The sequence below is a fragment of the Acidovorax sp. IB03 genome, from assembly GCF_016406015.1.
Lineage (GTDB): Bacteria > Pseudomonadota > Gammaproteobacteria > Burkholderiales > Burkholderiaceae_C > Acidovorax > Acidovorax temperans.
The window spans coordinates 115344-226781 of record NZ_JAEFCH010000001.1 but is presented as its reverse complement, the minus strand read 5'-3'; the positions used below and the strand labels follow the sequence as shown (position 1 = coordinate 226781).

Annotated in this window: 105 protein-coding genes, 2 tRNA genes and 3 pseudogenes (2 of these 110 running past the window's edge); 59 read left to right on the top strand and 51 right to left on the bottom strand. The window is 63.3% G+C overall.

From position 1 onward, the window contains the following. The 8 genes from IHV84_RS01030 to IHV84_RS00995 all read right to left on the bottom strand — a co-directional run. Positions 1-1078, bottom strand: the 5' portion of a protein-coding gene (locus IHV84_RS01030) for an AAA family ATPase (RefSeq protein ID WP_233099625.1). 914 nt of this gene lie to the left of the window's left edge; 1078 of the gene's 1992 nt are visible here — the first part of the coding sequence; its start codon is at positions 1076-1078; its stop codon lies beyond the left edge, outside the window. Beyond that, complete coding sequence (locus IHV84_RS01025) at positions 1078-1440, bottom strand: hypothetical protein (RefSeq protein ID WP_198845455.1); 363 nt, start codon at positions 1438-1440, stop codon at positions 1078-1080. The genes IHV84_RS01030 and IHV84_RS01025 overlap by 1 nt, the downstream gene beginning before the upstream one ends. A gap of 76 nt (positions 1441-1516) precedes the next feature. Beyond that, on the bottom strand, positions 1517-1705 hold the full coding sequence (locus IHV84_RS01020) for a hypothetical protein (protein ID WP_198845454.1): 189 nt from the start codon (positions 1703-1705) through the stop codon (positions 1517-1519). Positions 1706-1708: 3 nt separating this feature from the next. Next, positions 1709-1948, bottom strand: coding sequence for a DNA-binding protein (locus IHV84_RS01015; protein WP_198845453.1), 240 nt, complete (start codon positions 1946-1948; stop codon positions 1709-1711). Positions 1949-2112: 164 nt separating this feature from the next. Then, a complete protein-coding gene (locus IHV84_RS01010; protein ID WP_198845452.1) occupies positions 2113-2832 on the bottom strand; it encodes a hypothetical protein in 720 nt (239 codons plus the stop codon). A 280-nt stretch (positions 2833-3112) separates the two neighbouring features. Then, entirely contained in the window at positions 3113-3394 is a 282-nt protein-coding gene (locus IHV84_RS01005) for a BrnA antitoxin family protein (RefSeq protein ID WP_198845451.1), read from the bottom strand. Further along, entirely contained in the window at positions 3381-3659 is a 279-nt protein-coding gene (locus IHV84_RS01000) for a BrnT family toxin (RefSeq protein WP_198845450.1), read from the bottom strand. The genes IHV84_RS01005 and IHV84_RS01000 overlap by 14 nt, the downstream gene beginning before the upstream one ends. Before the next feature lie 56 nt (positions 3660-3715). Continuing rightward, complete coding sequence (locus IHV84_RS00995; RefSeq protein ID WP_198845449.1) at positions 3716-5047, bottom strand: integrase family protein; 1332 nt, start codon at positions 5045-5047, stop codon at positions 3716-3718. Between the two features lie 409 nt (positions 5048-5456). Here IHV84_RS00995 and IHV84_RS00990 point away from each other — a divergent pair. Continuing rightward, positions 5457-5533 (top strand) — tRNA-Arg (locus tag IHV84_RS00990). 80 nt (positions 5534-5613) lie between these two features. Continuing rightward, positions 5614-6174: a transcription elongation factor GreB gene (gene greB, locus IHV84_RS00985; protein ID WP_044401871.1), complete on the top strand. Its 561-nt coding sequence runs from the start codon at positions 5614-5616 to the stop codon at positions 6172-6174. A gap of 44 nt (positions 6175-6218) precedes the next feature. On the opposite strand, the gene IHV84_RS00980 is transcribed toward greB, so the two are convergent. From IHV84_RS00980 to IHV84_RS00965, 4 genes are all read right to left on the bottom strand, one after another. After that, positions 6219-8495 carry a bifunctional (p)ppGpp synthetase/guanosine-3',5'-bis(diphosphate) 3'-pyrophosphohydrolase gene (locus IHV84_RS00980; RefSeq protein WP_198845448.1) on the bottom strand — a complete coding sequence of 759 codons (2277 nt, stop codon included), beginning with the start codon at positions 8493-8495 and terminating at the stop codon, positions 6219-6221. Positions 8496-8589: 94 nt separating this feature from the next. Next, positions 8590-8793: a DNA-directed RNA polymerase subunit omega gene (rpoZ, locus tag IHV84_RS00975; RefSeq protein ID WP_005794722.1), complete on the bottom strand. Its 204-nt coding sequence runs from the start codon at positions 8791-8793 to the stop codon at positions 8590-8592. Between the two features lie 16 nt (positions 8794-8809). After that, the gene (gene gmk / locus IHV84_RS00970) at positions 8810-9430 is read right to left on the bottom strand and encodes a guanylate kinase (protein ID WP_044401880.1); all 621 of its coding nucleotides are present in this window, start codon (positions 9428-9430) and stop codon (positions 8810-8812) included. Positions 9431-9466: 36 nt separating this feature from the next. Next, the gene (locus tag IHV84_RS00965) at positions 9467-10384 is read right to left on the bottom strand and encodes a YicC/YloC family endoribonuclease (protein WP_198845447.1); all 918 of its coding nucleotides are present in this window, start codon (positions 10382-10384) and stop codon (positions 9467-9469) included. Positions 10385-10459: 75 nt separating this feature from the next. On the opposite strand from IHV84_RS00965, the gene IHV84_RS00960 reads away from it, so the two are divergent. The 5 genes from IHV84_RS00960 (at position 10460) to hemW (ending at position 15364) form a co-directional block, all read left to right on the top strand. Then, positions 10460-11476: a serine/threonine-protein kinase gene (locus IHV84_RS00960; protein WP_066698848.1), complete on the top strand. Its 1017-nt coding sequence runs from the start codon at positions 10460-10462 to the stop codon at positions 11474-11476. Positions 11477-11561: 85 nt separating this feature from the next. After that, entirely contained in the window at positions 11562-12464 is a 903-nt protein-coding gene (locus tag IHV84_RS00955) for a PP2C family serine/threonine-protein phosphatase (protein ID WP_044401885.1), read from the top strand. Positions 12465-12549: 85 nt separating this feature from the next. Further along, positions 12550-13278 carry a ribonuclease PH gene (rph, locus tag IHV84_RS00950; protein WP_198845446.1) on the top strand — a complete coding sequence of 243 codons (729 nt, stop codon included), beginning with the start codon at positions 12550-12552 and terminating at the stop codon, positions 13276-13278. Positions 13279-13341: 63 nt separating this feature from the next. Continuing rightward, complete coding sequence (gene rdgB / locus IHV84_RS00945) at positions 13342-13944, top strand: RdgB/HAM1 family non-canonical purine NTP pyrophosphatase (RefSeq protein ID WP_198845445.1); 603 nt, start codon at positions 13342-13344, stop codon at positions 13942-13944. A 172-nt stretch (positions 13945-14116) separates the two neighbouring features. Continuing rightward, positions 14117-15364, top strand: a complete 1248-nt coding sequence (gene hemW / locus IHV84_RS00940) for a radical SAM family heme chaperone HemW (RefSeq protein WP_198845444.1) — start codon at positions 14117-14119, stop codon at positions 15362-15364. Between the two features lie 24 nt (positions 15365-15388). Here the strand turns inward: hemW and IHV84_RS00935 are convergent, their stop codons facing one another. Continuing rightward, a complete protein-coding gene (locus IHV84_RS00935) occupies positions 15389-15715 on the bottom strand; it encodes an I78 family peptidase inhibitor (protein ID WP_044401890.1) in 327 nt (108 codons plus the stop codon). Between the two features lie 290 nt (positions 15716-16005). Between IHV84_RS00935 and IHV84_RS00930 the strand changes: the two genes are divergently transcribed. Both IHV84_RS00930 and IHV84_RS00925 read left to right on the top strand, forming a co-directional pair. Continuing rightward, positions 16006-18042 carry a bifunctional 2',3'-cyclic-nucleotide 2'-phosphodiesterase/3'-nucleotidase gene (locus IHV84_RS00930; RefSeq protein WP_198845471.1) on the top strand — a complete coding sequence of 679 codons (2037 nt, stop codon included), beginning with the start codon at positions 16006-16008 and terminating at the stop codon, positions 18040-18042. Positions 18043-18249: 207 nt separating this feature from the next. Then, entirely contained in the window at positions 18250-19311 is a 1062-nt protein-coding gene (locus IHV84_RS00925; RefSeq protein WP_370541153.1) for a sensor histidine kinase, read from the top strand. 33 nt (positions 19312-19344) lie between these two features. Here the strand turns inward: IHV84_RS00925 and IHV84_RS00920 are convergent, their stop codons facing one another. From IHV84_RS00920 to radC, 3 genes are all read right to left on the bottom strand, one after another. Further along, positions 19345-19989 carry a Smr/MutS family protein gene (locus IHV84_RS00920; protein ID WP_198845469.1) on the bottom strand — a complete coding sequence of 215 codons (645 nt, stop codon included), beginning with the start codon at positions 19987-19989 and terminating at the stop codon, positions 19345-19347. A gap of 293 nt (positions 19990-20282) precedes the next feature. Continuing rightward, on the bottom strand, positions 20283-21497 hold the full coding sequence (locus IHV84_RS00915; RefSeq protein WP_198845443.1) for an esterase-like activity of phytase family protein: 1215 nt from the start codon (positions 21495-21497) through the stop codon (positions 20283-20285). Further along, complete coding sequence (radC, locus tag IHV84_RS00910) at positions 21497-22210, bottom strand: DNA repair protein RadC (protein WP_198845442.1); 714 nt, start codon at positions 22208-22210, stop codon at positions 21497-21499. Before radC ends, IHV84_RS00915 begins: the two co-directional genes overlap by 1 nt. Positions 22211-22337: 127 nt before the next feature. Between radC and IHV84_RS00905 the strand changes: the two genes are divergently transcribed. Together IHV84_RS00905 and ispH are read left to right on the top strand one after the other, a co-directional pair. Continuing rightward, positions 22338-22802 carry a peptidylprolyl isomerase gene (locus tag IHV84_RS00905; protein WP_198845441.1) on the top strand — a complete coding sequence of 155 codons (465 nt, stop codon included), beginning with the start codon at positions 22338-22340 and terminating at the stop codon, positions 22800-22802. Next, positions 22802-23797: a 4-hydroxy-3-methylbut-2-enyl diphosphate reductase gene (gene ispH, locus IHV84_RS00900; protein ID WP_198845440.1), complete on the top strand. Its 996-nt coding sequence runs from the start codon at positions 22802-22804 to the stop codon at positions 23795-23797. The genes IHV84_RS00905 and ispH overlap by 1 nt, the downstream gene beginning before the upstream one ends. A 92-nt stretch (positions 23798-23889) precedes the next feature. On the opposite strand, the gene IHV84_RS00895 is transcribed toward ispH, so the two are convergent. Further along, a complete protein-coding gene (locus tag IHV84_RS00895) occupies positions 23890-24585 on the bottom strand; it encodes an HPP family protein (RefSeq protein WP_066698360.1) in 696 nt (231 codons plus the stop codon). A 152-nt stretch (positions 24586-24737) separates the two neighbouring features. Here IHV84_RS00895 and IHV84_RS00890 point away from each other — a divergent pair, with 152 nt between their 5' ends. From IHV84_RS00890 to IHV84_RS00865, 6 genes are all read left to right on the top strand, one after another. Further along, entirely contained in the window at positions 24738-25679 is a 942-nt protein-coding gene (locus IHV84_RS00890; RefSeq protein ID WP_198845439.1) for a threonine/serine dehydratase, read from the top strand. A gap of 32 nt (positions 25680-25711) precedes the next feature. After that, positions 25712-27034 carry a serine--tRNA ligase gene (gene serS, locus IHV84_RS00885; protein WP_198845438.1) on the top strand — a complete coding sequence of 441 codons (1323 nt, stop codon included), beginning with the start codon at positions 25712-25714 and terminating at the stop codon, positions 27032-27034. Positions 27035-27515: 481 nt separating this feature from the next. After that, a tRNA-Ser gene (locus IHV84_RS00880) sits at positions 27516-27605 on the top strand. 113 nt (positions 27606-27718) lie between these two features. Continuing rightward, the gene (locus IHV84_RS20700) at positions 27719-29356 is read left to right on the top strand and encodes a site-specific integrase (RefSeq protein ID WP_198845437.1); all 1638 of its coding nucleotides are present in this window, start codon (positions 27719-27721) and stop codon (positions 29354-29356) included. A gap of 405 nt (positions 29357-29761) precedes the next feature. Further along, entirely contained in the window at positions 29762-30343 is a 582-nt protein-coding gene (locus IHV84_RS00870) for a recombinase family protein (protein ID WP_198845436.1), read from the top strand. 470 nt (positions 30344-30813) lie between these two features. Beyond that, complete coding sequence (locus tag IHV84_RS00865) at positions 30814-31563, top strand: hypothetical protein (protein WP_198845435.1); 750 nt, start codon at positions 30814-30816, stop codon at positions 31561-31563. Between the two features lie 56 nt (positions 31564-31619). Here the strand turns inward: IHV84_RS00865 and IHV84_RS00860 are convergent, their stop codons facing one another. Beyond that, positions 31620-32312 carry a hypothetical protein gene (locus IHV84_RS00860; protein ID WP_198845434.1) on the bottom strand — a complete coding sequence of 231 codons (693 nt, stop codon included), beginning with the start codon at positions 32310-32312 and terminating at the stop codon, positions 31620-31622. Positions 32313-32462: 150 nt separating this feature from the next. On the opposite strand from IHV84_RS00860, the gene IHV84_RS00855 reads away from it, so the two are divergent. Continuing rightward, positions 32463-32723, top strand: a complete 261-nt coding sequence (locus IHV84_RS00855) for a helix-turn-helix domain-containing protein (protein ID WP_198845433.1) — start codon at positions 32463-32465, stop codon at positions 32721-32723. Here the strand turns inward: IHV84_RS00855 and IHV84_RS00850 are convergent. After that, a complete protein-coding gene (locus IHV84_RS00850) occupies positions 32711-33310 on the bottom strand; it encodes a hypothetical protein (RefSeq protein WP_198845432.1) in 600 nt (199 codons plus the stop codon). The genes IHV84_RS00855 and IHV84_RS00850 overlap by 13 nt on opposite strands. A 581-nt stretch (positions 33311-33891) precedes the next feature. On the opposite strand from IHV84_RS00850, the gene IHV84_RS00845 reads away from it, so the two are divergent. Further along, entirely contained in the window at positions 33892-34956 is a 1065-nt protein-coding gene (locus IHV84_RS00845) for a metallophosphoesterase (RefSeq protein WP_198845431.1), read from the top strand. 13 nt (positions 34957-34969) lie between these two features. On the opposite strand, the gene IHV84_RS00840 is transcribed toward IHV84_RS00845, so the two are convergent. From IHV84_RS00840 to abc-f, 11 genes and pseudogenes are all read right to left on the bottom strand, one after another. Continuing rightward, entirely contained in the window at positions 34970-37300 is a 2331-nt protein-coding gene (locus IHV84_RS00840; protein WP_198845430.1) for a CHASE2 domain-containing protein, read from the bottom strand. 27 nt (positions 37301-37327) lie between these two features. Then, positions 37328-39043 carry a FecR domain-containing protein gene (locus IHV84_RS00835; RefSeq protein ID WP_198845429.1) on the bottom strand — a complete coding sequence of 572 codons (1716 nt, stop codon included), beginning with the start codon at positions 39041-39043 and terminating at the stop codon, positions 37328-37330. A gap of 176 nt (positions 39044-39219) precedes the next feature. Further along, positions 39220-39919, bottom strand: a pseudogene (locus IHV84_RS00830) (response regulator transcription factor). A gap of 159 nt (positions 39920-40078) precedes the next feature. Beyond that, entirely contained in the window at positions 40079-41131 is a 1053-nt protein-coding gene (locus tag IHV84_RS00825; protein ID WP_198845428.1) for a formylglycine-generating enzyme family protein, read from the bottom strand. Between the two features lie 177 nt (positions 41132-41308). After that, positions 41309-42607 carry a tryptophan--tRNA ligase gene (locus tag IHV84_RS00820; RefSeq protein ID WP_066694240.1) on the bottom strand — a complete coding sequence of 433 codons (1299 nt, stop codon included), beginning with the start codon at positions 42605-42607 and terminating at the stop codon, positions 41309-41311. Between the two features lie 39 nt (positions 42608-42646). Then, the gene (locus IHV84_RS00815) at positions 42647-43315 is read right to left on the bottom strand and encodes a site-2 protease family protein (protein ID WP_198845427.1); all 669 of its coding nucleotides are present in this window, start codon (positions 43313-43315) and stop codon (positions 42647-42649) included. 109 nt (positions 43316-43424) lie between these two features. After that, on the bottom strand, positions 43425-44060 hold the full coding sequence (locus IHV84_RS00810; RefSeq protein ID WP_044401933.1) for an L-threonylcarbamoyladenylate synthase: 636 nt from the start codon (positions 44058-44060) through the stop codon (positions 43425-43427). A 25-nt stretch (positions 44061-44085) separates the two neighbouring features. Further along, positions 44086-44949 (bottom strand): 3',5'-nucleoside bisphosphate phosphatase, encoded by an 864-nt coding sequence (locus IHV84_RS00805; protein WP_198845426.1) that lies wholly within the window; start codon positions 44947-44949, stop codon positions 44086-44088. An 87-nt stretch (positions 44950-45036) separates the two neighbouring features. Beyond that, positions 45037-46752 carry a single-stranded-DNA-specific exonuclease RecJ gene (gene recJ / locus IHV84_RS00800; RefSeq protein WP_198845425.1) on the bottom strand — a complete coding sequence of 572 codons (1716 nt, stop codon included), beginning with the start codon at positions 46750-46752 and terminating at the stop codon, positions 45037-45039. Next, entirely contained in the window at positions 46749-47711 is a 963-nt protein-coding gene (locus IHV84_RS00795) for a phosphoglycerate mutase (protein WP_198845424.1), read from the bottom strand. Before IHV84_RS00795 ends, recJ begins: the two co-directional genes overlap by 4 nt. A gap of 103 nt (positions 47712-47814) precedes the next feature. After that, positions 47815-49719, bottom strand: a complete 1905-nt coding sequence (gene abc-f, locus IHV84_RS00790) for a ribosomal protection-like ABC-F family protein (RefSeq protein WP_198845423.1) — start codon at positions 49717-49719, stop codon at positions 47815-47817. Between the two features lie 73 nt (positions 49720-49792). Between abc-f and IHV84_RS00785 the strand changes: the two genes are divergently transcribed. From IHV84_RS00785 to IHV84_RS00740, 10 genes are all read left to right on the top strand, one after another. Then, positions 49793-51046 (top strand): lipoprotein-releasing ABC transporter permease subunit, encoded by a 1254-nt coding sequence (locus tag IHV84_RS00785; RefSeq protein WP_198845422.1) that lies wholly within the window; start codon positions 49793-49795, stop codon positions 51044-51046. Continuing rightward, positions 51039-51779 carry a lipoprotein-releasing ABC transporter ATP-binding protein LolD gene (lolD, locus tag IHV84_RS00780; protein ID WP_067513526.1) on the top strand — a complete coding sequence of 247 codons (741 nt, stop codon included), beginning with the start codon at positions 51039-51041 and terminating at the stop codon, positions 51777-51779. Before IHV84_RS00785 ends, lolD begins: the two co-directional genes overlap by 8 nt. An 18-nt stretch (positions 51780-51797) precedes the next feature. Next, a complete protein-coding gene (locus tag IHV84_RS00775) occupies positions 51798-52631 on the top strand; it encodes a TatD family hydrolase (protein WP_198845421.1) in 834 nt (277 codons plus the stop codon). Between the two features lie 102 nt (positions 52632-52733). Continuing rightward, a complete protein-coding gene (locus IHV84_RS00770) occupies positions 52734-53327 on the top strand; it encodes a DNA-deoxyinosine glycosylase (protein WP_198845420.1) in 594 nt (197 codons plus the stop codon). Positions 53328-53330: 3 nt separating this feature from the next. Next, positions 53331-54095 (top strand): spermidine synthase, encoded by a 765-nt coding sequence (locus IHV84_RS00765; protein WP_198845419.1) that lies wholly within the window; start codon positions 53331-53333, stop codon positions 54093-54095. 68 nt (positions 54096-54163) lie between these two features. After that, positions 54164-55963, top strand: coding sequence for a GspE/PulE family protein (locus IHV84_RS00760; RefSeq protein WP_198845418.1), 1800 nt, complete (start codon positions 54164-54166; stop codon positions 55961-55963). Positions 55964-56105: 142 nt separating this feature from the next. Then, entirely contained in the window at positions 56106-56594 is a 489-nt protein-coding gene (locus IHV84_RS00755; RefSeq protein ID WP_198845417.1) for a tripartite tricarboxylate transporter TctB family protein, read from the top strand. 15 nt (positions 56595-56609) lie between these two features. Continuing rightward, on the top strand, positions 56610-58121 hold the full coding sequence (locus IHV84_RS00750; protein WP_198845416.1) for a tripartite tricarboxylate transporter permease: 1512 nt from the start codon (positions 56610-56612) through the stop codon (positions 58119-58121). A gap of 145 nt (positions 58122-58266) precedes the next feature. Then, entirely contained in the window at positions 58267-59562 is a 1296-nt protein-coding gene (locus IHV84_RS00745; protein WP_142083829.1) for a DUF3422 family protein, read from the top strand. A gap of 182 nt (positions 59563-59744) precedes the next feature. Then, positions 59745-60617 carry a DMT family transporter gene (locus IHV84_RS00740; protein ID WP_044396096.1) on the top strand — a complete coding sequence of 291 codons (873 nt, stop codon included), beginning with the start codon at positions 59745-59747 and terminating at the stop codon, positions 60615-60617. A gap of 26 nt (positions 60618-60643) precedes the next feature. Here IHV84_RS00740 and IHV84_RS00735 read toward each other — a convergent pair whose 3' ends face one another. Continuing rightward, positions 60644-61321 carry an SH3 domain-containing protein gene (locus tag IHV84_RS00735; RefSeq protein WP_198845415.1) on the bottom strand — a complete coding sequence of 226 codons (678 nt, stop codon included), beginning with the start codon at positions 61319-61321 and terminating at the stop codon, positions 60644-60646. A gap of 60 nt (positions 61322-61381) precedes the next feature. Here IHV84_RS00735 and IHV84_RS00730 point away from each other — a divergent pair, with 60 nt between their 5' ends. The 3 genes from IHV84_RS00730 to IHV84_RS00720 all read left to right on the top strand — a co-directional run bounded on the left by IHV84_RS00730 (position 61382) and on the right by IHV84_RS00720 (position 66227). Continuing rightward, positions 61382-62209: an SDR family oxidoreductase gene (locus IHV84_RS00730; protein ID WP_142083833.1), complete on the top strand. Its 828-nt coding sequence runs from the start codon at positions 61382-61384 to the stop codon at positions 62207-62209. Positions 62210-62466: 257 nt separating this feature from the next. Then, positions 62467-63570: a TRAP transporter substrate-binding protein gene (locus IHV84_RS00725; protein ID WP_198845414.1), complete on the top strand. Its 1104-nt coding sequence runs from the start codon at positions 62467-62469 to the stop codon at positions 63568-63570. After that, the gene (locus tag IHV84_RS00720) at positions 63567-66227 is read left to right on the top strand and encodes an EAL domain-containing protein (protein WP_198845413.1); all 2661 of its coding nucleotides are present in this window, start codon (positions 63567-63569) and stop codon (positions 66225-66227) included. The genes IHV84_RS00725 and IHV84_RS00720 overlap by 4 nt, the downstream gene beginning before the upstream one ends. 84 nt (positions 66228-66311) lie before the next feature. Here the strand turns inward: IHV84_RS00720 and IHV84_RS00715 are convergent, their stop codons facing one another. After that, positions 66312-67211: a DMT family transporter gene (locus IHV84_RS00715; protein WP_044395913.1), complete on the bottom strand. Its 900-nt coding sequence runs from the start codon at positions 67209-67211 to the stop codon at positions 66312-66314. A gap of 94 nt (positions 67212-67305) precedes the next feature. Here IHV84_RS00715 and IHV84_RS00710 point away from each other — a divergent pair, with 94 nt between their 5' ends. Both IHV84_RS00710 and IHV84_RS00705 read left to right on the top strand, forming a co-directional pair. Continuing rightward, positions 67306-68289, top strand: coding sequence for a quinone oxidoreductase (locus tag IHV84_RS00710; protein WP_198845412.1), 984 nt, complete (start codon positions 67306-67308; stop codon positions 68287-68289). Next, on the top strand, positions 68286-69119 hold the full coding sequence (locus tag IHV84_RS00705; RefSeq protein ID WP_198845411.1) for an NUDIX domain-containing protein: 834 nt from the start codon (positions 68286-68288) through the stop codon (positions 69117-69119). The genes IHV84_RS00710 and IHV84_RS00705 overlap by 4 nt, the downstream gene beginning before the upstream one ends. A 42-nt stretch (positions 69120-69161) precedes the next feature. Here IHV84_RS00705 and IHV84_RS00700 read toward each other — a convergent pair whose 3' ends face one another. The 4 genes from IHV84_RS00700 to IHV84_RS00685 form a co-directional block, all read right to left on the bottom strand. Continuing rightward, positions 69162-70817 carry a Na/Pi cotransporter family protein gene (locus IHV84_RS00700; RefSeq protein WP_198845410.1) on the bottom strand — a complete coding sequence of 552 codons (1656 nt, stop codon included), beginning with the start codon at positions 70815-70817 and terminating at the stop codon, positions 69162-69164. 408 nt (positions 70818-71225) lie between these two features. Beyond that, complete coding sequence (lspA, locus tag IHV84_RS00695) at positions 71226-71738, bottom strand: signal peptidase II (protein WP_066785316.1); 513 nt, start codon at positions 71736-71738, stop codon at positions 71226-71228. Next, positions 71739-74615, bottom strand: coding sequence for an isoleucine--tRNA ligase (gene ileS / locus IHV84_RS00690; RefSeq protein WP_198845409.1), 2877 nt, complete (start codon positions 74613-74615; stop codon positions 71739-71741). Positions 74616-74725: 110 nt separating this feature from the next. Beyond that, complete coding sequence (locus IHV84_RS00685) at positions 74726-75775, bottom strand: bifunctional riboflavin kinase/FAD synthetase (protein ID WP_044395925.1); 1050 nt, start codon at positions 75773-75775, stop codon at positions 74726-74728. 223 nt (positions 75776-75998) lie between these two features. Here IHV84_RS00685 and IHV84_RS00680 point away from each other — a divergent pair, with 223 nt between their 5' ends. Both IHV84_RS00680 and IHV84_RS00675 read left to right on the top strand, forming a co-directional pair. Further along, positions 75999-76556: an HNH endonuclease gene (locus IHV84_RS00680; RefSeq protein ID WP_066690941.1), complete on the top strand. Its 558-nt coding sequence runs from the start codon at positions 75999-76001 to the stop codon at positions 76554-76556. 72 nt (positions 76557-76628) lie between these two features. Continuing rightward, entirely contained in the window at positions 76629-77570 is a 942-nt protein-coding gene (locus IHV84_RS00675; protein ID WP_198845408.1) for a bestrophin family protein, read from the top strand. 108 nt (positions 77571-77678) lie between these two features. Here IHV84_RS00675 and IHV84_RS00670 read toward each other — a convergent pair whose 3' ends face one another. From IHV84_RS00670 to IHV84_RS00660, 3 genes and pseudogenes are all read right to left on the bottom strand, one after another. Beyond that, the gene (locus IHV84_RS00670; RefSeq protein ID WP_198845407.1) at positions 77679-78794 is read right to left on the bottom strand and encodes an acyl-CoA dehydrogenase family protein; all 1116 of its coding nucleotides are present in this window, start codon (positions 78792-78794) and stop codon (positions 77679-77681) included. Between the two features lie 24 nt (positions 78795-78818). After that, a complete protein-coding gene (locus tag IHV84_RS00665; RefSeq protein ID WP_198845406.1) occupies positions 78819-80021 on the bottom strand; it encodes an acyl-CoA dehydrogenase family protein in 1203 nt (400 codons plus the stop codon). Positions 80022-80068: 47 nt separating this feature from the next. Beyond that, positions 80069-80581: pseudogene (locus tag IHV84_RS00660) on the bottom strand (DUF480 domain-containing protein); the annotation flags it as partial. A gap of 84 nt (positions 80582-80665) precedes the next feature. On the opposite strand from IHV84_RS00660, the gene IHV84_RS00655 reads away from it, so the two are divergent. Then, entirely contained in the window at positions 80666-81997 is a 1332-nt protein-coding gene (locus IHV84_RS00655; protein WP_103737289.1) for an IS1380 family transposase, read from the top strand. Between the two features lie 197 nt (positions 81998-82194). Here the strand turns inward: IHV84_RS00655 and IHV84_RS00650 are convergent. Then, positions 82195-82413 (bottom strand): annotated as a pseudogene (locus IHV84_RS00650) (DUF480 domain-containing protein); the annotation flags it as partial. 21 nt (positions 82414-82434) lie between these two features. Between IHV84_RS00650 and purN the strand changes: the two are divergent. Then, complete coding sequence (purN, locus tag IHV84_RS00645) at positions 82435-83016, top strand: phosphoribosylglycinamide formyltransferase (RefSeq protein ID WP_198845405.1); 582 nt, start codon at positions 82435-82437, stop codon at positions 83014-83016. A 39-nt stretch (positions 83017-83055) separates the two neighbouring features. Here purN and IHV84_RS00640 read toward each other — a convergent pair whose 3' ends face one another. Both IHV84_RS00640 and IHV84_RS00635 read right to left on the bottom strand, forming a co-directional pair. Next, the gene (locus IHV84_RS00640) at positions 83056-83418 is read right to left on the bottom strand and encodes a hypothetical protein (RefSeq protein ID WP_233099623.1); all 363 of its coding nucleotides are present in this window, start codon (positions 83416-83418) and stop codon (positions 83056-83058) included. A gap of 441 nt (positions 83419-83859) precedes the next feature. After that, positions 83860-84123, bottom strand: coding sequence for a DUF1653 domain-containing protein (locus IHV84_RS00635; RefSeq protein WP_198845403.1), 264 nt, complete (start codon positions 84121-84123; stop codon positions 83860-83862). 79 nt (positions 84124-84202) lie between these two features. Here IHV84_RS00635 and IHV84_RS00630 point away from each other — a divergent pair, with 79 nt between their 5' ends. The 3 genes from IHV84_RS00630 to IHV84_RS00620 all read left to right on the top strand — a co-directional run bounded on the left by IHV84_RS00630 (position 84203) and on the right by IHV84_RS00620 (position 88772). Continuing rightward, positions 84203-86056 (top strand): M48 family metallopeptidase, encoded by a 1854-nt coding sequence (locus IHV84_RS00630; protein WP_198845402.1) that lies wholly within the window; start codon positions 84203-84205, stop codon positions 86054-86056. A gap of 92 nt (positions 86057-86148) precedes the next feature. After that, positions 86149-87423, top strand: coding sequence for an RsmB/NOP family class I SAM-dependent RNA methyltransferase (locus IHV84_RS00625; RefSeq protein WP_198845401.1), 1275 nt, complete (start codon positions 86149-86151; stop codon positions 87421-87423). Between the two features lie 134 nt (positions 87424-87557). Then, a complete protein-coding gene (locus IHV84_RS00620) occupies positions 87558-88772 on the top strand; it encodes a fatty acid desaturase (protein WP_066690910.1) in 1215 nt (404 codons plus the stop codon). A 243-nt stretch (positions 88773-89015) separates the two neighbouring features. Here IHV84_RS00620 and rpmG read toward each other — a convergent pair whose 3' ends face one another. The 3 genes from rpmG to trxB form a co-directional block, all read right to left on the bottom strand. Next, the gene (gene rpmG / locus IHV84_RS00615) at positions 89016-89186 is read right to left on the bottom strand and encodes a 50S ribosomal protein L33 (protein WP_008904999.1); all 171 of its coding nucleotides are present in this window, start codon (positions 89184-89186) and stop codon (positions 89016-89018) included. An 11-nt stretch (positions 89187-89197) separates the two neighbouring features. After that, positions 89198-89431 (bottom strand): 50S ribosomal protein L28, encoded by a 234-nt coding sequence (gene rpmB, locus IHV84_RS00610; RefSeq protein ID WP_015013086.1) that lies wholly within the window; start codon positions 89429-89431, stop codon positions 89198-89200. 185 nt (positions 89432-89616) lie between these two features. Then, positions 89617-90570 carry a thioredoxin-disulfide reductase gene (gene trxB / locus IHV84_RS00605; protein ID WP_044395953.1) on the bottom strand — a complete coding sequence of 318 codons (954 nt, stop codon included), beginning with the start codon at positions 90568-90570 and terminating at the stop codon, positions 89617-89619. 193 nt (positions 90571-90763) lie between these two features. Between trxB and IHV84_RS00600 the strand changes: the two genes are divergently transcribed. The 8 genes from IHV84_RS00600 to IHV84_RS00565 all read left to right on the top strand — a co-directional run bounded on the left by IHV84_RS00600 (position 90764) and on the right by IHV84_RS00565 (position 99935). Continuing rightward, entirely contained in the window at positions 90764-91441 is a 678-nt protein-coding gene (locus tag IHV84_RS00600; RefSeq protein ID WP_198845400.1) for a Crp/Fnr family transcriptional regulator, read from the top strand. A gap of 67 nt (positions 91442-91508) precedes the next feature. Further along, positions 91509-93842, top strand: a complete 2334-nt coding sequence (locus IHV84_RS00595; RefSeq protein ID WP_198845399.1) for a DNA translocase FtsK — start codon at positions 91509-91511, stop codon at positions 93840-93842. 82 nt (positions 93843-93924) lie between these two features. Then, the gene (lolA, locus tag IHV84_RS00590) at positions 93925-94557 is read left to right on the top strand and encodes an outer membrane lipoprotein chaperone LolA (protein WP_198845398.1); all 633 of its coding nucleotides are present in this window, start codon (positions 93925-93927) and stop codon (positions 94555-94557) included. A gap of 167 nt (positions 94558-94724) precedes the next feature. Next, positions 94725-96068 (top strand): replication-associated recombination protein A, encoded by a 1344-nt coding sequence (locus IHV84_RS00585; protein ID WP_198845397.1) that lies wholly within the window; start codon positions 94725-94727, stop codon positions 96066-96068. Positions 96069-96379: 311 nt separating this feature from the next. Then, complete coding sequence (locus IHV84_RS00580) at positions 96380-97309, top strand: branched-chain amino acid ABC transporter permease (protein ID WP_044395959.1); 930 nt, start codon at positions 96380-96382, stop codon at positions 97307-97309. Between the two features lie 13 nt (positions 97310-97322). Beyond that, complete coding sequence (locus IHV84_RS00575) at positions 97323-98399, top strand: ABC transporter ATP-binding protein (RefSeq protein ID WP_044396106.1); 1077 nt, start codon at positions 97323-97325, stop codon at positions 98397-98399. Between the two features lie 22 nt (positions 98400-98421). Continuing rightward, positions 98422-99204 (top strand): ABC transporter ATP-binding protein, encoded by a 783-nt coding sequence (locus tag IHV84_RS00570; RefSeq protein ID WP_066690896.1) that lies wholly within the window; start codon positions 98422-98424, stop codon positions 99202-99204. Positions 99205-99206: 2 nt separating this feature from the next. Further along, positions 99207-99935: an ABC transporter ATP-binding protein gene (locus tag IHV84_RS00565; RefSeq protein WP_142083869.1), complete on the top strand. Its 729-nt coding sequence runs from the start codon at positions 99207-99209 to the stop codon at positions 99933-99935. Positions 99936-100031: 96 nt separating this feature from the next. Here the strand turns inward: IHV84_RS00565 and IHV84_RS00560 are convergent, their stop codons facing one another. After that, complete coding sequence (locus IHV84_RS00560) at positions 100032-100643, bottom strand: outer membrane beta-barrel protein (protein WP_066690890.1); 612 nt, start codon at positions 100641-100643, stop codon at positions 100032-100034. 295 nt (positions 100644-100938) lie between these two features. On the opposite strand from IHV84_RS00560, the gene IHV84_RS00555 reads away from it, so the two are divergent. The 3 genes from IHV84_RS00555 to IHV84_RS00545 all read left to right on the top strand — a co-directional run bounded on the left by IHV84_RS00555 (position 100939) and on the right by IHV84_RS00545 (position 103236). Beyond that, positions 100939-101301 (top strand): DMT family protein, encoded by a 363-nt coding sequence (locus IHV84_RS00555; protein ID WP_198845396.1) that lies wholly within the window; start codon positions 100939-100941, stop codon positions 101299-101301. Between the two features lie 258 nt (positions 101302-101559). Beyond that, positions 101560-102207: a DUF47 domain-containing protein gene (locus IHV84_RS00550; protein WP_044395966.1), complete on the top strand. Its 648-nt coding sequence runs from the start codon at positions 101560-101562 to the stop codon at positions 102205-102207. 18 nt (positions 102208-102225) lie between these two features. Beyond that, positions 102226-103236 carry an inorganic phosphate transporter gene (locus tag IHV84_RS00545; protein ID WP_198845395.1) on the top strand — a complete coding sequence of 337 codons (1011 nt, stop codon included), beginning with the start codon at positions 102226-102228 and terminating at the stop codon, positions 103234-103236. Between the two features lie 87 nt (positions 103237-103323). On the opposite strand, the gene IHV84_RS00540 is transcribed toward IHV84_RS00545, so the two are convergent. Continuing rightward, entirely contained in the window at positions 103324-103770 is a 447-nt protein-coding gene (locus tag IHV84_RS00540) for a hypothetical protein (RefSeq protein WP_198845394.1), read from the bottom strand. A gap of 9 nt (positions 103771-103779) precedes the next feature. Further along, complete coding sequence (locus tag IHV84_RS00535) at positions 103780-104301, bottom strand: GNAT family N-acetyltransferase (protein ID WP_142083875.1); 522 nt, start codon at positions 104299-104301, stop codon at positions 103780-103782. A gap of 135 nt (positions 104302-104436) precedes the next feature. On the opposite strand from IHV84_RS00535, the gene rpsP reads away from it, so the two are divergent. From rpsP to IHV84_RS00505, 6 genes are all read left to right on the top strand, one after another. Beyond that, on the top strand, positions 104437-104688 hold the full coding sequence (gene rpsP / locus IHV84_RS00530; protein ID WP_010463504.1) for a 30S ribosomal protein S16: 252 nt from the start codon (positions 104437-104439) through the stop codon (positions 104686-104688). A gap of 73 nt (positions 104689-104761) precedes the next feature. After that, on the top strand, positions 104762-105331 hold the full coding sequence (gene rimM, locus IHV84_RS00525; RefSeq protein WP_198845393.1) for a ribosome maturation factor RimM: 570 nt from the start codon (positions 104762-104764) through the stop codon (positions 105329-105331). A gap of 23 nt (positions 105332-105354) precedes the next feature. After that, the gene (gene trmD / locus IHV84_RS00520) at positions 105355-106113 is read left to right on the top strand and encodes a tRNA (guanosine(37)-N1)-methyltransferase TrmD (protein ID WP_066783505.1); all 759 of its coding nucleotides are present in this window, start codon (positions 105355-105357) and stop codon (positions 106111-106113) included. A 127-nt stretch (positions 106114-106240) separates the two neighbouring features. After that, positions 106241-106624, top strand: coding sequence for a 50S ribosomal protein L19 (gene rplS, locus IHV84_RS00515; protein WP_044395977.1), 384 nt, complete (start codon positions 106241-106243; stop codon positions 106622-106624). Between the two features lie 195 nt (positions 106625-106819). Next, the gene (locus IHV84_RS00510; protein WP_082758982.1) at positions 106820-107506 is read left to right on the top strand and encodes a CoA pyrophosphatase; all 687 of its coding nucleotides are present in this window, start codon (positions 106820-106822) and stop codon (positions 107504-107506) included. 70 nt (positions 107507-107576) lie between these two features. Beyond that, positions 107577-108566, top strand: coding sequence for a CobD/CbiB family protein (locus IHV84_RS00505; protein WP_198845392.1), 990 nt, complete (start codon positions 107577-107579; stop codon positions 108564-108566). 62 nt (positions 108567-108628) lie between these two features. Here the strand turns inward: IHV84_RS00505 and rsgA are convergent, their stop codons facing one another. From rsgA to IHV84_RS00490, 3 genes are read right to left on the bottom strand one after another with little or no spacing between them, the layout of a single operon-like run. After that, entirely contained in the window at positions 108629-109576 is a 948-nt protein-coding gene (gene rsgA, locus IHV84_RS00500) for a ribosome small subunit-dependent GTPase A (RefSeq protein WP_044395983.1), read from the bottom strand. 18 nt (positions 109577-109594) lie between these two features. Beyond that, positions 109595-109936 carry a 4a-hydroxytetrahydrobiopterin dehydratase gene (locus tag IHV84_RS00495; protein ID WP_066694718.1) on the bottom strand — a complete coding sequence of 114 codons (342 nt, stop codon included), beginning with the start codon at positions 109934-109936 and terminating at the stop codon, positions 109595-109597. Positions 109937-109939: 3 nt separating this feature from the next. Further along, entirely contained in the window at positions 109940-111241 is a 1302-nt protein-coding gene (locus IHV84_RS00490) for a M48 family metallopeptidase (protein WP_198845391.1), read from the bottom strand. A 37-nt stretch (positions 111242-111278) separates the two neighbouring features. Here IHV84_RS00490 and orn point away from each other — a divergent pair, with 37 nt between their 5' ends. After that, on the top strand, positions 111279-111438 hold the 5' end (the start) of the coding sequence (orn, locus tag IHV84_RS00485; protein ID WP_044395985.1) for an oligoribonuclease. It continues 419 nt past the right edge of the window; 160 of the gene's 579 nt are visible here — the first part of the coding sequence; its start codon is at positions 111279-111281; its stop codon lies beyond the right edge, outside the window.

The following is a 111438-nucleotide window of genomic DNA, read 5'->3' as shown; positions in this document are numbered from 1 at the left end:
CAGCAAGCCCCACGGCAGGCAGCACACCACGCACACGCCACGCCAGCGGCGGTAGTTCGCGCAGTTCATCGGCTCCCAGCAGCTTGTAACGGGGTGCAGGCTTTGGGGGCTCGCTCGCAGCCTCCAGCAGTTCGGCCAGCACATCGGCCCCGTCACGCTGGGCCAGGTCGTTTGCGTCGAAGTTCTGCACCTCGCCCTGGGGCATGTAGGCCACGGCGCATTGCAGCGCCTGGGCAATTTCTGCTGCGCTTTCTTCCTTGCCCACATCAGGCACCAGCACCAGCCGGGCGGCGGCGTCACGCTTGCGCAGGGCTTCGGCCACCTTGCCCACGTTGCCCCAGCCAAAGCACGACACGGCAGGATGCCCGGTAGCCTGCCAGCAGGCCCACGCCTGCCCGATACCCTCGCACAAAGCCACGGGCGCACCGGGCACCACCTCGCCCACGGTGAAGGATGCCCCGGCCATCGCTGCGCCGGGCAAGTTCAGCTTAGGCTTTTTCCCCTTCGCTTTCAGACGGGCAGCAGTCTCGCCAGTAGTTACACATTGCAGGCTCTGCAAACTGCCATCAGGCGCAAAGGCGGGCACCACCAGCGCCCCGGCCATGCTCTCGCCTTGAATGCGCAGCGGGTCACCAGCAGGCACCACGCGCAGGGCATCCAATGGCACCCCGGCGGCAGCTTTTGCCATGATGTAGGGATGCGCAGCGGTTGCGGGTTCGCAGCGTTTCCACACCTCGGCAGGGCTCATGCCTGGGGCGGGCTTGCGCGCGGGCTCTGTGGCCTTTCTGGGGGTTTGCTGCTGGCGTTGCTGGGGCTTGCCTTCACCCATGCGCCAGCCATGCTCTGCGCCCACGCGGTACAGCGTTCCAGGGCCAATACCCTTGCCCGGCTTGATAGATTTCCACACATCGCGGGATGCGGCGGCGTCGTAATTTCCAGCCCCGGCGCTCCAGGCGTCGAAGGTGTCGAAGTCAAGGCCAGCGGCGTGTGCAGCCATGCCCACCCGCACCCATTCATCGCGGGGCAGGTCGGGCGGGATGCTGTGCAATGCGTCGATTGCTTTTGCGGTGTCTGCCATCACGCGGCACCCCCATTCATCGCCAGGGCTTGCGCGGTGTATTTCCCGTCAAGGCGGTACAAGGCAATCACGCGGTCGGGGCTGTGTTCCGTGGGGCTTGGAACCTCGATGGTTTCCACCGGCCAGCCCAAAGCGCGCAGCGTGAAAATCACGGCTCCCAGTCGCCAGGATTGCGTGCTGTCCTGAAACTCGGGATGGTCAATCAGGCGGCCATCCATCAGCATTCCAAGCGCACGGTCTGCCAGGGTTCCACGCTTGGGCCATGTCGGGCAGAATGGCGGGGGCGGCAGAAACGAAAGTTGTTCACCGTGAGCCCCTTGCGTCTTGGTCGGTGCGGGGGCTTTTCCTTTTGGTGTCGTCATGGGCGGCCCCCCTTGCGAAACCAGCGGGACGGCGCGGCGCACCACAGCGCCAGCATCAGGCGATTGATAGCGGCGCTCATTGCTTCGCCTCCACTTCATCGGCCAGCGCCAGCAGCTTTGCAGCCACATCGCGCAGGCCCCACGGGCCAATCAACGCATAGGCGCTCAGCCCTTCGGCGGCGTTGAACAAAAACAGGCGGGAAGTGGCAGCGTCAAATTGAAGGCTGCCTTCGCCGTCCGGATGACGGTAAATCGGGGCGGCCATCATTTAAGCCACCCCCAGCACGCGGCGAAGCTCTGCCACGTTCCAAGCCAAACGGCCATTGATGCGGATGGGGCGCAGTGGCCCGTTTTCCATGCAGGCCCAGCCGCGCAATGTTTGCGGCTTGCGGTTCAAGTAGTGGGCAGCGGCGGCGGTGTCCACTGCGGGGCGGGTTTCATGCGCCAGCGGGGGGAATTTCGGGGCGGTCGCTTGTTCGCGGGCCTCGATACTGTGAAGGGCTTGCATCGCAGTTTGCTTTCAACCCAGCAGCACGGGCTAGGTATGGGCGAACTTTGAAAACCCCGTATCTATGCGAATTGCCCCGGGGTTCTGGAATCAAGCATCCATGCGGGTTAGCGGCGCATTGCCACATTAAATCCGGGGTTCACCCCCGGGGTTCTGACAGTGTTTTAAGGCGTATCGAAGTTGTCAGCTTCGTAGGTTTTCCACGCTTCCAGCCAGTCTTGTAGCTGCGGCTTTGTCTGGAACCTTGCGCGGATGCTGTTCGCCTTCGCGTGACCGTTATGCACCAGCGCAGCACCGATAAGAACAGGGTTCCAGCGGGTCTCCCTTTTACCTCGCTCTCCACGCAACGCAATACAAGCCTCAAGCCACTTTGGCGGGCTTCCTAGCGTGTCTTTCCATGCCTTCTCATTCCACCTTCGCAGCCCATCAAACGCGTGTGCAACATCGCCCGTTGTCACCGGCTGCGGTGCATCCAATGGCGCATTGCTGGCGCTCTCGGCCACCACGGGCGCAGGCGCTGCGGCCTGGGGCTGGGCTGGCGCAGCCCCTACTACGGCAGGCTCGGGCTCGACCTTAGGCGTCAGCAATTCCCGCACCATCGCATCGCGCCATGTATCCCCGTTGTCAGGTTCTCCAACGCTCTTGACTGCCTGACGGTAAGCGTCGAATGCTTCGCGTACGGCGCGGCGTGCGTAGTTGTTGCTTGGGTCAATGTCATTCAGGGATTCAGTCTCCGGGCCATCCTCCCAGTCTCCGTAGTAGTCCGCCACAAAAGCCCCGACTCCATCCAGCATGAATGCCGCCAGGTCTCTCGCGTCAAACGGGAACGGCAGCGCAGGCGTGTCTTTGCAGTCTGGCGCATTCTGGTCGTCTTGGAACACCATCACCGGCTTCCACGACAGTAACTTTTGCTCAGATTCAAGGCCCAGCCTTTTCGCCTCCTCGTAGTCGCTATAGGCAGGCCACACACCCCTATCGTCGATTCTCCAAGGGCTTACCTCGCCGCACGGCGCTAGCAGCGCATCTGCATGGCCTCTGTTGTATGGTTTGCTCGTCTGCACAGTTGCATCCCCCAGATGCACCCCATGTCAGGAGCCCCAGCAGGCCAGCGGGGGGACTGGCTTTTCAGCAGGATTGCGGCCCTGCCTAGCTGGGGCAAAACGGTCAGGCGTGCGTCCGCACCCAGCTTTTCAGGGCCTCATTGATGCGCGTTTGCCAGCCATCGCCCGATGCTTTGAACTTCTCCAGCACCTCCACGTCCAGCCGCAACGTGACCTGGGCTTTGCTGCCACTGCCCAGCGGGCGGCCACGGCGCACCTGCGGCTTGACCTTCTCCCATTCGGCATCAGTGAACGGCGCGGCGTCCTGGTCTGCCAGCGCAGCGGCGGCAATGGCTGCATCCTCGGCAGGGGTAGGCAGGATGGTTCCGGATTTAAGTTTCGGCATAGCGTTTCACCTCTCGGCTGTTGGCCTTTCTCAAACTGATGATGCGGCGCTCGGTCGGCTGCTCTGGGGGCCGGTCAACAAACACCAGCGCCATGATGCGCAGGCCGATGTACCCCAGCGCCACCATGCGGGCCTCGCCATAGTCCCGGCGCGTGTCCGGCCACACTACGGCGGTTCCCCATTCAAAGCCTGCTGCCTCGGTCAGTGAGACGCCATGCTTTGCCAAATTGGCGGCATCTTTGGCCTGGTCGAACGTCACATTCATGGTTTAGTGTAGCTACGTTTATTTGAAGTTCAAGGTTTATTTGTAGTTGCGTTATTTCAGGCTGCCACCACTCGCAGCGTACCGGGTGCGGCCTTGGCATCAAACACAATCCCGGCCTGTTCCAGAATCCACGCCTCGATGCGCTCATGGTGTACGCGCAGCAGGTCAAGCGGCCTCACGCGGTAATGCTTTTCAGCGGTTGCGCTTGGCTTGTGGCCTTGAATCTGCGCCACCACACCGGCGGGCACCTCCAGCCACTCCGACAAGGTGCCAAAGCTGCGGCGCAGGCCATGCAGGGTTAGGCCATCAATGGCAGCCACCTTGCACGCCTTGTCATGTGCATGGTTGGGCTCGGTCAGCGGCGTGTTTTCGTTGCGGCTACTGGCAAACACAAATTCATTGCGGCGGGGCAGGGCGGCCAGCAGGTTGTGAACGTATGGCGTCAAAGGGATAACGCGCTCTCCCTCTACCTTGTCCCGGATGGTCAGGCCCCGCCATTGCATATTCAAGTCGTCCCAGCGCATCGCCAGCACTTCACCAGGGCGGGCACCAGTCATTAGCAGCGTTTGCAGGTAGGCGGCCACGGTCTGATTACCGATGCTGCGCACGGCTGCAAACCACGCGGGCAGTTGTTCTTTCAGTAATGAATCATCCTTGGCCTTCGGCTTGCCCAGTGCCTCGCGTGCTTTCTTTGTCTTGGCAGGGTTCACGCTGGGCAGCACTGGCGCATATTCCGGCTGTTCTGCGCACCAGCCTAAAAACGCTTTCAGCAGTCGCCACGCCAGCCGGGCGGCAGTGGGGCGGGTCTGCGCTTCGCGTGCGGCCCATGCCTCGATAACGGGTGCTGTCAGGTCACGCAGCGCCAGCCCCAGCAGCGGATGCAATGGCCCGGCAATGGTCACGCCACGCCCACGGGTGCCACGCTTGGAAGTCTCGCCACCGGCTCGGGTCAGGCGCTCATGGTCTTTGCGGTGAAGGTCGCCCCAGTGCGGGGTGCGTTCGGCAACGTAGGCGGCCCATGCCTCGCCCACGGTCACAGCGGCCACTTTGTCGGCTTGCTCCCGCTCCTGTTCTTGCTGGCGCTTGGCTTCCACTGCGGCGATGGCTTCGCGCTTCAAGTCGCGGGGGTCTTTGCCTTCATCAATCAGGCGTTGCAGTTCGCGTGCCTTGGCTTGCGCGTCTGGAATGCTCCAAGCGGCAGGGCTCCCGATGGTGATACGCAGGTCTTTACCTTGATACACGCTCTGGAATACATAGGCGGGTTTCCCGGCTGGCGTTGCCCTCAGTCCCAGCCCCGGCGCGGTCACATCCCACATGAAAGCCTGTTTCTTGTCGGGCGGGCATTTGAACCCCGATACCCGGCCAGCAGTGAATGCAATCTTTGCCATGTGGTGCCCCTTTTGGTCTTACATCGGCCAGGATGTAAGGGCGGATGTAAGACTATTTGCCGAAAAATGCCGAATTTCAATCAACGCCTTGGCTGGGTGTTTGTCCAGTGCTGTGCGCGTAAGTTGTTGATTTGTATTGATTCTATCAGCATAAATCAACGCTGTGAAATATGGTCTTGGTGGGACTCATAATCCTTTGGTCGCGGGTTCAAGTCCCTCACGCCCTACCAAAAGGCCTGCTGCGAATGCAGCCCACTTTTTCATAAAAAGTGGCATTTTTCAAAAAATGCAGTCTGGCGTGTATTACAATCTCAGTCATGCGATGAAGCTGATGTCTTCGCTAAGAAGACAAAAGCAAGTTGCATAAATTTTTAAAGTTCTAAAAATTTATGCTATAATTCAAAGCTTAGCGGCTGTAGCTCAGCTGGATAGAGTACTTGGCTACGAACCAAGGGGTCGTGGGTTCGATTCCTGCCAGCCGCACCAATGTTTAAAGCCTGCAACTGAAAAGTTGCAGGCTTTTTCATTTGTCCAATCGCTTTATTCTTTTCGGAGATGAATGCGCCATGAGCAAAGCCTTCACCAAAGAGACGGATGGTGATGAAGATGACGAGGTGTCGTTGCCTCCCTTGGCCAAAGGTGCCAAGAACTACATCACTCCTGCAGGATACGCACGCCTTCGTGCGGAGTTGCTGGACCTGATTGACAACGAGCGTCCTAAAGTCGTCGAGGCAGTGCACTGGGCTGCCAGCAACGGAGATCGTTCCGAGAATGGCGATTACCTTTACGGCAAAAAGCGGCTGCGGGAGATTGATCGTCGCATCCGCTTTTTGACAAAGCGTCTAGAGATCGCTGAGGTGGTTGACCCTAGCCTTCACGCGGGTAGCGATCAGGTGTTTTTTGGCGCCACCGTGACCTATTGTGATGATGAGGGAGTGGATCGAACCATCACCATCATGGGCATTGATGAGGCGGACAGTCACGCGGGGCAGGTGAGTTGGATTGCGCCCGTAGCCCGGGCATTGCTCAAAGCCAGGGTGGGGGATGAGGTGGCGCTTCCGACTCCAGCAGGCACCCGCATGCTGGAGGTGAGATCCGTCTGCTATCCCGACCCTGTAAAGTCTTGAGTTGTGGCTCTCCTGCCATCGCTGCTCTGGATGGCAGGGCAGAGTCACGTCGCTTGCGGCGTGATTCTGTTGGCGCGAATCACCGCCTGGGTGCGGCGCAAATTCCGCAGAGCCGCCTCCAGATGTGCCTGGTCACGTACCGCAACAACGAACCTAAGGTCCGTGGTGTCCAGGGCGGCCTCGTCATCCATGTCCACATGGGTGATGTCCGCTTCGGAGTTGGCCAACTCCTGGGCGATCCGTGCGAGTACGCCCTTGCCGTTGATGACGGTCACAACCACCCCGGTTTCGAACAGGCGTGTCGGTTCGTCTGCCCAGTCCACGGCAATGAAGCGTTCGCTGTCTTTGTGCTGCAAGCGCTTGGCCACACTGCAATCAGCGTTGTGTACGACCAGCCCCTCGCCGCGGCCCAGGTAGCCGACGATGCGATCACCCGGCACCGGGCGGCAGCAAGGTGCATATTGCACGGAAGCGTTTTCACTACCATCCAGCGTGACTGCGCCCTGGGAGAGGGTCTCGTGTGAGGTGTACCGCTCGCGCGTGAGCAACAGTGCATCGGGACGATGGCCGTGCTCGCCCAGCAGTACCACCAGCCGCTTGGCCACGATGCTGGCAATGCGTTTGCCCAGTCCCAAGTCCGTCAGCAATTCGCTGCGGTTGCGGTTGCCAGTGAAGCGCAACAGCTTTTCCCAAAGAGCATGCGTTTCGCCTTCGTCGGGCGGGAGCTGTTCCAGGCCTTCTGCGCGAATTGCCTGGATGAGCAGTTTTTCGCCCAGGCTTTCGGACTCGGTGTGGGCCAGTGTTTTGAGGTAGTGGCGTATCTTGGAGCGTGCGCGCCCAGTGCGTACGAACCCCAGCCAGGCGGGGTTCGGTGTGGAAACAGGCGTGGTGATGATCTCGACCACATCCCCATTTTTCAGCTCAGTGCGCAAGGGCACTTGCTCGTTGTTGATTTTGGCGGCAGTGGTTCGATCGCCCACATTGCTGTGGATGGCGTACGCGAAATCCACCACTGTGGCTCCGCGCGGCAATGCCATGATCTGGCTCTTGGGTGTGAAAACATAGACCGCGTCCGGGAAGAGATCCACCTTGACATGGTCCCAGAACTCCGCGGCATCCCGGGTTTCGTTCTGGATGTCCAAAAGCGACTGCAGCCATTTGGTACCCAGTCGCTCTGCTGATGAGCCGTCAGAGTCTTGCGCCTTGTAGAGCCAGTGCGCTGCTACGCCGGCTTCCGCAATCACATGCATCTCGTCCGTGCGTATCTGGAATTCGATGTTGATTCCAGATGGCCCCACCAGCGTGGTGTGCAGAGACTGGTAGCCATTGAGTTTGGCAATGGCGATGTGATCCTTGAACTTGCCTGGGACAGGCTTGTACATCTGGTGCAAAACACCGAGTGCGGTATAACAGTCCGTGATGGTGGGTACGATGACGCGAAAGCCGTAGATGTCCGTCACCTGGGCAAAGCTCAGGTGCTTGAGGTGCATTTTTTGATAAATCGCGTACAGCGTTTTCTCGCGCCCCGCCAGGCGGACTTTCATGCCTATGCGATTGAAGGCTGCGTCTACCTCGGCTTGTACCTTTTGCACCAGATCCCGCCGCCGGTTGCGCGACTTGTTGACCGCCTTTGAGAGGGTGGCGTAGCGCCAGGGGTGCAGATGCCGAAACGCAAGGTCTTGCAATTCGCGGTAGGCCTGGTTCAGCCCAAGGCGGTGAGCAATAGGGGCGTAAATCTCAAGCGTTTCGGAGGAAATGCGCCCCCACTTGCTGCGGGGCATGTCCGACAGTGTGCGCATGTTGTGCGTACGGTCGGCCAGCTTGATGAGGATGACCCGCACATCCCGCGCCATCGCCAGCAGCATCTTGCGAAAAGACTCTGCCTGGTTTTCTTCGCGGGTGTTGAACTGGAGCTTGTCCAGCTTTGTCAGTCCGTCCACCAGCTCTGCCACCGGGGCGCCGAACCGGTCAATCAGATCGGCCTTGGTCACGCCGCAGTCTTCCATGGCGTCGTGGAGCAGTGCGGCCATCAGGGCCTGTGCATCTAGCTTCCAGGCGGCGCATTGCGCCGCCACGGCAATGGGGTGGGTGATGTAAGGCTCACCGCTGTTGCGCAGTTGCCCCAGGTGCGCTTCGTCAGCGAAGCGATAGGCCTGCCTTACCTGTTCAATGCTGGCGGCGTCCAGGTAGCTGAGGTTTTCCGTCAGCGCAGCAAAGCTGGCCGCTGCGGCGTTGGCTGCGGCGGCGGTCGGGCTGGCTGTAGGCTGGGCATCGCCAGGTCGGGTCTGCGTTGCAGAAGGTAAGTTGAGCACCGCGGTCATGCCTTAAATGTAGCGCGGGAGTGGGAGGGGTGGCGGAGAAGCAAAAAAAAGCACCGCATAGCGGTGCTTATTTGGGGGCATTGCCCGACAAAAATCAACCTGGAACTTTTTTCAGCATTTCCAGGCCAACCTTACCTTCAGCGATTTCGCGCAAGGCAGTCACGGCGGGCTTGTTGCGGCTTTCGATGCGCGGGGCGTGGCCCTGGCTCAGCATGCGAGCGCGGTACGTGGCGGCCAACACGAGCTGGAAGCGGTTGGGGATCTTTTCCAGACAGTCTTCTACGGTGATGCGTGCCATCGTTTTACTCCGGGATTCAGGTGATATTGAGCGACTTGAAGGTGTCTGCACGGGCGCGGCGTTGCGCGGCGTACTTGAGTCGCTGGGCGTGAACGACCGCTTTCAGATCAAAAAGGGCGCTCTCGAACAACTCGTTGATTATAACGAAGTCGAATTTATCGACCTGCGCCATCTCGATCGCGGCGTTCTTGAGGCGCAGCTCGATGGTTTCGGCCGAATCCTCGCCCCGGCGTTCCAGGCGCGAGCGGAGTTCCTCCCAGCTGGGGGGGAGGATAAAAACCAGCACTGCGTTGCTGAACGCCTGCTTGACCTGCAATGCGCCCTGGAAGTCGATCTCCAGAATCACATCGGCGCCTTGGGCAATGCGTTCTTCAATCGCCTTCTTGGAAGTGCCGTAACGGTTGCCATGCACATGCGCCCATTCCACGAAGGCGTTGGCCTGCACCATGGCATCGAATTCTGACTGCGACGCAAAAAAGTACTCGCGGCCATGCTTCTCCTGCCCGCGCGGGGCGCGCGTGGTGTGAGAGATGGAGGGGCTGACGCGAGAGTCCAGCTCCAGCAGTGCTTTGACGAGGCTGGATTTGCCAGCACCGCTGGGGGCCGCAACTACAAAGAGATTTCCGGGGTAGTCCATAGCAGATAAGCGCAAGGCGCTATCAAAAGATGAGTGTTATTCGATATTTTGCACTTGCTCGCGCATTTGCTCGATCAGGACCTTCATGTCCACGCTGATGCGGGTGAGGTCCAGGGCGGCAGATTTGGAGCCCAGGGTGTTGGCCTCACGGTGCAACTCCTGGATGAGGAAGTCCAGGCGTTTGCCGACTTCGCCACCCTTTTTCAGCAGGCGTTCTATTTCATCCAGATGCGACTCCAGCCGCGTGATTTCCTCTGCCACGTCGATGCGAATGGCAAAAGCGGTGGCTTCAGTCAGTGCGCGGTCGCGGGCGGCCTCGGGCAGGACGGCGCCATCGGTGAGGGCCATGGCTTCCTTCCAGCGCTCCATGAAGCGCTGGCGTTGCTGCTCGACCAGTAGCGGCACCAGCGGCACCGCTTGCTGGGCCAGCGCGCGCAGTTGCTTGGCGCGGTCCAGCACCATGGCGGCCAGGCGCTTGCCTTCGCGTTCGCGGGCGGACAGCAGCGCTGTGAGGGCTTCTTCGGCCAGCGCAGGCACGGCTTCACTCCAGTCGTGCGAGCTGGTGTTGGCGTTGGCGCACAGGCGCAGCGCATCGGCCACGCTCAGCGGTGCAGCGCCGGGCAGCCAAGCCTTGACGGAGTCTTGCAAGGTGTTGAGGCGTTGCAGCAAGCGCGCTGGTGGGTCTTGCAGGGTGTTGCTGTCTTCGTTTTCGATAGCGGCACGCACCTCCACCTTGCCGCGCTTGAGGCGGGCTGTGAGCAGGGTACGCAGCGTGGGCTCCAGCGCCCGCAGGTCGTCAGGAAGACGGAAGGACAGGTCCAGAAAGCGGCTATTGACCGAACGGATTTCCAGGCCCAGCCTGCGATTTTGGGGCGTGCGGCCCTCGGCTTCAGCGCCAGTGGCAGACGCGCCTTGCTGCGCGCTGGCGTATCCGGTCATGCTGTAAACTGGCATTGGACTTTTTGATGGTTGCTTGCGATCCGGCGATTATCCGGGTTCCGCCTAACCCCCGAGTCATCTTCGCAAAATATGTCAAAAATCAAGCCCGCACCATTGCCACCAGATACGTTGCTCGGTGGCTATCGCGTGGTGCGCAGGGTTTCTTCCGGCGGCTTCGGCGTGGTGTACCTCGCTGTGGATTCCGAAGGCCAGCAGGTCGCCATCAAGGAATACCTCCCTTCGTCATTGGCCACGCGCGCGCCTGGCGAGTTGCTGCCCAAGGTGCCGCCTGAAAAGCTGTCGCTGTACCGCCTGGGGCTCAAGAGTTTTTTTGAAGAAGGGCGTTCGCTCGCGCAGATTTCGCACGCCTCTGTGGTCAGCGTGCTCAACTTTTTCCGCGAGAACGAAACCGTCTACATGGTGATGAACTACCTGGAGGGCGCGACCCTGCAGGATTTCATCATCACCGCGCGCGACCTGAAGACGCAGAAGGTCTTCCGCGAATCCACCATCCGCTCGTTGTTTGATGAAGTGCTGCGCGGCCTGCGCATCGTGCACCAGCACAAGATGCTGCACCTGGACATCAAGCCTGCCAACATCTTCATCACCGATGACAACAAGGCTGTGCTGATTGACTTTGGCGCGGCGCGCGAGGTGCTGAGCAAGGAAGGCAATTTCATCCGCCCCATGTACACCCCCGGTTTTGCAGCGCCCGAGATGTACCGGCGTGATTCACAGATGGGGCCGTGGACCGACATCTACGCCATTGGCGCCTGCATCTATGCCTGCATGCAGGGCTTCCCGCCCAACGAAGCACCTCAGCGCATCGAAAAAGACCGCCTTTCGCTGGCATTGACCAAGCTGCGCGGTGTGTACTCGGACAACCTGATCGAAGTGGTGGAATGGTGCATGGCGCTGGACCCGCTCTCGCGCCCGCAGTCGGTGTTTGCCTTGCAAAAGGAACTGAGCCGGGAGGGGGAGCGCCGCTACACCAAGCTCTCGGTGGCTGAAAAAATGCGGCTGCAGCTGGACACCCTGGTGTCTGACACCAAGAAAAACGTGCAGAAGGTGGGTGAAGCCACCGGCATCGGAGCCAAGCCCAAATGAACACGATCCACGCCAAGCGGGTCTTTGGGGCAAACGGCCTATTCATTGACGATGCCTGCGCGCATCCCTGTTTGCGTGAACCACTATGAAATTCTCGGTTTTCCAGATCAGCCGCCGGGGCGGCCGCGAAAAGAACGAAGACCGCATGGGGTACTGCTACACCCGCGAGTCGGGGCTCTTTGTGCTGGCCGACGGCATGGGCGGGCACCCTGAGGGCGAGGTGGCGGCGCAAATCGCGCTGCAAACCGTCTCGGCACTGTTCCAGCGCCAGGCCAAGCCCCAGATCCAGGACGTGCAGGAATTCCTTTCGGGCGCACTGCTCGCCGCCCACCACCAGATTCTGCGATACGCGTCTGAGAAGGGCATGATCGACACACCGCGCACCACGCTGGTGGCGGCAGTGTTGCAGGGCGGAGCCGCCTCGTGGGTGCACTGCGGTGATTCGCGGCTGTACATGGTGCGCGACGGAGATTTGCTGACCCGCACGCGCGACCACTCGTACCTGGAACTGCGCAACGCGCCCCCACCGGGCATGGACCGGGTGAACCGCAACGTGTTGTTTACCTGCCTGGGTTCGCCCACCAAGCCCATCTACGACATCACCGGGCCTGTGTACCTGGAGCAGGGAGACCGCCTGCTGCTGTGCTCAGACGGCCTGTGGGGCACCTTGAGTGATGAAGAAATCACCAAGCAGCTGGCCCGCCAGCCCGTTTCTCATGCGGTGCCTGAACTGGTGGAAGAAGCCTTGCGCAAGGCGGGCGACAGCAGCGACAACGTGACCGTGGTGGCCCTGGAGTGGGAGACGCCCGATGCATTCGAGTCCACCCAGGGCGTGTCCACCGACAGCATCAGCGACGATGTGTTTGCCTCCACCATCCAGGCCGGCCCGCTCGATGGCCTGGCCGACGATCTGGACGATGCGGCCATTGAGCGCTCGATTGCCGAAATCAACGAAGCCATTCGCAGGTCGGCCGCCCGCCGCGGATGAGGCACTGGCTCTGAACCCTGTGGACACGGGCCCTTCACGGGCCCGTCTGTTTTGAAACTCTTTTTGCGATGTGATCGCCCCTGAAATGACCACCTTCCAACGCTCTGGCCCACGCGCCGCCGATCAGTTGCGCCCCGTGCGCATCACCCGCCACTACACCATGCACGCCGAAGGCTCGGTGCTCATCGAGTTTGGCAACACCAAGGTGCTGTGCACCGCGTCGGTAGAAGAGCGCGTGCCGCCCCACAAGCGCGGCAGTGGTGAAGGCTGGGTGACGGCGGAATACGGCATGCTGCCCCGCGCCACCCACACCCGCAGCGACCGCGAGGCTGCACGCGGCAAGCAAAACGGCCGCACGCAAGAGATCCAGCGCCTCATCGGCCGCTCGCTGCGTGCGGTGTTCGATTTGAAGCTGCTGGGCGAGCGCACCATCCAGCTTGACTGCGACGTGATCCAGGCCGATGGCGGCACCCGCACTGCCGCCATCACCGGCGCGTGGGTGGCCGCGCAAGACGCGGTGAACACACTCATCGCCGCAGGCAAGATCACCCAGTCGCCCCTGCGCGAGCCCGTGGCCGCCATCTCGGTGGGCATCGTGCAAGGCACGCCGCTGCTCGACCTGGAATACGTGGAAGACGTGGACTGCGACACCGACATGAACGTGGTAATGACCGGTGCGGGCCACTACGTGGAAGTGCAGGGCACGGCCGAAGGCGTGGCCTTTACCCGCAAGGAAATGGACCAATTGCTGGCGCTGGCCGAAAAGGGCATTGCCGAGCTGATCCTGTTGCAGCAGCAGGCCCTGACAGCCTGATTTTTACTATTGATTTGATAGCTGCTAGCGCTTGATGAATAAGCGCTAGAGCCTGATTTGACTATGAAACTCGTATTGGCATCCAACAACCAGGGCAAGCTCGCCGAGCTGCAGGCCATGTTTGCCCCGCTGGGCGTGGAACTGGTGCGCCAGGGCGACCTGGGCGTGGGCGAGGCCGAAGAACCCTTCCGCACCTTTGTCGAAAACGCGCTGACCAAAGCCCGCTTTGCGTCGCAACACACCGGCCTGCCCGCGCTGGCCGATGATGCGGGCATGTGCGTGGAAGCGTTTGGCGGTCTGCCGGGCGTGGACACGGCCTACTACTGCACCCAGTTTGGCTACGAAAAAAGCGACGCCAACAACGTGCGTGCCTTGCTGGAGCAACTGCAGGGCGTCACCAACCGCCGCGCCGCCATGGTCAGCACCCTGGTGGCCGTGCGCAGCCCGCAGGACCCCGAGCCGCTGATTGCCGTAGGCCGCGTGGTGGGCGAGATCACCACCGAGCCGCGCGGCAGCAACGGCTTTGGGTTCGACCCCGTCATGTTCATCCCCGAATTTGGCAAGACCTTTGCCGAGCTGCCCGTGGAGGTGAAGAACGCGCACAGCCACCGGGGCCGCTCCGCCGCGCAAATGCTGGCCCTGATGCGTGAGCGCTGGTTTGGATGAAGTCCCCCCTGAGTCGCTTCGCGCCTTCCCCCCAAGGGGGGACACCGCCAGCGCACGCAAGTGAAACGCAGCTGCGCTGCCGCGGCGGCCCTTGCGCGGCGGTCGCTCGCATGGCAGTGCCTCTTGCTAGCCACCGCTGCGATGGAAGCGCTCCTATTTTTTTGAGCTTTGAATGGCTATTCCCATAATTCCTGCTAGTGCCGATGACGCGCCCGCCGTGGTGCGCGACATCCAGCACTACATGCGCCCCGGTCTGCTGCAGCTGGCCAGCCTGCCGCCTCTGTCGCTGTACGTGCATCTGCCCTGGTGCCTGAAGAAGTGCCCCTACTGCGACTTCAACTCGCACGAAGCGCGCGGCGGCAGCGCGGCGGGTGAGGTGCCCGAGCAGCGCTACATAGACGCGCTCATGGCCGACCTCGAAGCCGCGCTGCCGCTGATCTGGGGCCGTTCGGTGCACAGCATCTTCATCGGTGGCGGCACGCCCAGCCTGTTCGCACCGCAGGCCATAGACCGCCTGCTCAGCGACATCCGCGCCCGCTTGCGGCTGGAGGCTGACTGCGAAATCACCATGGAGGCCAACCCCGGCACCTTTGAGAAGGACCGGTTCCGTGCCTATCGCAGCGCGGGCGTCACGCGCCTGTCCATCGGGGTGCAGAGCTTCAACGACGCGCACCTCAAGGCCCTGGGCCGGGTGCACGACCGGGCTCAGGCCCTGGCGGCGGTGGAGGAGGCCGCCAGCGCATTCGACACCTTCAACCTCGACATCATGTACGCGCTGCCAGGCCAGACCCTGGCGCAGATGGAGCAGGACATGCAGCAGGCGCTGCAACTGGCGCCGCCGCACATCTCCATCTACCACCTCACCATCGAGCCCAACACCTACTTCGCCAAGTTTCCGCCCGCCATTCCTGAGGACGACCTGGCCTATGCCATGCTTGACCGCATCACCGAGATGACGGGCGCGGCCGGGTTGGCGCGGTACGAGATTTCCGCCTACGCCCGCGCGGGCCACCAGTGCTTTCACAACACCAACTACTGGCAGTTTGGCGATTACCTGGGCATTGGTGCGGGCGCGCACAGCAAGCTGAGCTTTGCGCACCGCGTGGTGCGGCAGGTACGCTTTCGCGACCCGGCCCGCTACATGGACAACGCCCTGGCAGGCCACGCCGTGGCGCAGGACGACGATGTGCGCCGGGCTGATTTGCCGTTTGAATACATGCTCAACGCACTGCGCCTGCGCGGCGGCTTTGCGCTGACCGACTTCACCGAACGCACAGGCTTGCCGATCAGCGCCATTGCCAAAGCGCTGGATGCCGCGCAAAGCAAAGGCCTGATCGTGCGCGAGGGCGGGCAGGTGCGCCCCACCGAGCGGGGCTTTGACTTCTTGAGCGATCTGCAAGAGCTGTTTCTGGCCGACTAAGCGCGGCCCCTGCGGGGCCGCGCGTCAGCCGCAGCGCACGGCCGTGATGCGGCCGTTGTCGTCCACCACCAGGTTCAGGCGCTGGGTGTTGTATTCCTTTGTGATCATCTGGCCGGGGCGCAACACCCGCGCCATGTGGGCACCCGACTGCACCCGCGCCGCCTCGATCACGCTGGCGGTGCTGTCTTTGCCCACAAACGACTGCGCTGGCGCAGCATTGCATTGGCCACCCACGGGGGGCTGGCCTGCTGGGGTGTTTGACGCGCCAGCACCTGGGTTGGGCGCAGCGCAGCCCGCCAGGATTCCTGCAGCTACGGAAGTGCCTGCCAGGGTCCAGAGAGAGTTTTTCATGCAAAGGCTCCTTGAGTGATTCAGTGGATGGAAAGGCTGCGTACAGAGCCCATGCCTGCACGATAACCCAGCCCGTGGCGGCTGACCGTGTCCGTGCGTAACGCGCGGGCGGTGGCCCCGCAAAGATCTTGAAAAGGCTCTCAAGCCTCTGTCGCATGCACGACGCCGGGCAGCGTGTGCCACACACCCGTCACACCGCTGTCAAACGCGGTTCCCACACTCGCGGTTTTGTTTTTCTTGGGTTGCCCATGTTGATCAAGACCTCTGTTTTCCGCTCCGCAGGCTCCGGCATGCTGGGGCATGTGTCGCGCCGCACTGCCACGCTGGGCGTGGTGGCCCTGGCTGCATCCCTGGCCGCTTGCGGCGGCAGCGATGGCGACAGCAATGCCAACGCCGGTGCCACAGCCACCCTGGCCGTGCTGGAGACGACAGACCTGCACTTCAACGTGCGCAGCTACGACTACTTCAAGCTGGCCGAGGACAAGACCTACGGCTTCGAACGCACCGCCACGCTGGTGCGCGCAGCCCGAAAGGAATTTGCCAACACCTTGTTGGTAGACAACGGCGACACCATCCAGGGCACCGCGCTGGCTGACTACGAAGCCACCATCAGCCCCATCCCCTGCACGCAGCAGTTGTCCATGTACAAGGCCATGGGCGCTCTGGGTTTTGACGCGGGCACGCTGGGCAACCACGAGTTCAACTACGGCCTGCCCTTCCTGAACCAGGTGCTGGGCGGCGGGCTGGACGTGGACGGTGTGGACCCCACCAAGAAATGCGCGGGCGCAGGTTACCCCGCTGTGCCGGCCAACGTGTACAGCAGCAAGACCAAGAAGCCGCTGGTGCAGCCCTACACGCTGCTGGAGCGCACGGTGGTGGCCAAGGGCACCGATGGCAAGGAAGTGAAGCTGTCCATCAAGATCGGCGTGATCGGCTTCACCACCCCCGGCATCATGAACTGGGACAAGCGCTACCTGGAAGGCAAGGTCTACACCGAAGGCGCGGTGGAGTCGGCCACCAAGTACGTGCCCGAGCTGCGCGCCAAGGGCGCCGACATTGTGGTGGCGCTGCTGCACGGCGGGCTCGATAGCGCGGCGTACTCGCCCACCATGGAAAACCCCGGCCTGCACCTGTCGAAGGTGGCGGGCATCGACGCGATGGTGATGGGCCACCAGCACGGCGTGTTCCCTGACACCGCAGCCACCCCCAGCTTCAACCTGCCCGGCGTGGACCACAAGGCGGGCACCGTCAACGGTGTGCCCGCCGTGATGGCCAGCTCCTGGGGCAAGGCCCTGGGCGTGGTGCAGCTGGCGCTGCAGTGGGACGGCAGCAAGTGGGTGGTCAACAAGACTGCCAGCAAGAGCGAGCTGCGCAACATCCAGAGCAAGAATGCAGCGGGCGCGAACGTGTACGTAGAACCCGACGCCACCATCGCTGCGCTGATCGAGACGCAGCACCAGGCCGCGATCAAGTACGTGAAGACGCCCATCGGCCAGACAGACTTCCGCATGAGCACGCTGTTTGCCGATGTGGGCGACCCCGGCGCGATCCAGATCGTGAACCAGGCCCAGCAAGCCTATGTGGCCGCCTACATCAAGGCCAACCTGCCGCAATACGCAGCGCTGCCGGTGCTGTCGGTGAGCGCGCCGCTCAAGAGCGGCTTCCAGGGCGGGGCGGACTACACCGACGTGGCGGTGGGCCCGCTGGCCATCAACAACGCGGCCGACCTCTACCTGTACCCCAACACCGTGTATGCGGTGAAGGTGAACGGTGCGGACATCAAGAACTGGCTCGAGGCCGCTGCCAAGCGTTTCAACCAGATCGACCCCGCCAAGACCACGGAGCAGCAGCTCATCAGCACCTTCCCTGGGTACAACTTCGACATGTTCACCACGGCAGACGTGCAGTACGAAATTGACGTGACCCAGCCCGTGGGCAGCCGCATCAAGAACCTGACGTACCTGGGCAAGCCCATCGATGTGGCGCAGGAGTTCGTGATCGCCACCAACAACTACCGCGCCACCAGTGGCAAGAGCTTCATCGACAAGCTCGACGGCTCGGGCACCATCTGGGCCTCGCCCGATGCCAACCGCGATGTGGTGATCGACTACATCCGCAAGAACCCCGCCGTGAGCCGCACCGCCAACGGCGCTGCCAAGAGCTGGCGCTTTGCCAAGGCCACCGTGGCCGGGCCTGTGGTGTTCACCTCGGGTGCCAACGCGCTCAGCGTGGCGCAGGCTGCGGGCCTGGCCAATGTGAGCCTGGTAGCTGCTGACGACGGCTCGGGCAAGGGCACGTCGAAGTACAGCGTCGATTTGTCGAAGTAATTTCGCCACGCGCACCGGCAGCCCACGGCAGGTGGGCGTGGCCGGAGACATGAAAAAAGCCCGCCTGGGGTGAAGCAGGCGGGCTTTGCTATTTAAAAGATAGCTGGTGGCGCTTATTGGATAAGCGCTAGAGGCACTTTTTGCTTAAAAGGTGCAGTGCCGGGTTGAAACGCTCAACGCTCCAGCTTCTCGCGCACCACCTTGCCGGTGGTACCGTTGCTGGCGCTGGGCATGGCGGGCGAGCCGCCCCAGCCTGTTCGCCTGACGGTGTACGGCCCCGCCACGGCCACCTGGGCCAGCCTGCAACGTATCGACCAAACCCTGGCCCTTGCCGGTGCCGCGCTGGTATTGCTGGCGGTGGCGCTGTGCTGGCTGCAGGTGCGGGTAGGCCTGGCCCCGCTGCGCCGGCTGGAGGCCTTGCTGGCCACCATCCGCAACCCCAGCAGCGCCGCGCAGGAAGGCGCACTGGTGGACGTGCAGGCCATGCTGGCAGCGCCCACCGGCCGCGACTTGCAGCCCCTGCAGGCCGAGCTGGCCAGCCTGTGGGAGCACAACGCCCGCGTGGTGGCGCGCGCCCGCGCGCATGCGTCGGACCTGAACCATGCCCTTAAAAAGCCACTGGCCTTGCTCAGTGCCCAGGCCAGCAGTGATGCCGCCGTGCCTGCGGCCGATGTGCAGCGGCAGGTGCAGGCCATGGCGCAGGTGATTGACCGCTACCAGGCGCGCACCTTCAGCGACGCTTTGCACATGCAGGCGGCCATCCACCCCGCAACGGCTGCCCAGCCCGTGGACGTTGCGCAGTGCGTGGCCGAGGTGGTGCGCATGATGGAGCGGCTGCACGCTGATCAGGCGCTGGAGTGGACGCTGCAGGTGCAGGATGGCACCACCCCGCTGTGGCGCGGAGAACGCACGGATCTGGAAGAAGTGCTGGGCAACCTGCTGGACAACGCAGGCAAGTGGGCCGCCTCGGCCGTGCACATTGGTCTGGCGATGGAAGAGGGCGATGCAGCCCAGCCGCCGCAAGTGGTGCTGCAGATTGAAGATGATGGGCCGGGCATGGCGCGCCACCAGTTGCGGGCCGCCGGCCAGCGTGGCTTGCGCTTTGATGATTCAGTTCAGGGCTCGGGGCTGGGGCTGCACATTGCCACGCAGATGGTGCAGGCCTACGGCGGTGAGTTGTCGCTGGGCAAGAGCGCCTTGCTCAAAGGGCTTTCGGTGCGCGTGGTGCTGCCCGGGGTGCAGGCCGCGCAGCGCCCGCGCAAAGCCTGAAAGGCCGCGCTCAGCGCCTTGCGTGGGGTCGTATCAGGCGGTACGCGCGGGCTGCAGCAGCACCAGCAAGGCCCCCGCTCCACCATCGATGGGGCGCGCCTGCACAAAGGCCAGAACCTCTCTCTTTTGCACCAGCCAGCTCTGCACACGGCCTTTGAGCACCGGGCTTTTGCCGGGCGAACCCATGCCCTTGCCGTGCACCACGCGCACGCAGCGCACGCCCAGCTTGTGCGCGTGGCGGATGAATTCGCCCAGCGCCTCGCGCGCCTCATCCACGCGCAGGCCGTGCAGGTCCAGCTGGCGCTGAATGCTCCAGTGGCCAGATCGCAGGCGGCGCGTGATCTCCACCCCGATGCCGGGGCGGCGAAAGCTGAGTTGGTCGTCGGTGTCGAGCAGGCTGCTCACGTCAAAGTCGTCGCTGATGGATTCCATCAACACCCGTTCTTCGTCTAGCCAGTGCTGAAGCGGCAGGGGCTCGGGCGGGGTGGTGGGCAGTTCTGCCAAATTGCGGTCGGTCAGCGGATGCACCTGCCCCACGGCGCGGCTGAACAGCTGGCGCTCTGCCTCCAGCCGCGCAGCGGCTTCGCGCCGGGCTTTTTCTTCGGCTTCGGCGCGCTCGCGCTGCTCACGCAACTGGCGGGTGATGGTGGCCAGGTCTTGCAGGCCGTCCACACGCACGCCGGGGCGGCGCGGTTTGGGCGCTTTGCGTGGTCTGGGGACTGGTGCGGGCGTGCCTTCTGCCCGGGGCGTGGGTGCAGTGCGGGGTTTGGGGGCTTGCCACGCAATGGTGGGCACCCGGCGCGCGGCACGGGGCTGCGGTGGCGCGGTGGGCGCCGGGGGCTGGGTGGGCCGCAAGGTGCGAGCCAAGGCCGCTGCCAGCGCGCCGGTCAGCTCTTGCCTCGCTTTGTCTGATGGCTGGCCGCTTGGTGTGTCGCCGGGCAGCGGCGCCCCTGCGGATGGATGGCGGCGATTCATGCGGGGGCTCCAGGAGATGGCGGAGTACAGGCGGTGCTGTGCTGTGGTGGAGCGCTCTCAGCGGGCGGATAGGCCAGGGCCAGCCACTGCGTGCTTTGCGCGGCATTGAAGTTGTCGTCAGACACCAGCACCAGCACCCGTTCGCCGCTGGGCAGCGGCGCGGCCCACGTCATGCCTTCGAGGTTGTCCACGGTGGCGAGGCCCAGCGTTGCAAAGTCGAGCAGCAAGGTCTTTTGCAGCGGGGTGTGGTTGCCTGGTTGCAGTGCCTGTACGCCCAGTGTGTCGCTGCCGCTGCGCAGGTCGGCGCGGTACAGGCGGGCGCCAAAGCCTGCGCCCGCGCTGTAGTCGCGTTCCAGCACCAGCAGGTGGTGCGGGCCATCGGCCAGAATTTCGCTCACGCCGTTGACCTCAGGACCCCACGGCAGTCGGCGGGCGCGGGGAACGGCGTCCGGGGTGTAGGCCCGCTGCTGCTGTGCCTGGCCCGTGGCCACGTCCAGTGCGGTGATGCGCACGGGCCCGCCAGCGGTCTGCACGGTGGGGCGGGCGCCATCCTGCACCCAGGCCATTTCCATCGCCAACCAGGCGGTGCAGCCGTCGTCAGAAAAGGCCAGCCCTTCCAGGCTGGCGTTGAGGCGCGGGCCGGTGCGCTGGGGCTGCAACGTGGGGGCGAAGGCCGGTGGCAGGGGAATATCGCGCGCCGATTGCCCGGTGGGCAGTGCTTCGCGCAAACGGGGGATGCCGCCGCGTGCCCAGTCGCCCTCGCTCGCCCACCACAGGCGCTGGCGGCCCGCGTGCCAGCGAATGGCTTCTGCGTCGGGCACCTCGGCGTTTGAGTCAGCGCGTTGACGGGGCGATGGAAATGGCTGGCCTTGCTCGGTGAGCAGCGTGAAGACGCCCGTGATGTGGGGCGGCTGTGTGGGCTGCTGCGCGGGCGACCAGCGCGCGGTGTAGATGCGCGCAGGTGCATGGGCAGAGCGGTCGTCGCTGATGAGCCAGAACTGGCCGGATTGCGGGTCGTAGTCAATGCCCGAGATGCCGCCCCACGGGGTGCCCAGCACCTCGGTGCCGGCGGCGATGTGGGCCTGCGCCAGCAGTCGGATACGCGCATCCGTATTCCCTGCAGAGGGTTGCCTGGGCGCTGCGCAGCCCCCCAGCACCAGGGCGGCTGCCAGTGTGGCAACCAGCGCCCGTGAATGGCGCAGCAGGCGCATCACAGCAACCCCTCTTCTGCCATTGACAGCGCCTGGCCGGGCGCGACGATGACGTGGTCGAGCACGCGCACATCGACCAGCGCCAGGGTGGTTTTCAGGGTCTGCGTGAGGGCTTCATCTGCCCGGCTGGGTTGCACGCTGCCGCTGGGGTGGTTGTGCGCCAGCACCACACCGGCGGCCTGGTGGTGCAGGGCGCGCAGCACCACCTCGCGCGGGTACACGCTGGTCTGCGTGAGCGTGCCGCGAAACAGCTCTTCCATGCCCAGCAGGCGGTTTTGCGCATCGAGGAACAGCACGGCAAACACCTCGTGCCTCTTGGCGGCCAGGTGCAGCTGCAGGTAGTGCTTGACGGCATTGGGCGAGTCAAACACCTCGCGTTCACGCAGCTGCTGGGCCAAGGCGCGGCGCGCCAGCTCCAGCACCGCCACCAGTTCGGCACGCTTGGCGGGGCCCAGGCCTTTGATGCGTTCCAGGTCGCTGGTGCTGGCATGCAGCAGCCCGGCGATGCCGCCAAATCCGCCGCTGACCTTGCCGCTGGCAGGGTCCAGCACGGGCGGGTCCAGCAGCTCTTGCGCCATCTGCAGTACACCTTTGCCCACGATGCCGGTGCGCAGCAGGATGGCCAGCAGCTCTGCATCGGCCAGGGTTGCGGGGCCACGGGCCAGCAGTTTTTCGCGGGGCTGGGCTTCGGTGGGCAGGTTCTTGATGGCCATGGGGCAGGGGGGCTTTGGAATCAAGGTGGGCTGCCGGGTCGGCACTGGGCAGCCAGGGTGGCGGGGCGTACACCCCAGTAGGGGTTTGCCCGGTTTTCTACAATCGCGGCAGTTTATCGGGACTTACATGACCACTACCGCTGCCCCACTTCCCACCGTTCAGCCCGGCTCTTTCCTCACTTTGCACTACCGCCTGGCCGGGCCTGCAGGTGACGTGATCAACACCTTCAATGACAAGCCGGCCACGCTGTCGCTGGGCACGGGCGAGTTGTCGCCCGCCATGGAGCAGCGCCTGCTGGGCCTGGCCGAAGGCACGCGCACCAGCTTCGAGCTGGCAGCGGGCGAGGCTTTTGGTGAGCGCAATGCCGACATGCAGCAATGGGTGGCCCGCAAGCTGCTCAACGAACTGGGCGACCCTGACGAAAAGTACAACGTGGGCGATGTGGTGCAGTTCCCTACGCCTGACGGCCTGGGCAGTTACGCTGGCGCCGTGCAGCAGGTGCGTGACGATGGAGCCGTGCTGTTCGACTTCAACCACCCGCTGGCGGGCCAGCCGGTCACGTTTGAAGTGCACGTCATCGGTATCCTGTGATGAGCGCACCCCAAGAGATCCTATTGGCCGAGCCCCGGGGCTTTTGCGCCGGGGTGGACCGCGCGATCGAGATCGTCGAGCGCGCCATTCAGAAGTTTGGCGCGCCCATCTACGTGCGCCATGAAATCGTGCACAACACCTATGTGGTCAACGACCTCAAGGCCAAGGGCGCGATCTTCATCGAAGAACTGTCGGACGTGCCGCCCGGTTCCACGCTGGTCTTCAGCGCCCACGGCGTGAGCCGCGCCGTGCAGCAAGAGGCCGAGCAGCGTGGCTTCAGCATTTTTGACGCCACCTGCCCCCTGGTCACCAAGGTGCATGTGGAAGTGGCCAAGCTCGCCAAAGAAGGCTACGAGTTCATCATGATTGGCCACAAGGGCCACCCCGAGGTGGAAGGCACCATGGGGCAGCTGGACCACGGCATTCACCTGGTGGAAGACGTTGCCGATGTGGCCCGCGTGCAGCCCAGCCAGACCGACAAGCTGGCCGTGGTAACCCAGACCACGCTGAGCGTGGACGACGCAGCCGAGATCACCGCCGCCGTGCGGGCGCGATTCCCCAAGGTGCGCGAGCCCAAGCAGCAAGACATCTGCTACGCCACGCAGAACCGCCAGGACGCCGTGAAGGTGCTCAGCCCGCAGGTGGATGTGCTGGTGGTGGTGGGCAGCCCCACCAGCTCCAACAGCAACCGCCTGCGCGAACTGGCAGCGCGCCTGGGCACCGCCGCCTACATGGTGGACAGTGCCGACGAACTGCGCACCGAATGGTTTGACGGTGCCGTGCGGGTGGGGCTGACGGCGGGAGCCTCTGCGCCAGAAATTCTGGTGCAACAGGTCATTGATCGCATCAAGGCGCTGGGCGCTGTGTCGGTGCGCACCATGTCGGGCATTGAGGAGACCATCAAGTTCCCGCTGCCCAAGGGCCTCAAGATCGACGCGGCCACGGGGCTGGAGATCACCCAGCGCACCCCGGAAACGGGCCCTGGCGCCCACTGATTCGGTATCTGCTATCGAATGGATAGCTGCTTGCGCTTATGTGTAGGGCGCTGGAGCCCTATTTGGTGTTAAATTTTGCAGTGACGCGATGTTCATGCCTGCGGTGCAGGCCCGCTCCACAAGTCCAGCGGCGGGTCGGCCGCCACGGCGCGCAGGATGTCGGTGCGGGAGATGAACCCGATCAGCACCCCCGCCTCATCCGTCACCGGCAGGCCCGGCAGGCCCGTGTCCAGCAGCACCCCGGCCACGCGGCGCAGGGCCGTGTCGGGGGCCACGGCAGCGACGGGGCTGTACATCACTTCTGACACCGGCCTGCGGGCCAGCTCAATCGCTTCCTTCACGGCTCCCGGCTCGGGCAGCAAATCCAGCGGTGCCATGTCGGCACGCAGCAGCAACCCGATGACCCGGCCCCGCTCATCCACCACAGGGGCCTGGGCCACCCGGCTCTCGGCCAGGGTTTGCCACGCATCGTTGACCCGCATGTCGGGGGGCACGCTCAGCGCGTCGTTGCTCATCACATCCCGCACCAGGGTCAGGGGTTCGCGCCGCTTCTGGGGGCCTTGGCCGGTCTGGAGGTAGGCGGCCACGGCATCCTGCAGCCGCAGGTTGACCACTGGCGCACGTTCGCGCGAGAGAGGCGCTGGGGTGGTGGCAGTGTCCTGGTCCAGATCAAGTGTGCGCGTGCGCAGCGCCTGTGGGCGGTCCACGCGCCGCACGGCAGCGATCTGGCTCAGGTTCTCCGGCCCGCCTCGGTACATCTGGCCTGAAGGGCCGAACACAAAAAACATCACCACCTCCTGTGGGCTGCGCACAGGCGCCACCCCTGTTTCCATGGTATCGGCATGCGGGCGTGGGGCTGAAGCCTGCGGTGCCAGCACAAGCCCTTTGCAGAGGGCGAACGCTCTACACTGCAAGGCCATTTTGCAACGGAGCCTTTTGCATGATCGACCGCGCCGCCATCTCTGCTGCCCGCCAGCGCCTGGCCTCTCAGCCCCATTTTTTGCGCAGCACGCCGCTGCTGCATTTGCCCGGCGCCGCCCTGGGGGTGGACTGTGCAGAGGTCTGGCTGAAGCTGGAGCATTTGCAGGTGGGCGGCAGTTTCAAGGCGCGCGGCATGCTGTACCGCTTGCTGGCCAATCCGGTGCCCGACAGCGGCGTGATCATCGCCTCGGGCGGCAACGCCGGTATTGCCGTGGCGGCTGCGGCCCAGGCTCTGGGCGTGCGCTGCGAGGTATTTGTGCCCGAGGTGTCGCCCGAAGCCAAGCGCGCCCGCCTGCGTGCATTGGGGGCTGAGGTGGTCGTGACCGGCGCGGCCTACGCCCAGGCTTATGAGGCGTGCGTGGCCCGCCAGCAAGCCACTGGCGCCTTGCAGGCCCACGCCTATGACCAGCCCGAGGTGTTGGCAGGGGCGGGCACCCTGGCATTGGAGCTGGAAGAGCAAGCGGGCCGCTTGCCCGACACCTTGCTGGTCAGCGTGGGCGGCGGTGGCCTGATCGGCGGCGTGGCGGCCTGGGTGGAAAGCCGCGCCCATGTGGTGTCGCTGGAGCCGGAGCGTGCGCCCACGTTGCACGCTGCGCGTGTGGCGGGCCAGCCGGTGGATGTGGATGTCAGCGGCATCGCAGCCGATTCCCTGGGGGCCAAGCGCATCGGCGCCATCGCCTGGGAAGTGAGCCAGCGCCACGTGCATGATGCCCTGCTGCTGCCGGACGACGCCATCCGTGCAGCCCAGCTATGGCTGTGGCGCGAGCTGAAACTGGCCGTGGAACCGGCCGCAGCGCTGGGCTTGGCGGCCCTGCAAACGGGGGTGTACCGCCCCCAGCCGCAGGAAACCGTGGGCCTGGTGCTGTGCGGCGCCAACTTCGACCCGGCCAGCCTGGCCTGAGCAGGCGGTGGTCGTCCCTCTAAAATCACGCCATGCTTGACATTCTTCTTCTCCGCAAAGACCTCGACACCGCGATCGCGCGTCTGGAAACCCGCAAAAAGCCCCAGGCCTTCCTGAACGTGGAAGCGTTCCAGGCCCTGGAATCCGAGCGCAAGACGCTGCAAACCCGCACGGAGGAGTTGCAAGCGCAGCGCAACCAGCTGTCCAAGCAGGTCGGCATGCTGATGAGCCGGGGTGACAAGGGCGGCGCCGAAGCCGTCAAGGCCCAGGTGGCCGCATCCAAGGTAGAGCTGGAGCAATCCGCCGCCCGCCTGGAGCAGATTCAGGCCGAACTGCAGGCCATGCTGGTCGCCGTTCCCAACCTGCCGCATGAATCGGTGCCAGTGGGCAGCGACGAATCGGGCAACGTGGAAGTGCGCCGCTGGGGCACCCCCGCCACTTTCTCCTTTGAGGTGAAAGACCATGTGGATGTGGGCACGCCGCTGGGGCTGGACTTCGACATGGGTGTGAAGCTCTCGGGCTCACGCTTCACGGTGATGAAGGGCCAGATCGCCCGCCTGCACCGTGCGCTCAGCCAGTTCATGCTGGATGTGCAGACGCAGGAACACGGCTACACCGAGTGCTATGTGCCCTACGCCGTGAACGCCGATTCGCTCAAGGGCACCGGCCAGCTCCCCAAGTTTGAAGGCGACCTGTTTGCCGCGAAAAAGGGCGGCCAGGACGGTGAGCCCGTGCCAGACAACGCGGCGCTGTACCTCATCCCCACCAGCGAGGTACCGCTGACCAACTTTGTGCGCGATGTGGTGGTGGCCGAGGCGGATCTGCCCATCAAGCTGACCGCCCACACCCCCTGCTTCCGTTCCGAAGCCGGCAGCTACGGCCGCGACACGCGCGGCATGATCCGCCAGCACCAGTTCGACAAGGTTGAAATGGTGCAGATCGTGCACCCCGACAAGAGCTACGAGGCGCTGGAAGAAATGACGCGCCACGCCGAAGCCGTGCTGCAAAAGCTGGGCTTGCCTTACCGCGTGATGAGCCTGTGCACCGGCGACATGGGCTTTGGCGCCGCCAAAACGTATGACCTGGAAGTGTGGCTGCCCGCGCAAAACACCTATCGCGAGATCAGTTCAGTGAGCAACTGCGAAGCCTTCCAGGCCCGCCGTCTGCAAGCCCGTTTCAAGAATGCCCAGGGCAAGAACGAGCTGCTGCACACCCTGAATGGTTCCGGCCTGGCCGTGGGCCGCACGCTGGTGGCGGTGCTGGAGAACTACCAGCAGGCCGACGGCAGCGTGGTGGTGCCCGAAGTGCTGCGCCCCTACTTGGGCGGTGTGCCCGTACTGGCACCTGCGGCCTGATCGTCACCGCTGCACCCAGCGCTCCACCCAGGGGCGCTCCGCCAGGGCCTGCACATGATCGCAAGAATCGTGTGCAGGCCCTGGTGTTTTGTGCATTTGCTATGGCAGCAACCTGCCAAATCGGGACAATGCAGCCATGAATGCTCCCAACTCCACCCTTGAATCCTCCGCAGGCGTGCCTATTCGCCTCACCCAGTACAGCCATGGCGCAGGCTGCCGCTGCAAGATCAGCCCCAAGGTGCTGGATGTGATCCTGGCGGGCAGTGGGGCACAGCACCTGGATCCACGCCTGTGGGTCAGCACTACTACGACCCCATGTACGCCTACCAGCGGCAAAGCCGTGCCCCGCGCATTGTCTTTGAAGGCGCGCGCAGCGAAGTCATGGCCTATTGGCGCGAGTGTGGTTCCTGCACTGCCGCGAAGTAAGTCAAGTGCGAATGCGCTGTTGAAATCTGGTTATAATCTCAGGCTTCGACACACAGGAGAGGTGGCAGAGTGGTCGAATGTACCTGACTCGAAATCAGGCGTAGTGGCAACACTACCGTGGGTTCGAATCCCACCCTCTCCGCCAATCAAAAGAAGGGTTAGCAGGCACTCGCTTGCTAGCCCTTTTTCTTTGCGGCGCCTCTAAAAAGTAGGCCCGCAGCAGAGGTAGCACCCCGGCAAACCGTGTAAGGTTCATGTGTGAACCAAGCTACCGTGACCCGATTCCCCGGCGTGCATCGCCGCCGCGATTCCATCGTCTACCAATTCGGCCTTCGCGCCCCCAAAGACCTCCTCGCCCAATTCCCCGGCGGGTGGGCCATCCGTGCCTCGCTCAACACCTCTGACCTCAGGGAGGCCAACGCCAAAGCAAAAGCGCTGCATGCCGAATGGGGTGCCCGTTTTGAGGCCCTGCGCACAGGCAAGCCGCGCCCGATAGACATGCCTGATTTACGGCGCCGTCTATTCACGCAATGGGAGCGCGCAATCGCCCGCCTTGATGACACGTACAGCCGCGTCCCCGGCAAAGACCGCGAAACACGGGCGTATGGCTTGCAGTGCCAAATCGAGGAACTGCGGCAATGCCTGACCGAGGGCGTTTTGCCTGAGTGGCTGGAAGACGGCGCAAAGAAGTACGGGGACGCCACTGCACCGGAAATCGTGACCGAGTACGGAGGCCATCAACTCATGCTCTTCGAAGTCATGCACGAGGCGCTGACCAACGAGCGCCGCACCTTCCCGCTGCGCGTGCAATACACACAGCAGCGCCGCGATTTGATGGGCCTGAGCGCAGCACCTGCACCGCACGTGCTCCCCCATCCGCAGGCACCACAGCAGCCTGCCACGCCCACCAACGGCAAGAAGATTGGCGATGCCTACGATGCCTGGGTTTCCATCCGGCAGAAGCCGGAACGGACGCAGCAGGCCTACAAACGCCATGCCGATCAGTTCGTTGCCCTGATGGGTGACCTACCCCTGAATGCTGTCAGCCGCACCATGGGCATTGAATTCCGCGACAAATTGCAGGCCTGGGCTATCGAGAACAACAAGACAGCCACCACAGCGGACAACATCCTCGTGAGCCTTCGTGCTTTGTTCAATGTGGCACGGGATAAAGGCTGGTTGACCGGCAATCCCTTGGAGCGCCTGAGCATCAAGAAAGGCGGCAAGGACTCGGAAGGGCGGGAGCCTTGGACACGGGAAGAACTGGGCCTGATCTTCAGCGACCCACTATGGACGAAGCATGCAATCCCCACCGACAAGAAAGCGGGCAAAGAGGCGGCCTACTGGATACCTCTGATCGCCTGCTACACCGGCGCACGCCTGACCGAAATCGCACAGCTATGGACGGATGATGTAGCCACCGAGCCGGGAAAGGAAACCATTGAGTTCAGGGCCAATGCGCAACGCGGCCAGCAGCTTAAAAACACGGGGTCTTGGCGGGCAGTCCCTATGCACTCGGAGTTAATCCGGCTGGGCTTCTGCGACTATGTGAACTCCCTCCCGAAAGGCGAGCTTTTCCCGCATCTGCCCAAAGAGGGCAAGAACGGTGCAGGCGGCCAATTCGGCAAGTGGTTCGGAACCTTCAAGAGTGCCAAGGGCTTCACATCCCCGGCCAAATCGTTCCACTCCTTCCGGCACCTCGTTGCCTCAGAACTACGGCTGGCAAACGCCTCCGATGCACTGGCAGATGCCATCACGGGGCATGCAGGGAACGGCGTGGGTAGGCAAGTCTATGCAGCAACTATCAGGCGTGAGGCGGAGCGGCTTCGGGCTGTCATTGAACTGCTGGAATTTCCGACGAAGCAGATTCCTCCCACCAATCATCGTAAGCAGTAAGCGCAGGCCCTCACGCCCGACACGCAAATGCAAAATTGAATTGCATATCCAAGGGGGCCAGTTCCAACACGATACGTAGCAAGTCCCCCGTAGGGGGGGGGCTGCCGCCAACGGTGGTGCTGTCGGGCCGCGCCCTGTCTTTTGCCTCTGCCACCGGGCTTGCCCCTTGCCTTGTTCGCGGCATCGTCTGCGCTGCGGCTTATGCGCAATTGCTTGGTTACTCAGCATCGTTGTCCCAATCCACGGGCTGGGCTTGTGTTGCGGGTTTGACGTGCGCTCGCAGGCCCTCAGAGTGTCCAAAACCGACCGTTTACGGACACCCTCCTGCACCATGTCCAAAAACTAGCTTGACAGATTTTCGGACACCAGGCATGATTTGTACATCCATTTCGTACAGGGCGCCCTATGACTCGAGTCTTTGCTTACTGCCGCGTTAGCACCACAGATCAATCTACAGAGAACCAAGTTCTTGAGATCGCCAATGCTGGCTTTGCACTCAACGAGCGGAGGACTGTCAAGGAGACTATCTCCGGCTCGGTACCGGCAGAGCAACGTCCCGGTTTTCAGCGGCTTATGGACAAGCTGGAGTCCGAAGATGTATTGGTTGTGACCAAGCTTGATCGCCTGGGGCGCAATGCCATGGACGTTCGCTCAACAGTTGAAAAGCTTGCACACGTCGGCGTGAGGGTTCACTGCCTTGCGCTGGGCGGGGTTGATCTGACGAGCCCGGCAGGAAAAATGACCATGGGCGTCATCGCCGCAGTGGCCGAATTTGAGCGGGATTTGTTGATCGAACGAACTCAAGCCGGATTGGCACTCGCCAAGGCATCAGGAAAGACCATAGGACGGCCTCAAAGCCTTGACAAGGGGAAGGTGGCCATGGTGCGCCAAAAACTCTCTGAGGGCCATTCCGTGGCCGCCCTGGCTCGGGAGTTAGGCACCAGCCGTCAGACCGTGATGCGAGTACGGGACAGCGCTGCAACCTAGGCACGGTGCCCGAGTCGTGCGGATTGCAATCCTGTCAATATATAGAACAAACCAGCTTGTTCCGCTGTGCCGCAGCGATGCCCCGCATGGGGTCGGCCTAAACCGTGAACCCGTGACAGATGCCAAGCCCATAGCAGTAATGCCAAGGGAAGGATGCAGGCGATAGCCTACTGTCAATTCTGCTCCCGACAACCTCAGATGAAACCAGCCCGCAAGGGCTTCATCTAGGAAGGCGGGGGAGCGGGGAGAACCGGGTAGCCCTGCCTGTACCCAGTCTAAGCCTAAGCTCAAGCCCCCGCCTTATGCAGCCGCGCAGCGCATAAAGAAGCGATATTTGGTAGTTTTTGGTTATGAAGCTGAAATTTGCTTCATGCCGTCGTCCGCCTGCCCCGGCATCCACAAGGCTGCAGAGGGCAATATTTGACAAATTCCCTATACATACTGTGTATGTAAGGTGCAGGAGTACATACATGCAAAGCATCCAAGACGATGACTTCGACCCCGAAGAGTGCATCGCGAAGTTCGACCTTGAGGACTGCGATCCTTCCCTGTCGTCAGGGTCATCAATCCAAGAAATGGCCCAGAGTGTGGCAGCCTCCCTCACGCCGATCACTGCCGCAGCCCCGTCCAATGCTGCGCTCTGGGCAGAAATGAACGCTGCAAACACTAGCGTTCAGAACCGCATCAAAGACCTGATGCAGAGTGACCCAATACTCTCCACCTTCAAAGGGAAACCCTACGGGATTCAAGTCAATACGACCACATTTAGAAAGGCCAACGAGGGCACGAGCAAGGTGTTCGCAGCCATCATCGACCACATACTGACACAGTCTGGAGCTGTACAGACGCAAACGGAAATTCGGAGCTATGTAGCAGAAAGATACCCGTCTCACTCTGTGCCGAAGGACTGGACTAAGCCCCTACGCCCGTGGGCGATAAAGAAGGTTAAGGACCGCATTCAGAACTCCGCAGCACCTATCTCCAATATCCAATTACCCAAGGCTGCCACACTAAGCCAGCTTCACAACGCAGCAGCAGCGACCATGGAGCGATACAAGAATGGGGTACTGACGTTCAGGCCTGTTGTAGAGGTTAGCGACTCTAGCATCGTCATCAACGGCATTGCGTTCTCCATAGGGGAGAACAAAGTAAAGGGCAGAACATACAAGCAAGTGCGTGTATCTATGCCCGAGCTTCTTCAAGCGTTGATTGATAAATAGAATTGTCTAAACGTAACAAACAATTAATAATCTTTGTCCAAAGAAGGAGTAGAAAGCTATCGGCACTTCTGAGGGTCATAAGATGGGCTGTACTTATCCGCGCAAATACCCCTGTCTTTGCGTTCTTTTTCCTTTGGTGCAGGAGTGGGGGTAGAAGACAAAACTGCCTCATTATCCTCCTGCATCTTTGATAATATCGTTGCCTCAAGAAGGAGTCGAGTCGATGGCATCGCGTCAGGATGCTCTTTGGAAATAAGTTTGCGAACGGATTGCTTTATATCTGCAGGAATGTTTGCTGGGATATTTAATTTATCTCCAGTTTCTACATCTGCTTGATATGAAAAAGACATAAGAACTTTCATGCAGGGCAGTGACTCCTGCTTGATGCCGCAAATCTTATCTTTTCCGATATTGAGCACTCTATACATTCGACTTGCCTGCATTTTCCCACCCAACTCCATTGAACTTATCACAGATTGCTTTTCTTGGCTTTTATAAAGCAAATATTCCAGCATCCTGGGTGGGGCTTTTGGATCTATCCCCAAAAAATCCCCTTGAGATGCTGCCGGAGCATTTTTAACCATAAGAAATTGCATCATCTCGCACTGACGAGAATCGGGATCTATTTCGCAAACATCACTTGCGACCTTTGAAACCTCAAAATGCTGCAACATAGATGGGGGAACCGAAGGTTGTGCAATCGTTGGGATGCTATGGATTAGAAAGATAGCAAGCAGAATGTGTTTCATGGCCAGGGTATTAATAAGCATTTTCATATGCAATCGTTGTCGAATACGGGGCTACCACAGGTTGCATCGCCGATCTTTGCAACCCAATTTTGCCATCGATCAAACTCATAGTGTGTGTACTCATAGTGTGAGAGCCGGAAGACTCCCGGCATGCTCCGCAGACTCCCCAAGGCCCCTACCAAGGAAAAAGCGCAGGTGGTCTTCGGGGCCACACTGCGCGGCTTTCGTGAGGCGCAGGCATTGACGCAGGAGGCATTGGCCGAAAGGGCCGACCTGCATACGAACTACGTCAGTTCCGTAGAGCGTGGAGAGCGCAACCTTTCACTGCACAACATCGTGCGGCTGGCATATGCGCTGGACATGGAGGTGTCCGTTTTACTTCGCCCACTCGATAAGCATCAGCAACCATAGACGGCTGCCTTCACGCCGATCCCCGATGGCGGCTGAGTGGCAAGCCACGTTTGGGCGGCTTCCAGCGTGGGCAGCAGCGGTGCAGATAGGCCGGTTTCCGGGTTCTTGCGTACGCCCCCAGCGATATAGCGCCCGGCCTCGAACAAGTCCCAGCCTGTCTTTTGCATGGGGATCACTGCATGGACGGAATGCGGGCACTGCGTCAGACACTGGAACGATGCCGGGCGGGCTTGGCAGCTACGTCCATTGGCCCTAATTTCCACCTCCTCAAAGAGCGGGCGGGCCACAGGCTGAAAGCGCGGCGGCGGCGCTGTAGGAATGACGATGGCTTGATGCTGCTTCCACTTCGCCAGCGATGCCACCCGGCAGGGGCAAGATTGCTCAGGGCAAACCAGTGTGAGCAGGGTCTTACGCTCCATCCTCACACCGCAGTAGCTGTAGCCTAGCCGAATGCCCCCGCTTGGGCCAATGCGCCCCAGCACTTCTATGCGGTCACCGTTGACGTGCATGACGGCAACGGCCCGCTTTTGCCCCTGCCTACTGGCCTCCAGCTCGTCGCGTACCTCGTTTTCCAGATGCTCAATCATCTTGCGCTGCCTTTCGATTCGCCAAAAAAAAGACGCACCGCGTACCCAGCTAAAGCCGGGACGGAGGGTGCGATCAACGAGCCTCTAGGTTCGCAAGTTCGCTTTGGCCGGTCAATGGCAAACGTGGATTCAAAACGACAAGGGGATTGCATAGGAAGTCAGAGCCTGCTACCTGTGCGGCGTGCGGTACATAGTGCCGATCAGGCCATCCCCTGCTAACATCCAGCCATCTCAACTCTGTGAACTTCACCGTGTAACACAGCACTGTAAGTTCGGGGTTTCTCCTCTGGAGATTGGTGGATTCGGGGCTGTCCCACCCTCTCCGCCATGTATCAAGGCCCGGTAGCTATTCAAACCATAGCACCGGGCCTTTTTCTTTGTGCGCGGGTGGGTAAATTTTCGGCTGCAACCCAGTTGGCTCAGCGCGTAGGCCAAGGGGACGATTGCAGACCTCGCAAGGGGCGCTGAAAAAAGTGGTCTTCGCGTGCCAGAGTGCGCCACCTGATATGACCTCAAAATAGATGGAAGGGCTGGCCTGCTGCGCGGCGCGTTCCATCGGCCCTAAAACCACCTGCCATCCCATGAGCCTCATTCAATCGCTTCCCGAAGGACCGCTGGATATCGTGGGTGATATCCATGGCGAGTTCGATGCGCTGCTCGCGCTGTTGAGCCATTTGGGCTACGACCTGCAAGGACACCATCCACAGGGCCGTACGCTGGTGTTTGTGGGTGATTTTTGCGATCGTGGGCCCGACAGCCCGGCGGTCTTGGCGTTGGTGCAAAAGCTGGTGCAGTCGGGCCGCGCAGCTGCGGTGCTGGGCAACCACGAAATCAATCTTTTGCGTGAGGATGCCAAGGACGGCTCTGGTTGGTTTTTTGATGCGCGTGTCACGCGTGACCATGACAAATATGCGCCGTTTCGGCGGCCCACCCCGCAAGAACGCCAAGACATCGTCCAGTTTTTATCGACGCTGCCCATCGGTCTGGAACGTGCCGACTTGCGCGTGATCCACGCGGCGTGGCAGGACGAGCAGATCGAAGCGGCCAGGCGCCTGCCACTGGGCTCGGTGCGAACAGAGTACGACCAGTGGGAGCACATTGCCCAGCAGCAGGCGCGTGAGACTGCACTGGCCGAGCGCATGGCCCGCGAATTGGAGCAGTGGGAGCACGGGCTGGAAAACAGCCAGCGCCAGCCGCCGTTTTTGCACGCCCATGCCGAGTACGAATCCAGCAAGCAGATGCTGAACCCGCTGAAGGTGCTGACCTCTGGCGTAGAACAAAAGGGCGCGGTGCCGTTTTTCTCGGGCGGCAAGTGGCGCTTTGCACAGCGCATGCCGTGGTGGGATGCCTACACAGAAGCAACGCCGGTGGTCGTTGGCCACTACTGGCGGCGGGTCCACCAGATCGACCCGGGGGCGGTGGGTAAGGGCGATGCGGACCTGTTTGCCAGCACCCACCCGTTCGCTTGGCACGGCCAGCGGGGCAATGTGTTCTGCGTGGATTTTTCAGCAGGCGGGCGCTGGCTGGAGCGCAAGTCAGGAGCCGTGGTGGGCCACGATTTCAAGCTGGCTGCACTGCGCTGGCCCGAGCGCGTGTTGCAGTTCGATGATGGGCACGTTCAGGCCACCACGGGCTTTGGCGCATAGCTGCGCCTTGTGCTCAATCGCTGGCAGAGGCTGGAAGCACCAGCCTGAATTCGACGCCCTGGCCCACTGCACTTTCCACTTCCAGTGAGCCGCCGTGGCGTTTGACCACGGTGTGCACCAACGCAAGGCCCAGGCCCACTCCAGAAATGTTGGGGTGGGTCAGGTCATGAAGGCGAGAGAAGGGTTTGAACAGTCGGTCTTGCTGGGCTGGGTCGATGCCCGGGCCTTCGTCGCGAATGCTGATGACCCAGTTGGGGCCTCTCGCGTACAGGCTGCACCGCACCGTACCTCGGGCAGGGCTGTATTTGATGGCGTTGTTGAGCACGTTGGCCATGGCCCGTGCCAGCAAGGGGCGGTCGCCCACACAGGGTGCTGAATGTGGAATCTGGAGGATAGTGACACTCACCTCCTGGTTGCTGGCCTGGGTCCAGGCGTCGTCCACGGCGTCCTGCAGCACGGATGCCAGGTCCAGCGGCGCTACGCGGTATTCGTTGTTTTGGGCGCTGGCCAGTCTCACAAAGCTTTCGGCCATACTGAGCGATGCTTGGGCGTATTTTTCGATGCGCTTGAGAAGCTCGTCGGCCTGCAGGGGCTCCATGCTGTTGCGTTGCATCTCCAGCAGCGTAAGGATGGACGCATTGGGCGCGCGGATGTCGTGCGAGATGAAGTGCAGAGCCTGGTCGCGTTGTTGCAGCGCCCGGCGTATCTCCGTCATGTCTACCAAGGTGATGAGCCAGCCCACGTTGGCAAACTCGGTGAAGGGCTTGCACAGCATGAGCAGGCTGCGCCCTTTCGCATCGTGCCCTTCGCTTTGGGCGGGAATCTGCCCGGCCAAGAGCTTATCGGGGCTCAACAGCGGTTGCAGGGTGTGGGCATCTTGCAAGTCGTGCAGCACCTGGAAGATGGATTTGCCTTGCAGCGCAGATTGCGGCTCAAAAGGGCCCAACCCCACATGGCGCTGGGCAGCAACATTGGCCAGGAGGATGCGGCCCTGTGCATCACAGACAAAGTTGGGTGCTGGCAGTTGCTGCAGGCTGTTGCTCACAAACTGGTGCAGATCCCGCAGCTGGCGCGAGGCGGCTTCCACCGCGTTGATGCGCCTTTCCAGGAAGTCGCCGCGCCGTGCCCATGGGCTATTGCGCACGGGCAGGCCTTCGCTGCGCAGATGTTCCATTTCCGTGCGCAAAAAATGGGCGGCAGCGTTGAGCCTGCGCCAGCTCCACAGGGGGTAGGCCAGCACCAGACCCAGCAATGCTGCGGCAGGGGCAAAGTGCCACCCCGTCCAGCGCATGAGCGCCATCGACATCAGCAAAGTGCCAAGGCCCAACCCAAAGCTGGCGAGCAAGGCCGTCAGCGGCCCGGCAAACAGCAGAGTGAGCAAGGCGACTGCCACGGGCAGCAGGTTGAATGCAATGTTGGCCGCTGCAGGCGCGGCTTTGAGGTGGATGCCGGACAAATGGCTGTCAAGGATATGAGCCACGACTTCCACCCCTGGCATCAGGCGCGCACCACTGCTGACGGGGGTGGCAAAGGTATCCCCCAAGCCGGATGCCACAGCCCCGACCAGCACATATTTGCCCTGGAATGCGTTGGGAGGTACCTGCCCCCGCAATACATCGATGTAGGAGTAGGTGGGGTAGTGGCCCGGCCCTCCTGCGTAGGCGATCAGCTCGGGCTGCCGCTCAGTCCAATGTGGAGGAGTGACTGGCGTGCTATTGGTTGGGGGTGATTTTTTGCACCGGGCCGCCGCGTTCTGCGCCACACATTGCAGCGCCAGACTGAAGTGGTTCCAGGGTGCGCTTGCCGGGCCCTCCTGCAGGTACAAACCGCGCACCACCCCATCGCCATCGGGCGCGACATGCACATGGCCCATCGCGGCAGCTGCGTCAGCCAAGACGTCCAGCGGCAGTTCAGAAGTGGCTTCCGTCAACCCCGCCTGATTGCGTTGCAGCACCGGCAGCACCACCCGTTGGCTGCGGGCCAGGGCCTGGGCCAGCAGGGCATCGTCCAGCGGGTAGTCCAGGTCGGGCTCGCTGAAGAGGATGTCGAGCCCAATCGCTTTGGGATTCTGGGCGGTCACCACGTCTACCAACTGCGCATGCAGCGCACGTCGCCAGGGCCAGCGACCAATCGAGGTGATGCTGCGGTCATCCACCGCGATGACCACGATGTCTGGATGGGGCGGACGGGCCAGTGAGCTCAGCTCCAGGTTTTGGACCAGATGATTCGGACCCGCCATCTGTTGCGGTGGGCTGAGCCAGGCAACCAGGCAGAGCAATGCCAGCGCCAGCAGTGCCCATTCAAGGCGCCGTTGTTGCGCGCGGGTGCGTGCGGCTTTGGGCATGCAAGCGTCCTGGGCGGGGTGGTGGTATCAGGGGCGCCGCACGGGCTCGCCGCTGGAGTCAGATACGGGCAGCCCCCAGCCGATGCTGAAGCCCGTGCCCACCCGGATGGAGCGCGGTGGCGAAAAATCACCCTGCAGGCCCGAGGGATCCAGCACCTGCACCCTCAAGAAATACGTGCCCGCCGCCAGGTCAGAAGCCGCCCATCGGGGCTCGTCCAGAAGGGTGTCCAGCACGGGCTTTTCAAAGCGCATCTCCCTGGCCAGTTGCAGGCGGTAGCGCTGGCCTGCTTGCCCTGGCCAGCGCAGGCTCACCGTGGTGCCCCCATCGTCGGCTTGCAGGGCTTGTGCCGACAGGGCCGGTGGTTGTTGCACCAGCTTGAAGGGCTGCGGTGCTGCAAACGGGCCTTGGTCTACCCCGCCCCCAGGCAGTTCGCGCACACTGGCTGCGCGCCAGAAGTAACTGCCCACGGGCAGTTGGGCGACGGACAGCGTGCAGCTGTCCAGTCGGCTTTCATCGAGCACCGGGGCGTTGAAATCCGCTTGGGGCGCCACCTGAATGCGGTACCACCGCACACCAGCCACCTGGGTGCACAGCAACTGCCCGCCTGCGTTGGAAACCACCGCGTCGGGCGCAGGTTTTTGGTACCGGGGCGGTACTGGCTGGGTCTTGACGGTGAGTGGCTGGGTGGGCAACCCGGCAATCCCCGCCGCGTCGATAGCGCGCACCGAGATGAAATATTGCCCATCGTCCAGCCCCTTCCAGCGCAACTGCCCATTGGCAAACGTGCCTGAACGAAGCACCTGCGTCAATTCGGCATCACGCGCCACGATGGCCTGGTACACACTGGCGCCTGCCTGGGCTGTCACGTTCAGCGCCAGCAGCCCAAGGTCATGCACCGCAGCCGGCAGCGAGGTCAGGTCGGGCGCGGGCAGCAGGCTTCGCGGGCTGCCCACGGTGCCATCGGCTTGCACGGCCAGCCCTTGGCCGGGTTGCAGGACTGTTGCCGCAGCGGTGTGCTGGGCAGGGTTGTCCGCTGCACGTGATTGCACCGCCACAGCCCCTTGCAGTACGGCGGCCGTGGTGTCACCAGACTCGCTCAAGGTCACGCCAAACCGGGTGCCGCGCACACTGGTCACGGCGCGAGGGGTGCGCACCTCAAAGCGGCGTGAGGCATCGGTGCTGGGCGCAACGCTGGACTCGACACTGCCGCGTTGAATCTCCACCACCGACTGCACAGACCCCGCCCTGCCGCGCCTGCGCAGCTGGCGCAGTTGGACATCTGACTGGGCGCTGACCTTGACGATGGAGCCGTCTGCCAGCCGCACGGTCACAAATCCGTTGGGGCCTACTTGCAGCCTGGTGCCTTCGGCCAGCATCGTGCCGGCAGCAACTGGTGGGTTCGCCGCTGCTGCGGGGTTTGTGGAGGCTCCCGGTTCTGCGGTATGCACCTTGACATCACCGTGAACGAATTCCACCTGGGCGGACTCAGCGGGCAGCAAGCCCAAGGGAATCCACACCACCGAGCCCGGCTGCAACTGGCGCGGGTCTTTGACTTTGTTGCGCGCTTGCAGCTGGTGCCACAGGCGGGGCGTGCCAAAGTAGCTTTGGGACAGGCCTTCCAGCGTATCGCCCGCTTGCACAACGTGAGGCGTTTCGTCCTTTTGGTCTGCGGCCCAGGCGTCCGGGGCGAGGGATGTCATCAAGACTGCGCCAGCAGCCAGCAGTGCTGCGGACAAGGGCATTCGGAGAGTAGGCGGTGTGATCGACACAAGAACTCCTGGGGCGCAGGGCGAGCAGTTGCCCATGCGGTGGTTGGTGAGTGCGCGACCCTGAGGCCGGCACTGAAAAACTGTGGTTGGCGGCCATTGCGCCGCGCCCATATTTGGGTGCAAAGCGACGACCCGTGCGGCGCCAGGGGTCAGGCGGGCTGTACCTGTTCCGTGGTTTCAAACCGGTAGCCCACGCCGTACACCGAGGTCACGATGAAACCATTGGCGGGGCGCAGGTCCAGCAGAATACGCAGGCGGGAGATGTGGGTGTCCAGTGAGCGGGACATCACATCCGGCACCTGGCCCCAGATCACTTCCTTCAAATGATCCCGCGTGAGCAACTGCCCCCATGTTCTGGAACAGGAACAGGGCCAGCTCGTATTCGCGGTTTTTCAGCTCCACCGGCGCGCCATCAATTTCGAGAGAGCGTGACTCTGGCAGAAACCGATATCTCCCAAACTCCAGCACCTCTTCGGGCTTGTCTGTGTAAGAGCGCCGCAGCACGGCGGCCACCCGTGCCCGCAACTCGCCTATGCGCACGGGTTTGGTCATGAAGTCATCGGCCCCGCAACACAGGCCCTCCACGATGTCGCGCTCTTCCTGCCGGTGGGGCACGAACAGAATGGGCATTTCCAGCCCCACATGCTGGCGCACCCAGCACACCACCTCCGGCCCTGTGGTGTCCGGCAAATGCCAGTCCACGATGAGCAGGTCGAAGCACTCGCTCTGCAAGCTGTGCAGCAACTGCGCTCCGGTCAGGTAGGTGTGGCAGGTGTGGCCCATGGCGTGCAGGGCCTGTTTGAAAAGATCGAGCTGAAGCGCATCGTCGTCTAACGCGGCTATGCGCATGTTTCTCCCTACGGCTTTGTCCGTGGACCATCATTTCCGAGGGGTGCCCGGTTTGGGCGCGAGCCTGAGCCCGTTGGCAGGTCTAGTTGACGTTTGTTGATGTTTTGATACTGGGGTTGGCTTGGTGAAGCGCGAGCCCAACCGGGCGCAATCCAGGGCTCAGTCCGGCTTGGTTGCCGCTGGGCCCCACTCGCGCAGCAGGCGCATGCCCACCAGCGTGTAGCGGGTTTGGGGGCTGTTCCAGTTGCGGTAGCTGCAGCGTGCATAAAAAGCCCAGGTGTGCCACGAGCCGCCACGGCGCACGCGCACGGAGCCTGTTTCGGGTCCTTGCGGATCGGTAGTGGGGGATTGGGCGTAATAGCCCTCGTCGTGCCAGTCGGACACCCATTCCCACACATTGCCCTGCATGTCGTGCAGGCCCCAGGCGTTGGGTGGGTAGCTGCCCACGGGCGCCGTGAAAACGTAGCCGTCGTTGCCAGGCAGGGCATGTTGCTTCCACTTGGGCCACAGCGGCGCTGTGGATTGGTCGAACACATTGGCGTACTGCGTGAGTGCGGCGGGGTCGTCCCCGTGGGGGTAGCGTGTTCGCGTCTGGGCCCGGCAGGCGTATTCCCATTCGGCCTCGGTGGGCAGGCGGTAGCGCACGCCTTCGCGCTGGCTCAGCGACTGCACCAGGGCCTGGGCGTCGTTCCAGGTGACGTTGACCACGGGGTGGTCGTCATCTTGCTTGAAACCTGGGTTGCGCCAGGAATAGCGGGTGTCGCGCCCTTCAAAGGCATCGCCTCGCTGGGTGGTGGCTGGGTCGTATTGCGGGTTGTAGCCGTAGCCGCCGGTGCCGTCAGACACCGATTCCGGCTGGTAGCCCGACTCGGCCAGAAACCGCCGGAACTGCCCCACGGTGACCTCGTGCTGGCCCAGGTAAAACGGGCGGCTGATATGCACCTCATGCACGGGGGCTTCATCGCTGAGGGCGGCAAAGCGTTCCGCTTCCAGCAGGGGGTAGGCTTTGGCCAGTTCTCGCGCCGGTTCAGCGCTGCCCATCCAGAAACGGCCAGCGGGGATAGCCACAAGCCGCATGCCCAGTGAATTGACCACAACCTGCGGGTGGTCGTTGGGAGTGGCAGGAGGAGACGTGGGTGAGGGGAGGGTGCTGCAACCGGCCACCAGGGTGGTTGCAGCCAACAGAACAGCAGCGGAGCGGAGTGCTTGCATGGGCGCCTCAAAGCAGTGGGCCCAGTGTACGGCAAGGTTACGGAGGCTTGCCTTGGCGCAGAGACATGCTCAGCAAGCCTGCATGTCTGTGATAAGTGATTTCTAATGAAAATAGCCGCTAGCGCTTGATAAATAAGCGCCAGCAGCTATGTTTTTGATAGTGAAATAGGGCGGGCTTCAACCGTTATTGGCAGCGGCCAGTGCTTGCAGGGCCGCTTGCACATCGGCAGTGTCCACGCCTTCCACGGGTGCCAGATGCTGCGCCAGTTGGGCGAGGGCGTCTGCCTGGGTTTGCAGTTGGGCAATCGCCTGGCCAGCCTCTTTGGGCGCCGCGAAGCCCGTGCTTTGCAGCAGCAGGCGGCCATCGGCAGCCAGCAGCTTGAAGTAGAACTTGCCATCGGCCTCGCGGTATTGCTTGAACGAGGGCAGGGCCACCTTGGCTGCCTTGGTGCTTTGGGCCGCGCTGGTTTGCGCCAGGCTGCGCAGGCCCACGGCCGAGCGCAGCTCTTTGATGAACGGCGTGGCCAGGGCGCGTGCCCGCTCAGCGCCCTGTAGCAGGATCTGCTCAATGCGCTCAGGGTGGTTGATCAGCGATTCATACTGCTCGCGCATCGGTGCGATCACCTGGTCCACCCGCTCCAGCAGCACTTGCTTGGCATCGCCCCAGGCAATGCCCTCGGCATAGGCGCGGCGCAGGGCTTCGGTTTCTTCGGGGGTGGCAAAGGCCTGGTAGATCTGGAACAGCGCAGAGCCTTCGGTGTCCTTGGGCTCGCCAGGGGCGCGCGAATCGGTGAGCAGGCTGCCGATGAGCTTCTTGAGCTGGTCGCGCGAAGAGAACAGCGGGATGGTGTTGTTGTAGCTCTTGCTCATCTTGCGGCCGTCCAGCCCCGGCAGGGTGGCCACGTTGTCGTCAATCACCGCTTCTGGCAGCACAAAGTGCTCGCCATACAGGTGGTTGAAGCTGCTGGCCATGTCGCGCGCCATTTCAATGTGCTGCACCTGGTCGCGCCCCACGGGCACCTTGTGGGCCTTGAACATCAAAATGTCGGCGCCCATGAGCACGGGGTACATGAACAGGCCCGCGGTCACGCCGTCATCGGCATCGCGCCCGGCTTCCAGGTTCTTGTCCTGGGATGCTTTGTAGGCATGGGCACGGTTGAGCAGCCCCTTGCCGGTCACGCAGCTCAGCATCCAGTTCAGCTCGGGAATCTCGGGGATGTCGGACTGGCGGTAAAAGGTCACCTTCTCCGGGTCGAGCCCGGAGGCCAGCCAGCTGGCGGCAATCTCCAGCGTGGAGCGCTGGATGCGCACCGGGTCTTCGCACTTGATGAGTGCGTGGTAGTCGGCCAGGAAATAAAAGCTTTGCACGCCAGGGCGCAGGCTGGCGGCCACCGAAGGCCGGATGGAGCCCACAAAGTTGCCCAGGTGCGGGGTTCCGGTGGTGGTGATGCCGGTGAGAAAGCGCGTGGTGCTCATGGAAACAAGGTCTGCAGGAGGAAGAGAAAAAGGCGGAATTCAGCGCAGCAAGGCGGTGAGCGGCGTGAGCAGCAGGTTGATGGTGCTGTAGCCCAGGCTCATCAGCGGACGCAGCCACAAACTGCCGACCACACCCGCGATGACCAATGCCATCACGATGAAAAAGCCCCAGGGCTCGATGCGCGACACCATGTGCGCCTGCTTCCAGGGCAACAGGCCCACCAGAATGCGCCCGCCGTCCAGCGGCGGCAGCGGGAACAGGTTGAACGCCCACATGACCAGATTGACCTGCACACCGGCACGCGCCATTTCGATGAAGAAGCGCTCATCCATACCCATGCCCACCATGGTGATCAGCACTACGCCCCAGGCCACCGCCTGCACAAAGTTGGACGCAGGCCCGGCCAGCGCCACCCACACCATCTGCTGTTTGGGTTTGCGCAAATTGCCAAAGTTGACCGGCACAGGCTTGGCATAGCCGAACAGGAAGGCGCCCGACGTGGCGAAGTACAGCAACAACGGCATCAGGATGGTGCCGACGGGGTCGATGTGCTTGGCGGGATTGAGCGTGATGCGCCCCATCATGTACGCCGTGTTGTCACCGAAGTGGCGGGCTGCATAGCCGTGGGCCGCCTCGTGCACGGTGATGGCGAACAGCACGGGCAGTGCGTAGATGAGGATGGTCTGGATGAGATTGGAGGTGTCCACCTGCGTATTGTCTCAGACAGCGGTGGGCTCCCTGGGGCCATGGCGCAGATGGCCGGACAGCGAGCGGGGTGGGGTGGAGCGATTCAGACCTGTGCTGGTCAGGGCTGGCTCAAAGCCCCAGGGCCTGCAGGCTACCGCGCCCCTCGCGCACAACCTCTGGGTCGCCGCCAGTGCCCATGGGGGTGAGGTCCACCACCGTGGTGGGTTCTTGCGGGCAGCCGCCTGCGTCCACGATGGCGTCCAGCACTTTTTCATAGCGTTCGCGGATCTCTTCGGGGTCGTTCAGGGGTTCGCTTTCGCCTGCGGGGATGAACGTGGTGGCCAGCAGCGGCGCACCGTGCAGTTCCAGCAGCAGTTGCAGGCCCTTGCGGTCGGGCACCCGCAGGCCGATGGTCTTGCGAGACGGGTGGCTCACCCGGCGCGGCACTTCCTTGGTGGCTTCCAGGATGAAGGTGTAGGGGCCGGGCGTGCCCAGCTTCAGCAGCCGGTACTGGCGGTTGTCCACGCGGGCGTAGTTGGCCAGTTCCGACAGGTCGCGGCACAGCAGCGTGAGGTGGTGCTTTTCGTCCACCTGGCGAATGCGGCGCAGGCGGTCTGCCGCGTCCTTGTCGTCCAGGTGGCAGACCAGGGCATAGCTCGAATCGGTGGGCACGGCCACGATGCCGCCCTTTTGCAGCAGCGCAGCGGCCTGCTTGAGCAGCCGGGGCTGCGGGTTGTCGGGGTGGACTTCGAAATACTGTGCCATGGCAAGGCCTGCTGCGTTGAAGGGGTCAGGTGGCGGGCCGCACGCGGTCGGCCAGCGTTTCCCAGATGGGGGTGAGGTGGCCCGGCAGGTAGGGCAGGGTGCCCAGGTCGGTGTGGGACTCGTCCGGACTGTGGAAGTCACTGCCGCGCGACGCTGCCAGCCCAAACTCTTCGGCCATGGCGGCGTAGGTCACGTACTCTGCGGCAGTGTGGCTGCCCGTCACCACCTCAACGCCCGCCCCGCCGTGGGCCTTGAATTCGGAGAACAGGGCGTATTCCTCGTTGGCAGTGAACTTGTACCGCGCCGGGTGGGCAATCACGGCCAGGCCACCGGCCTCGGTGATCCAGCGCACCGCATCGCCCAGCGTGGCCCAGCGGTGGGGCACGTAGCCGGGTTTGCCTTCGGTGAGGTATTTGCGAAAGACCTCGTTCGTGTCGCGGCACACCTGGGTCTCTACCAAAAATCGCGCAAAGTGCGTGCGTGAGATCAGCTCGGGGTTGCCCACAAACTTGAGCGCACCTTCGTAGGCGCCGTGGATGCCCACTTGCGCAAGCTGCGCCGCCATCTCCTGCGCCCGTTCGCCCCGCCCGGCGCGCGTGGCGGCCAGCCCCTGGGCCAAAGCCGTGTTGTCGGGGTTGAAACCCAGGCCCACGATGTGCACCGTGTTGCCTGCAAACGTGACGGAAATTTCGGTGCCCGTGAGGTAGGCCATGCCCTGGCTGCGTGCCGCAGCGGCGGCGCGGTGCTGGCCGCCAATTTCGTCATGGTCGGTCAAGGACCAGAGCTCCACGCCATTGGCCTTGGCGCGGGCGGCAAGTTCTTCGGGCGTGAGGGTTCCGTCCGAGACGACAGAGTGGCAGTGCAGGTCAGCGTTGAGGTAGGAGGTCACGAATTCATTCTACGGGTTCGACCCGGCTGCGCTGGCGCCAGGGCTTTTGCCGGGCGCGCAACGCTTCCATGCCCCCGCGGCAGCGGCTTAAAGCTGCGCGCCTTCCACCAGAAACTGCACCTTGCGCTCGCCCTTCCATTCGTTCACATCGAGGCGGAAGGCCAGCAGCACGCGTGCGGGCAGGGGCTCGGTGCGGCCGAACCAGATGGCGTCCACCGGGTTGCCCTGGTGGATGAGCTTGATGGAGAGGTGATTTTTGGCCTCGCCCACCAGGCGCTGGCTCAGCACTTCTACCTCTTCGCTGAAGGTGGGGGGCAAAAAGCCCTGGCCCCACACTTCGCGGTGCAGGGTGTCCACAATGTCGGCGCGGCAGTATTCAGGGGCCAGCGGCCCGTCGGTTTCGATCTTGCGGGTGAGGGTGGCGGCGTCCAGCCATTCCTGGGCGACCTGGGCAAAGGCCTGCTCAAACACGTCGAACGATTCCTCTGCCACCGTGCAGCCCGCCGCCATGGCGTGGCCGCCGAATTTGAGGATGACACCGGGGTGGCGCTTGGCCACCAGGTCCAGCGCATCGCGCAGGTGAAAACCGGGGATGGAGCGGCCTGAGCCTTTGAGCTCGTGCTCTTTGCCTGGCGCACTGCTGGCCGCAAACACAAAGGTGGGGCGGTGCAGCTTGTCCTTGATGCGGCTGGCCACGATGCCGACCACGCCTTCGTGAAAGTCGGGGTCGAACACGCTGATGGCGGGCGGGGGCTCTTCGCTCTCGTCAAACAGGCTCTCGGCCATCAGCATGGCCTGCTCGCGCATGCCGCCCTCGATCTCGCGGCGCTCGCGGTTGATGCCGTCCAGCGTGGCGGCCAACTCGGCAGCGCGGCCTGCATCGTCTGTCAGCAGGCATTCGATGCCCAGCGTCATGTCGGCGAGACGCCCTGCGGCGTTGATGCGCGGGCCTAGGGCAAAGCCAAAGTCGAACGTGGTGGCGGCAGCCGCCTTGCGGCCTGCCACGGTGAAGAGGGCGGCCACACCCGCAGGCATTTGGCCTGCGCGGATGCGCCTCAAGCCCTGGGCCACGAGGCGGCGGTTGTTGGCGTCGAGCTTGACCACATCGGCCACGGTGCCCAGGGCGACCAGGGTGAGCAGCGGGTCGAGCTTGGGCTGTGTCGCGGCGTCAAACACACCGCGTGCGCGCAGCTCGGCGCGCAGGGCCAGCAGCACGTAGAACATCACGCCCACCCCGGCCATGGACTTGCTCTCAAACGTGCAGCCCGGCTGGTTGGGGTTGACGATGGCGTCGGCCGCAGGCAGCGCGGGGCCGGGCAGGTGGTGGTCGGTGACGAGCACTTGCAGGCCCAGGGCCTTGGCCTCGGCCACGCCCTCCACGCTGGCAATGCCGTTGTCCACGGTGATGAGCACATCGGCCCCGCGTTCCTTCACGCGGCGGGCGATGGATGGGCTGAGGCCGTAGCCGTCGGCCACGCGGTCGGGCACCAGGTAGTCCACGTTCTGCGCACCCAGCAGGCGCAGGCCGCGCACGCCCACGGCGCAGGCGGTGGCACCGTCGCAGTCGTAGTCGGCCACGATGACGAGACGCAGGTTCTGCGCCATGGCATCGGCCAGCAGACGCGCGGCGGCGTCAATGCCCTTCATGCTCGCTGGGGGCAGCAGGCGGGCCAGGCCGTCGTCCAGCTCTTCTTTGCTTTGCACGCCGCGTGCGGCGTACAGGCGGGCCAGCAGGGGGTGCACGCCTGCTTGCTCCAGCGCCCAGGCGGTGCGGGGGGGAATGTTTCTTGCTACGATTTTCATAGCTGTTCGCGCACGTCCATAAAGCGCTGGGGCCTGAAAAGGCGTTGAAAGCGCTGCACCAGCCCCAGGGGTGCGGTGTGGAAGGTTTGCGCGCTGTGCTCGCCGCTCAGCGTCAGCCGCACGGGCTGGCCCTGTTCGGCTTGCCGCAGCAGCTCGGCCACGGGGCCTGCGTCCAGCGCGGTCCAGGCACTGGCCCAGGCGCGCCAGTCTTCGCGCAGGGCGGGGGCGCGCAGGGCGTCTGCCACCTGCGGGGTGTGTGCGGGCCCTGCCAGACCCGCGGGTAATGCCCCGGTGCCGTGGACCCAGAACGAGTTGACCGCTGGCAGGCCCTGGGCCGTGCGGGCGTCGTTGAAGGGGTGGGTGTAGAGCAGCATCTGCATCTCGCTTTGCAGGCGGTGCAGGGTGCGGGCCTCGCGTGCGTCGGGCATCCAGGCGCGCACGTCGCGGCCCTGCACGCGTTCAAGCGAGGCAGTGGCCAGCGTGGCAAACAACGGGCTGCTGGCCAGCCAGCGGGTGGGCTGGTCGTAGTGCAGGGTGATGCCATCCTCTGCAAACCACGGGGCCACGATGGCCAGCAGCTCACACGAGGCAGCTTCGTCCAGGCCCAGGCGGGCCGGGTCGTGCAGGGTGATGTGGTCGGTGGTGACTTGCCACTGGCAGGGCGTGATGAAGGCCCAGGCCGCATTGCTGGGTGCTTCGCCCGTTGGTTGCCCTTGCTGCATGTGGTGCCAAGCAGCCCAAGGGATGAGCCCGTCTTGGGTGCCCAGACCCAGCGCCTGGGCCAGCGCGCGTTCGTGCGGGGGGGTGAGGCTGGTTTCCTCGCCAGGGCTGGCGTCTGCAGCGCTCAGGCGGGCCAGCAGGCGGTCCAGATGGGGCAGGGCCAGGCTTTTCAGGGCCTCTTGGGCGCCGGGGGCGCGGCTGGCGGCGTACGGGATCAGCAAATGGTGCGGTGCGGGCATGGGCCGTATTTTCGTGGGTGCGGCAGCGGGCGGGCGGCATGGCCGCCGCAGGGGCGGTGGTTCGGCAGTGGCTGGGGCGGCGGGGGCTGAGCCCCGCCATCGGTCAGGGGGCCAGATCCGTCCACCGCTCCAGCGCGGCCAGCAGTTCTTCTTCGATCACGCCTTCGCGGGCGTGCAGGGCCGTGGCGCGCTGCGGGTCGCGGGTGTAGAGCGTGCCATCGGCCAGCTCTTGCTGGATGGACTGCTGCTCGGCCTCCAGCGCGGCGATGCGGTCGGGCAGTTGCTCCAGCTCGCGCTGCTCCTTGTAGCTCAGCTTCTTCTTGAGGGTGGCGGCTTGCTCGTCTTTGGCCGCCGCGTTGCCGCCCTTGCCCTCTGCGGCAGGCGCTGCCGTGGTTGCGGGCGGTGTGTTGCGCTGATCGCGCAGGGCCTGGCTGCGCTGGGATTGCTGCAGCCAGTCTTCCACGCCGCCTTCAAATTCGCGCCACACACCGTCGCCTTCGTAGGCAATGGTGCTGGTGACCACGTTGTCCAGAAAGGTGCGGTCGTGGCTGACGAGGAACACGGTGCCGGGGTAGTCCAGCAGCAGTTCTTCCAGCAGGTCGATGGTTTCGATGTCCAGGTCGTTGGTGGGCTCGTCCAGCACCAGCACGGTGGCGGGGCGGGCGAACAGGCGGGCCAGCAGCAGGCGGTTGCGCTCGCCGCCCGACAGCGACCGCACCGGCGAATGCGCACGGGCGGGCGAGAACAGAAAGTCGCCCAGGTAGCTGCGCACATGCTTGCGCTGCCCATTGATCTCGATCCACTCGCTGCCGGGGCTGATGAAGTCTTCCAGCGTGGCGTCCAGGTCAATCGCGTCGCGCAGCTGGTCGAAGTAGGCCACCTGCAGGTTGGCGCCACGGCGGATGGTGCCGCTGTCCGGTTCCAGCTCGCCCAGAATCATCTTGAGCAGCGTGGTCTTGCCTGCGCCGTTGGGGCCCAGCAGGCCAATCTTGTCGCCGCGCAGCAGCGTGGCGCTGAAGTCGCGGGCAATCACCTTGTCGCCAAAGGCTTTGCTCACGTGCTGCAGCTCGGCCACGATCTTGCCCTGGTAGTTGCTGTCGCCACCGGTGCCCACTTCCATCTTCACCTTGCCCACCACATCGCGGCGGGCGGCGCGGGTTTCGCGCAGCTTTTCCAGGCGGCCAATGCGGCTTTGGCTGCGGGTGCGGCGCGCTTCCACGCCTTTGCGCACCCACACTTCTTCCTGCGCCAGCAGCTTGTCAGCCTTGGCATTGATGACGGCTTCCTGCGCCAGCTGCTCTTCCTTTTGCAGGCGGTACGCCGCAAAGTTGCCGGGGTACGAGCGCAGCTGGCCCCGGTCCAGCTCAACGATGCGGGTGGCAATGCGGTCCAGAAACGCCCGGTCGTGGGTGATGGTGACCACGCTGCCCTTGAAGTCGATGAGCAAATCTTCCAGCCAGCGGATGGAGTCCAGGTCCAGGTGGTTGGTGGGCTCATCGAGCAGCAGCACATCGGGCCGGGCCACCAGCGCCTGGGCCAGGGCCACGCGCTTTTTGGTGCCGCCAGAGAGGTCGCCCACGCGGGCGTCGGGGTTCAGGTGCAGGCGCTGCAGGGTTTCTTCCACGCGCTGCTCCCAGTTCCAGGCGTCGGCCGCTTCAATCTGGGTTTGCAGGGCGTCCAGGTCCACGCCATCGGCGTGGGCCAGGTATTGTTCGCGCAAGGCAATCACCCCGGCCAGCCCGGCAGAGGCCGCCTGGAAGATGGTGGCGTCGGGGTCCAGTGCGGGTTCTTGCTCCACAAAGGCGATGCGGGTGCCTTGCTGCACTTGCAGCGTGCCGTCGTCGGGCTTGGCCAGCCCGCCCAGGATTTTGAGCAGCGAAGACTTGCCCGCGCCGTTGCGGCCAATCAGGCCGACGCGTTCATTGGTTTCAAGAGAAAAGCCGGTGTGGTCCAGCAAAGCGACATGCCCGAAAGCCAGCTGGGCATTGAGTAGGGTGATAAGAGCCATGGGGGGATTATCCGGGGGGCGCCCTGGCGGGTTGTCCAGAAGGGCTTCCACCCAATGCCACAATCGCGTTTCCATGCAAATTCCTTACGAACTGGCTTTGGGCTGGCGCTACACCCGCGCTGGCCGCGCTACGCGGCGCAACGGCTTCATCTCGTTCATCTCGGGCGTGTCCATGCTGGGCATTGCCCTGGGGGTGGCGGCGCTCATCATCGTGCTGAGCGTAATGAACGGTTTTCAAAAAGAGGTACGCGACCGCATGCTCAGTGTGGTGTCGCACATCGAGATCTTCGCGCCCCACGGGGCGGCCATGCCCGACCCGGCCCGCACGCTGGCCGAAGCGCAGCGAAACCCCAACGTGGTGGGCGCTGCGCCCTTTGTGTCGGCCCAGGCGCTGTTGGCGCGTGGCGAAGACATGAAGGGCACGCTGGTGCGCGGCATTGACCCTGACAAAGAAGGCGCGGTGACCGACTTGGCCGCCACCAACGCCGAGGTGCTCAAGCAACTGGTGCCTGGCGAGTTCCGCGTGGTGCTGGGGCGCGAGCTGGCCCATTCGCTGGGGGCGCGTGTGGGCGATGCCATCACGCTGATTGCCCCGGCCGGGCAAGTCACCCCCGCAGGCGTGGTGCCCCGCCTCAAGCAGATGACGGTGGCGGGCACGTTTGACTCCGGCCACTACGAATACGACTCGGCCCTGGTCATGCTGCACCACGAAGACGCGCAGCGCATCTTCCGGCTGGAAGGCCCCACGGGCGTGCGCCTGAAGCTCAAAGACCTGCACCAGGCCCGCGAGGTGGCGCAGCAACTGGCGGGCAGCCTGAGCGGCGACCTGCTGATCCGCGACTGGACGCAGCAAAACCGCACCTGGTTTGCCGCCGTGCAGCTTGAAAAACGCATGATGTTCATCATCCTCACCCTCATCGTGGCGGTGGCCGCCTTCAACCTGGTGAGCACGCTGGTGATGACGGTGACGGACAAGCGCGCCGACATCGCCATCCTGCGCACGCTGGGCGCCAGCCCGAAAAGCATCATGGGCATCTTTGTGGTGCAGGGCGCCATGGTGGGGGTGATTGGCACCTGCGTGGGCCTGCTGCTGGGCCTGGGCATTGCCGCCAACATCGATGTGATCGTCCCGGCCATTGAGCGGGCGCTGAACGCCAGCTTCTTGCCCAAAGACATTTACCTCATCAGCAAGATGCCGAGCGAGCCGCAGGCCAGCGACATCGTGCCCATTGGCGTCATTTCTTTGGTGCTGGCCTTCGTGGCCACGCTGTACCCCAGCTGGCGTGCCAGCCGTGTCAATCCTGCAGAGGCACTCCGCTATGAATAATGTAGCTGCTCGCGCTTATTCAGAGGGCGCTGCAGGCCAAAATGGCCAAAATTCTCTGGGCGGTGAGGTGGTGCTGGAAGCCAAGGGCCTGACCAAGCGCTTCACCGAAGGCCGCCTGGACGTGACCGTGCTGCACGGCGTGGACCTGCAAATCCGTGCAGGCGAGACGCTGGCCATCGTCGGTGCGTCGGGTTCGGGCAAGAGCACGCTGCTGCATCTGCTGGGCGGGCTGGATGCGCCCACGGCGGGCACCGTGCGATTGAAGGGGGCGGAGATGTCGGCCCTTTCGCCCGAGCGGCAGGGCCAGCTGCGCAACCAGCACCTGGGCTTCATCTACCAGTTTCACCACTTGTTGCCGGAGTTCAGCGCGCTCGACAACGTGGCCATGCCCCTGCGCATCCGCCGCCTGCCGCTGGCCCAGTGCCATGCCGAGGCCGAGCGCGTGCTGGCCTCCGTGGGCCTGGCCGGGCGCTTGCAGCATCGCCCGGCCGAGCTGTCGGGCGGCGAGCGCCAGCGTGTGGCCATTGCCCGCGCCCTGGTCACGCGCCCGGCCTGCGTGCTGGCCGACGAGCCCACCGGCAACCTCGACCGCAGCACCGCCGATGGCGTGTTCGACCTGATGCTGCAACTGGCCCGCGACCAGGGCACCGCGTTTGTGATGGTGACGCACGACGAATCACTGGCCGCGCGCTGCCACCGGGTGGTGCGGCTCACCTCTGGCGTGCTGCGCTGATCGGCATACACGCGGCCCATGGCCTGGATTGACACCCACGCCCACCTGGATGCGCCCGAGCTGGCGCACGATGTGGACGCGGTGCGCGAGCAGGCCCGGGCCCAGGGCGTGGTGCATTGCGTGCTGCCCGCGGTAGAGCGCAGCAACTGGGACAGCGTGCGCCTGCTGGCCCACCGCCATGGCGACAGCTACGCCCTGGGCATTCACCCCCTGTACACCGGCCGCGCGCAGGACGAAGACCTGGAGCTGCTGGCCCACACCCTGCAGCAACACCGCGCTGACCCACGCCTGGTGGCAGTGGGCGAAATCGGGCTCGACTACTTTGTGCCGGGGCTGGACGCCGAACGCCAGCAGCGCTTTTACCGCGAGCAGCTGGCGCTGGCGCGGCGGTTTGATTTGCCCGTCATCCTGCATGTGCGCCGCTCGGCCGACCAGCTTCTGAAGGCGCTGCGCCAGGTGAAGGTGCGCGGGGGCATCGCCCACGCGTTCAACGGCAGCCTGCAGCAGGCCCAGGCGTTTGTTGCGCTGGGCTTCAAGCTGGGGTTTGGCGGGGCGGTGACGTACGACCGCGCCCTGCAACTGCGCCGCCTGGCCACCGAGCTGCCGCTGGGCAGCCTGGTGATGGAAACCGATTCGCCCGACATTCCCCCGCACTGGCTCTACACCACCGTTGCCGAGCGGGCGCAGGGCCAGCCCCAGGGGCGCAACACCCCTGCCGAGCTGCCCCGCATTGCGCAGGTGGTGGCCGATCTGCGCGGCATGGCCGTGGCGGACCTGGCCCAGGCCACCACCGCCAACGCCTGCGCCGCATTGCCGGGGTTGCAGAAGTTATTGCATCAAAATGGCCTGTAGCGCTTATGCATCAAGCGCTAGCTGCTATTGATTTCATAGTTGAAGCGCCCAGGTGGTGCCTGGATACATTCTGGATACACAGGCCGTTCACAATCCCCCGCCATGACCACCCCGCAGGAAACCGCACCCTTGGCCGACGGCGCTGCAACCCCAGCCAGTGAGGCGCCGACGCGGCTGGTGGGCTTGCCCCCGGTGGTGTCGGATCGCACCGTGGTGCTGGTGCTGGGCAGCTTTCCTGGTGCGGCGTCGCTCAAGGCGCAGCAGTATTACGGGCACCCGCAAAACCACTTCTGGCGCATTCTGCAAAGCCTGTGGCCCCAGCACCCCTTGCCGCCCGCCGGGCCGCAGCACTACGCCCAGCGCTGTGCCTGGCTGCTGGAGCGCCGCCTGGGCCTGTGGGATGTGTACGCCAGTTGTGAGCGCGAGGGCAGCCTGGACACCAGCATCCGCAACGCGGTGGTCAACGATTTTGCGCAGTTGCTGCGCGAATGCCCTGGCCTGCGCGCCATCGCCCACAATGGTGGGGAAAGCTTCAAGCACAGCGCGGCGGTGCGGCAACAATGGGCGGGCGCCTACCCTGGCGCCCAGGTGCAGTCGGTGCGCCTGCCCTCCACCAGCCCTGCCAACGCCAGCTGGAGCTTTGAACGTAAACAGACTGCCTGGGCCGAACTGATGGCCGCGCACGGATTGCTTTGAACCATGACCCGCAAGAAAAACACCACCCCCGAGCTGCCGGAAGTCAGCGTTTCTGACGATGGCGAAGTGCGCCACCTGCACCTGGGCACCCCCTGGATCCAGGGCTCCATGCGCGTGGACGACCCCTTCGCGCTCGAGCTGGAATACGTGCAGCGCATGATGGCCTGGCTGCTGTTTGTGGAGTCCACCTCCGTCACCAAGCGGCACGCCATGCAGCTGGGCCTGGGGGCCGGGGCCATCACCAAGTTTTGCCACAAAAAACTGCGCCTGTGTGCCACCGCGATTGAGCTGAACCCGCAGGTGCTGGCCGTGTGCCGCCAGTGGTTCAAGCTGCCGCCCGATGGGGCCAAGCTGCGCGTCATCCTGGGCGATGCCGCCAAGGAAATCCGCGACCCCATGTGGCTGGGCACGGTCGATGCCCTGGCGGTGGACCTGTACGACCACGAAGCCGCCGCGCCCGTGCTCGACAGCCCCGACTTCTACGCCGACTGCCGCGCGCTGCTGTCGGAAGACGGGTGCATGACGGTGAACCTGTTTGGCCGATCGTCCAGCTTTGAGCGCAGCCTGCAAAGCATGGCCACGGCGTTTGGCGAAGAGGCGCTGTGGGCCTTCAAGCCCACGCGCGAAGGCAACACCGTGGTGCTGGCCCAGCGCACCCCTTCGCGCCCCAAGCGCGCCGAGCTGATGGCCCGCGCCGAGGTGGTGCAGGAGCGCTGGGGCCTGCCTGCCACCAAGTGGCTGCGCGTGTTCAAGCCCGTGGTGGCTTGAAGAAGGCCAGGGCGGCACTGGTGTGCGGCCCGGGTTGTTGATGTTGTCGATTCCAGCAGGTTTGTCCCATGTCCACCGTTCCTCCCGCCGTTCCCCGCGCTTCTTCGCCCGCTGCGTTCACAGGCCCCCTGGTCTGGCGCAAGGTGGTGGACTGGCTCAGCGCCGATGGCGTGATTTCGGCCGACGAGGCGCAGCGCACCATTGCGCGCTGTTCGCAGGCCGAAAGCGCCCAGAACCCGCTGGTGCGCCTGTCCAACGTGGCCATGGCGCGTGCGAGCGATGGCCGCCCGCTGGACATCGAGGCACTGACCGAATACGTGGCCCAACGCGCTGGCCTGCCGTATCTGCGCATTGATCCGCTGCGGGTGGATGTGGGCCGCGTGGCGGACACCATGAGCGCCACCTATGCAGAACGCCACAAGGTCCTGCCCGTGCAGGTCACGCCCACCGAAGTGGTGGTGGCCACGGCCGAGCCGTTTGTGACCGACTGGGTGGCCGAGGTCGAGCGCCAGTCGCGCCGCACCGTGCGCCGCGTGGTGGCCAACCCCCAAGACATCCACCGCTTCACCGCCGAATTTTTTGCGCTGGCCAAATCCGTGCGTTCTGCCCAGAAGGCCGGTGGCGCCAGCGCGGGCAGCAGCTTTGAGCAACTGGTGGAACTGGGCAAGACCAACAAGCAGCTCGACGCCAACGACCAGGGCGTGGTCAAGGTGGTGGACTGGCTGTGGCAATACGCCTTCGACCAGCGCGCCAGCGACATTCACCTGGAGCCACGGCGCGAGCAGGGCGTGATCCGCTTTCGCATCGACGGTGTGCTGCACCCGGTGTACCAGATGCCCATGGGCGTGCACAACGCCATCATTTCGCGCATCAAGCTGCTGGGCCGCATCGACGTGGTGGAAAAGCGCCGCCCGCAGGACGGCCGCATCAAGACCCGCAACCCGCGCGGCGAAGAGGTGGAAATGCGCTTGTCCACCTTGCCCACGGCGTTTGGCGAAAAGATGGTGATGCGGATTTTTGACCCCGACAACGCCGTGAAAGACCTGGACGCGCTGGGCTTTTCGCTGCACGATGCGCAGCGCTGGGAAAGCTTGGTCAAGCGCCCGCACGGCATCATTTTGGTGACCGGGCCCACGGGCTCGGGCAAGACCACCACGCTGTACTCCACGCTCAAGCGCGTGGCCACCGAAGAGGTCAATGTGAGCACGGTGGAAGACCCCATCGAAATGATCGAGCCCAGCTTCAACCAGACCCAGGTGCAGCCGCAGCTCGACTTCAACTTTGCCGAGGGGCTGCGCGCCCTCATGCGGCAGGACCCGGACATCATCATGGTGGGCGAAATCCGTGACCTGGAAACGGCCGAGATGGCGATCCAGGCGGCGTTGACAGGGCACCTGGTGTTCTCCACCCTGCACACCAACGATGCCCCCAGTGCCATCACCCGCATGATGGAACTGGGTGTGCCGCCCTACCTCATCAACGCCACGCTGCTGGGTGTGCTGGCGCAGCGGCTGGTGCGCACGTTCTGCAAGCAGTGCAAGCAGCCAGACCCCACCGCGCAGCGTGAGGCCTTGGCCGAGGTGGTCAAGCCCTGGAAGCTCAACGGTGCCTACCAGCCCTACAAGGCCGTGGGCTGCGTGGACTGCCGTATGACCGGGTTTCAGGGGCGCATGGGGCTGTATGAACTGCTCACGGTGACCGAGCCGCTCAAGGACAAGATCAACCAGGCTCCGTCCATCGAGGCGCTGCGCCGCCAGGCCGTGCAAGACGGCATGCGCCCGCTGCGTTTGGCAGGCGCGCTGCGGGTGGCGGAAGGGGTGACCTCGCTCGAAGAGGTCATTGCGGCTACGCCACCGCTGGAGGCATAAGTGTTCTCCACATCGGGGTTTTCCCTGGAATTTCGGTGCCCACCATAGGCGCGTTACGGAATGTAGGTGGAATCCACATCGAGTGCCCCGAACCTTGGAACCACAATCGCCCGATCCGAATTTCCGTTAAGGGGACAAACTCGTGAGTATCAAGAGTCAAAAAGACTTTTTTGCCGGTCTCATGTTCATGGGTATAGGCACTGCCTTTGCGTGGGGTGCTACCTCGTACAACATTGGCACTGGTGCCCGCATGGGCCCTGGCTACTTCCCGTTGATCCTGGGGATCTTGCTGGCCGTCATCGGTCTGGTGATCACCTTCAAGGCCACCACGACAGAGACCGCCGACGGCGACAAGATCGGCAAGTGGGCCTGGAAGCCGCTGTTCTTCATCCTGGCGGCCAACTTCACCTTCGGCATCTTGCTGGGCGGTCTGCCTAGCATCGGCGTTCCGGCCATGGGCCTGATCGTTGGCATCTACGCCTTGACCTTCATTGCCAGCCTGGCCAGCAATGAGTTCAACGCCAAGGGCGTGTTTGTGCTGGCCACCATTCTGGCGGCAGGCAGCTATGTGGCTTTCGTGTGGGCGCTGAAGTTGCAGTTCCCGGTGTGGCCTAGTTTCATTTCGGGTTAAGGCAGGAGCACCACCATGGAATTGTTCGATAACCTGGCGCTCGGCTTCGGCGTCGCCTTCACGTTTCAAAATCTCGTTTACTGCTTTGTCGGCTGTCTGCTGGGCACGCTGATTGGCGTGTTGCCTGGCATTGGCCCTGTGGCCACCATCGCCATGCTGCTGCCCGCCACGTACGCGCTGCCCCCCGTGGCTGCGCTGATCATGTTGGCCGGTATCTATTACGGCGCGCAGTACGGTGGTTCGACCACCGCCATCTTGGTGAACCTGCCGGGCGAATCGTCGTCGGTGGTGACTGTGATCGACGGCTACCAGATGGCCCGCAAGGGCCGTGCAGGCCCCGCGCTGGCCGCTGCGGGTTTGGGCTCGTTCTTCGCGGGCTGCGTGGGTACGCTGATCCTGGCGGCCTTCGCGCCTCCGCTCACCGAAGTGGCCTTCAAGTTCGGCCCTGCCGAATACTTCTCGCTGATGGTGCTGGGCCTGATTGGCGCTGTGGTGCTGGCTTCGGGCTCGCTGCTCAAGGCGGTGGCCATGATTGTTCTGGGCCTGTTGATGGGGCTGGTGGGTACCGACGTGAACTCGGGCGTGGCACGTTTCAGCTTCGACATTCCTGAGCTGACCGACGGCATTGGTTTCGTGACGATCGCCATGGGCGTGTTCGGCTATGGTGAAATCATCGCCAACCTCTCGCGTCCCGAAGAAGACCGCGAAGTGTTCACCGCCAAGGTGCAAGGTCTGTTCCCCACAGCGCAGGATTTCAAGCGCATGTTCCCCGCCGTGCTGCGCGGTACTGCTCTGGGTTCTGCCCTGGGTATCCTGCCTGGCGGTGGTGCGCTGTTGTCGGCTTTCGCGGCCTACACTATCGAGAAGAAGACCAAGTTGCACCCTGGTGAAGTACCCTTCGGCCAAGGCAATATCCGCGGTGTGGCGGCTCCTGAGTCTGCCAACAACGCTGGCTCGCAAACCTCGTTCATTCCTCTGCTGACCCTGGGCATTCCCCCCAACGCCGTGATGGCGCTGATGGTGGGTGCCATGACCATCCACAACATCCAGCCTGGCCCCCAGGTGATGACCAGCAACCCTGAACTGTTCTGGGGCCTGATCGCTTCGATGTGGATCGGCAATGCCATGCTCGTGATCCTGAACCTGCCGCTGATCGGTGTGTGGATCAAGCTGCTGACGGTGCCTTACCGCTGGCTGTTCCCGTCCATCGTGCTGTTCTGCGCGGTGGGCGTGTACTCCACCAACAACAACACCTTTGACATCTGGATGGTGGGTGCGTTTGGTCTGATCGGCTACATCTTCCACAAGCTGGGCACCGAGCCTGCGCCATTGCTGCTGGGCTTCATCCTCGGCCCGATGATGGAAGAGAACCTGCGCCGTGCGCTGCTGCTGTCGCGTGGCGACTGGAGCGTGTTTGTCACGCGTCCTCTGTCGGCTGGTCTGCTGGCTGCGGCGGCTCTGCTGCTCATCATCGTGCTGCTGCCAGCCGTGAAGAACAAGCGCGAAGAAGCCTTCGTGGAAGACTGATAACGGCAAGGGAGAGGCTTTCTCTCCCGTCTTTGCGCACCTCCAACAACGGCACCTTCGGGTGCCGTTGTTTTTTGCCGTGTGGCGGCGCAGCGGAATAGGGCAGCCGGTACACAATGGGGCTGATTTGCTTTCCGGGATTTGCATGTCTGCCACGATCAGCCCCACGCAGCACCCGCACCGGGTGTTGCTGCACAACGAAATCCATGCCCGCCCGCCAGAGGCCATGTCGGCGCCGCTGGCCATTGCCCACATCGTCATGCTGGCCGATGCTGCTGAGCGCGAGGCCAGCCGTGCCCATGTGGCCGCGTTGTTACGCGACCATCACCTGGCGCTGCCCGATGCGGGCACCACCCATCTGCGCATGGATCTGGGAGCCTTTCGCCTACGCTGGGAACTGCATACCGAATTCGTTTCCTGGACCTTCATGGTGCCTGCGGCGGTGGAATCGTTCGGTGAGCGGGAGCCCGTGAGCGCCATCGCCTCGGTGCCGCGCGAGTGGCTGGCGGCACTGCCCGGCCAATGCCTGTGCAGCCTGAACTTGTGGGTGTTGCCCACCCACACCTTCGGCTCGGGCTCGCTGATCAAGCATGTGCTGCATGAGGACACGCTCCTGGCCTCCACCGTGGCCGACGGGCACGGCGAGGTCTACACCGACTTTGCCATCCACGCCGACGGCTTCTCGCGCATGGTGTTGTTGGCCGGTGGCATGACGCAGCGCCGCCTGGGCCGCCTGGTGCAGCGCCTGCTGGAGATCGAAACCTACCGCATGGCCGCCCTGCTGGGCTTGCCTGCCGCGCGCGAGGCTTCGTCCGTACTGGCCTTTGCCGAGCGTGAACTGGCCGAGCTGGCCAACGCTATCCGCACCGCCAACCGCGATGATGAACCTGCGCTGCTGGATCGACTGACCCGGCTGGCCGGGCAGGTGGAGAGCCAGTACGCCGCCACACATTCGCGGTTTTCGGCAAGCAGTGCCTATTTCGAGCTGGTGGATCGGCGCATCAAGGACATTGCCGAGTCGCGCCTGGCAGGCATGCAGACCATTGGGGAGTTCATGGACAGGCGCCTCACGCCGGCCCGCAGCACCTGCGAATGGGCCGCGCGCAGGCAGGATGCCCTGTCCCAACGCGTTTCGCGCATGAGCAACCTGCTGCGCACGCGGGTGGAAATCGAGCAGCAGCAAAGCAGCCAGGCCCTGCTGGCCACCATGAACCAGCGGCAGGACCTGCAACTGAAGCTGCAGTCCACGGTGGAGGGGTTATCGGTGGCGGCCATTACCTACTACATCGTGGGGCTGGTCACCTACCTGGCCAAGGGTGGCAAGGCCCTGGGCTGGCCGCTGTCGCCAGAGTCCACCGCGGCCATTGCCATTCCGCTGGTGGCCGCGAGCGTGTGGCTGTCTTTGCGCCGTTTGCACCACCGGTTGTTTCGCAAGCATTGAGCGGGGCGGTTGCTGCGCGCGCCGGCCATCGCCAGTGGAGCAGGCTGGCACCCAAATGCTCGACGCCGCCGCCAGGCCTGCCGTGCCACACTGGGGCGTTGCTGTACCCGCTCTTCAAAGAACCTGCCCGTGTCGCATCCCCTGCTACATCCGCTGACAAGCACTCTGGCCTGGCTGGGGGCATGGCGCTGGCGCTGCTGGGCTCCATCGCGTTCAGCGGCAAGGCCATCATCGTCAAGCTGGCCTACCGCTACGGTGTAGACGCGGTCACCCTCATCATGTACCGCATGCTGTTTGCGCTGCCTATTTTTGCCGCGATGGCATGGTGGGCCAGCCGGGGCAAGCCGCCCCTGTCACGCAAAGACTGGCTGGGGGTGCTGGGCCTGGGCGTCACTGGGTATTACCTCGCCAGCTTTCTGGACTTTGCAGGGCTGATGTACGTGACGGCCAGCCTGGAGCGCCTCATCCTGTACCTCAACCCCACGCTGGTGGTGGTGCTTGGGTGGGCGCTTTATGGCAAGCGCATTCGGGCCGGGCAGGCGCTGGGCATGGGCATCAGCTATTGCGGCGTGGTGCTGGTGTTCGGGCTGGAGGCCCGGGAGCAAGGCGCGCACGCCGCCTGGGGTGCGTTGCTGATTTTCTTGAGCGCCGTGAGCTATGCGGTGTACCTGGTCTACAGCGGCGAGATGGTGCAGCGCATCGGGGCGCTGCGTCTGGTGGGCTTGGCCACCACTGTGGCCTGCCTGTGCTGCCTGGCCCAGTTCGTGGCGCTGCGGCCGTTGGGGGCGGCCATCGTGGCGCCTGAAGTGTTGTGGCTGTCGGTGCTGAACGCCATTCTTTGCACGGCTGCGCCGGTGCTCATGGTCATGATGGCCATTGAGCGCATTGGTGCCGGCATGGCCGCGCAAGCAGGCATGGTGGGCCCGCTGTCCACCATCCTCATGGGAATCTGGATTCTGGGCGAGCCCTTCACCCTGTGGCTGGCGGCGGGCACGGCCCTGGTCATGCTCGGTATCTTCGTGTTCACCCGCTCCGCAAGGCGGGCGAACGCTTAACGCCTGGGGCAGGGCGCTGCCCTCGCTTAGCGGTTGCCTGCGCCCCAGCTGTTGGCGCCACCGCCTGCAGCGCCGCCACCCCAGGCATTGCCGTTGTTGCCCGAAGAGTAGGTGGACAGGCCCGGTGGAGCGGGCGGCTGTTGGGTGTTGGAGGGCATGCGCTGGTAGGGCGATGCCTGCCCCCCCGCCGTGCGCGTGTTGGGTGCAGCACGCTTGGCAGGCGCTTGCGGTGCATCGTCGGTGCTGCTGTCTTCCTCATCTCCATCTTCGGAGTGGTCGGCCCCTGCGGGAGCCTGGGCTGCTTTTCCATTCCCCCAGCCCCGTGTGCCGGCCGTGGTGGTGGGTGTGGTGGTGCTGGTGCCGCCGCGCCCGAGCACACCGCCCAGGGTGCGCATGCTGCCGGTGCTGGCATTGCTGTTGCCCGAGGGGGCTGCCGAGTTGGCCGAGCCCATGTCAAAGTTGTGCACCCAGCCGGTGGCGCCTTGGGGCGTCTGCACCTTGACCCAGGGGCCGTTGCGTTCCGAAGTCCGGGTCACCTGCGTGTTGGCCGGAATCTGCCCCAGGCTCGGTGCGTTGTCTGCGGGCGATTCGCGCAGTTCGGTTGAGCGCTTGACCACTGCCGTTTGGGCATGTGCAGCGCTCAACGGGACCGCTGCCGCGAAAGCCAGGCCGCTGGCAAGGGCTAGGTGATGGAGCCAGTTCATGGTGAAAGCCTCAATTTATGATGCGCTGGACTGGGCATCCAACGTAAACCGGAGATTGTTATGGATTTGGGAATTGCGGGCAAATGGGCATTGGTGTGTGGCGCCAGCAAGGGGCTGGGCTTTGGCTGTGCCCAGGCTTTGGTGCGTGAGGGCGTGAATGTCGTCATCAATGCACGCAACGCCGATGTGTTGGCTCAAGCTGCTGCTAAATTGATAGCTGCCAGCGCCGAATACGCAAGCGCTAGAGGCCAAAAAGACTCACAACCTGCCGTCGTGGCCGTAGCTGCTGACATCACCACCCCCGAAGGCCGCGCCGCCGTGTTTGCCGCTGCGGGTGGCCCAGGCCGCGACTTCGATATCGTCGTGACCAACGCCGGGGGCCCCCCTCCAGGCGACTTCCGCGATTGGGATCGCGACGCTTGGATCAAGGCGGTAGACGCCAACATGCTCACGCCCATCGAGCTGATCAAGGCCACGGTGGATGGCATGGCCGCGCGGGGATTCGGGCGCGTGATCAACATCACCTCCAGCGCTGTGAAGGCGCCGATTGATGTGTTGGGTTTGTCCAACGGCGCGCGCAGTGGCCTGACGGGGTTTGTGGCGGGCGTGGCGCGCAGCAAGATCGCGTCGCAGGGCGTGACCATCAACAACCTGCTGCCCGGCAAGTTCGACACCGATCGCCTGGCCACCACGATGCAAGCCGTTGCCACCAAGACTGGCAAAAGCTCGCAAGAGGTCCGCGTGGCGCAGCAAGCCCAGATTCCTGCTGGCCGCTTCGGAACGCCCGAGGAGTTCGGCGCCATTTGCGCTTTCCTGTGCAGCGTGCATGGCGCCTACATCACCGGCCAGAACGTGCTGGCTGACGGTGGTGCGTTTGCGGGCGTGTAACTGAAACGGGCTGGGGGCGGTGCGGCCTGCGCATTTTGTTGGCCCGCCCCTCGTCCGACCAAAACCCAGGCTTGCGGCGCTGCCCATGCCTGCAGTCTTGATCGGCGTCAATTAAGTGTTTCCAGGCGTTGGATTTTTCGTTGTAAACGGCTGTAGCGTAGGCACAATGGCGCATTCCTGCCTGTGGCCCGCAGGGTGGTGCTCTTCGGCTTTTCCAGTGGGGAAGAGCAAAGAGAAACGGGGTTTGTCTGGCAGCCATGCTGATTGTTTCTCGTGTGCCTCGACTGTTTCGCCGCTGCGCTGCTGCGCTGTGCTGCGGCGTGCTCGGGTGGGCGGCAACCTTGGCCTGGTCGCAGGCGCCTGCCCCCAAGGTTCCGGCCACGGTATCCCACCTGCGTGTGGTGGGCGGTTTGGCCGAGCTCAACCAGTATGTGCGCCGCGAAGAGCCCTTTTGGACCCGCGAACTGGCGCGCCTGAGCGGCGGGCGTTACACCGCAGAAATCGTTCCCTTCGACAGGGCCGGGGTGCCCGGCACCGAAATGCTGCGACTGCTGCAGTTGGGGGTGGTGCCGTTGGGTACGGCGCTGATGAGCTCTTTTTCTGCCCAGCATCCCGAATACACGGCCCCCGATCTGGCGGGGTTGAACCCCGACATGGCTACCTTGCGCACCACGCTGGCCGCCTTTCGCCCGTATCTGGAGAAAGCGCTGCGCGACCAGCATGGGGTGGAGCCCCTGGCCATCTATGTGTACCCGGCGCAGGTGATCTTTTGCGGTAAGCCACTGCGCAGCCTGGCCGATTTGGCGGGGCGGCGGGTGCGGGTGTCATCGTCCACCCAGGCGGATTTTGTGAGCGCCCTGGGCGCAGAGCCCCTGCTCACCGGCTTTGCCCAGATCGTGCCCAATGTGACGGCGGGCAGCATCGAGTGTGCGGTCACCGGAACCATGTCGGGCAATACGCTGGGGCTGCACAATTTGATGAGCCATGTGCATGCGCTGCCCGTGACCTGGGGGTTGGCGGTGTTTGGTGCCAACCGTACCGTCTGGGCAGCACTGCCGCCGGATTTGCGCGAATTGCTCAAGCGCGAGCTGCCCAAGCTGGAAGCCGACATCTGGGCAGAATCCGAACGCGAAACCGCCGATGGCATGGCCTGCAACCGTGGCGCGCCCGAGTGCCAGGCGGGCCGCAAGGGGCGCATGGTGGTCGTGCCGGTTTCGGCGCAGGATGAGCAGCGTCGCAAAGAGATTCTCACCTCCACCGTCCTGCCCCGCTGGCTCCAGCGCTGTGGCGCACGGTGCGCCCAGGTGTGGAACAGCACCATCGGACCGGCGCGGGGCATCCCTGTGCCCAAGTCACCATGAACGTGGCGGTACCTCGGCGTATCAAGTTCTTCGTGGGGGGCGGGGTTGCGGCATTCGTGCTGGCCGTGGTCGCGGTGGCGGCGGTGCTCATCTTCAATGCTCGAAAGCTCGCCCTGGCTGATGGCGCCAGCGGCGCGGTGCGCTTTGTCTCCAGTGCCGAAGCTGCGCTCAACCGTTCCCTGTTGGGCGTTGACGTCTTGCTGGCCAGCATGGACGAGATATTGGATCTGTCGGCGGTGCGGGCGGAATGGCTGGACCCGGAAGTGACCAGCCAGCGCCTGCGCAGCTCGGCCCGCCAAAGCCTCATGGTGCGCTATGTGGCGCTGGTAGACAGGCAGGGGCGCGTTTTGGGTTCGTCAGACGCCGCAGGTGCTGCGGTGGCCGTGTCGTTGCCTTTGGGGTTTGCCGAATCGGTGTTTGAGCAGCCGCTGCCGATGTTGATGGTGAGCGCGCCAGCCGTGAGCTTTGTGAGCGCGGAGCGTGTGCTCTATCTGGCCCGGCAGCTTCGGCTGGCCGACGGAACGCCATTGCTGGCAGTGGCCGAAATGCCCGTGGCTGCGCTGGCCGGTGTTCTGGTTCAGGGCATGGACATTGCCGGGTTGCAGGTCACGCTGGAGCGTGCCTCAGGCCAGGTTCTGCTGACCATGCCGCGGCAGGAAGAGGAATTGGGCAGGGTGCTGACTCCGCCGCTGGCCGAGCTGGATGTGACCGGGCCGCAGTGGAATGCCCGTGCGCGCCTGGGCGGAGAGCAGGCCCTGGTGGTGTACCGCCCGTTGATGTACCAGGACTTGCGCATTGCCGCCAGCGTGCCGCTGCACGCCGCGCTGGCCAATTGGCGTGCAGCGCGTGATGGCATCGTGCTGACGGCGCTGGGCTTCGTGGTGATGATTGTGGTGGTGGGGGTTGTTTCACTGCGCTACGTTGACCGCATGACCCAGGCCCGTTTGGCGATTGCGCAGTCGAAGGCCACGCTGGACGAGGCGCTGGAATCCATGGTCAGCGGTTTTGTGGTGCTCGACAGCCAGCTTCGCCTGGTGCAGTGGAACCGGCGCTTTGAAGAGATTTATCCGTGGCTCAAGGGGCAACTGGCGCCCCAGGTTCCGTTCAAGGAATTGCTGAAAGAGAAAGCCCGGCACCACCTGGAAAACGCCAGCGACGAAGAGCAGCAGCGCTGGGTGGAGCAGCGCGTGGCAGTGCAGCGCAACCCCCAGGGGCCGCATGAGCAGGGCCTGCCCGATGGGCGTGTCATCCAGGTCACCGAGCGGGCCACGCCCGATGGCGGCCTGGTGATCACGTACCACGACGTGACCGAGCTGCGCCAGGCCAGCGCAGAGATCGAGAACCTGGCTTTCTACGACCCGCTGACCGGGCTGCCCAACCGGCGCCTTTTGATGGACCGTATCCAGCAGTCGGTGGTGGCCAACGCCCGCAGTGGTTTGCATGGGGCCCTGCTGTTTCTGGACCTGGACCACTTCAAGACCCTCAACGACACCCTGGGGCATGAGGTGGGAGACTTGCTGCTGCAGCAGGTGGCGCAGCGCCTGAAGGCCTGTGTGCGCACGGAAGACACGGTGGCGCGGCTCGGGGGCGATGAGTTTGTGATCATGCTCAAGAACCTGGCCACCAACAGCGAAGAGGCAGCATCGCTGGCCCGCCGGGTGGGCGAGAAGATCCTGCGCCGCCTCAACATGCCCTATTTGCTGGATGCCCACAAGTACCACAGCACCCCCAGCATTGGCGCCACCCTCATCGGGCAAGACATGCAGCCGACGGTGGACTTGCTCAAGCAGGCCGACATTGCCATGTACCAGGTGAAGTCACAGGGGCGCAACTCCCTGTGCTTTTTTGATCCGCAGATGCAGATCGCCATCAACCAGCGCGTGCAATTGGAGCACGACCTGCAGATGGCCATCACCGGCAACCAGTTTGAACTGCACTACCAGCCACAGCAGCGCCTGGACGGGCAAATTGTGGGCGTGGAGGGCCTGATCCGCTGGCGCCATCCCGAGCGGGGGCTGGTGGCGCCAGGGGCATTCATCAGCGTGGCCGAGGAGAGCGAAATCATCGTGCCGATCGGGCACTGGGTCTTGCGCACCGCGTGCGAGCAACTGGCGGCATGGAAGGGTGACCCGCGCTGCCAGCATGTGCAGGTGTCGGTCAACGTCAGTGCGCGGCAGTTCCGCCAGCACGACTTTGTGGCCCGGGTGGTGGAAGTGCTGCGCGAGACGGGCGCCCCCGCGCACTTGCTCAAGCTGGAGCTGACGGAGTCGCTGGTGCTGGACGATGTGGACGACACCATTGCCAAGATGATCCAGCTCAAGACCAAGGGCGTGCGCTTCTCGGTGGACGACTTTGGCACCGGCTACTCATCCCTGGCATACCTCACGCGCCTGCCGCTCGACCAGCTCAAGATCGACCAGTCGTTCGTGCACAACCTGGGCGTGAAACATACCGACGATGTGATCGTGCAGACCATCATCGGCATGGCCCGCAACCTGGAACTGGATGTGATTGCCGAAGGGGTGGAAACCGCCGAGCAGCGTGACACGCTGGCGCGGTATGGCTGCCACTACTTCCAGGGCTATCTGCTAGGGCGGCCCATGCCACTGAGCGAGATCGAAGCCCTGCTGGGCAATGACCTGGCTTTGCTGGGCTGATACGGATTTGCCGGCAACCGTATCGCGTCGCTGGTTCGCTTTGCCGAGCTCACCGCGCCAGCGCCGAGTACATCGCGCCAGCGCTTAGCGCCGGGATGACACCACGATTCCGCCCACGATGAAGGCGAACGCCACACCGTGAAACAGGTGCGGTGTTTCGCCAAGAAAGGCCGCCGACAGCACGGCTGCGAACAGCGGCGTGAGGTTGACGAAGAAGCCCGCCACCGCAGGCCCTGCCCGCTGCACGCCCACACCCCAGCAGCGGTAGGCCAGCACCGCTGGCCCCACGGCGATGAAGGCCAGTGCGGCCAGCAAGGGCGCGCCCCAGTCGATCTGCGTGTGGCCCAAACTCCATTCCACGCCCGTGAAGGCGCCTGACCAACCCAGGCCAAACACCATCTGCGCCATCAGGAAGGCCGCCCAATCGCCGCGCAGGCTGGCGGGCTCACTGGTCTTCACCAAAAGCCAGCTGTAGAACGACCACGATGCCGTGGCCATCAGCATGAACAAATCACCGGGCACCAGCCGCAAGGCCAGCAGCTGGTTCCACTCACCACGGCTGAGCACGATCAGCACCCCGGTAATGGAGAGCACCGCGCCTAACAGTTGCTGGCGCGTGACCGAGGCACCAAAAAACAGCGCCCCCACCGCCAGCATCCACACCGGCATGCTGGAGCCCACCAGCGTCACGTTGATGGGGGTGGAGGTTTGCAGCGCCATGTACTGCAGTGCGTTGTAAAGCCCGATGCCCAGCAGGCCCAGCACTGCATAGCGCCGCCAGTGCGGCCACAGGGGGCTGTCTTTGCGCAGCACCCCGTGGGCCAGCGGCAGCAAGATGGCAAAGGCCAGCACCCAGCGGAAGAAGTTCAGGGTGATGGGCGGGATCATGGCGTGCACCAGCCGGCCCACCACGGCATTGCCCGCCCACAACAGGGGCGCGGTCACGAGCAGCGCAGCCGTGCCGGGCGTGAGTCTTTGAGTCATGCCCCGGAATGTAACGGGCTCGCTCCGGCAAGGCTTGCAGATTCATGGCAGGATGGCGGCCGTTTGTCCCTCTTGTTACAGGAGCGCTGTTGCCATGAGCCTTGCCGTCCAGATCCGCCAGCACGGTGGTCCCGAAGAACTCCAGATTGTTGACGTACCCGTGGGGGAGCCGGGCCCCGGCGAGATCCGCATCCGCCACCATGCCGTCGGCCTGAACTTCATCGACGTGTACCACCGCACAGGCCTGTATCCACTGAATATGCCCGCTTCCATTGGCATGGAAGCGGCTGGCGTGGTGGAAGCTGTGGGTGAAGGCGTGACCCACCTGGCCCCTGGCGACCGCGCGGCGTACGCCAGCAACCCACCCGGCAGTTATTGTGAAGCGCGCGTCATGCCAGCCAAGACGGTGTGCAAGCTGCCCGACGCCATCAGCTTTGAAACTGGCGCTGCGATGATGCTCAAGGGCTTGACGGCGCAATACCTGCTCAAGAAAACACTGCCCGTGGAAGGTTTGCAGCCCGGTGATTTCGTGCTGTTCCACGCCGCCGCGGGCGGAGTGGGGCTCATCGCCTGCCAGTGGGCCAAGGCCCTGGGCTTGCAGCTCATCGGCACTGCCGGCTCAGACGCCAAATGCCAACTGGCGCTGGCCAATGGTGCGGCGCACGCCATCAACTACAGCCGTGAAGACTTTGCCGCGCGCGTGAAGGAAATCACCGGCGGCAAGGGCGTGAAGGTGGTGTATGACTCGGTGGGCAAGGACACTTGGGACAAGTCGCTGGACTGCCTGCGCCCCTTCGGCCTGATGGCCAGCTTTGGCAACGCCTCGGGGCCCGTGCCTGCATTTGCTCCAGGCCAGCTCGGGCCCAAGGGCTCCCTGTACCTCACCCGCCAGACGCTGTTCACGCACATCTCTACACGTGAAAGCACCCAGGCCATGGCCGATGACCTGTTTGCCGTGGTGGCCAGCGGTCAGGTCAAGATCCATATCGACCAGCGCTACCCCTTGGCCGACGTGCAGCAGGCGCACCGCGACCTCGAAGCGCGCAAGACCACCGGGTGCACCATCCTGACGCTGTGAGCCCGGCCGTTCAGACGCCCGCGTTCGCGCAATGGCTGGCTGGGGCGCGAGGGGCTGCGCAGCAGCCACCGGCCCAGCCGCGCACACCGCTGGTGGTGGCTGGCCACGAAGTGGGGTCGGTGGCTGCAGGGGTTTTGGATGATATTGGCCTGCAGCGCTTGATGGATAAGCGCGAGCAGCTATATTTTCAGGAGCGAAATGGGGCTTTCGCCTGGCATTTGCCTGTGCCAGATGCGGAGGTCACCCCCGCCCTGAATGCGCTGGCTGCAGCGCTGCGCCAGGTGGGGCGCTGTGGCCCCTGGCGCGATGAACAGCTGGCGGTAACCAATGCACAAGGCGCAGTGGTGGGCACGGTGGAACGTGGTGCTGTGCGGGTTTTGGGCATTGCCACGCGCGCGGTGCACTTGGTGGGTTTGGCGCCGGATGGGCGCATGTGGGTGCAGCGGCGCTCGCTCACCAAACCCAATCACCCCGGCAAGTGGGACACCCTGATGGGCGGCATGGTGTCAGCGCAGGATTCACTGCACCAGGCGCTGGCGCGTGAAACCTGGGAAGAGGCGGGTCTGGAAGTGGCTGCACTCACGCAGGTAGTGCACGGTGGTCACGTGGATTTCTCCCGCCCCAGCCGCGAGGGTGGGGGTGTGGGCTTCATGCGAGAGCGCATCGACTGGTTCAGTGCCCAGGTGCCCGAGGGGCAAGTGCCCCACAACCAGGATGGCGAGGTGGACGAGTTCGCGTTGCTATCCATTCCGCTGCTGTGCGAACGTGTGGCTCAGGGCCATTTCACGCCCGAGGCGGGGTTGGTGATTGGTGGTTTTCTGGGCCTGTAGCGGGTTGGCTCGGCACCGAGGCCCAGCCAGCCGCGGCCAAGGTCAGACGGGCTCTGACGGCAGTTTGAGGCGGCTGGGCGCCAGCGCCCCGGCTGATTCCAGAATCGGGTAAGCGATGGAGCACAACAGCGAGTTGATGCGCTTGAGCTCGCTGATCAAGTCGATGTGCAATGAGCTGGTTTCAATGCTCTGCACCGTGTTGTCTGACAGGCGCGCCAGGTGCGTGGCTGAGTAGGCGCGCTCCAGATCGCGGAAGCGGGCTTTTTCTTCCAGCAGCTTTTGCGCGTCGCGCACGTTGCCGTTCAGGAACACGCTCATCGCCAGGCGCAGGTTGGCCACCAGGCGGGTGTGCAGTTCGTTGATCTCTTCCATGCCAGCTTCGGAGAACTGGCGGCCTTTCTTGATCTTCTTGTCCTCAATGTCGATGAGCACGCGTTCGATGATGTCGCCAATCTGCTCCATGTTGATGGTGAAGCTGATGATGTCCGCCCACCGGCGGCCTTCGCGCTCGTCCAGGGCCTCGCGCGAAATCTTGGTCATGTAGTACTTGATGGCGGAGTACAGCTCATCCACCTGATCATCGAGTTTGCGCAAGTCTTCGGCCAGCTTCTGGTCATCGGTGCGGATGACCTGGTGCAGCCCCAGCAGCATGGACTCCACCACATCGGCCTGGTGCAGCGCTTCGCGCGCAGCGCAGGAAATGGCCAGCGAGGGCGTGGCCAGCGCCGACGGATCCAGATGCCGGGGGCGGCTGCCTGCTGCGGCCTGCGTGTCTGCCACCGGGAGCAGGCGTTGCACGGCACGCGCCACCGTGCCTGTGAGCCCGATGCACACCAGCCCCACCACCGCGTTGAATGCCAGGTGGAACAGCACCACCAGCGAAGCGTTGTCGGGAACATAGGGGCGCACATGCTTGAGCCACAGCCCGATCAGCGGGGTCATGATGATGACGCCCATGATCTTGAAGAACAGATTGCCCAGCGGCACCTGCCGCGTCTGCACATTGGAGCGCATGGTCGTGGCCACTGCCAGCAAGCCGCTGCCCAGGTTGGCGCCCACCACCAGCCCCAGTGCCACATCCACCGGAATACCGCCCGAGCCCGCCAGCGTGGCCGTGAGCAGCACGGTGGCGAGGCTGGAATAGGCCAGCACGGCCAGCACGGCGCCCGTAAAGATTTCCAGCAGCAAATCGCTGGTCAGCGCACCCAGCAGGGTGCGCACGGTGGGCGACTGTGTCAGCACCGTGGTGGACTCGGTGATGAGCCGCAGGGCCAGCAGCATCAAGCCCAGGCCAATCAGCACGCGGCCCACGCTGCCCACGGCGGTGTCTTTGCGCGAAATGAACAGCACCACGCCCACAAAGATGAACAACGGCGACAGCCACGACAAATCGAGCGAAAACACCACAGCCATCACGCTGGTGCCAACATCCGCGCCCAGCATCACGGCCAGCGCGGCAGGCAGCCCCACCAGTCCCTGGCCCACAAATGACGACACGATGAGTGCGGTGGCGGTGCTGGACTGCACCACGGCCGTGACGCCCATCCCCGAGAGAACGGCAGTGAATCGGTTGCTCACGCTGCGCGAGATGAGTTGCCGTAGGTTGGCGCCGAACACCCGCAGGATGCCGGTACGCACCAGGTGGGTGCCCCAGATGAGCAGGGCCACGGCAGCTAACAAGTTCAACAAATGCTTCATGGAATGGAGTCGTTCTTTTTATTCTTGGGGGTGTGCGTGGGCTTGGGCTTGTACCGCAGGGCGTCCGTCAGCAGCGCAAAACCACTTGGGTTCGTAGTGCTCTTTGGACCCGCGTGTATCCACGGATAAGCAAACAACGTGCACAACGCGAATTGTCATAAAACTGTCATGAAGCATACCCCTGATTTCACCTCGCAAGGCGCAAGCCCCCAGGTGAATCGGTGCATTCGGAATGCGTTGCTGGTAAAAGCTGTGCACTTGGGCATTCGTCAGGCAGATTCACAGAGGCTGGTGCTCTCGCTGTGAGCCAGGTGCGTTGTCTTCAATCTGCTGGGGTATCGCTGTTCATGAGGGTGCTGAAAACAAAACGGCCCGCACGAGGCGGGCCGTATCGAGGGCAGGTCGCTCTCAGGCTTCGCGGCGGGCTCTCAGTAGCTCGTCCACGATCAGGCAGACCGCGCCGACCGTGATGGCCGAGTCGGCCACGTTGAACGCCGGGAAGTGCCAGCCCATGGCGTGGAAGTCCAGAAAATCGACCACGTAGCCGTGCATCAAGCGATCCACCACGTTGCCAATGGCACCGCCCATCACACTGGCCAGCGCAAAGCAGAACAGCTTTTGCGTGGGGTGCTTGTAGAGCTGCCAGATGATGAAAAGGCTGGCAACGGTACCAATACCGGTGAACAACCAGCGCTGCCATCCCCCTGCGTTCGAGAGGAAGGAAAAGGCTGCACCGGTGTTGTGGGCCCGCACGATGTTGAAGAAGTTCGTGATGGTCGTGGCCTCGCCCCACTGGTAGTTGCGCAGGATCAGCTCTTTAGTCCACTGGTCTGCCGCCACAATGACCACGGCCCATATCAGCCACAACGCCATGCTGCGGGTGGTGGACTGGTTGCCGCCCACGGCTGGAACCGCGGCCATTTAGGCACACACCCGGTTTTCACCGGTGCCGTGAAGGTTGCTGGTGCAGCGGCCGCAAATGGTGGGGTGGGCCGCGTCCTGGCCCACATCCTCGCGGTAGTGCCAGCAGCGTTCGCACTTGGCATGGCTGCTCGGTGTCACGCTGGCGGCCAGGGCTTCGCCTTCGGCCAGCGTGGCTGCGGAGGTGATGAACACGAACTTGAGGTCTTCACCCAGGCTGCGCAGGGCTTCGAGCAGTTCGCCGCTGGCGGTCACCGTGACTTCGGCCTGCAGCGATGCGCCCACCTTACCGTCGGCGCGCAGGGCTTCGATCTCCTTGTTCACCACTTCACGGGCGGCACGGATGCGGTCCCACTTGTCCAGCAGCGCAGCATCGGTGGCACCAAAGTCCCAGAACTTTTCCACAAAGATGGTCTCGGATTTGCCGAACACCTTCCATGCTTCTTCTGCAGTGAACGACAGGAACGGCGCCATCCAGCGCAGCATGGCATGGGTGATCTGGTACAGCGCGGTCTGGGCGCTGCGGCGGGCCAGGCTTTTGGGTGCCGTGGTGTAGAGGCGGTCCTTGAGCACGTCGAGGTAGAACGCACCCAGGTCTTCCGAGCAGTAGACCTGCAGTTTGGCTACCACGGGGTGGAATTCATACACCTCGTAATGGCCCAGGATGTCGGCCTGCAGCTGACTGGCGCGGGCCAGGGCGTAGCGGTCGATTTCCAGCAACTGGTCTGCGGGCACGGTGTCGGTGGCTGGGTCAAAGTCGCTCACGTTGGCCAGCAGGAAGCGCAGCGTGTTGCGGATGCGGCGGTACGCATCGACCACGCGGGCCAGGATCTTGTCGTCAATGGCCAAGTCGCCAGAGTAGTCGGTGGAGGCGCACCACAGGCGGATGATTTCCGCGCCCAGTTTGCCGCTCACCTCTTGCGGCGAAACGGTGTTGCCCAGCGACTTGCTCATCTTCTTGCCCTGGCCGTCCACGGTGAAGCCGTGGGTCAGCAGGCCGCGGTAGGGCGCGCGGCCGAAGATGGCACTGGCCAGCAGCAGCGAGCTGTGGAACCAGCCACGGTGTTGGTCATGGCCTTCCAGGTACAGGTCGGCCTCGGGGCCTGTCTCGTGGTGCATGGTGCCGTGCGTGCCGCGCATCACATGCCAGAAGGTGGAACCCGAGTCGAACCACACTTCGAGAATGTCGGTGCTCTTGGTGTAGTGCGGCGCGTCTTCTGCACCCAGGATTTCTTCGGTTGTCACGCGGCTCCAGGCCTCGATGCCGCCCTTTTCGACGATGGCTGCCGCCTGGTCGATGATCTCCATGGTGCGTGGGTGCAACTCGCCCGAATCCTTGTGCAGGAAGAAGGGCAGGGGCACGCCCCAGCTGCGCTGGCGCGAGATGCACCAGTCGGGCCGGCCGGCGATCATGTCGCGCAGGCGGCTCTTGCCGTTCTCGGGGTAGAAGCTGGTTTGCTCGATGGCAGCCAGGGCCGTTTGGCGCAGCGTGCCGGGGGCCTTGTCGGTGGTGAACACGCCTTCGCCTTCGTCCATGCGCACAAACCATTGGGCGGCAGCGCGGTAGATCACCGGGGTCTTGTGGCGCCAGCAGTGCGGGTAGCTGTGGGTGATGTCCTTGGTGGCCATCAGGCGGCCCGCGTTGCGCAGGGCTTCGATGATGACCGGGATGGCCTTCCAGATATGTTGGCCGCCGAACAGCGGGAAGTCAGCCGCATAGGTGCCGTTGCCCTGCACGGGGTTCAGAATGTCGTCGTACTTCATGCCGTGCGCCACGCATGAGTTGAAGTCGTCCACACCGTAGGCGGGCGAGGAGTGCACGATACCCGTGCCGTCGGTGGCGGTGGCGTAGTCAGCCAGGTACACGGGCGAGAGGCGGCGGTAGCCATAGCTGCCGTCTTCGCTGGCCACGTCGTACAGCGGGTGTTCAAACTCGATGCCGCCCAGCTTTTCGCCCTGCACAGTGGCCAGCACCTTGCCTTGTAGGCCCCAGCGCTCCATGCAGGCATCCACCAGGGTTTCGGCCACCACGTACAGGCCGCGCTCGGTTTCCACCAGCGAGTAGGGCAACTCGGGGTTCAGGTTCAGCGCCTGGTTGGCGGGGATGGTCCAGGCCGTGGTGGTCCAGATCACGGCAAACGCATCTTGCGTCAATGCAGGCACACCGAAAGCCGCCGCCAGCGCGGCAGGGTTGTGGGCCTTGAAAGCCACGTCCAGCGTGGTGCTCTTCTTGTCCTGGTATTCGATCTCGAACTCGGCCAGCGAGGAGCCGCAGTCAAAACACCAGTACACGGGTTTGAGGCCGCGGTACACGAAGCCCCGCTCCATCACCTTCTTGAGCGCGCGGATCTCGCCGGCTTCGCTGGCGAAGTTCATGGTCTTGTAGGGGTTGTCCCAGTCGCCAAGCACGCCCAGCCGCTTGAAGTCAGCCATCTGCTGTGCGATCTGCTCTGTGGCAAAAGCTCGGCCCTTGGCTTGCATTTCGTCACGCGGCAGGTTGCGGCCGTGCAGCTTTTCAATGGCGTTTTCGATGGGCAGACCGTGGCAGTCCCAGCCGGGCACGTACAGCGCGTCAAAGCCTTCGAGCTGGCGCGCCTTGGTGATCATGTCCTTCAGGATCTTGTTGACCGCGTGGCCAATGTGCAGTTGGCCGTTGGCATAGGGGGGGCCGTCGTGCAGGATGAACTTGGGTGCACCACAACGGGCATCGCGCAGCTTTTTGTAGATGCCTTTGTCTTCCCACTCCTTCACCCAGCCGGGCTCACGCTTGGGCAGGTCGCCGCGCATGGGGAAGGATGTATCTGGCAGGTTCAGCGTGGCGCGGTAGTCCACGGCAGGCGTGCTGTTCGTGGGGGTGGAGCTGGCGTTATCGGACATGAAAGGACCTTAGGGCGGTGCAATCCGGGGCGTACCCGGCGCTAAAAACGGGAGTGACTGGGACGAGAGAAGCTGGCCCGCAAGCACGGGCGCTGCGCAAAGGCAGCCCTCTAAATTCGGTCGCGGGTGGTCTGGCGCCGGGTCTCGGTGTACGAGCGGGCGTGGCCAGAGGCAAAGTAGGCGCGCGCATCGGCGCAGTCCTTGGCGATACCGGCAGTGAGGGCATCGAGACCGTCGTACTTGAGCTCGTCGTGCAGTTTGTGCAGAAGTTCCACGCGAATGATTTTACCGTACGCCCCCTCGGCGCCCAGGCTGTCCGGCCATTGCAGGCAATGGGTTTCCAGCAGCACGCGGCCGCCATTCACATCGTTCGGGTCGAGCGACGGTCGCACGCCCAGGTTGGCCACGCCGGGCAGGGGTGTGTCGCCCAGGCCGTGTACCAGCACGGCAAAAATGCCGCTGGCGGCAGGCTTCCAATGGGCAAAGCGCAGGTTCAGTGTGCGGAAACCGTCTTGCGCGCCGTCGGCGCTGGCGCCCAGGGCGCGCCCCAGCTTGCGGCCATGCACCACATGACCTGAGATGGTGTACGGCCGCCCCAGCAGGGCGGCAGCAGCTTCCATGTCACCTGCGCCCAAGGCCTGGCGAACGGCTGAACTGGACACCCGCAGGCCGCGCACCTCGTAGCTGTTCATGCGGGCCACATCAAAGCCCTGGGCTTGCCCAGCCGCATCGAGCATGGCGTAGTCGCCCGCCCGCTTGGCGCCAAAACGGAAATCGTCGCCCACCAGCACGTAGCGCGCCCCCAGGCCCTGCACCAGCACTTCGTTGATGAAAGCCTCGGGCGTCTGCGCGGCCAGTCGCGCGCTGAAGGGCAGCACCACCACCTGCTGGACGCCACAGCGCTCCAGCTCGGTCAGTTTGTCGCGCAAAGTGCCAATGCGTGCGGGGGCCAGTTCGGGCTTGCGCGCCGCGCCAGCGAAATAGTCGCGCGGGTGGGGCTCGAACGTGAGGACGCAACTCTCCACCCCCCGGTGGGCGGCTTCGTTGTTCAGCAGCGCCAGCATGGCCTGGTGCCCCCGGTGCACGCCGTCGAAATTACCGATGGTCAGCGCGCAGGCGCTGGCGATGCCAGGGTGGTGGAATCCGCGAAAGATCTTCATCGGCTTGTTATCTTTTTGATAGCAGCCTGCGCAAGTGGATCAAGCGCAAGACGCCAATTTGTCATGGAAAAAGAGTATATTGTGACCGACGCTTGCCCAGCAGGCGCCTGTCGCTTGGCACCCGAAGGTTGCAGGCCGACTGGAAGCGCACCAGCGCAGTGCCTTCCGCCGAGACATCCGAGTTCCGAATCCTTGTGTAGCGTAAGTTTCCAGGAGGCGTGTTTTGAAGGTCTTGAAGCTGTCAGCCCAGGGGCTGCCCCAATCGTGGATCACGTTGGAGCAAGCCGTCATCCACTATGCCGCAGGTGAGGTGCGCTGGGAGTCCGGCGCGCAGATCGCCCGCTTCCGCGGCGGTCACAACGCCATCACGGGCGAGCAATCGGTGATTGCCGTCAACAGCATCATCGGCACCAAGGGCGTTCCGCGCATCAACCCGTTTGAACTGAAGCCGGGCCTGACCAACAGCAAGCTGTTCGCGCGCGACCGCAACATCTGCGCCTATTGCGGCGGGCATTTTCACGAGGACGAGTTGACGCGCGAACACATCGTGCCCTTCGCCCACCACGGGCAGGACCACTGGATGAATGTGGTCACCGCCTGCCGTGCCTGCAACCACCGAAAAGGGCCGCGTACGCCCGAGCAGGCTCACATGCCTTTGCTGTATGCCCCCTATGTGCCCAGCCTGTGGGAAGATTTCATCCTGCGCAACCGCCGTATCTTGGCCGACCAGATGGAGTTTTTGTTGGCACATGTGCCCAAGTCGTCGCGGCTGGCGGCCTAGCATCCTTTGCACCGCATCACTGCGGCGCGGTAAACCCTGTGGGAGAATCAGGGTTTTCCCTGAAAACCTCCCATGATCGTTCGCGATCGGCCCTCCGGCCTGCGTCTGTTTTTGCTGCTGCGTGGGTCCATCCTGCAGCGCATCCGCTGGACACTGCTGTTCAACACCCTGCTGGCCACGGCCGTGACGCTGGCGCACGGCAACCTGTTCACTTTCAAGATCACGCTCACTCCCATCCCCTTTACCTTGATGGGGCTGCCGCTTGCGATTTTTCTCGGCTTTCGCAACACCACGGCCTATGACCGCTACTGGGAAGGGCGCAAGCTGTGGGGCGAGTTGGTATTGCGCACGCGCAACCTGTCGCGCCAATGCCTGAGCCTGATTGAGCTGGACCAGCCCGTGGACCCTGCCAACCGCGCCGGGGATGTGCGGGTGCGCATGGTGCACCGAGCGATTGCATTCGTCCACGCCCTGCGCCTGCACTTGCGCTCGCAAAGCGACGATGCCTTGCTGCAGCGCTGGCTGCCTGCGCAGGATTGGCCACGCGTGGCCCAGTCCAGCGTACGGCCCGAGGCGATCATGCAGGGGCTGGGCCAAGACTTGCGCCAGTGCCTGCGCGAGGGGCGCATCGATCCATGCCTGGCGGCGGGTATCGACACAACCTTGTCCGCCGTGACGGCTTCCGCTGCCTCGTGCGAGCGGATTCGGAACACACCAGTGCCGTTCTCGTACACCCTGCTGCTGCACCGCACGGCTTACCTCTATTGCTTTTTGCTGCCCTTTGGTCTGGTGGATACCACCGGCTTCATGACGCCCTTTGTCGTCGCCATCGTGGCCTACACCTTCTTTGGGCTGGATGCGCTGGGCGATGAAATTGAAGAGCCTTTTGGTTTGGAGAGCAACGATCTGCCGCTGGACACTCTGTGCCGGGCGATGGAAATCAACCTGCGTGAGTCCCTGGGTGAAACTGATTTGCCCCCCCCATTGTTGCCGGTGGACTACTTGCTGACGTGAGACAGGGCATCGCTGATAAGCCCGTCTGATTCGTGGCCGAGTGGCTACCAGCCAGGGGATCGGCCTATGGGTTGGATGACCCATAGGCCGTTTGCGCGAATGCCGCGCTCAGGCAAACACGCCCGCCGTATCCTGCATCCGCGCAGAAACCTCGCCCAAGTGGTGCAGCGTGTCGCCAAACGCCACTTCCAGCTGCGTGAGCTTCTTGAAGTAGTGGCTCACGATGTACTCGTCTGTCACGCCAATGCCGCCATGCAGTTGCACGGCCTGCTGACCGACGAAGCGCATCGACTGGCCCAACTGCACCTTGGCGCGGGCCATGGCGGCGCGGCGTTCTTCTGCGGGGGAGCCGAGCTTGAGGCTGGCGTAGTAGCTCATCGAGCGGGCGAGCTCCAACTGCATCTTCATGTCTGCCACGCGATGGCGCAGGGCCTGGAAGCTGGCAATGAACACACCAAACTGCTTGCGCTGGTTCATGTATTCCACCGTGATCGCCAGCGTTTTGTCCATCACGCCCACGGCTTCGGCGCAGGTGGCGGCAATGCCGGTGTCCACGGCCAGTTCCAGCGCGGCCAGGCCGTCGGTGGTGATGAGCGTGGCGGGGGCGTTGACCAGGTGCACTTCGGCCGCGCGGCTGCCGTCTTGCGTGACGTAGCCCTGGGTGGTCACGCCGCTGGCTGTGCGTTCGACGAGGAACAGGGCGATCTTGCCGTCCAGCTGTGCGGGCACGATGAAGGCATCCGCCTTGTCACCCGCAGGCACTACGCTTTTGATAGCTGTTACCGCATATCCTGATTGCGCAGGAGCCGCTTTTGCCTCACAAACGTCCAGGCGGTAGCGTGCCTTGCGCTCTTGGTGCGCCAGCACCACCACCGCTTCGCCGCTGGCCACGCGCGGCAGCCAGGCCGATTGCACTTCGGAGGGCGCGTGGTGGGACAGCACAGCGCTGGCAATGAAAGACTGCGCGATGGGTTCCAGCACGATGCCGCGGCCCAGTTCTTCGGCCACCACCATTGCGTCGATGGCGCCTTGGCCCATGCCGTTGTGCGCTTCAGGCACGGTGAGGGCCGTGAGACCCAGCTCGGCCAGTTCGTTCCATGCGGCCCGGTCAAAACCCCCGGCTGCAACCGCGGCGCGGCGCCGCTCAAAGGTGTAGCCCTTGTCCACCCACTTGCGTACGGCGTCGCGCAGTTGTTCCTGGTCGTCAGAAAAATCGAAATCCATGTTCTTGTCTCCTGGAACTTGGGATCAGCCGAGCACGGTCTGAGCCACGATGTTGCGCTGCACTTCGTTGGAGCCACCGTAGATGGTGGTCTTGCGCAGGTTGAAGTAGGTGGATGCCAGCGGCGCGTTGGCCACCACGCCGCCGGGGAAGTTGCCCTGCCAGCCGGCTTCCATGGCCTCTTCGATGAAGGGCATGGCAAAGGGGCCTGCGGCCAGCATCATCAGCTCGGCATAGCGTTGCTGGATCTCGCTGCCCTTGATCTTGAGCAGGCCCGCAATGTCGAGCGAGTTCTTGCCCGACTTCTCGGCCGACAGCACGCGCAGCACCAGCATTTCCAGGGCCACGATATCCACTTCGAGCAGGGCGATCTGGTCGCGGAAGCGCACCGCATCAGCGCCCCCTTCGGTAGGGTCCCACATGCCTTCGGTCTTGGCGATGCGCTTCAAGCGCTCCAGCTCGCGCTTGCTGCGGTTCACGTCGGCGATGTTGGTGCGCTCGTGGCTCAGCAAGTGCTTGGCGTAGGTCCAGCCCTTGTTCTCTTCGCCGATCAGGTTCTCGGCGGGCACTTCGACGTTGTCGAAGAACACTTCGTTCACTTCGCACTCGCCGTCCAGCAGCTTGATGGGACGCACGGTGACGCCCTTGGACTTCATGTCCACCAGCAGGAAGGAGATGCCAGTCTGCGGCTTGCCCTCAGTGCTGGTGCGCACCAGGTTGAACATCCAGTCGCCATGCTGGCCCAGGGTCGTCCAGGTTTTTTGGCCATTGACGATGTATTTGTCGCCCACGCGCTCGGCGCGGGTCTTGACCGAGGCGAGGTCGGAGCCTGAGCCGGGTTCGCTGTATCCCTGGCTCCACCAGACTTCGCCGCTGGCGATGCCGGGCAAGAAGCGCTTTTGCTGCTCGGCATTGCCAAAGGCCATGATCACCGGGGCCACCATGACGGGGCCGAAGGGGATGATGCGCGGCGCGCCTGCCAGCGCGCACTCTTCTTCAAACAGGTGCTTTTGTACGGCCGTCCAGCCGGGGCCGCCAAACTCCTTGGGCCAGCCAAAGGCCAGCCAGCCTTTTTTGCCCAGAATCTTGGCCCAGCCCTGCATATCGTCGCGGGTCAGGCGCAGGGCGTTGTGCACCTTGTGGGAGATTTCCTTGGGCAGATTGGCTTGAACCCAGGTGCGGACTTCCTCGCGGAAGGCCTGCTCTTCGGGGGTGAATGCGAGATCCATGCAGCTTGTCTCCTATTGATTTTGTGTTTGTAGCACGGTCGTTCGTTTCAGTCCTGTCCGGGTGGTGACATGCTCGTCAACCCAGGCACCAGGCCCAGCTCGTCGCACAGGCGGCGCACCGTGGCTTGCAGGCTGGCCACTTCGGCCTCCAGCGCTTGCACGCGGGCTTGCAGGGCGGGGGCAGGGGTATCCAGTGAGGGGGGCGGGTGGCCGCCGTAGGCCTGCGGGCTGGTGTCTACCGGCCCGCACAGCAAGTGTGCCCAGCGCGGCTCGCGGGCGCCGGGCGCGCGGGGCAGCAGCGCGACCAGCGGGCCGCCTTTTTCTGCGCTGCGGTTTTGCAATTCGTCCAAAAACGCTTCCACCGACGAGATGTCGGCAAACCGGTGCCAGCGCTCGGCGTTGATGCGCAGCTCGCCCGCCGTCTGCGGCCCGCGCAGCATCAGCAGGCCCAGCAGCGCGGCCGACTGGTCGGGCACACCCACGCCACGCTGAAAGTTATGTTCCCACCGTGTGGTGCGGTTGCCGCTGCTCTCAAACGCCAGGGTTAGCCCGGATATTTCACCGTAGTAGAGCCACAAACGAGGACGGCATTGCCCTTGTGTGCCCGAAAATCCAGGTGTCGAATCTTGATCAACGAGCGGGCAATGCCGAAGCCAAACTGTACCGAAGAAATTGACGTTGGGAGCATGGACTTTGGCCGGTTGGGCCGGCGCGTGGTGCAGGGGTGTTTTGACGGCGGCAGCATGACCAGCGATGGTGGCGTGATGCTGCTTGGCCAGGTCGATCGCAAGCTGGGCTTGATGGATGCGGCGGCGCGCTGCATCGCCGATCCGCGCAATCCGCTACTGATCACGCACGACGTGCGCGACATGTTGCGCCAGCGGGTGTACGGCCTGGCGCTGGGCTGGGAAGACCTCAACGACCACGGTGCTCTGCGCTGTGACGTGGCTGTGCAGACGGCTGTTGGCGTGGACCACGAGATTGCCAGCGCGCCTACGCTTTGCCGACTGGAGAAATGGGCCGACCGTGCCACGGCGTGGCGGCTGCACGAGGTGTTGGTCAATCAGTTCATCGCCAGCTTCGAGAGCGCGCCCGAAGAGTTGGTGCTGGACTTTGATGCCACCGACAACCCGTTGCACGGCCAGCAGGAGGCACGCTTCTTCCATGGTTACTACGACAGCTACTGCTACCTGCCCCTGTACGTGTTCTGCGGCCAGCAACTGCTGTGCGCCTACTTGCGGCCCAGCAACATCGATGCGGCGCAGCACGCTGGGGCTATCCTCAAGCTGCTGGTGCGCCGACTGCGCCAGAGTTGGCCGCAGGTGCGCATCGTGTTTCGGGCCGACTCCGGGTTCTGCCGCCAACGCATCCTGAACTGGTGCGAGCGCGCCGGCGTGCACTACATCGTGGGTCTGGCGCGCAATGCACGGCTGCAGGCGCGCGTGGCGTTTGCCGAACTCTCAATGAAAGACGAATACGAGCGCAGCGGGGCCAAACAGCGCATGGTCGATGAATTCGACTACGCCGCACAGAGCTGGCCGCACGAGCGGCGCGTGATCACGCGGCTTGAATGGGGCGCGCAAGGCTGCAACCCGCGCTTCATCGTGACAAACCTTGCCGGTGATCCCCAGGCGCTGTACGACGGCGTGTACTGCCAGCGCGGCGAGGCGGAGAACCGGATCAAGGAAGCGCAGGTAGGGCTGTTCGCCACGCGCACGAGCTGCCATGTGCTGCGCTCCAACCAACTGCGCATGCTGCTGGCCGCGCTGGGCTACGTGCTGGTAGAGAGGCTGCGCGCGTTGGCGTTGCAGGGCACAGAGCTGGCCACGGCGCAGATCGACACGCTGCGCATGAAGCTGCTCAAGGTGGCGGCAGTGGTGACGCGCAACACGCGGCGCATCCGCCTGTACCTGGCCTCCAACTGGCCCAGTGCGCAGACCTTCGCGCACGCCATGAGCCAGCTGCGCTCACCCTGAACACACCAGCAGCGCCTGGCCGGCGCGATGAAACAAAAACGGCCCGCAACCCAAGCCGGGGTGGGGGTCAGTGCGACCGCATTGCGCATGCCAACCATCACACCCATGGCTGCGGCCAACATCGTGGCCTTGCTCGCTCAAATCCGCGCCGCGATGCCCCGCTGCGCAGGCCGTTGCCTACATGCGTGAAATATCCGGGTTAGCAGCTTCAGCGAATCCAGCGCCTCTTGCGCTTCGGCATCGGTCAGTTGCATCACCGGGTCGCGGCTGGTTTTCTGGTTGCAACCGGTGACAAGGCCGTTGAGCGACATGGGGTAGCTGTCGGGCACCGTGCGGGCTTTTTCCATCAATGTCGCCAGCACGCGGGCTTCGTTGGGGGTGAGGGGGCGGGTGGCGGGGCTAAACGGGGTGGACATGGCTGGGATAATCACAGGCAAATGAAGAACATTGTGATTTTGATCTCTGGCGGCGGCTCCAACATGGCGGCCATTGTGAAAACCGCGCAGCAGGAGCAGTGGGAGCGCGCGTACGGTGTGCGCATTGCTGCCGTGGTGAGCAACAAGGCCGATGCCAAAGGCCTTGTGTTTGCCCGCGATCACGGTATTGCCACCGCCGTGCTCGACCACAAGGCGTTTGAGAGCCGCGAGGCTTTTGATGCGGCACTGGCCCAGGCGATTGACCAGTACCAGCCTGCCCTGGTGGTGCTGGCCGGGTTCATGCGCATCCTGACCCCCGGTTTTGTGGAGCACTACGCCGGGCGGCTCATCAACATCCACCCTTCGTTGCTGCCCGCTTTCACCGGTCTTCATACGCACCAGCGCGCCATCGACGCCGGCTGCAAGTTTGCAGGCGTGACGGTGCACCAGGTGACGGCCGAGCTGGACGTGGGCCCCATCCTGGACCAGGCCGTGGTTCCGGTATTGCCGGGCGACACGGCGCAAACCCTGGCGGCGCGCGTGCTGACGCAGGAGCACATCATTTACCCCCGCGCAGTGCGAAACCTGGTCCGGGCGCTGTAGCCCCACCTTGCTCTGAAGCGTTGCCGCCCACGCGAGGCGCTACAGGGTGGACACCACCTCTGCGGCGCTGCCATGCAGCACGGCCTTGACCTGGGCCGCTTGCTCTGGCGTGGTGGGGTGGGCCACCACCGCCCAGTGGTTGTGGCGCAGCGCAGACCGCACGCGGGTGATGAGGCGAATGTGGTCCGGTCGCATCGACAGCAGCCCGCCTGCCAGCAACCCAAACGTGGTGCCAAAGCCCGCCAGTGCGATCAAGGCCAGCAGCGGGCTGCTGGCGATTATGGGGTGCCCTGCGCGCGCGAACCACACATACAGGGCCAGCCCCGCAGCAGCCCCCGCCATGCCGCCTACCACGTGCGTTTGATAAAACGTGCGGGCAATGCCCTGGGGTTCAGGTTCCATCGCGTACGAAAAAATTTCACGGTGCGGTGCCCTCGCATCGTGCGGGCCTAGCAGCCGCAGCTGGCCCGCTTGGATGCCGCCTAGCCGCATCACAGCGGCCATTGATGATTCAGCCTGCCCTTTTTTTGGATACAGGCCGGCGACCTTGGTGAGGGAACGTTCTCCAAACAACCCTTGAAGCAAATAAGCCATGGTGACCTCCAGCGTGGGGAATGAAACAAGCCTGACCGCTGCGGTGTGGGGCGGGGCAGCAGGGTCACCCCGGCCCGGCAGCTTGGCCAAGCGGACGGTTTCAAATTAGCGTGAAGGGTGCTGCGGGGTTGTAGGACGTGCCAAGCCGTCCCGGTAGGCAGCCTTTGTACTGCGGATCGTGTGCTTTGAAGAAAAATGGGCTCTGGCGCTTTACCAGAAAGCGCTACTAGCTATTAAAAATATAGCAAATCAAGTGGTGGCTGGGCTGGCGGGGATGGCATCTGCGTACTTTTCGAAGCGCGGGCGCAGCACCCCGTCGATGGTGACCTGCTCGGCAAACATGGCGGCCGGGCGCACCCACAAGCCGTGTTCACCGTACAGGGCGCGGTACACGGTCATGGGCTCCAGCGTTTCGCTGTGCCGGGCGGTGCCCACCACCTCGTACAGGTTGCCTTTGTAGTGCCGGTACAAGCCCGGGGGTGTGGGGGGCAAGGGAGGAAGGGTTTCGTTCATGGTTAGGATGGAAGGTTGTGCTGCGGCCGCCGACCACGGCGGTACCGCTAAAAAAATAAAAAAAGGGAGGGGTTAGGCCATGGAATGGGCAGATTTTGTGCATCTGGTGCGCACCAGCGAGCAAGACAGCGCCGAAAACAGCAGTGCGTACCGGCGCAGCGTAGCCGCTTTTGCCGCCCTGGGCTACGCCTGGGTGGTGGGCTGCGCCGTCGTCGCACTGGCGTTGGTGGCCTGGGCGTTGCCGCAGTTGCTGCAAGGGCGTTTTCGTTTCGGCTTGGTGTTGCTGCTGCTGGCAGCGGGTAGCCTGCTATGGGTCAGCCTGCGGGCGTTGTGGGTGCGCATTGCGCCGCCTGAGGGCGAAGAGATCACCGCCGAAGACGCCCCGGAACTGTTCCAGGCGCTGGAGCGCATCCGCCGCAAGGTGAAAGGCCCGGCGATTCACCATGTGCTGCTCAGCGATGAGTTCAACGCCAGCATCCAGCAGATTCCGCGCTATGGCCTGTTCGGTGGTGGCACCAATTACCTTGTGATTGGCCTGCCACTGCTGATGGCGCTGGACCGTGGTCGATTTTTGTCGGTGCTGGCTCATGAATACGGCCACCTGCGCGGCGACCATGGCCGCTTTGGCGCCTGGATCTACCGCACCCGCTGGTCCTGGATGCAGTTGAACAAGAACCTGGGTGACGATACCGGCGTGGCTGGGGTTGCCACGCAGGCGTTTCTGCGCTGGTACTTTCCACGCTTTGCCGCCAAAACCTTTGCGATGGCGCGGCAGGATGAATACGAGGCCGACCACATTGCCGGTCGCCTCGCGGGCCGCGAAGTCATGGCTGCGGCATTGATCGAGGTGGAGATCCGCGGGCGCTGGCTGCAAACCGAGTTCTGGCGTGACCATTGGTGCATGGCGGCCAGCCAGGCGTTGCCCGTGGGGCCTTTCCGTGGTTTGCGGCGCCTGCTGGCCCGCGCTCCCGAAGCCGCATTTGCCAACGATGCCTTGCGCCAGTCGCTCAAACGCATCAGCAACCTGGACGACACCCACCCCGGTTTGCGAGACCGGCTGGAAGCGCTGGACGCCGCTGGCACGCTGCCGGAATGGTCGCGTGGCAGCGCCCTGGGCCTGCTGGGGCCTGAATACAAAGCCTGGATCGCCCGCTTTGACCGGCAATGGTGTGCCGACAACGCCACCGAATGGAAGCTGCACCACGCCTGGCTGCAGCGCGTGCGTGCCCGTGCCGAGGCCCTGCAGGCTGGCATGGCCCAGGCCAGCGCTGCCGACTTGGTGGAGCTTGCCCGATTGCGCAAACACCTGGATCCACGCGCCGACGTGCGCCCGCTGTACGAACTGGCGCTGGAGCGCAGCGCCGAACACCCGGGTGCCCTGCGCGGCCTGGTGCAGGCACTGCCTGAGGGGGACCGCGAAGCCAAGCTGGCCTGCCTGCACCGTTTGTGGGACGTGGGCAGCAACGACCGCTGGTGGGCCGCCCGCACGGCGCTGGCCGAGCTGGAAACCCCCCGGATGGGCTATGACCACGACGCAGCCGCCTTCAAGCAATGGCGCAAGCGGCTGGAGCGCGCCCAGGAATCGGAGGAGCGCGCCTGGGAAGAGTTGAGCCACCCGGCCTACTTCAGCCACATCGCACGCCACGATCTGAGCGAGTTCGAGCTGGGGGAGTTTCAGGCCGAGCTGGCCCGCTGCACCCCCATTGCGCGGGCCTGGCTGGTGCGCAAGAACCTGCGCGAGCACCCTCAGCGCCGTGCCTATCTGTTGTTTGTGGAGCTGCCCGGCATGGACGATGAAGACCGTTATGAGCTGTGCCGCTCGCTGGAGCGCACGCTCGGGCTGCCCGGCCCGGTGCTGGCGCTGTGGGCGGGTGAATCGCCCACGCTGCAGGAGATTCGACGCTCGGCGTTCGAGCCGGTGTTTTCGCGCTGAAGGGCCTCGCTTTTGGCAAAGGCCAGGGGCTCTGGCGGGGTAGGGTGGGCCTGGCTCAGGTCGGCCTGGGGTCATAGTGGGACAATCGGGGGATGCATCCCAAAGTTCTTCTTGACGCCTGTGCCGAGCTGGTGCGGCTGACCCTCACGTTTGAACACCCGGCCGACGCCGTGGTGTCCCGCTTTTTTCGCGACAACCGCGGCCTGGGCCCGCGCGAGCGCGCCACCCTGGCAGAAACGGTGTACACCGTGCTGCGTAAAAAGCTCTTGTTCGACCACCTCGCGCCATCGGGTTCTGGCCCCAAGGAGCGGCGCCTGGCCATCCTGGGCTTTCATGGCCCGCGTGACTTTTTGAAGAGCGCGCTGACCGAGCAGGAAAAGAACTGGCTCGACCAGTGCGACGCCATCAACCCCGCCGACCTGATGGAGCGCCACCGCCACAACCTGCCCGAGTGGCTGGTACAGCCCCTCAAGGACCAGCTGGGCGATGAGTTCTGGCCGCTGGCTGAAAGCATGGCGCAGAACGCGCCGCTGGACCTGCGCGTCAACGTTTTGAAGGAAAAACGGGCTGATGTGCAGAAGGAGCTTGCGCAGGCAGCTATCAAATCCGTAGCAACGCCATATTCCCCGTGGGGTCTGCGCATTGAGGGCAAGCCCGCACTGACCAAGCTCGACGCCTTCACCCGTGGCGCCATCGAGGTGCAGGACGAAGGCTCGCAACTGCTGGCATTGCTGCTGGACGCCAAGCGCGGCGAAATGGTGGTGGACTTTTGTGCCGGTGCCGGTGGCAAGACCCTGGCGATTGGCGCCACCATGCGCAGCACGGGCCGCCTTTACGCGTTTGATGTGTCGGCCCACCGGCTCGATGCCCTCAAGCCCCGCATGGCCCGCAGTGGCCTGTCGAACATCCACCCCGCCGCCATTGCCCACGAGCGCGACGAGCGCATCAAGCGCCTGGCCGGCAAGATCGACCGTGTGCTGGTGGACGCCCCTTGCTCAGGCCTGGGCACGCTGCGCCGCAATCCTGACCTCAAATGGCGCCAGTCTGCCAAGGCGGTGCAAGAGCTGGTGGTCAAACAGGCCGCCATTCTGGACAGCGCCGCCCGCTTGCTCAAACCGGGCGGGCGTCTGGTCTATGCCACCTGCAGCATCTTGCCGCAGGAAAACGAGGCCATTGCCGAAGCATTTACCGCAGCCCACCCGGATTTCTTGCCGCTGGATGCGGGTGAAGTTCTGGGCCAGCTGAAAGTGGAGCAGGCCGCCAGCCTGTGCAGCGGTGGCGAGACTGGCACAGCCTATTTGCGCATGTGGCCCCACCGCCACCAGACGGACGGCTTCTTCGCCGCCGTGTGGACGCGCAAGGGTTGATCCTCGGGCAACTGTCTTGCCCCGGCGGCGTCCATTCGCGGGGAACCCCGACCCCCAAGAATGGAATGCCGCCCTAGAATTTGTGTCGAGTGCCCTGCGTGGGCTGTTGTGTGTGTGGAAGAGGCAGTGTGAATATGTTGTTACCTGATTGGGCGGTGCTTGACGCCATCATTGATTGGCTGGGCCATGGCCTGTGGAACCTGACCTGGTGGCAGATCGTGCTGTACACGCTGGTCACGACGCACATCACCATCGCGGCAGTCACCATCTTCCTGCACCGAGCGCAGGCCCACCGGGCGCTGGAGTTGCACGCCATCCCCTCGCATTTCTTCCGTTTCTGGCTGTGGGTGGGCACGGGCATGCAGACCAAGGAATGGGTGGCCATTCACCGCAAGCACCACGCCAAGTGCGAAACGCCGGACGACCCACACAGCCCGCAGACCCGTGGGCTGGATACCGTGATGTGGCGCGGCGCCGAGCTGTACCGTGCTGAGGCCAAAAACCCCGAAACCCTCCAGAAATTTGGCCATGGCACCCCCAATGACTGGGTGGAGCGCAACGTGTACAGCCGCTTTGGCTGGCAGGGTGTGGGCCTGATGCTGATTTTGAATCTGGCCTTGTTCGGCGCTGCAGGCGCTGCCGTGTGGGCAGTGCAGATGGCCTGGATTCCGTTCTGGGCAGCCGGGGTGGTCAATGGTGTGGGCCACTACTGGGGCTACCGCAACTTCGAGGCGCAAGATGCCAGCACCAACCTCTCGCCCTGGGGCATCCTGATTGGCGGGGAGGAGCTGCATAACAACCACCACACCTACCCCACGGCCGCCAAGTTCTCGGTCAAGCCGTTTGAATTCGACATTGGCTGGCTGTACATCAGCCTGATGCAAAAAGTGGGCTGGGCCACGGTGAAGAAGGTACCTCCCAAGCTGCAGTTGGGTGCCCCCAAGCCTGTGGCCGATGAGAAAACGCTGGAAGCCTTGATCGCCAACCGCTATGAGGTGATGGCGGGCTACGCCCGGGGTGTGCGCCAGGCGTGCAAGGATGAAATGGCTGCCTTGAAGGCGCGCCATGGCGATGTGTCCGTGCTCAAGGCCGCCAAGCGCTGGCTGCACCGCGACACCGAGAAAGTGCCTGCGCAGGCCTTGCCCCAACTGGCCCAGGTGCGTGCCGCGTACCCTGCGCTGGACACCATGGTCACCATGCGCGAAGAACTGCGCCAGTTGTGGCTCAACACCTCGCACTCGCGCGAGCAGCTCACTGCAGATTTGCAGGCCTGGTGCCGCCGCGCTGAAGAAAGCGGTATCGCCGCGCTGCGCGAGTTCTCTTTGCGCTTGCGCTCCGTGCAGGCCTGATCTAGCGGGGGCTCTGTAAAGGCTCGGTTGCCCTGGGGGGCCTCTACGGGTGTCCCAGACTGCTGCGGTGAGCTGCGTGGGCTGCTGTTTTGGCATGGCAGCCCGGCACGCAGAAGATTTCCTGACGCTTTGCTTTGAGGCCATCGCCCTCTTTGACCGCCAGCAATTCAGATGCAGATAGCACAGACATAAAAAAACCGCCGGGCATTGCTGCCGGGCGGTTTTTTCGGGATGAAGGCTGAATTACTTCAGCTTCATTTCCTTGTATTCCACATGCTTGCGAGCTTTTGGATCAAATTTCATGATCAGCATCTTCTCGGGCATGGTCTTCTTGTTCTTGGTCGTGGTGTAGAAGTGGCCGGTACCCGCAGTGGATTCCAGCTTGATCTTGTCGCGTCCGCCTTTGCTTGCCATGGTGCTACTCCTTAAGCCTGGCCACGGGCACGCAGGTCTGCGAGCACCGAGTCGATACCGTTCTTGTCGATCAAACGCAGGGCAGCGCTCGAAACACGCAGGCGCACCCAGCGGTTTTCGCTCTCAACCCAGAAACGGCGGTATTGCAGGTTCGGCAGGAACCGGCGCTTGGTTTTGTTGTTGGCGTGGGAAACGTTGTTCCCAGTCATGGGCTTCTTGCCCGTTACGTCGCAGACGCGTGCCATCAGGACACTCCGATACTTTTATAACGACCATTTGCGGGCGCCCCGGCAAAGTGCGCAGGGCTCGCTAGCGGTCTCACCTCGCCAGAAAGGGTGGCGGTAACCCGATTGTTGAACCTGAAGTTCCGCCAGGACGGCGGGCAGGAATCAGCAAAGCCGCAGATTATAGCCTGCGGCCTACTTTTCGATCAAGCCTCTTGTTCGAGGAAGCGCTGCGCATCGAGTGCGGCCATGCAGCCCGTGCCCGCGCTGGTGATGGCTTGGCGGTACACGTGGTCTTGCACGTCGCCTGCGGCAAACACACCGGGCACGCTGGTCTGGGTGGCAAAGCCCTTGAGCCCGCCCTGCGTGACGATGTAGCCGTTGTCCATCTCCAGCTGGCCCTGGAAGATTTCAGTGTTGGGCGCATGGCCAATCGCGATGAAGCAGCCCTTGAGCTCGATGTCCTGGGTGCTGCCGTCTTGCGTGCTCTTGATGCGAATGCCCGTCACGCCGGTGTCGTCGCCCAGCACTTCATCCAGGGTGTGGAACACCTTCAGCTCGATCTTGCCGGCAGCCACTTTTTCGTTCAGCTTGTCCACCAGAATGGGCTCGGCCTTGAACTTGTCGCGGCGGTGCACCAGCGTGACCTTGCGGGCGATGTTCGAGAGGTAGAGCGCCTCTTCCACGGCAGTGTTGCCGCCACCCACCACGCACACGTCCTGGTCGCGGTAGAAGAAACCATCGCAGGTGGCGCAGCCAGACACGCCGCGGCCCATGAACGCTTCTTCCGAGGGCAGGCCCAGGTACTTGGCCGATGCGCCGGTGGCGATGATCAGGGAGTCGCAGGTGTAGGTACCGCTGTCGCCTGTGAGGGTGAAGGGGCGCTTGCTGAAATCGACCTTGTTGATGTGGTCGAAGATGATCTGGGTCTTGAAGCGCTCGGCGTGCTCCAGAAAGCGCTGCATCAGGTCCGGGCCTTGCACGCCGTGCACGTCAGCGGGCCAGTTGTCCACTTCGGTGGTGGTCATCAGCTGCCCGCCCTGCGCCATGCCGGTGATCAGCACGGGGTTCAGGTTGGCACGCGCAGCGTAAACGGCGGCGGTGTAGCCGGCAGGGCCAGAGCCGAGGATCAGAACTTTCGCGTGTTGGGTGATGGACATGGTACAAGCCTGTGTTGTGCGCGCCTGCCAGGGAGGCTGGGCGCTGTTGGAAAATAAAAAGAGAGCCCACCAAGTATCCGCCGAGGGGCGGCACACAGGAACAGGCCGTTTTCAATCGTGGTGATTGTAAGAACCCATCAAAACCGGGGTGGTCGGGATGGGTTCGTTATGCTGTTGAGGAGAAGTCTTTTCCATGTCAACCATGTTGTCCAACCTGGACCTGCTGCGCAGGGTGCCATTGTTCTCGCTGCTCACGGTGACGCAGGCGGAGGTGATCAGCGGGGCGGTGACCAAGCAACGCTATAAGCGCGGTGAGGTGCTGGTGGAGCAGGGGCAAAAGTCCAACGCCCTGGCCATTTTGCTCACGGGCAGGGCGCGCGTGGTATCGGCCGACAGCCGGGGCCGCGAGGTGATTCTGGCCACTCTGGGGCCAGGCGACTACATCGGCGAGATGAGCATCATCGACAACGAGCCGCATTCGGCCACGGTGCGGGCCGAGGTGCAGACCGATGTGCTGCTGCTCGGCCGGGCGGACTTTGCCCGCTGCCTCGCGGAAAACGCCTCCATGTCGCTGGTGGTGATGCGCGGTCTGGTCAAGCGCCTGCGCCATGCCGACCGCAAAATTGAGTCACTGGCGTTACTGGATGTGTATGGCCGCGTGGCCCATGCCCTGTTGGAGTTTGCGGTGCAGGATGCTCAGGGCCAGTGGATCATTCGCGAGAAAATCTCGCGCCAGGACCTGGCCAAGATGGTGGGTGCCTCGCGCGAGATGGTCAGCCGCGTGATGAAAGACCTGGAAGAGCGTGCCTTTATCCAGACCCTGCCCAGTGGCGTGACCCTGCTCAAAGAGCGCCTGAACTCCCTGAATTGAAGGCCATGTCCGCACCGCTGCGGGCGCGGTCTGCCCTTGCCCATGGGGTAAGCTTGCCCGGCACGTTATGACTTATTCCCTCAATACCTTGAATGCTTCTGCGGCGGCCAAGTCGCCCCCCCGCACCGGCGCGGCCCGGTTCGGTCATGAGGTCAGTTTGCTGGTGGGGCTGCTGGCCCTGATTTTCTGGTTGCTGGCCTTGGTCAGCTATTCGGCTCAAGACCCGTCCTGGTCCTCCTCGGGCGTGGGCTCGTCGCGCATGGTGGCCAACTGGGCGGGGCGCCTGGGGGCGTGGCTGGCCGATGGCAGCTACTTTGCGCTGGGCTTTTCGGTGTGGTGGTGCGTGGCCGCAGCCGTGTGCGCCTGGTTTGCGTCGTTGGCGCGGTGGATGCGCGGTGGTGAAGTGCCCGAAGGCGCTCCATCGCCCGCCATGCGCCGTCTGGTGTTCTGGGTGGGGCTGATTTTGCTCGTCTGCGCCAGTGCCGCACTGGAATGGTCGCGCCTGTACCGGTTCGAGTCGTACCTGCCGGGCGGCCACGGTGGCGGGGTGCTGGGCTACACGGTGGGCTTGAGTGCCATGAAGTGGCTGGGCTTCACCGGCTCGGGCCTGGTGAGCATCGTGCTGCTGGTGGTGGGCGCTTCCATGGTGTTTCGCTTTTCGTGGGGGCATGTGGCCGAGTGGCTGGGTGGGCGCATTGATGCGCTGGTGCAGTCGCGCCTGGCGCAGCGCGAGGTGGCCAAAGACGTGGCCGTGGGCCGCAAGGCCGCGCGCGAACGTGCGGTGGTGGTGCGCGAAGAGCGCACCGAGAGCGAAGAGCACCACCCCGAGCCCGTGCAGATCATCGAGCCCGTGCTGGTGGATGCCCCCCAAAGCGCCCGGGTGGTGAAAGAGCGGCAAAAGCCCTTGTTCACCGACATGCCTGACAGCAAGCTGCCCATGGTGGACCTGCTGGACGGGCCGCAACAGAAGCAGGAAACCGTTTCTTCCGACACGCTGGAGATGACCAGCCGCCTCATCGAGAAAAAGCTCAAGGACTTTGGCGTGGAAGTGCGCGTGGTGGCAGCCATGCCCGGCCCGGTGATCACACGCTATGAAATCGAGCCCGCCACGGGCGTGAAAGGCTCGCAGATCGTGGGCCTGGCCAAGGACCTGGCGCGCTCGCTCAGCCTCGTGTCCATCCGGGTGGTGGAGACCATCCCCGGCAAGAACTACATGGCATTGGAGCTGCCCAACGCCAAGCGCCAGTCGATTCGCCTGTCCGAAATCCTGGGCTCACAGATTTACCACGACGCCAAGAGCATGCTCACCATGGGCCTGGGCAAAGACATCGTGGGCAACCCGGTGGTGGCAGATCTCGCCAAGATGCCACACGTGCTGGTGGCCGGTACCACGGGCTCGGGCAAGTCGGTGGGGATCAACGCCATGATCCTCTCGCTGCTCTACAAGGCCGAGGCGCGCGATGTGCGCCTGTTGATGATCGACCCCAAGATGCTGGAAATGTCGGTCTACGAAGGCATTCCGCACCTGCTGGCCCCGGTGGTGACGGACATGAAACAGGCCGCCCATGGCCTGAATTGGTGCGTGGCCGAGATGGAGCGCCGCTACAAGCTCATGTCCAAGCTGGGCGTGCGCAACCTGGCGGGCTACAACGCCAAGATCGACGAAGCCAAGGCCAAGGAAGAGTTCATCTACAACCCCTTCAGCCTCACGCCCGAAGAGCCCGAGCCGCTGCAGCGCCTGCCGCACATCGTGGTGGTCATCGACGAGCTGGCCGACCTGATGATGGTGGTGGGCAAGAAGATTGAAGAGCTGATTGCCCGCCTGGCGCAAAAGGCCCGTGCGGCTGGCATTCACCTGATTCTGGCCACCCAGCGCCCCAGCGTGGATGTGATCACTGGCCTGATCAAGGCCAACATTCCCACCCGCATCGCCTTCCAGGTGAGCAGCAAGATCGACAGCCGCACCATTCTTGACCAGATGGGCGCTGAAGCCCTGCTGGGCATGGGCGACATGCTCTACATGGCCAGCGGCACGGGCCTGCCCATTCGGGTGCATGGCGCCTTCGTGTCAGACGAGGAAGTACACCGTGTCGTCAGTTACCTCAAGGAACAAGGGGAGCCGGACTACATCGAAGGGGTGCTGGAAGGTGGCACTGTAGAGGGTGACGGCGATTTGTCGGCAGAGGGGGGTGAAAGCGGTGAGAAGGACCCCATGTACGACCAAGCCGTCGAGGTGGTGCTGAAAGACCGCAAGGCCAGCATCTCTTATGTGCAGCGCAAGCTGCGCATTGGCTACAACCGCTCGGCCCGCCTGCTGGAAGACATGGAAAAAGCCGGCTTGGTCAGCGCCCTTACGGCCAGCGGCCAGCGCGAAGTGCTGGTGCCTGCGCGCGAAGGTTGATCTGCCCGCAGGCCATGGCCCCCCGAACCTGAGGTTCTGTGGGCCGGTCAGGGGGGCGAGCATCGCGTTCAAGGAGTTTTTGTTGAAAAAGATTTTCACTGCAATTTTGATAGCTGCCAGCGCAAGCCTGGCAAGCGCTGATGGGCTAAAAAGCCTTGAGAACTTCATGAAAGGCACGCAGACCGGGCGGGCCGATTTCACGCAGGTGGTGACTTCCCCGCCCAAAGACGGGCAGGCCGCACGCAGCAAGACATCCAGCGGCACCTTTGAATTCCAGCGCCCAGGGCGCTTCAAGTTCATCTACCAAAAGCCGTTTGAGCAAACCATCGTGGCCGACGGGCAAACCCTGTGGCTGCTGGATGTGGATCTGAACCAGGTCACCCAGCGCTCGCAGGCGCAGGCATTGGGCTCCACGCCTGCGTCGCTGATTGCCTCGGCGGCAGACCTGTCGGCCCTGCGGGCTGATTTCACACTGGCCGCCGCGCCTGACCAGGATGGATTGCAGTGGGTGCAGGCCACCCCCAAGGCCAAGGATGGCCAGTTGCAAAGCGTGCGCGTGGGGTTTGCGGGCGAACAACTGGCGGCGCTGGACATTGTGGACAGCTTCGGCCAGCGCTCGGCGATTCGTTTCAAGGGCATGCAGGTCAACCCGGCGCTGCCCGCCAGCACCTTCCAGTTCAAGCCACCGGCCGGTGCAGACATCGTCAAGCAATAAAGCCGGTGGACTGACAGCCCTGGTCATAGGCCAGATGAATGGAATGGTGAGTGCTATGATTTCGATAGCTGCCTGCGCTTGCAGATAAAGCGCAAACCGATGTTTTTGCTTCAGGTGCGCATGGCCTGTGGTGCAATAGCAGCCCCGGCCCGTGCGCACTTCACTTTATGACCCGAAAACCCGCTGACCCCGTCGCTTCCCCCTTGGGCTTGCACCAGCCCCTGGCCGAAGTCCTGCGCCCGCGCACGCTGGCCGAGGTGGTGGGTCAGCAGCATGTGCTGGGGCCGGGCATGCCGCTGCGGCTGGCGTTCGAGTCGGGCCGCCCGCACAGCTGCATCCTGTGGGGCCCGCCGGGTGTCGGCAAAACCACCATTGCCCGGCTGATGGCCGACGCGTTTGATGCGCAGTTCATCAGCATCAGCGCGGTGCTTGGCGGTGTAAAAGACATCCGCGATGCGGTGGAACGCGCCCAGGCGGCGCGCGATGGACTCATGCAGCAGCGCACCCTGGTGTTTGTGGACGAGGTGCACCGCTTCAACAAGAGCCAGCAAGACGCGTTTTTACCGCACGTCGAAAGCGGGCTGTTCACCTTCATTGGGGCCACCACCGAGAACCCCTCGTTCGAGGTGAACTCGGCCCTGCTGTCGCGTGCGGCCGTGTACGTGCTGCAACCGTTGTCCGCCGACGATTTGAAGCAAATTGTGGCCCTGGCGCAATCCCATCAAGCGGTACCAGCTATGGAAAGCATAGCAATCGATCGCCTGGTGGCTTATGCCGATGGCGACGCCCGCAAGCTGCTCAACACGCTCGAAACCCTGGCCATGGCGGCCACCCAGGAAAAGCTGCAAGAGATCACCGATGCCTGGCTGCTGAAAGTGCTGGGCGAGCGCATGCGCCGCTACGACAAGGGTGGTGAGCAGTTCTACGACACCATCAGCGCGCTGCACAAGTCGGTGCGCGGCTCTGACCCTGACGCGGCGCTGTACTGGCTGGTGCGCATGCTCGATGGTGGTGCAGACCCGCGCTACATGGCTCGCCGTCTGGTGCGCATGGCCAGTGAAGACATTGGGCTGGCCGACCCGCGCGCCTTGCGGCTGGCGCTGGATGCCGCCGAGGTGTACGAGCGCCTGGGCTCGCCCGAGGGTGAACTGGCCCTGGCCGAATGTGTGGTGTACCTGGCCGTGGCCCCCAAGTCCAACGCGGTTTACAAGGCCTACAACGCGGCCAAGGCCTGGGTGAAGCAGGACGGCACCCGCCCTGTGCCCATGCATTTGCGCAACGCCCCCACGCAGTTGATGAAGCAGCTCGACTACGGCAAGGGCTACCGCTACGCGCACGACGAGGAGGGCGGTTTTGCGGCGGGCGAGCGCTATCTGCCCGACGGCATGGCCGACCCCGGCTTTTACGAGCCGGTGGAGCGTGGTCTGGAAATCAAGATCGCCCAGAAGCTGCGCGACCTGCGCGAGCGCAACGCCGCCGCAGACCTTTCGCACCCGCCTAGCGCTGAATAACCCCTTTTCTGGGGCCTGCGTGGCCCCTTATGCCGATCGTGCATGGGCTGGGTAATAAGTTCGCACATCGGTTGTGGGTGGTGCATCAAAATTCCTTATGGATTGCTTTTGCGGCTGATGAAGCGCAAATCTGCGGGAAAACCCCGCCACTGCTGGCGTGGAGCCGAAACGAGTACTCGCTACAATCGCGACCACAAACCCGCACAGCTGCATTTCTGGCGGGTTTTTTGCTAGATGGCAGTCGGGCCCAAAAGGCTGCACCGATTCCGGTGTCTGCACGATGGGCACGTCACAAACGAAGGACTTTTCTTATGGACATTTTGCTGCAGCAGATCATCAACGGTCTGGTATTGGGCAGCATGTACGCCTTGATAGCCTTGGGCTACACGATGGTGTACGGCATTATTCAACTGATCAATTTCGCCCACGGCGAAGTGCTCATGATCGGTGCACTCACAAGCTGGAGCTGTATTGGCTTGATGCAAGGGGCCATGCCCGGCGCGCCAGGCTGGGTCATCCTGCTTCTGGCCACGCTCATCGCCTGTATCGTGGCCGCCAGCCTGAACTTTGTCATTGAAAAAGTGGCATACCGGCCCCTGCGCAACAGCCCGCGCCTGGCTCCCCTGATCACCGCCATCGGCATGTCGATCTTGCTGCAGACGCTGGCCATGATCATCTGGAAGCCCAACTACAAGCCCTATCCCACGATGTTGCCCAGCACGCCTTTTCAGGTGGGCGGCGCCTTCATCACCCCCACGCAGATCCTGATTCTGGGTGTGACGGCCATCGCACTGGCTTCGCTGGTCTATCTGGTGAACCACACCAACCTGGGCCGCGCCATGCGCGCCACGGCGGAAAACCCCCGCGTGGCCTCGCTCATGGGCGTCAAGCCCGACATGGTGATCTCTGCCACCTTCATCATCGGCGCCATCCTGGCCGCCATCGCCGGCATGATGTACGCCTCCAACTACGGCACGGCGCAGCACACCATGGGCTTCCTGCCCGGTCTCAAGGCCTTCACGGCAGCCGTGTTTGGCGGCATCGGCAACCTGGCGGGCGCGGTGGTGGGCGGCATCTTGCTGGGCCTCATCGAAGCCATCGGCTCGGGCTACATCGGCACGCTCACGGGCGGTTTGCTGGGCAGCCACTACACCGACATCTTTGCGTTCATCGTGCTCATCATCATCCTGACGCTGCGCCCCTCGGGCCTGCTGGGTGAGCGTGTGGCCGATCGCGCCTGAGGAGCCTCACACCATGAAGAACACCAAAATCAACTGGGTCCTGGGCGGCATTGCGCTCCTGATCCTCCCGCTGGTCCTGCAGTACTTTGGCAACGCCTGGGTGCGCATCGCCGACCTGGCCTTGCTGTACGTGATGCTGGCCCTGGGCCTGAACATCGTGGTGGGCTACGCTGGCCTGCTCGACCTGGGCTACGTGGCGTTCTACGCCGTGGGCGCCTACCTGTTTGGCCTGATGGCTTCGCCGCACCTGGCTGACAACTTTGCGGCCTTTGCCGCCATGTTCCCGAACGGCCTGCACACCTCGCTGTGGCTGGTGATCCCGCTGGCGGCGGTGTTGGCGGCCTTTTGTGGGGCTTTGCTGGGCGCACCAACCCTCAAGCTGCGCGGTGACTACCTGGCCATCGTGACCCTGGGCTTTGGCGAAATCATCCGCATTTTCCTGAACAACCTGGACCACCCCGTCAACCTGACCAACGGCCCCAAGGGCATCGGCCAGATCGACTCGGTCAAGATCTTCGGTCTGGACCTGGGCAAGCGCCTGGAACTGTTCGGCTATGACATCAACTCCGTCACGCTGTACTACTACCTGTTCCTCATCCTGGTGATCTTCACCGTGGTGATCTGCTACCGCCTGCAGGACTCGCGCATCGGCCGCGCCTGGATGGCCATCCGCGAAGACGAAATCGCCGCCAAGGCCATGGGCATCAACACCCGCAACATGAAGTTGCTGGCTTTCGGCATGGGCGCCTCGTTCGGTGGCGTGTCGGGTGCCATGTTCGGTGCCTTCCAGGGCTTCGTCTCGCCTGAGTCGTTCAGCCTGATGGAGTCCGTGATGATCATCGCGATGGTGGTGCTCGGCGGTATTGGCCACATCCCCGGCGTGATTCTGGGTGCCGTTTTGCTGGCCGCGCTGCCTGAAGTGCTGCGTTACGTGGCCGGCCCGCTGCAGGCCATGACCGACGGTCGTCTGGACTCCGCCATCCTGCGCCAGCTGCTGATCGCTCTGGCCATGATCGTCATCATGCTGCTGCGTCCCCGTGGCCTGTGGCCTGCGCCAGAGCACGGCAAGAGCCTGACCCAAAAGACTTGAACCCATCGCAGAAAGTTAGAACATGGCAGAAAAAACCAACGATGTGGTGCTCAAGGTTGCAGGTATCTCCAAGCGCTTCGGCGGCCTGCAAGCCCTCTCTGATGTTGGCATCACCATTCAACGCGGTCAGGTCTATGGCCTGATCGGCCCCAACGGCGCTGGCAAGACCACGTTTTTCAACGTGATCACCGGTTTGTATACCCCTGACAGCGGCACTTTTGAGCTGGCAGGCAAGCCCTATGAGCCCACCGCGGTGCACGAAGTGGCCAAGGCGGGCATTGCCCGCACCTTCCAGAACATTCGCCTGTTTGCCGAAATGACGGCGCTTGAGAACGTGATGGTCGGCCGCCACATTCGCACCAAGTCGGGCCTGCTGGGCGCCGTGCTGCGCACCAAGAGCTTCAAGGAAGAAGAGGCTGCGATTGCCAAGCGTGCACAAGAGTTGCTGGACTACGTGGGCATTGGCAGGTTTGCCGACTACAAGGCCCGCACCCTGAGCTATGGCGACCAGCGCCGCCTGGAAATCGCCCGCGCACTGGCAACCGACCCGCAACTCATTGCGCTGGACGAGCCCGCCGCCGGCATGAACGCCACCGAGAAGGTGCAGCTGCGCGAGCTGATCGACCGCATTCGCAACGACAACCGCACCATCTTGCTCATCGAGCACGATGTGAAGCTGGTGATGGGCCTGTGCGACCGCGTGACGGTGCTGGACTACGGCAAGCAGATTGCCGAAGGCACCCCTGCCACCGTGCAGAAGAATGAAAAAGTGATTGAGGCCTATCTGGGCACCGGAGGACATTGAGAATGGCCGAGAAATCCAACAAGGTACTGCTGCAGGTCAAGGGCCTGAAGGTGGCCTACGGCGGTATCCAGGCCGTCAAGGGCGTGGACTTTGAAGTGCGCGAAGGCGAGCTGGTGTCGCTGATCGGGTCCAACGGTGCGGGCAAGACCACCACCATGAAGGCCATCACCGGCACACTGCCCATCAACGATGGCGACATCGAATACCTGGGCGAGAGCATCAAAGGCAAAGGCGCCTGGGATCTGGTGAAAAAGGGCCTGGTCATGGTGCCGGAAGGCCGCGGCGTGTTCGCCCGCATGACCATCACCGAGAACCTGCAGATGGGCGCCTACATCCGCAAGGACAAGGCGGGCATCCTGGCTGACATCGAAAAGATGTTCACCATCTTCCCGCGCCTGCGCGAACGCAAGGACCAGCTGGCCGGCACCATGTCGGGCGGTGAACAGCAAATGCTGGCCATGGGCCGCGCGCTGATGAGCCAGCCCAAGGTGCTGCTGCTGGACGAGCCCTCCATGGGCCTGTCGCCCATCATGGTCGACAAGATCTTTGAAGTGGTGCGCGATGTGTACGCCCTGGGCGTGACCGTCGTGCTGGTGGAGCAAAACGCCAGCCGTGCGCTGGCGATTGCCGACCGTGGCTACGTGATGGAATCGGGCCTGATCACCATGACCGGCCCCGGCCAGCAACTGCTGAGCGACCCCAAGGTGCGCGCAGCCTACCTGGGCGAATAAGCCGTTTCAACGGGCACAAAAAAGGGACGCGGTGGTTTGCACCGCGTCCCTTTTTTCTTGCCTGAGTCGCCCGTGATGCGCCTCAGCCTTGATGGGTCAGAAACGGTATTGCAAGCCCACCGTGGTCATCTTCACGTCCTGCTTGCCGTCAGAGAACTTGAGTTTGTGGTTTTCCCACTCGATCACGGCGGCCCACTGCGGCGTGAACGCCCAGCGCGCACCCACGCCGTACGACATGCCAAAGCCATCTTCCTTGCCCGTCTGCACGCCCAGGCCGCTGGCGCCGGAGGTGCGGGTGCGGCCATAGGTCGTACCCACTTTGCCGAACAGGTCGAATTGCTCGTTCAGCGGTGCACGGCCCACCAGGCTCAGGTTGAAGCCATGGGCCTCGGTATCACCGCCCAGCCGCCGGGCCTTGCCTGCATTGAGGTAACCCAGCTCTACGCCCCAGTTGGGGTGGAAGAACCCCCCGGTGTAGATCTTGAAAGCCGTGTCGGAGTTGTCATACGCCATGCCCACAGGGCCGGTGGAAAGATCGTACTTCGAGCGACCGGCGCTGATGCCGGTGTAGCCGTTATGGGTGTAGGGCAGCATCGAGGCGCGTTCACCGGACTGGCTGGGGTATGCGGTAGTGCTCTGGGCCTGGGCTCCAGCCACGGCGAATGTGGCAACCAGCGCCACGGGGAGAAGGCGAAATGCGGACTTCATGGATCGGTTCCTTGGTGGTCTTTGCGGGGGGCGATGGCGCGGATTGCGAGCAATGCATCCCAGCGCCGAGCGAAGCACCACTGTATGAAGCGTTCCGACTGCCGGACGTGGGAGGCCGGGAGATGCGGTTGTCAGCGCCGTCCTATCCGCCGGCAGGGCGGGGCGTGTTCTTCTATGGCAAAGCTCAGCCAGCGCTGAATGCTACTTTTTATATAGCTGTAAGCGCTTGTTGCATAAGCGCTAGAGGCCATTTTTACTAAAATCAATCGCATCCACGCTTGCCCCTGGCCACCTTATGCAAACGCTCCAGTCCTTGCCCATTTCTTTGCAAACCGTGTTGCTGCTGATGGCCAGCAACGTGTTCATGACGTTCGCCTGGTACGGGCACCTCAAGAACCTGGCGTCTTCGCCCTGGTATGTGGCGGCGCTGGTCAGCTGGGGTATTGCGCTGTTTGAATACCTCTTGCAGGTGCCGGCCAACCGCATCGGCCACACGCAGTTCAACGTGGGGCAGCTCAAGATCATGCAGGAAGTGATCACGTTGAGCGTGTTTGTGCCGTTTGCAGTGTTTTATATGGACCAGCCGCTCAAGCTGGACTACCTGTGGGCAGGGCTGTGCCTGGTGGGCGCCGTGTATTTCATCTTCCGCAGCGCTTGAGCGGGCGGGCTTGCGCCGGGTGGGTTGTGCGCGGCCGGGCAGGGCTGTTCACCTCTCGCGTCCGCAGGCTTGCATCGGGGTTCGGGCCCTTGCTGACGGGGCTTCGTGCACCTGCCTGGGTGTTGACCAGGCTCTAAGTGAGTGGTCGCCCCCGAGAGCGGACAAACGCGCACGGTTAAACTCGAGATGTCACAAAACCGTCACGATACCCTGTGGCGTTCGTTCTTTTGTATCTTTAAATTCCCACCAGGAGCCCGCATGCTGTTTGCCAAGCTGTTGCCACGCGAAGGCAATTTTTTCGAAATGTTCAACCAGCATGCGGAGCGCATCGTCGAAGCCGCGCGTGCTTTTTCGCAACTGGTGGCCAACTACGGTGATCCGCACCTGCGGGACAAATACAACCAGGACGTGGACAACGCCGAACGCGCTGCCGACCGTGTCACGCACGATGTGAACAAGGCCATCCACAAGACCTTCATCACGCCCATCGACCGGGAGCAGATCCACGCGCTCATCAACACCATGGACGATGTGGCTGACCTGATCCAGGATTCGGCCGAGACCATGGCGCTGTACGACGTGCGCCACATGACCGAAGAAATCACCCGCCTCACGGACCTGAGCCTCAAGTGCTGCGAGCGCCTGCGCGATGCCGTCAAGCTGCTCGACAAGATTGCCGACCCCGCCGTGGCCGAGGCCGCGCTCAAGACCTGCGAAGAAATCGACCGCCTGGAATCGGATGCCGACCGCGTGATGCGTAGCGCGATGAGCAAGCTGTTCCGCGAAGAGCCCGATGTGCGTGAAGTCATCAAGCTCAAGGCCATTTACGAGCTGCTGGAAACCATCACCGACAAGTGTGAAGACGTGGCCAACTGCATCGAGGGCATCGTCCTCGAAAACTCCTGATCCACCGGACTGACTGACATGGAAACCGTACAGACAGCCCTGTGGGTTGTGGTTCTGCTCGTCGCGTTGGCGCTCCTGTTCGACTTCATGAACGGGTTCCACGATGCGGCCAACTCGATTGCCACGGTGGTCTCCACCGGTGTGCTCAAGCCCGCCCAGGCGGTGCTTTTTGCGGCATTTTTCAACTTTGTGGCGATTTTTGTCTTTCACCTCAGCGTGGCTGCCACGGTGGGCAAGGGCATCGTGCAGCCGGGCGTGGTGGATACGCACGTGGTGTTTGGCGCCCTCGTAGGTGCCATCACCTGGAACGTCATCACCTGGTACTACGGCATTCCCAGCAGCTCTTCGCACGCCCTCATCGGCGGCATCGTGGGTGCGGTGATTGCCAAGGCCGGTGCGGGTGCTTTGGTGTCCACCGGTATTTTGAAGACGGTGGCGTTCATCTTCGTGTCTCCCCTGCTGGGCTTCCTGCTGGGCTCACTCATGATGGTGGGGGTGGCCTGGGTTTTCCGGCGAACCCGCCCCAACAAGGTGGACAAGTGGTTCCGCCGCTTGCAACTGGTTTCTGCAGGTGCCTACAGCCTGGGCCACGGCGGCAATGATGCGCAAAAGACCATCGGCATCATCTGGCTGCTGCTGATTGCCACCGGCTATGCGACCACGGCAGATACATCTCCGCCCACCTGGACCATCGTCAGCTGCTATGTGGCCATTGGCCTGGGTACGATGTTTGGCGGCTGGCGTATCGTGAAGACGATGGGTCAGAAGATCACCAAGCTCAAGCCTGTGGGCGGCTTCTGTGCCGAAACCGGTGGTGCGTTGACCCTGTTTCTGGCCACCACGCTGGGCATTCCAGTCTCCACCACGCACACCATCACCGGTGCCATCGTGGGCGTGGGCTCTACGCAGCGCGCCAGCGCGGTGCGTTGGGGGGTGGCTGGCAACATCGTCTGGGCCTGGATCTTGACCATTCCAGCCAGCGCCTTTGTTGCGGCCATTGCTTACTGGGTGAGCCTGCAGTTGTATTGATTGCTACTGAAATGATAGCTGCCTGCGCTTGTCCATAAAGCGCCAACGCCCTGTTTGGTTGTCAAGCCAAACAGGGCGTTGTGTTTTTTACTGCGAGATTTTGCGGGCCTCTTCGATCTGGTATTCAAAGTAGCGCTGGAAGCTGAAGGCAATGCTCGCCATCAGCACCGTGGTGCCCATCAGTAGCGACACTACCATCGCCCCAATGGTCAGCCACCGCGTTTGGCCCGCAGCCGCCAGTTCGGGAGCGCTGGGGTTGTAGCGCGCGTTCCAACGCTCCGGGGTTTGCAGGCCGTACAAAATCCCCCGCAGTGCGCAGCCCGCAATGGTGAAGCCCAGCAGCGGTATCAAGAACCAGCTGTACTGGTCATCTTGCCCAAACTGCTGCACCCGCTGAATGCCATACAGACCGAGTGCGGTAGGGATGGGTAGCAACCAGCCCAGCATGTCGGTCAGGCCGTGCAGATAAAAGCGGTGCAGGCCCAAGGGCCCCCCCACGAAGGCGAGCCAGGCGGCCAGGGTTTTGTTCTTCATGGGGGCGCATTATTCCGGTGAAGTGGTGTCCCCCGCGCCCAGGGTCTTTTCCATGAGCACGATGTCGCGCCAGGCGCCAAATTTCCAGCCCACCGAGCGCATCACGCCCACATCGGTGAACCCCAGTGCGCGGTGCAGCCCGATGGAGCCAGCGTTGGCAGAGTCTCCAATCACCGCGAGCAACTTGCGCACGCCCACCGCTTCCGCTTGCACGGCCAACTCGGCCAGCAGCTTGCGGCCCACGCCCATGCCCCGGGCAGCGTCGGCCACATAAATCGAATCTTCCGCCGAGAAGCGGTACGCCGGGCGGGGCTTGAACCAGTTGGCATAGGCAAAGCCCAGCACCTCGCCGTCCTTCTCGGCCACCAGCCAGGGCAGGTTGCGGCCCAGCACGTCTGCGCGGCGTGCAGCCATATCAGCTTCGGAAGGCGGGTCTATCTCAAAAGTGCCTGTGCCGTGAAGAACGTGGTGGCGATAAATGGCAGTAATGGCGGGCAGGTCTGCGTCGGTGCTCGGGCGGATGATGGGCATACAAGAGGGTTGTGGATATAATTGCAGGCTTTGCAACGTGTCGCTGGCCGGGTGGTCATGTCGCGTGTCTCAAACGTTGCGAAATTTCCGTGGCCCGCGCATTTTGACGTTGGCTCACCACCCGAAGGATAAATCATGGTCGTTATTCGACTCTCTCGCGGCGGCTCCAAGGGCCGTCCTTTCTTCAACATCGTTGTTGCTGACAAGCGCGTGCGCCGCGATGGCCGTTTCATCGAACGTATCGGCTTCTACAACCCCACCGCCAAGGAAACCGAAGAAGGTCTGCGCATCGTGCAAGACCGCCTGACGTACTGGCAGAGCGTGGGCGCCCAGTCCTCGCCTACCGTGGACCGCCTGATCAAGCAAGCTGCCAAGAAGGCTGCTTAAAGTCCCCCGAGAAGGGCGGGTTCCGTGGGTTTTCCCGGCGGATCCCGCCCTTTTCTTTTTGTCTGAACGAAAAATGGCCACATCCCTCCACCTCGAAGCCGCAAACCTGCCCGAAGATGCCATTGAAGTGGCGCGCATTGCCGACGCCTGGGGGGTGAAGGGCTGGTTCAAGGTCGTGCCGCACAGTGCCGACCCTGAAGCCTTGTTTTCTGCCAAGCGCTGGTTTTTGCAACCGTCTGAGCGCGGCGCCAAGGCGTTCACGGGTACCGTGCTGCTCAACATCCGCCAGGCCAAGGACCACTCGGACACGGTGGTTGCCTGGGCCGAAGGTGTGGATGACCGCGATGCTGCAGAAGCACTGCGGGGCGCCCGCGTGTTCGTGCCGCGCTCCAGCTTTCCATCGACCGGTACGGACGAGTACTACTGGGTGGACCTGATCGGCCTGCAAGTGGTCAACCGCGAGGGGGTTGCGCTGGGCCAGGTGCGTGAATTGATGTCTACCGGGCCGCAAACCGTGCTGGTGCTGGACTATGAGCAGGACGGTAAAGCACAGGAACGGATGATTCCTTTTGTGTCTGCCTTCGTGGACAAGGTGGAGCTGGCGGAAAAGCGCATCACCGTGGACTGGCAGCCTGATTATTGAAGCCGCAGAGGTCGCGCCCCGCCATGCGTTTCGATGTCATCACGCTGTTTCCCGAGCTGTTTGCCCCGTTTTTGACGGCGGGCATCACGCGGCGTGCTTACGCCAGTGGCCAGGTCGATGTGCACTTGTGGAACCCGCGCGACCATGCCGAGGGCAATTACCGGCGCGTGGATGACCGGCCCTTCGGTGGCGGACCAGGCATGGTCATGATGGCCGAGCCCCTGGAGCGGTGTCTGAACCACATCCGTGATCAACGTGGCGAAGCACTGGATACGCAAGCGCCGCTGGTGCTTTTTTCTCCCATCGGGCGCAAGCTCAACCATGCGGAGGTAGAGGGTTGGTCTGCCAGCGCTGGTGCCATCTTGCTGTGTGGTCGCTACGAAGGGGTGGACCAGCGATTCATCGATGCGCATGTCACCGTGCAGTTGAGCTTGGGCGATTTTGTGCTGTCGGGTGGCGAAATTGCGGCGCTGGCGTTGCTGGATGCCGTGGCCCGCTTGCAGCCAGGGGTGTTGAGCGATGAAGGCAGCCACCAGTTCGACAGCTTCAACCCGGCGCTGGATGGTTTGCTGGATTGCCCCCACTACACGCGGCCCGAAGAGTGGGCGGGCAGGGCGGTTCCGGCGCCTTTGATGTCGGGCCACCATGCGCAGATCGAGCGCTGGCGGCGGGACCAGCGGCTGCTGATCACGGCCCGCCACCGGCCCGACCTGATCGATGCAGCGCGCGCTGCGGGTGCGTTGCAGCCAGCCGACGAAGCGGTACTCGCCAAATCGCGCTGACGGGTTATAATGGCAGGCTTTTCGATCCTCTGGCCGGCCGTTTTGTGAGAGGTTTCACCTCGGCAAAACCTGAACGTCAATCCCGACGCAGCCATTTGTGGCGCGGACAAGATCGTTGGATATCAACATGAACCTGATCCAGACCCTGGAAGCGGAAGAAATCGCCCGCTTGAACAAGACCATCCCCGAATTCGCCCCTGGTGACACCGTCATCGTGAGCGTGAACGTGGTGGAAGGTAACCGCAAGCGCGTGCAGGCTTACGAAGGCGTGGTGATTGCCAAGCGCAATCGCGGCCTGAACAGCGGCTTCACCGTGCGCAAGATCTCGAGCGGCGAAGGCGTGGAACGTACGTTCCAAACCTACAGCCCGCTGATCGCTGGCATCGAAGTCAAGCGTCGTGGTGACGTGCGCCGTGCCAAGCTGTACTACCTGCGTGACCGCAGCGGCAAGTCGGCACGTATCAAGGAAAAGCTGCCTTCGCGCGTCAAGGCTGCTGCCACCGCCGCTTAAGGCGCAGGCATCCCCTGATACGCAAACCGCTACAGTGCTTAGGCCTGTAGCGGTTTTTTCGTTTTTGAGGCCTGAATGGTTGCCTGCGCCAATCTTTTGGTGAACCACCAGGAAGTTTGAGCAGGCCCTCGTGCCCGCTTCCTGCCAGCCAACCCGCCCACACCCGTGAGTCCCCCCAGCCCTTCAGATCGTCCTGTGGCAGCGTCGCCCACGACCTTGCCGGATTTTGATCCGCGCCAAGTGCCCATTGCAGCGGTCGACATCCATTTGCCTGCCGTTCCTCGGGCAGCCCTCACGCCTGAAGCGCTGCGCCAGCGCTTTGTAGCCCCGCCACAGTGGGAGCCAGAGGTGGTACTCGAAAAGTCGTACGCCAGCCGTTCACCGGCACGGGCTGCGGTGTTGCTCGGTATCGTGCTGCGCGATGAGCCCATGGTGCTGCTGACCGAGCGCACCGCCCACCTCTCCACGCATTCGGGGCAGGTGGCGTTTCCTGGCGGTCGTGCCGATCCAGAAGATGCCAGCCCGGCGCACACTGCGCTCAGAGAGGCCGAAGAGGAAGTGGGCCTGGCCGCGCGGCACGCGGAAGTGTTGGGGGTGCTGCCCACCTACGTTACTGGATCCTCGTTCATCATCTCGCCGGTGGTGGCCTTGGTTGCTCCCGACTGTGAGCTGAATCCCAACCCCTACGAGGTGGCCGATCTGTTCGAGGTGCCTCTGGCGTTTTTGATGGATCCGGCAAACCATCGCAGGCATGTGTTTGAGAGCGGGGGCGTTGAGCGGCAGTGGTTTTCCATGCCGTATCAAGATGGCTCCAAGTCTCGTTTCATTTGGGGCGCCACGGCAGGCATGTTGCGCAATTTCTATCGATTCCTGAGCGCTTGAGTAGCCATAGCGACTGGATGCGGGTGGCGCAGGGCTTGGTGGCTCGTCAGGCCCCGCTATCATTGGCCGCATGAGTTTCTTTGCCATCCTGTTCGCTCTGCTGATCGAGCAGGCACGCCCTCTGGCCCGAACCAATCCCATCCATGCCGGCTTGCGCGCGTGGGCGCTGTCTGTGAGCCGCAATTTCGACGCTGGTAAAACCCACCATGGCTGGGTGGCCTGGAGCTTGGCGGTGGTGGTGCCCGCGTTGGTGACTTTGGCCATCCATGGGGCTTTGATGTGGGGGCTGGGCTGGCCTTTTGCGGTGCTCTGGAGTGTGGCGGTGCTTTACGTTACGCTGGGTTTTCGCCAGTTCAGCCACCATTTCACGGGCATCCGCGATGCACTGGAAGACGGTCAGGAAGACGCGGCCCGGGAGCGCCTGGCGGACTGGCAGCAGGTAGATGCCGGCATGCTGCCCCGCAGCGAAATCGTGCGCCATGTCATTGAATACTCGGTCATCTCGGCACACCGCCATGTCTTTGGCGTGCTGGCCTGGTTCTCCATTCTGGCGGCGTTGGGCCTGGGGCCCACCGGTGCGGTGCTCTATCGCATGGCTGAGTTTGTCTCCCGCTACTGGCATCACCGCCACCAGACTGTGGCACCGCAGGCCAGCGAAGCGCTGCAGACTGCCTCGGCCAAGGCTTGGTGGTTGATTGACTGGTTGCCCGCGCGCCTGACGGCGCTGAGCTTCGCCGTTGTTGGTAGTTTTGAGGAGGCCATCGAAGGCTGGCGCTTTCATGCCCAGCGTTTTCCCAACGACAACGACGGGGTGGTGCTGGCGGCCACGGCGGGAGCCATCAACGTGCGTCTGGGTGGAGAGGCCCTGAAAGCGCGTTCAGAACCCACCGCGGTGCAGCATGGGCTGGAGATGGATGCCGAGTTGGCCGACAGCGATTCCACGCCAGGCGTAGCCCCCGAGGTGGGGCATTTGCGCAGCGTGGTGGGCTTGGTGTGGCGGTCTGTGGTGGTCTGGATGCTGCTGCTCGCCTTGCTGACCTTGGCCCGACTTCTGGGGTAGCAGAAGGCGCGCGGCAGGCAGCGTGATGGCTCGCGCTACACCCGCTGCAAGCGCCTCTTTTTTCAGTAGCGCGGCTGGCTCAGTTCAGCGAATAAATCACTATAAATTTTATAGCGCGTTGCGCTTATCCCACCTGCGCTAGGTGGCATTTTCAGTGCATCCAGCACACCGCAGCCCGGCTCATGCAAATGGGTGCAGTTATAAAAGCGGCAGTCATTGGCATGGGCGGCAATATCGGGCATGCAACTGGCCAGCTGCATGGGGGCGATGTGGTGCAAGCCAAATTCTTGAAAGCCGGGGGAGTCGATCAGTGCCGTGGTGCGCTCGGCGTCCACCCAGTACCAATGGGTGCTGGTGGTCGTGTGCTTGCCGGAGTTGAGGGCCTGCGAGATTTCTCCCGTCAGTACAGTGGCGCCTGGCACCAGCAGGTTGATGAGGGTGCTTTTGCCTGAACCGGAAGGCCCCAGCACCAGCGTGACTTTGCCGCGCAGGTGCTGCAAAAGCACTTCCCGATCCACCTCGTTCGATTGCGTCAGGCACAGGGGCAGCACGCCGTAATGCTGCCCTTCTTTGCCCATGTGGCGGTAGGGTTGCAGGCGTTCCCAGGCGCGGGCAAACGGTTCCACCAAGTCGCTTTTGTTCAGCGCGATCAGTGGAGTGATGTGCGTGGCCTCTGCCGTGATCAGTGCACGGGCCAGCTGGCTCTCTGAAAAAACCGGCTCCGCCGCAATCAGGATGAGCACCTGGTCGATGTTGGCTGCGAACGATTTGGTGCGGATCTCATCCTGCCGGTAGAACAGGTTGCGCCGTTCAAGCACCTTCTCAATCGTGCCTTCATCCCCCTGGCCCTGGGGGGCGGCTTGCCACATCACATGGTCGCCCACCACAGCATGGCTTTTTTTGCCCCGGGGGTGGCAGATGCGGCGCTGGCCGTCGGGTGTCTCCACCACACAATGTCGGCCGTGGCTGGCCACCACGGTTCCTTGCATGAGGGCGCTGCGCTCAGCCATGGGTGGGGGCTGCCAAGGTCATGCCAGCACCAGCAGTTGGTCAAACTGCGCCGCGCACTCGATGTCGGTGATCGAGATGCCTTGCACATCATGGGTGTTCAAACGCACCACGCAGCGGTTGTAGTGCACGGACAGGTCCGGGTGGTGGTCTTGTGCATTCGCGATGAAGGCCACCGCATTCACGAACGAGATCGTCTCGTAGTAATTGGCGAAGTGGTAGGTCTTCTCGATGGCGACGTTCTCGCCATCGCCACTCAGGCTCCAGTCATCCAGTTGAGCCAGTTTTGCTACAACTTCAGGAGCTTTCAGCGCACGGCGGGTCTGGGTGGACCAGTCTTTTTTCTTCAACATGGAGGTCATGGTTCAGGGGGTGTAGGAAAGGCGTGCCAGCCGCTCGGAGGCGGGTGGGTGTGAGTAGTAGAACTTCACGTAGACCGGGTCAGGGGTCAGGGTGGAGGCGTTGTCTTCGTACAGCTTGAGCAGCGCTGAAGCCAGGTCTGCTGCCTGCGTTTGTGCCGCTGCGTAGGCGTCGGCCTGGAACTCGTGCTTGCGCGAGAGTTGCGAGAACAGCGGCGAGATGAACTGGGTGAAAACGGGCGTTGCCAGCATGAACAGCAGCAGCGCGAGGGCATCGTTGGGCGCGCTGCCCCAGTCTGCAGACAAGCCCACGGCAGGGTACACCCCCAGCCCCGTGTAGAACCAGCTTTGGGTGGATAGCCAGCCCAGCAGCGCAAAGCCCAGCAGGCTGAAAGCGAACATGCTCACGATGCGCTGGATGATGTGCCGGTGCTTGAAATGCCCCAGCTCATGTGCAAGCACGGCCTCTACCTCGCCCACGGAGAGCTGGCGCAGCAACGTGTCATAAAACACCACACGCTTGGCAGCGCCAAAACCTGTGAAGTAGGCATTGGCATGGGCGCTGCGGCGGCTGCCGTCCATCACAAAAAGCCCCTTGGCGGCAAAGCCGCAGCGTTCCATCAGATGCGACACGCGTTGTTTGAGGGCTTCGTCTTCCAGTGGCTTGAATTGGTTGAACAGTGGGGCGATGAAGGTGGGGAAAATCACCATCAGCAGCAGGTTGAACCCCATCCAGACGGCCCAGGCCCAGGCCCACCAGTAGGGGCCTGCCTGGCCCATCAGCCACAGGATGGCTGCTGCAATCGGCAGGCCAATGGCGGCTCCCAGCAGCATCGACTTGCACAGGTCTGCAAGCCACAGGGCCGGGGTCATTTTGTTGAAGCCGAAGCGCTTCTCCTGCACGAATGTTTTGTACAGCGACACCGGCAAATCGATCAGCCCGCTGATAAGCACAAAAGCTGCCAGCAGCGCCAATTGCTGCCACATGCCGCCGCCCAGCCAGTGCAACAGCGCCTGGTTCAGCAGATTCAGCCCGCCAAGCAAGGTCCATCCCAGCAGCACGGCGGTGCCCAGGGCCAGCTCCAGCAACTCCAGCCGGGCTTTGGCTACCGTGTAATCCGCCGCCTTTTGGTGAGCTGCCAGGGTGATGCGCTCGGCAAATGGCGCAGGAACGGCGTTGCGGTGCCGTGCCACGTGGCGTATTTGCCGCGAAGCGAGCCACAGTTTGAGCAGCATGCCTGCGCTCAGCGCGAAGGCAAAAAGCAGGGTGAACAGCAGGGAAGGGGAAATTGCGTCGGAAGAGGCCATGTGCGGCGAGTTTAGGTCATCGGCGACAATGCGCCCCATGTCAGAAGCTAACACCCCAACCCCCGACGTGCTATCAAAATCAGACCAAAACCTTGTGTGGCTGGACTGTGAAATGACGGGCCTGAGCCCCGAGAACGACCGCTTGCTGGAAATCGCCGTGGTGGTGACAGGCCCTTCGCTGGAGCCTCGCGTTGAAG

Coding starts and splice junctions, on each gene's coding strand:
- IHV84_RS01025 (WP_198845455.1), bottom strand. CDS start 1,440: ATGACGACACCAAAAGGAAAAGCCCCCGCACCGACCAAGACGCAAGGG.
- IHV84_RS01020 (WP_198845454.1), bottom strand. CDS start 1,705: ATGGCCGCCCCGATTTACCGTCATCCGGACGGCGAAGGCAGCCTTCAA.
- IHV84_RS01015 (WP_198845453.1), bottom strand. CDS start 1,948: ATGCAAGCCCTTCACAGTATCGAGGCCCGCGAACAAGCGACCGCCCCG.
- IHV84_RS01010 (WP_198845452.1), bottom strand. CDS start 2,832: ATGGTGTTCCAAGACGACCAGAATGCGCCAGACTGCAAAGACACGCCT.
- IHV84_RS01005 (WP_198845451.1), bottom strand. CDS start 3,394: ATGCCGAAACTTAAATCCGGAACCATCCTGCCTACCCCTGCCGAGGAT.
- IHV84_RS01000 (WP_198845450.1), bottom strand. CDS start 3,659: ATGAATGTGACGTTCGACCAGGCCAAAGATGCCGCCAATTTGGCAAAG.
- IHV84_RS00995 (WP_198845449.1), bottom strand. CDS start 5,047: ATGGCAAAGATTGCATTCACTGCTGGCCGGGTATCGGGGTTCAAATGC.
- greB (WP_044401871.1), top strand. CDS start 5,614: ATGAGCAAAGCCTTCACCAAAGAGACGGATGGTGATGAAGATGACGAG.
- IHV84_RS00980 (WP_198845448.1), bottom strand. CDS start 8,495: ATGACCGCGGTGCTCAACTTACCTTCTGCAACGCAGACCCGACCTGGC.
- rpoZ (WP_005794722.1), bottom strand. CDS start 8,793: ATGGCACGCATCACCGTAGAAGACTGTCTGGAAAAGATCCCCAACCGC.
- gmk (WP_044401880.1), bottom strand. CDS start 9,430: ATGGACTACCCCGGAAATCTCTTTGTAGTTGCGGCCCCCAGCGGTGCT.
- IHV84_RS00965 (WP_198845447.1), bottom strand. CDS start 10,384: ATGCCAGTTTACAGCATGACCGGATACGCCAGCGCGCAGCAAGGCGCG.
- IHV84_RS00960 (WP_066698848.1), top strand. CDS start 10,460: ATGTCAAAAATCAAGCCCGCACCATTGCCACCAGATACGTTGCTCGGT.
- IHV84_RS00955 (WP_044401885.1), top strand. CDS start 11,562: ATGAAATTCTCGGTTTTCCAGATCAGCCGCCGGGGCGGCCGCGAAAAG.
- rph (WP_198845446.1), top strand. CDS start 12,550: ATGACCACCTTCCAACGCTCTGGCCCACGCGCCGCCGATCAGTTGCGC.
- rdgB (WP_198845445.1), top strand. CDS start 13,342: ATGAAACTCGTATTGGCATCCAACAACCAGGGCAAGCTCGCCGAGCTG.
- hemW (WP_198845444.1), top strand. CDS start 14,117: ATGGCTATTCCCATAATTCCTGCTAGTGCCGATGACGCGCCCGCCGTG.
- IHV84_RS00935 (WP_044401890.1), bottom strand. CDS start 15,715: ATGAAAAACTCTCTCTGGACCCTGGCAGGCACTTCCGTAGCTGCAGGA.
- IHV84_RS00930 (WP_198845471.1), top strand. CDS start 16,006: ATGCTGGGGCATGTGTCGCGCCGCACTGCCACGCTGGGCGTGGTGGCC.
- IHV84_RS00915 (WP_198845443.1), bottom strand. CDS start 21,497: ATGCGCCTGCTGCGCCATTCACGGGCGCTGGTTGCCACACTGGCAGCC.
- radC (WP_198845442.1), bottom strand. CDS start 22,210: ATGGCCATCAAGAACCTGCCCACCGAAGCCCAGCCCCGCGAAAAACTG.
- IHV84_RS00905 (WP_198845441.1), top strand. CDS start 22,338: ATGACCACTACCGCTGCCCCACTTCCCACCGTTCAGCCCGGCTCTTTC.
- ispH (WP_198845440.1), top strand. CDS start 22,802: ATGAGCGCACCCCAAGAGATCCTATTGGCCGAGCCCCGGGGCTTTTGC.
- IHV84_RS00895 (WP_066698360.1), bottom strand. CDS start 24,585: ATGTTTTTTGTGTTCGGCCCTTCAGGCCAGATGTACCGAGGCGGGCCG.
- IHV84_RS00890 (WP_198845439.1), top strand. CDS start 24,738: ATGATCGACCGCGCCGCCATCTCTGCTGCCCGCCAGCGCCTGGCCTCT.
- serS (WP_198845438.1), top strand. CDS start 25,712: ATGCTTGACATTCTTCTTCTCCGCAAAGACCTCGACACCGCGATCGCG.
- IHV84_RS00870 (WP_198845436.1), top strand. CDS start 29,762: ATGACTCGAGTCTTTGCTTACTGCCGCGTTAGCACCACAGATCAATCT.
- IHV84_RS00865 (WP_198845435.1), top strand. CDS start 30,814: ATGCAAAGCATCCAAGACGATGACTTCGACCCCGAAGAGTGCATCGCG.
- IHV84_RS00860 (WP_198845434.1), bottom strand. CDS start 32,312: ATGAAACACATTCTGCTTGCTATCTTTCTAATCCATAGCATCCCAACG.
- IHV84_RS00855 (WP_198845433.1), top strand. CDS start 32,463: ATGCTCCGCAGACTCCCCAAGGCCCCTACCAAGGAAAAAGCGCAGGTG.
- IHV84_RS00850 (WP_198845432.1), bottom strand. CDS start 33,310: ATGATTGAGCATCTGGAAAACGAGGTACGCGACGAGCTGGAGGCCAGT.
- IHV84_RS00845 (WP_198845431.1), top strand. CDS start 33,892: ATGAGCCTCATTCAATCGCTTCCCGAAGGACCGCTGGATATCGTGGGT.
- IHV84_RS00840 (WP_198845430.1), bottom strand. CDS start 37,300: ATGCCCAAAGCCGCACGCACCCGCGCGCAACAACGGCGCCTTGAATGG.
- IHV84_RS00835 (WP_198845429.1), bottom strand. CDS start 39,043: ATGCCCTTGTCCGCAGCACTGCTGGCTGCTGGCGCAGTCTTGATGACA.
- IHV84_RS00825 (WP_198845428.1), bottom strand. CDS start 41,131: ATGCAAGCACTCCGCTCCGCTGCTGTTCTGTTGGCTGCAACCACCCTG.
- IHV84_RS00820 (WP_066694240.1), bottom strand. CDS start 42,607: ATGAGCACCACGCGCTTTCTCACCGGCATCACCACCACCGGAACCCCG.
- IHV84_RS00810 (WP_044401933.1), bottom strand. CDS start 44,060: ATGGCACAGTATTTCGAAGTCCACCCCGACAACCCGCAGCCCCGGCTG.
- recJ (WP_198845425.1), bottom strand. CDS start 46,752: ATGAAAATCGTAGCAAGAAACATTCCCCCCCGCACCGCCTGGGCGCTG.
- IHV84_RS00795 (WP_198845424.1), bottom strand. CDS start 47,711: ATGCCCGCACCGCACCATTTGCTGATCCCGTACGCCGCCAGCCGCGCC.
- abc-f (WP_198845423.1), bottom strand. CDS start 49,719: ATGGCTCTTATCACCCTACTCAATGCCCAGCTGGCTTTCGGGCATGTC.
- IHV84_RS00785 (WP_198845422.1), top strand. CDS start 49,793: ATGCAAATTCCTTACGAACTGGCTTTGGGCTGGCGCTACACCCGCGCT.
- lolD (WP_067513526.1), top strand. CDS start 51,039: ATGAATAATGTAGCTGCTCGCGCTTATTCAGAGGGCGCTGCAGGCCAA.
- IHV84_RS00775 (WP_198845421.1), top strand. CDS start 51,798: ATGGCCTGGATTGACACCCACGCCCACCTGGATGCGCCCGAGCTGGCG.
- IHV84_RS00770 (WP_198845420.1), top strand. CDS start 52,734: ATGACCACCCCGCAGGAAACCGCACCCTTGGCCGACGGCGCTGCAACC.
- IHV84_RS00765 (WP_198845419.1), top strand. CDS start 53,331: ATGACCCGCAAGAAAAACACCACCCCCGAGCTGCCGGAAGTCAGCGTT.
- IHV84_RS00760 (WP_198845418.1), top strand. CDS start 54,164: ATGTCCACCGTTCCTCCCGCCGTTCCCCGCGCTTCTTCGCCCGCTGCG.
- IHV84_RS00750 (WP_198845416.1), top strand. CDS start 56,610: ATGGAATTGTTCGATAACCTGGCGCTCGGCTTCGGCGTCGCCTTCACG.
- IHV84_RS00745 (WP_142083829.1), top strand. CDS start 58,267: ATGTCTGCCACGATCAGCCCCACGCAGCACCCGCACCGGGTGTTGCTG.
- IHV84_RS00740 (WP_044396096.1), top strand. CDS start 59,745: ATGGCGCTGGCGCTGCTGGGCTCCATCGCGTTCAGCGGCAAGGCCATC.
- IHV84_RS00735 (WP_198845415.1), bottom strand. CDS start 61,321: ATGAACTGGCTCCATCACCTAGCCCTTGCCAGCGGCCTGGCTTTCGCG.
- IHV84_RS00730 (WP_142083833.1), top strand. CDS start 61,382: ATGGATTTGGGAATTGCGGGCAAATGGGCATTGGTGTGTGGCGCCAGC.
- IHV84_RS00725 (WP_198845414.1), top strand. CDS start 62,467: ATGCTGATTGTTTCTCGTGTGCCTCGACTGTTTCGCCGCTGCGCTGCT.
- IHV84_RS00720 (WP_198845413.1), top strand. CDS start 63,567: ATGAACGTGGCGGTACCTCGGCGTATCAAGTTCTTCGTGGGGGGCGGG.
- IHV84_RS00715 (WP_044395913.1), bottom strand. CDS start 67,211: ATGACTCAAAGACTCACGCCCGGCACGGCTGCGCTGCTCGTGACCGCG.
- IHV84_RS00710 (WP_198845412.1), top strand. CDS start 67,306: ATGAGCCTTGCCGTCCAGATCCGCCAGCACGGTGGTCCCGAAGAACTC.
- IHV84_RS00700 (WP_198845410.1), bottom strand. CDS start 70,817: ATGAAGCATTTGTTGAACTTGTTAGCTGCCGTGGCCCTGCTCATCTGG.
- lspA (WP_066785316.1), bottom strand. CDS start 71,738: ATGGCCGCGGTTCCAGCCGTGGGCGGCAACCAGTCCACCACCCGCAGC.
- ileS (WP_198845409.1), bottom strand. CDS start 74,615: ATGTCCGATAACGCCAGCTCCACCCCCACGAACAGCACGCCTGCCGTG.
- IHV84_RS00685 (WP_044395925.1), bottom strand. CDS start 75,775: ATGAAGATCTTTCGCGGATTCCACCACCCTGGCATCGCCAGCGCCTGC.
- IHV84_RS00675 (WP_198845408.1), top strand. CDS start 76,629: ATGATCGTTCGCGATCGGCCCTCCGGCCTGCGTCTGTTTTTGCTGCTG.
- IHV84_RS00670 (WP_198845407.1), bottom strand. CDS start 78,794: ATGGATTTCGATTTTTCTGACGACCAGGAACAACTGCGCGACGCCGTA.
- IHV84_RS00665 (WP_198845406.1), bottom strand. CDS start 80,021: ATGGATCTCGCATTCACCCCCGAAGAGCAGGCCTTCCGCGAGGAAGTC.
- IHV84_RS00655 (WP_103737289.1), top strand. CDS start 80,666: ATGCCGAAGCCAAACTGTACCGAAGAAATTGACGTTGGGAGCATGGAC.
- purN (WP_198845405.1), top strand. CDS start 82,435: ATGAAGAACATTGTGATTTTGATCTCTGGCGGCGGCTCCAACATGGCG.
- IHV84_RS00640 (WP_233099623.1), bottom strand. CDS start 83,418: ATGGAACCTGAACCCCAGGGCATTGCCCGCACGTTTTATCAAACGCAC.
- IHV84_RS00635 (WP_198845403.1), bottom strand. CDS start 84,123: ATGAACGAAACCCTTCCTCCCTTGCCCCCCACACCCCCGGGCTTGTAC.
- IHV84_RS00630 (WP_198845402.1), top strand. CDS start 84,203: ATGGAATGGGCAGATTTTGTGCATCTGGTGCGCACCAGCGAGCAAGAC.
- IHV84_RS00625 (WP_198845401.1), top strand. CDS start 86,149: ATGCATCCCAAAGTTCTTCTTGACGCCTGTGCCGAGCTGGTGCGGCTG.
- IHV84_RS00620 (WP_066690910.1), top strand. CDS start 87,558: ATGTTGTTACCTGATTGGGCGGTGCTTGACGCCATCATTGATTGGCTG.
- rpmG (WP_008904999.1), bottom strand. CDS start 89,186: ATGGCAAGCAAAGGCGGACGCGACAAGATCAAGCTGGAATCCACTGCG.
- rpmB (WP_015013086.1), bottom strand. CDS start 89,431: ATGGCACGCGTCTGCGACGTAACGGGCAAGAAGCCCATGACTGGGAAC.
- trxB (WP_044395953.1), bottom strand. CDS start 90,570: ATGTCCATCACCCAACACGCGAAAGTTCTGATCCTCGGCTCTGGCCCT.
- IHV84_RS00600 (WP_198845400.1), top strand. CDS start 90,764: ATGTCAACCATGTTGTCCAACCTGGACCTGCTGCGCAGGGTGCCATTG.
- IHV84_RS00595 (WP_198845399.1), top strand. CDS start 91,509: ATGACTTATTCCCTCAATACCTTGAATGCTTCTGCGGCGGCCAAGTCG.
- IHV84_RS00585 (WP_198845397.1), top strand. CDS start 94,725: ATGACCCGAAAACCCGCTGACCCCGTCGCTTCCCCCTTGGGCTTGCAC.
- IHV84_RS00580 (WP_044395959.1), top strand. CDS start 96,380: ATGGACATTTTGCTGCAGCAGATCATCAACGGTCTGGTATTGGGCAGC.
- IHV84_RS00575 (WP_044396106.1), top strand. CDS start 97,323: ATGAAGAACACCAAAATCAACTGGGTCCTGGGCGGCATTGCGCTCCTG.
- IHV84_RS00570 (WP_066690896.1), top strand. CDS start 98,422: ATGGCAGAAAAAACCAACGATGTGGTGCTCAAGGTTGCAGGTATCTCC.
- IHV84_RS00565 (WP_142083869.1), top strand. CDS start 99,207: ATGGCCGAGAAATCCAACAAGGTACTGCTGCAGGTCAAGGGCCTGAAG.
- IHV84_RS00560 (WP_066690890.1), bottom strand. CDS start 100,643: ATGAAGTCCGCATTTCGCCTTCTCCCCGTGGCGCTGGTTGCCACATTC.
- IHV84_RS00555 (WP_198845396.1), top strand. CDS start 100,939: ATGCAAACGCTCCAGTCCTTGCCCATTTCTTTGCAAACCGTGTTGCTG.
- IHV84_RS00550 (WP_044395966.1), top strand. CDS start 101,560: ATGCTGTTTGCCAAGCTGTTGCCACGCGAAGGCAATTTTTTCGAAATG.
- IHV84_RS00545 (WP_198845395.1), top strand. CDS start 102,226: ATGGAAACCGTACAGACAGCCCTGTGGGTTGTGGTTCTGCTCGTCGCG.
- IHV84_RS00540 (WP_198845394.1), bottom strand. CDS start 103,770: ATGAAGAACAAAACCCTGGCCGCCTGGCTCGCCTTCGTGGGGGGGCCC.
- IHV84_RS00535 (WP_142083875.1), bottom strand. CDS start 104,301: ATGCCCATCATCCGCCCGAGCACCGACGCAGACCTGCCCGCCATTACT.
- rpsP (WP_010463504.1), top strand. CDS start 104,437: ATGGTCGTTATTCGACTCTCTCGCGGCGGCTCCAAGGGCCGTCCTTTC.
- rimM (WP_198845393.1), top strand. CDS start 104,762: ATGGCCACATCCCTCCACCTCGAAGCCGCAAACCTGCCCGAAGATGCC.
- trmD (WP_066783505.1), top strand. CDS start 105,355: ATGCGTTTCGATGTCATCACGCTGTTTCCCGAGCTGTTTGCCCCGTTT.
- rplS (WP_044395977.1), top strand. CDS start 106,241: ATGAACCTGATCCAGACCCTGGAAGCGGAAGAAATCGCCCGCTTGAAC.
- IHV84_RS00505 (WP_198845392.1), top strand. CDS start 107,577: ATGAGTTTCTTTGCCATCCTGTTCGCTCTGCTGATCGAGCAGGCACGC.
- rsgA (WP_044395983.1), bottom strand. CDS start 109,576: ATGGCTGAGCGCAGCGCCCTCATGCAAGGAACCGTGGTGGCCAGCCAC.
- IHV84_RS00495 (WP_066694718.1), bottom strand. CDS start 109,936: ATGACCTCCATGTTGAAGAAAAAAGACTGGTCCACCCAGACCCGCCGT.
- IHV84_RS00490 (WP_198845391.1), bottom strand. CDS start 111,241: ATGGCCTCTTCCGACGCAATTTCCCCTTCCCTGCTGTTCACCCTGCTT.